Annotated in this window: 83 protein-coding genes, 4 tRNA genes and 4 pseudogenes; 13 read left to right on the top strand and 78 right to left on the bottom strand. The window is 73.0% G+C overall.

The annotated features are described in order from the left end of the window. Window positions 1–104: 104 nt before the first annotated feature. From glmM to OF117_RS14220, 4 genes are all read right to left on the bottom strand, one after another. Window positions 105–1,457 carry a phosphoglucosamine mutase gene (gene glmM, locus OF117_RS14235; RefSeq protein ID WP_263553490.1) on the bottom strand — a complete coding sequence of 451 codons (1,353 nt, stop codon included), beginning with the start codon at window positions 1,455–1,457 and terminating at the stop codon, window positions 105–107. Between the two features lie 23 nt (window positions 1,458–1,480). Beyond that, window positions 1,481–1,888 (bottom strand): 30S ribosomal protein S9, encoded by a 408-nt coding sequence (gene rpsI / locus OF117_RS14230; RefSeq protein WP_263553489.1) that lies wholly within the window; start codon window positions 1,886–1,888, stop codon window positions 1,481–1,483. A gap of 8 nt (window positions 1,889–1,896) precedes the next feature. After that, complete coding sequence (rplM, locus tag OF117_RS14225) at window positions 1,897–2,340, bottom strand: 50S ribosomal protein L13 (protein ID WP_263553488.1); 444 nt, start codon at window positions 2,338–2,340, stop codon at window positions 1,897–1,899. A gap of 199 nt (window positions 2,341–2,539) precedes the next feature. Further along, the gene (locus OF117_RS14220) at window positions 2,540–3,025 is read right to left on the bottom strand and encodes a beta-class carbonic anhydrase (protein WP_263553487.1); all 486 of its coding nucleotides are present in this window, start codon (window positions 3,023–3,025) and stop codon (window positions 2,540–2,542) included. Window positions 3,026–3,209: 184 nt separating this feature from the next. Between OF117_RS14220 and glp the strand changes: the two genes are divergently transcribed. From glp to OF117_RS14205, 3 genes are read left to right on the top strand one after another with little or no spacing between them, the layout of a single operon-like run. After that, window positions 3,210–4,415 carry a gephyrin-like molybdotransferase Glp gene (glp, locus tag OF117_RS14215; protein WP_263553486.1) on the top strand — a complete coding sequence of 402 codons (1,206 nt, stop codon included), beginning with the start codon at window positions 3,210–3,212 and terminating at the stop codon, window positions 4,413–4,415. Further along, window positions 4,412–4,888: a cyclic pyranopterin monophosphate synthase MoaC gene (gene moaC, locus OF117_RS14210; RefSeq protein WP_263553485.1), complete on the top strand. Its 477-nt coding sequence runs from the start codon at window positions 4,412–4,414 to the stop codon at window positions 4,886–4,888. Before glp ends, moaC begins: the two co-directional genes overlap by 4 nt. Next, entirely contained in the window at window positions 4,885–5,397 is a 513-nt protein-coding gene (locus OF117_RS14205; RefSeq protein ID WP_263553484.1) for a molybdenum cofactor biosynthesis protein B, read from the top strand. Before moaC ends, OF117_RS14205 begins: the two co-directional genes overlap by 4 nt. Before the next feature lie 83 nt (window positions 5,398–5,480). Here OF117_RS14205 and fdhD read toward each other — a convergent pair whose 3' ends face one another. Next, entirely contained in the window at window positions 5,481–6,311 is an 831-nt protein-coding gene (gene fdhD / locus OF117_RS14200) for a formate dehydrogenase accessory sulfurtransferase FdhD (protein ID WP_263553483.1), read from the bottom strand. Between the two features lie 41 nt (window positions 6,312–6,352). Between fdhD and OF117_RS14195 the strand changes: the two genes are divergently transcribed. Together OF117_RS14195 and OF117_RS14190 are read left to right on the top strand one after the other, a co-directional pair. Next, on the top strand, window positions 6,353–6,943 hold the full coding sequence (locus tag OF117_RS14195; RefSeq protein ID WP_263553482.1) for a molybdenum cofactor guanylyltransferase: 591 nt from the start codon (window positions 6,353–6,355) through the stop codon (window positions 6,941–6,943). A 28-nt stretch (window positions 6,944–6,971) separates the two neighbouring features. Further along, on the top strand, window positions 6,972–7,637 hold the full coding sequence (locus OF117_RS14190; protein ID WP_263553481.1) for an SDR family oxidoreductase: 666 nt from the start codon (window positions 6,972–6,974) through the stop codon (window positions 7,635–7,637). Window positions 7,638–7,808: 171 nt separating this feature from the next. Here the strand turns inward: OF117_RS14190 and truA are convergent, their stop codons facing one another. From truA to rpsL, 36 genes and pseudogenes are all read right to left on the bottom strand, one after another. After that, window positions 7,809–8,582, bottom strand: a complete 774-nt coding sequence (gene truA, locus OF117_RS14185; RefSeq protein WP_263553497.1) for a tRNA pseudouridine(38-40) synthase TruA — start codon at window positions 8,580–8,582, stop codon at window positions 7,809–7,811. Between the two features lie 548 nt (window positions 8,583–9,130). Next, window positions 9,131–9,478: pseudogene (gene rplQ / locus OF117_RS22270) on the bottom strand (50S ribosomal protein L17); the annotation flags it as partial. A gap of 187 nt (window positions 9,479–9,665) precedes the next feature. Beyond that, window positions 9,666–10,745: a DNA-directed RNA polymerase subunit alpha gene (locus tag OF117_RS14175; protein WP_263553480.1), complete on the bottom strand. Its 1,080-nt coding sequence runs from the start codon at window positions 10,743–10,745 to the stop codon at window positions 9,666–9,668. A 170-nt stretch (window positions 10,746–10,915) separates the two neighbouring features. Then, window positions 10,916–11,542 (bottom strand): 30S ribosomal protein S4, encoded by a 627-nt coding sequence (gene rpsD, locus OF117_RS14170; protein WP_263553479.1) that lies wholly within the window; start codon window positions 11,540–11,542, stop codon window positions 10,916–10,918. Window positions 11,543–11,575: 33 nt separating this feature from the next. Next, window positions 11,576–11,983, bottom strand: a complete 408-nt coding sequence (gene rpsK / locus OF117_RS14165) for a 30S ribosomal protein S11 (protein WP_014377968.1) — start codon at window positions 11,981–11,983, stop codon at window positions 11,576–11,578. A gap of 130 nt (window positions 11,984–12,113) precedes the next feature. Beyond that, complete coding sequence (gene rpsM / locus OF117_RS14160) at window positions 12,114–12,494, bottom strand: 30S ribosomal protein S13 (RefSeq protein ID WP_263553478.1); 381 nt, start codon at window positions 12,492–12,494, stop codon at window positions 12,114–12,116. A 15-nt stretch (window positions 12,495–12,509) separates the two neighbouring features. Further along, a complete protein-coding gene (rpmJ, locus tag OF117_RS14155) occupies window positions 12,510–12,623 on the bottom strand; it encodes a 50S ribosomal protein L36 (protein WP_104527728.1) in 114 nt (37 codons plus the stop codon). 77 nt (window positions 12,624–12,700) lie between these two features. After that, the gene (gene infA / locus OF117_RS14150; RefSeq protein ID WP_012950459.1) at window positions 12,701–12,922 is read right to left on the bottom strand and encodes a translation initiation factor IF-1; all 222 of its coding nucleotides are present in this window, start codon (window positions 12,920–12,922) and stop codon (window positions 12,701–12,703) included. 338 nt (window positions 12,923–13,260) lie between these two features. Then, complete coding sequence (gene map / locus OF117_RS14145) at window positions 13,261–14,064, bottom strand: type I methionyl aminopeptidase (protein WP_411969455.1); 804 nt, start codon at window positions 14,062–14,064, stop codon at window positions 13,261–13,263. A gap of 96 nt (window positions 14,065–14,160) precedes the next feature. Beyond that, window positions 14,161–14,742: an adenylate kinase gene (locus OF117_RS14140; RefSeq protein WP_263553476.1), complete on the bottom strand. Its 582-nt coding sequence runs from the start codon at window positions 14,740–14,742 to the stop codon at window positions 14,161–14,163. Then, complete coding sequence (gene secY / locus OF117_RS14135; protein WP_263553475.1) at window positions 14,742–16,052, bottom strand: preprotein translocase subunit SecY; 1,311 nt, start codon at window positions 16,050–16,052, stop codon at window positions 14,742–14,744. The genes OF117_RS14140 and secY overlap by 1 nt, the downstream gene beginning before the upstream one ends. 127 nt (window positions 16,053–16,179) lie before the next feature. Next, a complete protein-coding gene (gene rplO, locus OF117_RS14130; protein WP_263553474.1) occupies window positions 16,180–16,623 on the bottom strand; it encodes a 50S ribosomal protein L15 in 444 nt (147 codons plus the stop codon). Window positions 16,624–16,651: 28 nt separating this feature from the next. Beyond that, window positions 16,652–16,834, bottom strand: a complete 183-nt coding sequence (rpmD, locus tag OF117_RS14125; RefSeq protein ID WP_263553473.1) for a 50S ribosomal protein L30 — start codon at window positions 16,832–16,834, stop codon at window positions 16,652–16,654. 1 nt (window position 16,835) lies between these two features. Beyond that, a complete protein-coding gene (gene rpsE / locus OF117_RS14120; RefSeq protein WP_263553472.1) occupies window positions 16,836–17,450 on the bottom strand; it encodes a 30S ribosomal protein S5 in 615 nt (204 codons plus the stop codon). Window positions 17,451–17,502: 52 nt separating this feature from the next. Further along, the gene (rplR, locus tag OF117_RS14115; protein WP_263553471.1) at window positions 17,503–17,925 is read right to left on the bottom strand and encodes a 50S ribosomal protein L18; all 423 of its coding nucleotides are present in this window, start codon (window positions 17,923–17,925) and stop codon (window positions 17,503–17,505) included. Then, window positions 17,925–18,464, bottom strand: coding sequence for a 50S ribosomal protein L6 (gene rplF, locus OF117_RS14110; RefSeq protein WP_263553470.1), 540 nt, complete (start codon window positions 18,462–18,464; stop codon window positions 17,925–17,927). Before rplF ends, rplR begins: the two co-directional genes overlap by 1 nt. Before the next feature lie 15 nt (window positions 18,465–18,479). Further along, window positions 18,480–18,890 (bottom strand): 30S ribosomal protein S8, encoded by a 411-nt coding sequence (gene rpsH / locus OF117_RS14105; protein ID WP_263553469.1) that lies wholly within the window; start codon window positions 18,888–18,890, stop codon window positions 18,480–18,482. 149 nt (window positions 18,891–19,039) lie between these two features. Continuing rightward, window positions 19,040–19,225, bottom strand: coding sequence for a type Z 30S ribosomal protein S14 (locus OF117_RS14100; protein WP_263553468.1), 186 nt, complete (start codon window positions 19,223–19,225; stop codon window positions 19,040–19,042). Window positions 19,226–19,245: 20 nt separating this feature from the next. Next, window positions 19,246–19,845: a 50S ribosomal protein L5 gene (gene rplE / locus OF117_RS14095; RefSeq protein WP_263553467.1), complete on the bottom strand. Its 600-nt coding sequence runs from the start codon at window positions 19,843–19,845 to the stop codon at window positions 19,246–19,248. Between the two features lie 4 nt (window positions 19,846–19,849). Next, window positions 19,850–20,164 (bottom strand): 50S ribosomal protein L24, encoded by a 315-nt coding sequence (gene rplX / locus OF117_RS14090; protein WP_263553496.1) that lies wholly within the window; start codon window positions 20,162–20,164, stop codon window positions 19,850–19,852. 53 nt (window positions 20,165–20,217) lie between these two features. After that, the gene (gene rplN, locus OF117_RS14085; protein WP_072919076.1) at window positions 20,218–20,586 is read right to left on the bottom strand and encodes a 50S ribosomal protein L14; all 369 of its coding nucleotides are present in this window, start codon (window positions 20,584–20,586) and stop codon (window positions 20,218–20,220) included. A 258-nt stretch (window positions 20,587–20,844) separates the two neighbouring features. Further along, window positions 20,845–21,150 carry a 30S ribosomal protein S17 gene (gene rpsQ / locus OF117_RS14080; RefSeq protein ID WP_263553466.1) on the bottom strand — a complete coding sequence of 102 codons (306 nt, stop codon included), beginning with the start codon at window positions 21,148–21,150 and terminating at the stop codon, window positions 20,845–20,847. Next, window positions 21,147–21,380, bottom strand: a complete 234-nt coding sequence (gene rpmC, locus OF117_RS14075; protein WP_040338545.1) for a 50S ribosomal protein L29 — start codon at window positions 21,378–21,380, stop codon at window positions 21,147–21,149. The genes rpsQ and rpmC overlap by 4 nt, the downstream gene beginning before the upstream one ends. After that, window positions 21,380–21,796 carry a 50S ribosomal protein L16 gene (rplP, locus tag OF117_RS14070; protein WP_263553465.1) on the bottom strand — a complete coding sequence of 139 codons (417 nt, stop codon included), beginning with the start codon at window positions 21,794–21,796 and terminating at the stop codon, window positions 21,380–21,382. Before rplP ends, rpmC begins: the two co-directional genes overlap by 1 nt. Window positions 21,797–21,800: 4 nt before the next feature. Next, window positions 21,801–22,721 (bottom strand): 30S ribosomal protein S3, encoded by a 921-nt coding sequence (rpsC, locus tag OF117_RS14065; protein ID WP_318014251.1) that lies wholly within the window; start codon window positions 22,719–22,721, stop codon window positions 21,801–21,803. Between the two features lie 125 nt (window positions 22,722–22,846). Continuing rightward, window positions 22,847–23,197, bottom strand: a pseudogene (rplV, locus tag OF117_RS14060) (50S ribosomal protein L22); the annotation flags it as partial. Between the two features lie 20 nt (window positions 23,198–23,217). After that, a complete protein-coding gene (rpsS, locus tag OF117_RS14055) occupies window positions 23,218–23,499 on the bottom strand; it encodes a 30S ribosomal protein S19 (RefSeq protein WP_263553464.1) in 282 nt (93 codons plus the stop codon). Window positions 23,500–23,514: 15 nt separating this feature from the next. Continuing rightward, window positions 23,515–24,348 carry a 50S ribosomal protein L2 gene (rplB, locus tag OF117_RS14050; RefSeq protein WP_263553463.1) on the bottom strand — a complete coding sequence of 278 codons (834 nt, stop codon included), beginning with the start codon at window positions 24,346–24,348 and terminating at the stop codon, window positions 23,515–23,517. Window positions 24,349–24,418: 70 nt separating this feature from the next. After that, the gene (gene rplW / locus OF117_RS14045; protein WP_263553462.1) at window positions 24,419–24,721 is read right to left on the bottom strand and encodes a 50S ribosomal protein L23; all 303 of its coding nucleotides are present in this window, start codon (window positions 24,719–24,721) and stop codon (window positions 24,419–24,421) included. Then, a complete protein-coding gene (gene rplD / locus OF117_RS14040; protein ID WP_263553461.1) occupies window positions 24,718–25,713 on the bottom strand; it encodes a 50S ribosomal protein L4 in 996 nt (331 codons plus the stop codon). The genes rplW and rplD overlap by 4 nt, the downstream gene beginning before the upstream one ends. Further along, a complete protein-coding gene (rplC, locus tag OF117_RS14035) occupies window positions 25,710–26,375 on the bottom strand; it encodes a 50S ribosomal protein L3 (RefSeq protein WP_263553460.1) in 666 nt (221 codons plus the stop codon). The genes rplD and rplC overlap by 4 nt, the downstream gene beginning before the upstream one ends. Before the next feature lie 16 nt (window positions 26,376–26,391). Beyond that, entirely contained in the window at window positions 26,392–26,697 is a 306-nt protein-coding gene (gene rpsJ / locus OF117_RS14030; RefSeq protein WP_012950483.1) for a 30S ribosomal protein S10, read from the bottom strand. 106 nt (window positions 26,698–26,803) lie between these two features. After that, a complete protein-coding gene (tuf, locus tag OF117_RS14025; protein ID WP_263553459.1) occupies window positions 26,804–27,997 on the bottom strand; it encodes an elongation factor Tu in 1,194 nt (397 codons plus the stop codon). Window positions 27,998–28,087: 90 nt separating this feature from the next. Then, on the bottom strand, window positions 28,088–30,187 hold the full coding sequence (gene fusA, locus OF117_RS14020) for an elongation factor G (protein WP_263553458.1): 2,100 nt from the start codon (window positions 30,185–30,187) through the stop codon (window positions 28,088–28,090). A gap of 98 nt (window positions 30,188–30,285) precedes the next feature. Continuing rightward, window positions 30,286–30,756: a 30S ribosomal protein S7 gene (rpsG, locus tag OF117_RS14015; protein WP_263553457.1), complete on the bottom strand. Its 471-nt coding sequence runs from the start codon at window positions 30,754–30,756 to the stop codon at window positions 30,286–30,288. 1 nt (window position 30,757) lies between these two features. Then, window positions 30,758–31,132, bottom strand: coding sequence for a 30S ribosomal protein S12 (rpsL, locus tag OF117_RS14010; protein ID WP_012950487.1), 375 nt, complete (start codon window positions 31,130–31,132; stop codon window positions 30,758–30,760). A 613-nt stretch (window positions 31,133–31,745) separates the two neighbouring features. Here rpsL and OF117_RS14005 point away from each other — a divergent pair. From OF117_RS14005 to OF117_RS13995, 3 genes are all read left to right on the top strand, one after another. Beyond that, window positions 31,746–32,741, top strand: a complete 996-nt coding sequence (locus tag OF117_RS14005) for a S1 family peptidase (RefSeq protein WP_263553456.1) — start codon at window positions 31,746–31,748, stop codon at window positions 32,739–32,741. Between the two features lie 138 nt (window positions 32,742–32,879). After that, window positions 32,880–33,095 (top strand): hypothetical protein, encoded by a 216-nt coding sequence (locus OF117_RS14000; protein ID WP_263553455.1) that lies wholly within the window; start codon window positions 32,880–32,882, stop codon window positions 33,093–33,095. A 72-nt stretch (window positions 33,096–33,167) separates the two neighbouring features. Further along, window positions 33,168–34,208 carry an LLM class F420-dependent oxidoreductase gene (locus OF117_RS13995; RefSeq protein WP_263553454.1) on the top strand — a complete coding sequence of 347 codons (1,041 nt, stop codon included), beginning with the start codon at window positions 33,168–33,170 and terminating at the stop codon, window positions 34,206–34,208. 273 nt (window positions 34,209–34,481) lie between these two features. Here the strand turns inward: OF117_RS13995 and OF117_RS13990 are convergent, their stop codons facing one another. The 9 genes and pseudogenes from OF117_RS13990 to OF117_RS13950 form a co-directional block, all read right to left on the bottom strand. Continuing rightward, on the bottom strand, window positions 34,482–38,387 hold the full coding sequence (locus tag OF117_RS13990; protein WP_263553453.1) for a DNA-directed RNA polymerase subunit beta': 3,906 nt from the start codon (window positions 38,385–38,387) through the stop codon (window positions 34,482–34,484). Window positions 38,388–38,503: 116 nt separating this feature from the next. Next, a complete protein-coding gene (gene rpoB, locus OF117_RS13985; RefSeq protein WP_411969454.1) occupies window positions 38,504–41,896 on the bottom strand; it encodes a DNA-directed RNA polymerase subunit beta in 3,393 nt (1,130 codons plus the stop codon). A gap of 681 nt (window positions 41,897–42,577) precedes the next feature. Further along, window positions 42,578–42,970 carry a 50S ribosomal protein L7/L12 gene (gene rplL, locus OF117_RS13980; RefSeq protein WP_263553451.1) on the bottom strand — a complete coding sequence of 131 codons (393 nt, stop codon included), beginning with the start codon at window positions 42,968–42,970 and terminating at the stop codon, window positions 42,578–42,580. A 121-nt stretch (window positions 42,971–43,091) separates the two neighbouring features. Then, a pseudogene (rplJ, locus tag OF117_RS13975) lies at window positions 43,092–43,619 on the bottom strand (50S ribosomal protein L10); the annotation flags it as partial. Window positions 43,620–44,030: 411 nt separating this feature from the next. Beyond that, entirely contained in the window at window positions 44,031–44,750 is a 720-nt protein-coding gene (gene rplA / locus OF117_RS13970; protein ID WP_263553449.1) for a 50S ribosomal protein L1, read from the bottom strand. A gap of 136 nt (window positions 44,751–44,886) precedes the next feature. Further along, a complete protein-coding gene (gene rplK, locus OF117_RS13965; RefSeq protein WP_263553448.1) occupies window positions 44,887–45,315 on the bottom strand; it encodes a 50S ribosomal protein L11 in 429 nt (142 codons plus the stop codon). A gap of 98 nt (window positions 45,316–45,413) precedes the next feature. Continuing rightward, the gene (gene nusG, locus OF117_RS13960) at window positions 45,414–46,298 is read right to left on the bottom strand and encodes a transcription termination/antitermination protein NusG (protein WP_263553447.1); all 885 of its coding nucleotides are present in this window, start codon (window positions 46,296–46,298) and stop codon (window positions 45,414–45,416) included. 51 nt (window positions 46,299–46,349) lie between these two features. Next, window positions 46,350–46,877 carry a preprotein translocase subunit SecE gene (gene secE, locus OF117_RS13955; RefSeq protein WP_263553446.1) on the bottom strand — a complete coding sequence of 176 codons (528 nt, stop codon included), beginning with the start codon at window positions 46,875–46,877 and terminating at the stop codon, window positions 46,350–46,352. Window positions 46,878–47,014: 137 nt separating this feature from the next. Then, window positions 47,015–47,087, bottom strand: a tRNA-Trp gene (locus OF117_RS13950). Between the two features lie 232 nt (window positions 47,088–47,319). Here OF117_RS13950 and OF117_RS13945 point away from each other — a divergent pair. Further along, the gene (locus OF117_RS13945; RefSeq protein WP_263553445.1) at window positions 47,320–48,573 is read left to right on the top strand and encodes a pyridoxal phosphate-dependent aminotransferase; all 1,254 of its coding nucleotides are present in this window, start codon (window positions 47,320–47,322) and stop codon (window positions 48,571–48,573) included. 37 nt (window positions 48,574–48,610) lie between these two features. Here OF117_RS13945 and OF117_RS13940 read toward each other — a convergent pair whose 3' ends face one another. The 8 genes from OF117_RS13940 to OF117_RS13905 form a co-directional block, all read right to left on the bottom strand. After that, on the bottom strand, window positions 48,611–49,036 hold the full coding sequence (locus tag OF117_RS13940; protein WP_263553444.1) for a MaoC family dehydratase: 426 nt from the start codon (window positions 49,034–49,036) through the stop codon (window positions 48,611–48,613). Beyond that, window positions 49,033–49,485 carry a MaoC family dehydratase N-terminal domain-containing protein gene (locus OF117_RS13935; protein WP_263553443.1) on the bottom strand — a complete coding sequence of 151 codons (453 nt, stop codon included), beginning with the start codon at window positions 49,483–49,485 and terminating at the stop codon, window positions 49,033–49,035. Before OF117_RS13935 ends, OF117_RS13940 begins: the two co-directional genes overlap by 4 nt. Window positions 49,486–49,489: 4 nt before the next feature. Beyond that, window positions 49,490–49,654, bottom strand: a complete 165-nt coding sequence (gene rpmG, locus OF117_RS13930; RefSeq protein ID WP_411969453.1) for a 50S ribosomal protein L33 — start codon at window positions 49,652–49,654, stop codon at window positions 49,490–49,492. 106 nt (window positions 49,655–49,760) lie between these two features. Continuing rightward, a tRNA-Met gene (locus OF117_RS13925) sits at window positions 49,761–49,834 on the bottom strand. 74 nt (window positions 49,835–49,908) lie between these two features. Continuing rightward, window positions 49,909–49,981: transfer RNA gene (locus tag OF117_RS13920), tRNA-Thr, on the bottom strand. Between the two features lie 98 nt (window positions 49,982–50,079). Next, complete coding sequence (locus OF117_RS13915) at window positions 50,080–52,617, bottom strand: putative bifunctional diguanylate cyclase/phosphodiesterase (RefSeq protein ID WP_263553442.1); 2,538 nt, start codon at window positions 52,615–52,617, stop codon at window positions 50,080–50,082. 617 nt (window positions 52,618–53,234) lie between these two features. Beyond that, a complete protein-coding gene (locus tag OF117_RS13910; protein WP_263553441.1) occupies window positions 53,235–55,370 on the bottom strand; it encodes a hypothetical protein in 2,136 nt (711 codons plus the stop codon). Next, window positions 55,367–55,663, bottom strand: coding sequence for a hypothetical protein (locus tag OF117_RS13905; protein WP_263553440.1), 297 nt, complete (start codon window positions 55,661–55,663; stop codon window positions 55,367–55,369). The genes OF117_RS13910 and OF117_RS13905 overlap by 4 nt, the downstream gene beginning before the upstream one ends. 142 nt (window positions 55,664–55,805) lie before the next feature. On the opposite strand from OF117_RS13905, the gene OF117_RS13900 reads away from it, so the two are divergent. Further along, window positions 55,806–56,186, top strand: a complete 381-nt coding sequence (locus OF117_RS13900; protein ID WP_263553439.1) for a pilus assembly protein TadG-related protein — start codon at window positions 55,806–55,808, stop codon at window positions 56,184–56,186. A 116-nt stretch (window positions 56,187–56,302) separates the two neighbouring features. On the opposite strand, the gene OF117_RS13895 is transcribed toward OF117_RS13900, so the two are convergent. Then, window positions 56,303–56,384, bottom strand: a tRNA-Tyr gene (locus tag OF117_RS13895). Window positions 56,385–56,470: 86 nt separating this feature from the next. On the opposite strand from OF117_RS13895, the gene OF117_RS13890 reads away from it, so the two are divergent. Beyond that, window positions 56,471–56,962 carry a YajQ family cyclic di-GMP-binding protein gene (locus OF117_RS13890; RefSeq protein ID WP_263553438.1) on the top strand — a complete coding sequence of 164 codons (492 nt, stop codon included), beginning with the start codon at window positions 56,471–56,473 and terminating at the stop codon, window positions 56,960–56,962. A gap of 61 nt (window positions 56,963–57,023) precedes the next feature. On the opposite strand, the gene htpX is transcribed toward OF117_RS13890, so the two are convergent. Further along, window positions 57,024–57,902 (bottom strand): zinc metalloprotease HtpX, encoded by an 879-nt coding sequence (gene htpX / locus OF117_RS13885; RefSeq protein WP_263553437.1) that lies wholly within the window; start codon window positions 57,900–57,902, stop codon window positions 57,024–57,026. 268 nt (window positions 57,903–58,170) lie between these two features. On the opposite strand from htpX, the gene OF117_RS13880 reads away from it, so the two are divergent. Then, window positions 58,171–60,150 (top strand): 2-oxoacid:acceptor oxidoreductase subunit alpha, encoded by a 1,980-nt coding sequence (locus OF117_RS13880; RefSeq protein ID WP_263553436.1) that lies wholly within the window; start codon window positions 58,171–58,173, stop codon window positions 60,148–60,150. Further along, window positions 60,147–61,238, top strand: a complete 1,092-nt coding sequence (locus tag OF117_RS13875) for a 2-oxoacid:ferredoxin oxidoreductase subunit beta (protein WP_263553435.1) — start codon at window positions 60,147–60,149, stop codon at window positions 61,236–61,238. Before OF117_RS13880 ends, OF117_RS13875 begins: the two co-directional genes overlap by 4 nt. 120 nt (window positions 61,239–61,358) lie before the next feature. Here OF117_RS13875 and OF117_RS13870 read toward each other — a convergent pair whose 3' ends face one another. The 18 genes and pseudogenes from OF117_RS13870 to OF117_RS13785 all read right to left on the bottom strand — a co-directional run bounded on the left by OF117_RS13870 (window position 61,359) and on the right by OF117_RS13785 (window position 82,666). Then, the gene (locus OF117_RS13870) at window positions 61,359–62,621 is read right to left on the bottom strand and encodes a PQQ-dependent sugar dehydrogenase (RefSeq protein ID WP_263553434.1); all 1,263 of its coding nucleotides are present in this window, start codon (window positions 62,619–62,621) and stop codon (window positions 61,359–61,361) included. 37 nt (window positions 62,622–62,658) lie between these two features. Beyond that, complete coding sequence (locus tag OF117_RS13865; protein WP_263553433.1) at window positions 62,659–63,714, bottom strand: polyprenyl synthetase family protein; 1,056 nt, start codon at window positions 63,712–63,714, stop codon at window positions 62,659–62,661. Next, on the bottom strand, window positions 63,714–65,264 hold the full coding sequence (nuoN, locus tag OF117_RS13860) for an NADH-quinone oxidoreductase subunit NuoN (RefSeq protein WP_263553432.1): 1,551 nt from the start codon (window positions 65,262–65,264) through the stop codon (window positions 63,714–63,716). The genes OF117_RS13865 and nuoN overlap by 1 nt, the downstream gene beginning before the upstream one ends. Next, window positions 65,264–66,991 carry an NADH-quinone oxidoreductase subunit M gene (locus tag OF117_RS13855; protein ID WP_263553431.1) on the bottom strand — a complete coding sequence of 576 codons (1,728 nt, stop codon included), beginning with the start codon at window positions 66,989–66,991 and terminating at the stop codon, window positions 65,264–65,266. Before OF117_RS13855 ends, nuoN begins: the two co-directional genes overlap by 1 nt. Window positions 66,992–67,034: 43 nt before the next feature. Further along, window positions 67,035–68,942: an NADH-quinone oxidoreductase subunit L gene (gene nuoL / locus OF117_RS13850; protein WP_263553430.1), complete on the bottom strand. Its 1,908-nt coding sequence runs from the start codon at window positions 68,940–68,942 to the stop codon at window positions 67,035–67,037. Window positions 68,943–69,016: 74 nt separating this feature from the next. Continuing rightward, the gene (nuoK, locus tag OF117_RS13845) at window positions 69,017–69,316 is read right to left on the bottom strand and encodes an NADH-quinone oxidoreductase subunit NuoK (protein WP_263553429.1); all 300 of its coding nucleotides are present in this window, start codon (window positions 69,314–69,316) and stop codon (window positions 69,017–69,019) included. Next, a complete protein-coding gene (locus OF117_RS13840; protein WP_263553428.1) occupies window positions 69,313–70,185 on the bottom strand; it encodes an NADH-quinone oxidoreductase subunit J in 873 nt (290 codons plus the stop codon). The genes nuoK and OF117_RS13840 overlap by 4 nt, the downstream gene beginning before the upstream one ends. Beyond that, a complete protein-coding gene (gene nuoI / locus OF117_RS13835; RefSeq protein WP_263553427.1) occupies window positions 70,182–70,820 on the bottom strand; it encodes an NADH-quinone oxidoreductase subunit NuoI in 639 nt (212 codons plus the stop codon). Before nuoI ends, OF117_RS13840 begins: the two co-directional genes overlap by 4 nt. Continuing rightward, on the bottom strand, window positions 70,810–72,315 hold the full coding sequence (nuoH, locus tag OF117_RS13830) for an NADH-quinone oxidoreductase subunit NuoH (RefSeq protein WP_263553426.1): 1,506 nt from the start codon (window positions 72,313–72,315) through the stop codon (window positions 70,810–70,812). The genes nuoI and nuoH overlap by 11 nt, the downstream gene beginning before the upstream one ends. Then, window positions 72,312–74,801 carry an NADH-quinone oxidoreductase subunit G gene (locus tag OF117_RS13825; protein ID WP_263553425.1) on the bottom strand — a complete coding sequence of 830 codons (2,490 nt, stop codon included), beginning with the start codon at window positions 74,799–74,801 and terminating at the stop codon, window positions 72,312–72,314. Before OF117_RS13825 ends, nuoH begins: the two co-directional genes overlap by 4 nt. Further along, window positions 74,801–76,132 carry an NADH-quinone oxidoreductase subunit NuoF gene (gene nuoF / locus OF117_RS13820; protein ID WP_263553424.1) on the bottom strand — a complete coding sequence of 444 codons (1,332 nt, stop codon included), beginning with the start codon at window positions 76,130–76,132 and terminating at the stop codon, window positions 74,801–74,803. Before nuoF ends, OF117_RS13825 begins: the two co-directional genes overlap by 1 nt. Window position 76,133: 1 nt before the next feature. After that, window positions 76,134–77,177 (bottom strand): NADH-quinone oxidoreductase subunit NuoE, encoded by a 1,044-nt coding sequence (nuoE, locus tag OF117_RS13815; RefSeq protein ID WP_263553423.1) that lies wholly within the window; start codon window positions 77,175–77,177, stop codon window positions 76,134–76,136. Then, window positions 77,174–78,508, bottom strand: a complete 1,335-nt coding sequence (locus OF117_RS13810) for an NADH-quinone oxidoreductase subunit D (RefSeq protein ID WP_263553422.1) — start codon at window positions 78,506–78,508, stop codon at window positions 77,174–77,176. The genes nuoE and OF117_RS13810 overlap by 4 nt, the downstream gene beginning before the upstream one ends. After that, window positions 78,505–79,245 (bottom strand): NADH-quinone oxidoreductase subunit C, encoded by a 741-nt coding sequence (locus tag OF117_RS13805; protein WP_263553421.1) that lies wholly within the window; start codon window positions 79,243–79,245, stop codon window positions 78,505–78,507. The genes OF117_RS13810 and OF117_RS13805 overlap by 4 nt, the downstream gene beginning before the upstream one ends. A gap of 176 nt (window positions 79,246–79,421) precedes the next feature. Beyond that, window positions 79,422–79,919 (bottom strand): annotated as a pseudogene (locus OF117_RS13800) (NuoB/complex I 20 kDa subunit family protein); the annotation flags it as partial. Window positions 79,920–79,932: 13 nt separating this feature from the next. Continuing rightward, window positions 79,933–80,295: an NADH-quinone oxidoreductase subunit A gene (locus OF117_RS13795; RefSeq protein WP_263553420.1), complete on the bottom strand. Its 363-nt coding sequence runs from the start codon at window positions 80,293–80,295 to the stop codon at window positions 79,933–79,935. A 97-nt stretch (window positions 80,296–80,392) separates the two neighbouring features. After that, entirely contained in the window at window positions 80,393–81,826 is a 1,434-nt protein-coding gene (locus tag OF117_RS13790; protein WP_263553419.1) for a geranylgeranyl reductase family protein, read from the bottom strand. Window positions 81,827–82,003: 177 nt separating this feature from the next. Then, window positions 82,004–82,666 (bottom strand): phosphoribosyltransferase, encoded by a 663-nt coding sequence (locus OF117_RS13785; protein ID WP_263553418.1) that lies wholly within the window; start codon window positions 82,664–82,666, stop codon window positions 82,004–82,006. Between the last annotated feature and the right edge of the window lie 244 nt (window positions 82,667–82,910).

Here is an 82,910-nt window from a genome sequence, read left to right as displayed (position 1 = left end):
CGCTCCTCGGGGGACCCTCCGGGCCCCCGCTCGTCACGACACCGCCACCAAGAGCCGTCCCCGGCCCACGCCGAGCCCCCCGTCGCTCCTCGGTCGGGGTCCGCTCAGCTGACGGCGGCGACCACGCCGGCCAGGCGGTTGGCGACCTCGTCGGCCTGGCGCTGGGTCGGGGCCTCCACCATGACGCGGACCAGCTGCTCGGTGCCCGAGGGGCGCAGCAGCACCCGCCCGGAATCGCCCAGCTCGGCCTCCACGGCGTTGACCGCCCCGGCCACCTCGTCGCTCTCCACCACCGCGAGCCGGTCGGACACCGGCACGTTAACCAGCGTCTGCGGGAGCCGGTGCACCACCGACGCCAGCCGCGCGAGCGACGAGCCCGTCTCGGCCATCCGGGAGAGCAGCGCCAGCGCGGTCAGCAGGCCGTCGCCGGTGGTGGCGTGCTCGAGGAAGACCAGGTGCCCGCTCTGCTCCCCGCCGAGGCTGAGCCCACGGGCACGCAGCGCCTCGAGCACGTAACGGTCGCCCACCGCGGTGGTCAGCACGGCGATGCCGGCGTCGCGCATGGTGTGGTGGAAACCGAGGTTGCTCATCACGGTCGCGACGACCGTGTCCTCCTTGAGCGCGCCGCGCTCGTGCAGCGCCAACGCGCAGACGGCCAGGATCGCGTCGCCGTCGACCACCTCGCCATCGGCGGTCACGGCGAGGCAGCGGTCGGCGTCCCCGTCGTGCGCGATGCCCAGGTCGGCCCGCTGCGCGCGCACCGCCTCGACCAGCGGCCCCAGGTGGGTGGACCCGACGCCGTCGTTGATGTTCCACCCGTCCGGCCGGCAACCGATGGCGTGCACCTCGGCACCGGCGCGGCGGTAGACCTCGGGGGCGATGGCCGCCGCCGCGCCGTGAGCCCCGTCGACGACCAGCCGGATGCCCGACAGCGGCCGGTCGACGGTCGACAGCAGGTGGTCGACGTAGGTGTCCGCAGCCCGGGGCAGGTCACCGACCCGGCCGATCTCCGCACCCACGGGTCGATGGGTGTCCGTCCGGCGGCGGAGGACGGTGACGATGCGCTCGATCTCGGCCTCGACGGCGTCCGGCAGCTTGTGCCCGCCCCGGCTGAACAGCTTGATGCCGTTGTCGGGCATCGGGTTGTGGCTGGCCGAGATCATGACCCCGAGGTCGGCACCGGTGCTTTCGGTGAGGAACGCCAGCGCCGGCGTCGGCAGGACGCCGGCGCGGAGCACCTGGGCACCGGCGCTGGCCAGGCCCGCGACGACCGCGGCCTCGAGCATCTCGCCACTGGCCCGCGGGTCGCGCCCGACGACCGCGACGGGACGCGAGGTCCCGTCGCGGTCGGCCAGCACGCTCGCGGCGGCGCGCACGACCGAGAGGGCGAGCTCCGGGGTGAGGTCGTCGTTCGCCCGGCCCCGCACGCCGTCGGTCCCGAACAGGCGGCCGCCCATCAGCGACTCCCCCGTCGCGCCGGTCAGCGCTTGGAGTACTGCGGGGCCTTGCGGGCCTTCTTGAGCCCGTACTTCTTGCGCTCCTTGACCCGCGCGTCGCGGGTGAGGAAGCCGGCCTTCTTCAGCGCCGGACGGTCGTCGGCCTCGACCTCGATGAGGGCGCGGGCGATGGCCAGGCGCAGCGCGCCGGCCTGGCCGGTGACGCCACCGCCCTTGAGGATGCCGACCACGTCGTACTGCTCGGCCTTCTCCAGGGTGACCAGCGGCTCGCGGATGAGCTGCTGGTGCACCTTGTTGGGGAAGTACTGCTCCAGGCTGCGGCCGTTGAGGCGGAACTGGCCGGTCCCGGGCACGAGCCGCACGCGGACGACGGCCTCCTTGCGCCGGCCCACGGTCTGGACGGGACGCCCTTCGGCGTCGGTCACGGTCATCGGGCTGCTCACTGGGCCACCTGCTTGATCTCGAAGGTCTGCGGACGCTGGGCGGCGTGCGGGTGCTCGGGCCCGGCGTACACCTTCAGCTTCTTGAGCATCTGCCGGCCGAGGCTGTTGTGCGGCAGCATGCCCTTGACGGCGCGCTCGATCACGCGGTCCGGGTGGGTGCGCAGCTGGTCGCCGACGTTGATCCGCTTGAGGCCGCCCGGGTAGCCGGAGTGGCGGTACGCGATCTTCTCGTCCCGCTTGCTCCCGGTCAGCGCCACCTTGCCCGCGTTGACGATGACGACGAAGTCGCCGACGTCCACGTGCGGGGCGTACTGCGGCTTGTGCTTGCCGCGGAGCAGCGTCGCGGTCTGGCTGGCGAGTCGACCGAGCACCACGTCGGTGGCGTCGATGACGTGCCAGGCCCGGGCGACCTCGCCGGGCTTGGGTGAGTACGTGCGCACGGCGCTCGTGTCCTCCGTCGTCGTCGGGGCGGCTGGTGGGATCGCCTCGCCGAACACGGGAGACGGCGCGGTCGCGCGCAGCACCAGCCGGCTCGCGCGCGCCGGCCGATCACGATACCAGTCGAACGACCCCGTCCTCCGCAGCCCTCCCAGGCTCAGGGGCGAGCCTCGGGACGGGGCCGCGTGGCAGTCCGCGGGTTCAGCGCACCTCGTGCAGGCGGCCGGTCTCGACGTCGTACACCGTGCCGCGGATGTCGTGCGACAGCAGGTAGGGGCAGGCCTTGAGCAGCCGGATCGACTCGCGGACGTCCTCGTGCACGTCGATGAACGAGCGCAGGACCCACGGCGGTCGGACGCCGGTCGCCCGCTCCACCTGGCCGGCGAAGGAGCTGTCGTCCGCGCCCTGCAGGCCGCAACCGGTGTGGTGGACCAGCAGGATCTCGCGCGTGCCGAGCAGGTGCTGCGAGACGGTGAGCGAGCGCAGCGTGTCCTCGGTGACGACCCCTCCGGCGTTGCGGATCACGTGCGCGTCCCCGACCGAGAGCCCGAGCATGGGGAACAGCGGCATGCGGGCGTCCATGCAGGCGACGACGGCCACCCCGCGCGCCGGGGGCGCCGGCAGGGGCCCCGGGAAGGTGGCCGCCCACTCCTCGTTGGCGGCCAGCATCCGGTCGATCTCGGTCATGCGCCCTCCGTCCGCCTCACGGGCGGACCCTATCCCGGCGCCGGGCCCGATCCCGGTCCGGCCCGGCGGGCTCCTGCGGTCGGGCGCGACCGTCGCCCCGAGTTCGAGGTCCGGCCGCCCGCGCTCCTGGTCGCGCACCGCCCGCCCGCGCACCCGGACGTCGGCCATCGGCGAGGATGTGCCCGTGCGGACGGTCGAGGAACACCAGGCGGTCGTCGCGGCCCTGCTCCCGCTGCTGCCCGAGGAGGAGGTGCCCCTCGCCGCCGCCAACGGCCGGGTGCTCGCCCGGGACGTGCACGCCCGGGTGGCGCTGCCGGGCTTCGACAACTCGGCGATGGACGGCTACGCGGCCCGCTGGGCTGAGGTCTCCCCCGCGGCCGGCGGCACGCCGGTCCGGTTGCCGGTCGCCGCGGACGTCCCGGCCGGGCGCACCGACGTGGTCCCGTTGCAGCCGGCCACCGTCCAGCGCATCATGACCGGCGCCCCGCTGCCGCCCGGCGCGGACGTCGTCGTGCCGGTCGAGCTCACCGACGGCGCGACCGACGTCGTCGAGATCCGCGGCACCCCCGCCCGCGGCACCCACCTGCGCCGGGCGGGTGAGGACATCGCGGAGGGGGCGCTGGCCCTGCCCGCCGGCACCGCGCTCGGCGCGGCCCAGCTCGGCCTGGCCGCCGCCGTCGGCGTGACGTCGCTGACCGTCCGGCGCCGCCCGCGGGTGCTGGTGCTGTCCACCGGCAGCGAGCTGGTGCGGCCGGGCGAGCCGCTGCAGCGGGGGCAGATCTACGAATCGAACTCGACCCTGCTCGCCGCCGCGATCGAGGACGCCGGCGGGGAGGCCCGCACGCTGCACTTCGTGCCCGACGACGTGGCCCAGTTCCTCGCCGCCGTGCGCGGCGAGCTGGCCGGGGCCGACCTGCTGATCACCAGTGGCGGGGTGAGCGCCGGCGCGTACGAGGTGGTCAAGGACGCCTTCCGCGAGCTGGGCACGGTCGAGTTCACCAAGGTGGCGATGCAGCCCGGAGGCCCGCAGGGTGCCGGGACGGTCGACGGCGTCCCGGTGACCACCCTGCCCGGCAACCCGGTCAGCTCGTTCGTCTCCTTCGAGGTCTTCGTCCGCCCCGCGCTGCGCCGGGCGCTGGGGCACACCCATCCCGACCGCCTGCACGCGCCGGCCCGGTTGACCGGAGCGCTGCGGTCGCCGGCCGGCAAGCGGCAGTACCTCCGCGGCCGCTACGCCGGGGGCCAGGTCTCCCAGGTGGGCGGCCCCGGCTCGCACCTCGTCGCCCACCTGGCCCGCGCCAACTGCCTGGTCGTCGTGCCCGAGGACGTCACCGAGCTGCCCGCGGGCGCGGAGGTCGACGTCGTCCTGATCGAAGGAGCCCTCCAGTGACCCCGGAACCCGGACTGACCCACGTCGACGAGCGCGGTGCCGCCCGCATGGTCGACGTCAGCGCCAAGCCGGTCACCGCCCGCGAGGCCACCGCGGCCGGGCGGGTGCTGGTCAGCCCCGAGGTGGTGGCGCTGCTGCGCGGCGAGGGGGTGCCCAAGGGCGACGCGGTCGCCGTCGCCCGCATCGCCGGCATCGCCGGCGCCAAGCGGACGCCGGACCTGGTGCCGCTGTGCCACCCGATCGCGCTGCACGGTGTCACCGTGGACGTCGAGGTCGCCGACGACGCGGTCGAGATCACCGCGACGGCGCGCACCGCCGACCGGACCGGCGTGGAGATGGAGGCGCTGACGTCGGTGGCGGTGGCCGGGCTGACGCTGGTCGACATGGTCAAGGCCGTCGACCCGCGGGCGGTGATCACCGACGTCAGGCTGCTGGCCAAGTCCGGCGGCACGAGCGGGGTGTGGACCCGGTGAGCGCCGGGCCGCACCACGTCGCACTGCCCGAGGGCGCCCGCGCGGTCGTCGTCACCGCCTCCAACCGGGCGGCGTTCGGCGTCTACGAGGACCGCAGCGGGCGGGCGCTGGCCGAGGGCCTGCGGGAGCTGGGGTTCGACGTCGAAGGCCCGCACGTGCGGCCGGACGACGTGGCCGAGCTGGAGGTGGTGCTGCGCGAGGCGGTCGCGTCCGGCGCCGACGTCGTCCTCACGACCGGCGGCACCGGCCTGTCCCCGACCGACGTGACCCCGGAGGCCACCCGGGCGGTGATCGAGCGGGAGGCGCCGGGCCTGGCCGAGGCGGTGCGCCGCTACGGGGAGGCGCACGTGCCGACGTCCGTGCTGTCCCGCGGGCTGGCGGGGACCGCCGCCCGCACGCTGATCGTCAACCTGCCCGGCTCGACCGGCGGCGTGCGCGACGGGCTGGCCGTCCTGGCCCCGCTGCTCCCCCACGTCGTCGGCCAGCTCCGCGGCGGCGACCACGCCTGACCAGGGCATTGGAAGCTTTGCCCCCCGATTTCGCGACGCAGGCCGTGGGCAAAGCTTCCAATGCCTGTGCGAGCCGACACCGGTCAATCGGGCAGGACCAGGCGCTCCGGGCAGGTGTAGACGTTGCAGCCGTCGCCGCGGAGGAAGCCGATCAACGTGATGCCGGCGTCGCGGGCCAGCTCCACGGCCAGCGACGACGGGGCCGACACTGCGGCGAGCACCGGGACGCCGGCCATCGCGGCCTTCTGCGTGAGCTCGAAGCTCGCCCGCCCGCTGACCATGAGCACGTGCCCGGCGAGCGGCAGGCGACCGGCGCGGACCGCGTCGCCGACCACCTTGTCGACGGCGTTGTGCCGGCCGACGTCCTCCCGCAGCGCGACCAGCTCGCCGCCGGCGGTGAACAGCCCGGCCGCGTGCAGGCCCCCGGTCCTGTCGAAGACCTGCTGCGCGGCGCGGAGCCGGTCGGGCAGGGCGAGCAGCACGGACAGCGGCAGGCGGACGGCGTCGGCGGCGACGTCGTGGCGGGTCTTCGTGCGGATGGCGTCGATGCTGGCCTTGCCGCAGACGCCGCACGAGCTGGAGGTGTAGAAGTTGCGGTCCAGCGCGGTGTCCGGCGGCTCCACCCCGTCGGCCAGGTCGACGTCGACGACGTTGTAGGTGTTGCGGCCCTCGTCGTCGACGCCCTCGCAGTAGCGCAGCCCCGCCACGTCGTCGGCCGAGCCGATCACGCCCTCGGTGGCGAGGAAGCCGTGCACGAGATCGAAGTCGTGCCCGGGCGTGCGCATGGTCACCGCGAGCGGCTCACCCCGCAGCCGGATCTCCAGCGGCTCCTCCGCGGCGACCGTGTCGGGCCGGGTGGTCCGCGAGGCCCCACGGATGCGCAGCACGGACGTACGGCTGGTGACTCGTCCCACGCCGAGGACGGTACCCACGCCCGGCGGCCTACCGTCTGCTCGTGCCCCCGCAGCAGCCGCCGCCCTACACCGCCGTGGTGCTGGCCGGGGGCCGAGCCGCGCGCCTGGGCGGGCAGGCCAAGCCGCAGCTCGTCGTCGGCGGGCGCACCATGCTGGCCGCCGTCCTCGACGCCGTCGCCGACGCCGCCGAACGGGTCGTCGTGGGCCCGCCGCAGCCGGTGCCCGGCGGCGTGCGCGTCGTCCGGGAGCAGCCGCCCGGCGGCGGCCCGGTGCCGGCGCTGCGGGCCGGGCTCGCCGGGGTGGGCACCGAGGTGCTCGTCGTCCTGGCCGGCGACCTGCCCTTCGTCACCTCCGAGGTGGTCCGCGCGCTGCGCGCCGGGCTCACCCGGGACGGCGTCCTGGTCGTCGACGACGCCGGCCGGGACCAGTACCTGCTCGGCGCCTGGCGGACGGCGGCGCTGCGGGCGGCCGTCGACGACGTCCGCGGCCCGACGTCGCTGCGGTCGCTGCTCGCCCCGCTGGCCGTCGACCGGCTGCGGACGTCCCCCGCCCCGGGGCAGCCGCCACCGTGGACCGACTGCGACACCCCGGCCGACCTCGCCCGTGCCCGCGCGGCCGTCCCGCCGGAGTAGGCGGCCGCCACACGGGTAGCGCGGCGGCATGCGCATCGTCATCGCCGGCGCCCACGGGAAGGTCGCGCGCCGCCTCGGCCGGTTGCTGTCGGCCCGGGGCGACACCGTCGTCGGCATCGTCCGCAGTCCCGACCACGCCACCGATCTGTCGGCCGACGGCGTCGAGCCCGCCGTCCTCGACCTCGAGCGGGCCTCGGTCGACGACGTCGCCGGTGTCGTGGCGGGAGCCGACGCCGTGGTCTTCGCCGCCGGCGCGGGCCCGGGCAGCGGCGCCGCGCGCAAGGACACCGTCGACCGCGGCGCCGCCGTGCTGCTGGCCGACGCCGCGGAGCGGGCCGGTGTCCGGCGCTACCTGCTGGTGTCGTCGATGGGCGTAGAGGGCGTCGCCGGCGGCCGGACGCCGCAGGGCGCGGATCCGGTCTTCGTCGCCTACCTGCGGGCCAAGCTCGCCGCGGAACAGGACCTGCTCGCCCGCCGGGGCGTTGCCGCGACCGTCGTCCGCCCCGGCGGCCTGACCGACGACCCCGGCACGGGACGGGTCACCCTGGCCCGCTCCGTCGCGCGGGGGCAGGTGCCGCGGGACGACGTCGCCGCCGTGCTGCTCGCCCTGCTCGACGACCCCCGGGACGGGGCCGTGGTCGAACTCGTCGCCGGTGACACCCCGGTGGCGGAGGCGGTCGCCTCGCTTCCCTGACGGCCCCGTCCGGGGCACTGCCCCGAGTGTGCGAGGGGTGGGGAGGACGGGGTCCTTCCACCGTCCAGGGCACCGCCCCGAGCGTGAGAGGGGTGGGAAGGTTCCCTGATGGAACGGCCCCGCCCGGGGCACTGCCCCGAGCGTGCGAGGGGTGGGGAGGACGGGGTCCTTCTACCGACGCGCCCGGGTGACCAGCGCACGGGCGGCCAGCTCGGCGTCGGCCGGGTAGTCGACGCGGACCAGGGTGAGGCCTCCGGCGGGTGCCACCGGCACCTCGTCGGCCCGCCGGGTGCGGGCGAGCAGGCCCGCCGGCCAGCCGGTCGGGCGACGCCCCTCGCCCACGACCAGCAGCGCGCCGACCAGGCTGCGCACCATCGAGTGGCAGAACGCATCGGCGGCGGCGGCAACGGTCACCAGGTCGCCGTCGCGGGCGACGTCCAGCGCGAGGAGCGTGCGCACCGTGCTCGCCCCTTCACGGCGCCGGCAGAAGGCGGCGAAGTCGCGCTCGCCGCGCAGCGCGCCGGCCGCCCGGGCCATCGCCTCCGCGTCGAGGGCGCGCGGCCAGCCGACGGTGTCCGCCCGGCGCAGCGGCGGCGGACCGGCCGGGCCGTCGGTCAGCCGGTAGACGTAGTGCCGGGCGAGCGCGCCGAAGCGGGCGTCGAAGTCCGGGGGCGCCTCGTCGACGGCGGTCACGGCGACGTCGGGCGGCAGCACTCCGCGCAGCCTGCGCAGCAGCCGCTCCCGGTGCTCCACCCACGGGGCGCGCGGCACGTCGCCGTGCGCCACCTGGCCGGTCGCGTGCACACCGGCGTCGGTGCGCCCGGCCACGGTCAGCGGCACCGGGCAGCGCAGCACCGTGGCCAGGGCGTCCTCCAGCTCGCCCTGCACGGTCCGCTGCCCGGGCTGGCGGGCCCAGCCGTGCAGCGCCGTCCCGTCGTAGGCGATCCGGAGCCGGAGGCGGACGAGCCCGCCACCGGGTGCGGTGGCGGGCTCGTCGGTCGGGTTGGTGATGAGGGTTACTTCGGGTCCGGTGCGGCCTCGCCGCCCGGCGCCTGGGTGCCGGCGGTTGCGGCGTCCGTGCTCTCCGCGGCGTTGACCTCGGCGGCGGTGGCGTCGGCCAGCTCCGGCGAGAGGGCCGGGTCGTCGACAACCGCGGTGTTCTGCGCCCTCGGCTGGGGCGTCACGGCGTTCTCGTCCTGCACCTCGTCGTCGGGGTTGTACACGTCGGTGACGACCTCCTGCGCCTCCTCGTCGACGGCGCCGCCGGTGGCCGCCGGGGAGGTGTCCCCACCGGGACCGGCGTCCTCGCCGGTGCCGACGGCGGCCGCGTCGTCGGGGGTGTCCGGGCTGACGTTGCTACCGGCCTCGGCCGCCTCGACGGCGTCGGCGGTGACCTCACCGGAGGCGGCGGCAGCGCCGGCGCCCGAGGCGAAGCGGGTGCCGCGGGCGCGCTCGGCCTCGCCGACCGCCTGCTGGGCCACGGTCAGCGCCTCGACGAGCTCGATGACCGCCATCGGCGCGTTGTCACCCTTGCGCGACCCCACCTTGGTGATGCGGGTGTAGCCGCCCGGCCGGTTCGCGAACCGGGGACCGATCTCGGCGAACAAGGTGTGCACCACGTCCTTGTCCCGGATGGTCCGCATGACCTGCCGCCGGGCGTGCAGGTCACCGCGCTTGGCGAAGGTGACCAGCTTCTCGGCGAACGGGCGCAACCGCTTGGCCTTCGTCTCGGTGGTGGTGATCCGCCCGTGCTCGAACAGCGACGTGGCCAGGTTGGCCAGCATCAGCCGCTCGTGCGCGGGGGACCCGCCGAGACGGGGGCCCTTGGTGGGGGTGGGCATGTCGGTCCTTCCTCGGGCGGCCGGGCGGTCGGTGCGCGGCTGCGGTCCTTCGTCCGTTCAGTGTGGCGGGTGGCCGGTCCGGGCCGGACGGCGGGCTGCCGTCCGGCCCGGCCCCGCTGCAGGCCACGGGTGCGGCCCGTCCCAGGTCCCACCCCGAGCCTCGTGGGGTGGGGAGGGCGGGCTCCTGTCAGAGCTGCTCGGTCTCCCGGTAGTCGCCCTCGGCGTACTCCTGGACGTCGCCGTACGGGTTCCCGTAGTCGGCGGTGCCCTGGTAGGCGTCGGTCTCGTAGCCCTCGTCGTAGCTCTCGACCGAGCTGGGGATGAACCCGGGCGGGCTGTCCTTGAGGGCCAGGCCCATGGCCGCCAGCTTCATCTTGACCTCGTCGATCGACTTGGCCCCGAAGTTGCGGATGTCGAGCAGGTCGGCCTCCGACCGGGTCACCAGCTCCCCGACGGTGTGCACGCCCTCGCGCTTGAGGCAGTTGTAGGACCGGACGGTGAGGTCCATGTCCTCGATCGGCATCGAGAAGTTGGCGATGTCGGCGGCCTCGGCCGGCGACGGCCCGACCTCGATGCCCTCGGCCTCCAGGTTCAGCTCGCGCAGCAGGCCGAACAGCTCGACCAGCGTCGAGCCGGCGCTGGCGATCGCGTCGCGCGGCGCGATGGAGGGCTTGGTCTCGACGTCGACGACCAGCCGGTCGAAGTCGGTGCGCTGCTCGACGCGGGTGGCCTCGACGGCGTAGGTCACCTTGAGCACCGGCGAGTAGATGGAGTCGACGGGGATGCGGCCGATCTCCTGGCCCGGCTGCTTGTTCTGCGGGGCCGGGACGTAGCCGCGGCCGCGCTCGACGACCAGTTCGATCTCCAGCCGACCCTTGCCGTTGAGGGTGGCGATGTGCAGGTCGGGGTTGTGCACCTCGACGCCGGCCGGCGGAGCGATGTCTGCCGCCGTCACCTCACCGGGACCCTGCTTGCGCAGGTACATGGTCACCGGCTCGTCCGAGTCGGAGCTGACCACCAGGCCCTTGAGGTTGAGGATGATCTCGGTGACGTCCTCCTTGACGCCCGGCACGGTGGTGAACTCGTGCAGGGTGCCCTCGATCCGGATGCTCGTGACGGCCGCGCCGGGGATCGAGGAGAGGAGCGTGCGGCGCAGGGAGTTGCCGAGGGTGTAGCCGAAGCCGGGCTCCAGCGGCTCGACGATGAACCGCGAGCGCTGCTCGGTGATCGTCTCCTCGGTCAGGGTGGGGCGCTGTGCGATGAGCATGGTCGTTCCTCCTGGTTCCTCCGGCGCCCGCCATATGACGCCGCGAGGGGTCGTGCAGGTCCCGGCGGGCATCCGTCCGCCCGCCGGGCCGTGGTGAGGCGATGGAACGGCCCCCTCGCCGGGACCCGCCGCGCGCCGAGCGCGTGGTGGGGAGCGAGGGGGTCCTTCCGCTACTTGGAGTAGAGCTCGACGATCAGCTGCTCCTGCACGGGGGTGTCGATGACCTGGCGCGCGGGGACGCCGTGGACGAGCACCTTGAGCTGGCTGCTGATGACCTCCAGCCAGGCCGGCACGGGACGCTCGCCGGCGCGGGCTTGGGCGATCTGGAACGGCACGAGCTGCCGCGACTTCTCAGCGACCTCGATGATGTCGCGCTCACCCAGTCGGTAGCTGGGGATGTCGACCTTGCGGCCGTTGACCCGGATGTGGCCGTGGCGCACGAGCTGGCGCGCCATGTCGCGGGACTCGGCCAGGCCGGCCCGGTAGACCACGTTGTCCAGCCGCGACTCGAGGATCTGCAGCAGGACCTCGCCGGTCTTGCCGGTCTTGCGGTTGGCCTCCTCGTAGTAGCCGCGGAACTGCTTCTCGAGGACGCCGTAGATGCGGCGGGCCTTCTGCTTCTCGCGCAGCTGCAGCAGGTACTCGCTGTCCTTGCTGCGGCCCCGGCCGTGCTCGCCCGGCGGGTAGGGGCGGATCTCGATCGGGCACTTCGGGGACTCGCACTTGCTGCCCTTGAGGAACAGCTTCATCTTCTCCCGCCGGCACAGGCGGCAGTCGGCTCCGGCGTAACGGGCCACGTCTTTTCTACCTTCGCTCTCGTCGGTGGCCGGTCAGACCCGGCGGCGCTTCTTGGGGCGGCAGCCGTTGTGCGGCTGCGGGGTGACGTCCTGGATCTGGCCGACCTCGAGGCCGGTGGCCTGCAAGGACCGGATCGCGGTCTCGCGACCCGAGCCGGGACCCTTCACGAAGACGTCGACCTTGCGCATGCCGTGCTCCTGCGCCTTGCGCGCGGCGTTCTCGGCGGCCATCTGCGCGGCGAACGGCGTGGACTTGCGCGACCCCTTGAAGCCGACGTGGCCGGCGGAGGCCCAGCTGATCACGTTCCCGTTCGGGTCGGTGATCGACACGATCGTGTTGTTGAACGTGCTCTTGATGTGCGCCGCGCCGTGCGCGACGTTCTTCTTCTCCTTGCGGCGGACCTTCTTGGCGCCGGCAGCGGCGCGAGCCCTGGGAGGCATGTATCCGGTTCCTCTTGTCTTTCGTGGCCGAGGTGAGGGGCTGGACGGCCCCGGGTGAGGGGCTGGAACGGCCCCGGCGCAGGGGCCCGGCCCGAGCGGAGCGAGGGCTGGGGGCGCCGGGGTCCTTCTCCTACTTCTTGCCGGCCTTCTTCTTGCCGGCGATGGTCTTGCGCGGGCCCTTGCTCGAGCGCGCGTTGGTGCGGGTGCGCTGGCCGTGGACGGGCAGCCCGCGGCGGTGCCGCAGCCCCTGGTAGCAGCCGATCTCCACCTTGCGGCGGATGTCCGCGGCGACCTCGCGGCGCAGGTCACCCTCGACGCGGAAGTGCTCGTCGATGTAGTCGCGCAGCTTCAGCAGGTCGTCGTCACCGAGGTCCCTGACCCGGAGGTCCGGGCTGACGCCGGTGGCGGCCAGGGTCTCCTTGGCGTGCGCCTTACCGATGCCGTAGATGTAGGTGAGCGCGATCTCCATCCGCTTCTCGCGGGGCAGGTCGACGCCGGCCAGTCGTGCCATGTTGTAGCTACTCCCTCAGCCCTGGCGCTGCTTGTGCCGGGCGTTGTCGCAGATGACCATGACCCGGCCGTGCCGGCGGATCACCTTGCACTTGTCACAGATGGTCTTCACCGACGGCTGGACCTTCACCGGTGCCGCCCCCTCGTTCTCTGTCTCGTGCGCCGGTCGCGCAGCTGTCCGGCTGCGCGGCCGCGGCGGTCACTTGGTTACTTGTAGCGGTAGACGATGCGACCGCGCGTCAGGTCGTAGGGCGAGAGCTCCACGACGACGCGGTCCTCGGGCAGGATGCGGATGTAGTGCTGGCGCATCTTGCCGCTGATGTGGGCGAGCACCCGGTGCCCGTTCTGCAGCTCGACCCGGAACATCGCGTTGGGCAGCGGCTCGACGACGCGACCCTCGACCTCGATGGCCCCGTCCTTCTTCGCCATGCCCGACACGGCCTCCTCGATCTCGCTGCGGTGCGCGCCCACGCCGGTGCACGGCACGGGCTCGCTCGGGAATTGCAGAACAGGTGGTGCCGGCGCTCTCGCAGAGGGCGCCCCGGGTCACGCGGCCACAGCACGACGACGGGACGGCGCTAGCGCCACCGCTCACTGTACCCCGGCCCGGCTCGCCTCTCCAACCGGGCCCCGATCACACCGCAGGCTCCATCCTCCGGCGCTGCCCGGGCATTGGAAGCTCTGCCTACGGTGTGGGGGCCCAGGATGCAGGCATAGCTTCCTATGCCCGCCCGGTGGCGCCCAGCCGACGCGGCGTGCCCTGCCGCTCAGGAGCGGGGCGTGATCCCGAAGGGGGCGAGGCCCGCCACCCCGCCGTCCTCGGCCGTGAGGACCCACGGCCCCTCGGGGGTGATCGCCACGGTGTGCTCGAAGTGCGCGGCGCGCGAGCCGTCCTTGGTGACGACGGTCCAGCCGTCCTCGAGCTCCACCGTCGCCGGGTCGCCCACGGTGACCATCGGCTCGATGGCCAGCGCCAGCCCGGGCACCAGCCTGGGCCCGCGGCCGGGCCGGCCGTAGTTCAGCACGTGCGGGTCCTGGTGCATCTCCGTGCCGATGCCGTGCCCGCCGTAGTGGTCGACGATGCCGTAGGGGTGGGACTCGGCGACGACGACCTGCTCGACCGCGTGGCTGATGTCGGTCAGCCGGCCACCGGCGACGGCGCGCGCCAGACCGGCCCACATGGAGCGCTCGGTCACGTCGATCAGCGCCGCGTCCTCGGCCGACGGCTCCCCCACCGTGACGGTGACCGCCGAGTCGCCGTGCCAGCCGTGCAGGATCGCTCCGCAGTCGATGGAGATGTTGTCGCCCAGGGCGAGCGCGCGCCGCGGGTCGGGGATCCCGTGCACGATCTCGTCGTTGATCGAGGCGCAGATGCTGCCGGTGAAGCCGTGGTAGCCCAGGAACGACGGGATCGCCCCCCTGCTGCGGATGTGGTCCTCGGCGATCGCGTCGAGCTCACCGGTGGTCACCCCGGGGCGTACGGCCGCCCGCACCGCGGCGATGGCCCCGGCGACGACCAGCCCCGCGCCGCGCATCAACTCGATCTCGTGCGCCGTCTTGATCTGGATCATCCGTCCACTCCACTTCGCCAGCAGCGGGACCGCCGAGAGCCAGCCTGCACCCATGTCGCCGTCCCGCCGCTCACCCTCCGGGCCGCCGCCCCGCGGTCAGGCGCGACCGAGCGCGGCCATCGCCCGGGCGGTGACCTCCTCGACCGACCCGACGGCGCCGATCGTCACCAGCAGACCCTCGGCCTCGTAGAAGTCCGACAGCGGCGCGGTCTGCTCCCGGTGGACCTCGAGCCGGTGGCGCACGGTCTCGGGCTTGTCGTCCTCCCGCTGCACCATCTTCCCGTCGACGAGCATCCGCCGCCCGGAGAGGCGGCGGACCAGCTCCTCCTCCTCGACCACGAGCTCGAGCACGCGGTCCAGGCCGGTACCCAGCTCGGCGAGCGATTCGCGCAGCTGCTCGGCCTGGGCGATGGTGCGCGGGAAGCCATCGAGGAGGAAGCCGACCTCGGCGTCGGGTTCGGCCAGGCGGTCCCTCACCATGGCGACGGTGATCTCGTCGGGCACGAGGTCGCCGGCGTCCATGTAGGTCTTGGCCTGCTGGCCGAGCTCGGTCCGGCCGCTGACGTTGGCGCGGAAGATGTCACCGGTCGAGATGGCCGGCACGCCGAGCTTCCCGGCGATGATCTGCGCCTGCGTCCCCTTGCCGGCCCCCGGGGGGCCGAGCAGCACGACGCGCACTACTTCAGGAACCCTTCGTAGTTGCGCTGGTTGAGCTGCGTCTCGATCTGCTTCACCGTCTCCAACCCCACTCCGACCATGATCAGCACCGCGGTCCCGCCGAACGGGAAGTTCTGGTTCTGCCCCTCCTGCGTGATCGACAGGAAGAGGTTGGGCAACACTGCCACGAGTCCGAGGTAGATCGAACCGGGGAGGGTGATCCGGGAGAGCACGTACTGCAGGTACTCCGCGGTCGGCCGGCCCGGTCTGATGCCGGGGATGAAGCCGCCGTAGCGCTTCATGTCGTCGGCACGCTCCTCCGGGTTGAACGTGATCGACACGTAGAAGTACGTGAAGAAGACGATCAGCCCGAAGTAGAGGGCGACGTGCACGGGGCTGCTCTGGTCGATGACGTAGTTCTCGAAGAACTGCCGGACGGGGCCGGTCTCGTTCCCCTGCAACTGGCTGATCAGCTGCGGCAGGTAGAGCAGCGACGAGGCGAAGATGACCGGGATGACGCCGGCCTGGTTGACCTTGAGCGGCAGGTAGGTGGAGGTGCCGCCGTACATGCGGCGGCCGACCATCCGCTTGGCGTACTGGACCGGGATGCGGCGCTGCGCCTGCTCGACGTAGACGACGGCGCCGATGATCAGCAACGCCAGCGCGCAGACGAGGGAGAAGACCACCGCGCCGCGGGTCTGCAGGATCGCGCCGCCCTCGGCGGGGATCCGCGCCGCGATCGAGGTGAAGATCAGCACGGACATGCCGTTGCCGATCCCCTTCTCGGTGAGCAGCTCACCCAGCCACATGATCAACGCGGTGCCGGCGGTGAGCGCGATGACGAGGACCACCGTCGTCCACACCGAGTCCGACGGGATGATCTGCTCGCTGCAGTTCGGGAAGAGCTGGCCGCTGCGGGCCAGCGCGATGATGCCGGTGCTCTGCAGGACGGCGAGCGCGATGGTCAGGTAGCGGGTGTACTGCGTCAGCTTCTGCTGGCCCGACTGCCCTTCCTTCTTCAGCTGCTCGAACCGCGGGATGACCACGACCAGCAGCTGCACGATGATGCTGGCGGTGATGTAGGGCATGATCCCGAGCGCGAACACGCTCAGCCTCAGCAGCGCGCCGCCGCTGAACAGGTTGACCAGCGAGTAGACGTCCCGCTGGTCGGAGGCCTGCGCGGCCTCGAGGCAGCTGTTGATCGCCTGGACCGACACCCCCGGCCCGGGCACCGCGGCGCCCAGCCGGTAGACGGCGATGATCGCCAAGGAGAACAGCAGCTTGCGCCGGAGGTCTGGCGTCCGGAACGCCGCAGCGAACGCCTGCAGCACGTGCCCTCCCCTGCTCGGTCCGTCGAGATTAGCAATGCGCGGCCCGGCGGCTGCGGAAGCCGCCGGACCGCGCCAGTGACCCCCTGCCCCGCCGCGCGCTCGCGCGTGGCGGGGGCAGGGGGTCCTTCTAGATGCGGGTGGTGCTGCCCCCGGCCGCGCCGATCTTCTCGGCCGCGGACGACGAGAACGCGTGCGCGTGCACGTGCACCTCGATGCCGCCGAGGTCGCCGGTGCCGAGCACCTTGACCGGCCGGCCGCGCCGCACGGCGCCGGCGTCGGCCAGGCTGTCGGGGTCGATGGACCCGCCCTGCGGGAACAGCGTGGCGATCCGGTCCAGGTTCACGACCTGGAAGACGACCTTGTTGCGGTTCTTGAACCCGGACAACTTGGGCAGCCGCATGTGCAGCGGTGTCTGGCCGCCCTCGAAGCGGGCCGAGACGTTGCCGCGCGCGCCGGTGCCCTTGGTGCCGCGACCGGCGGTCTTGCCCTTGGAGCCCTCCCCGCGACCCACGCGGGTCTTGGGGGTGTGGGCGCCGGGGGCCGGGCGCAGGTGGTGGACCTTGATGGTCATGGAAGCTTCCCTACTCGCCGATCTCTGCTCAGCTGATCTCTTCGACGCGCACCAGGTGCGGCACGGTCGCGACCATCCCGCGGATCTCCGGACGGTCCTGCTGGACGACCGAGTCGTTGATCCGCTTGAGGCCCAGCGCGCGCAGCGTGGCCCGCTGGTTGGGCTTGGTACCGATGGCCGACCGGACCTGGGTGACCTTGAGCTGTACCACGTCAGACCCCCTGGCCGGCGCGCGCCCGCAGCATGGCGGCCGGGGCGACGTCCTCGAGCGGCAGCCCGCGGCGGGCGGCGATCTCCTCGGGGCGGACGAGGTCCTTCAGCGCCTGCATGGTGGCGTGGACGATGTTGATCGGGTTGGACGACCCGAGGCTCTTGGAGAGCACGTCGTGGATGCCGGCGCACTCCAGCACGGCGCGCACCGGACCACCGGCGATGACACCGGTACCCGGGCTGGCCGGCTTGAGCAGCACGACACCTGCCGCCGCCTCGCCCTGGACCGGGTGCGGGATGGTGCTGGCGATGCGCGGCACCCGGTAGAAGTGCTTCTTGGCCTCCTCGACGCCCTTGGCGATGGCCGCGGGCACCTCCTTGGCCTTGCCGTAGCCCACGCCCACGGTGCCGTCGCCGTCGCCGACGACGACCAGCGCGGTGAAGCTGAACCGCCGGCCGCCCTTGACGACCTTGGACACGCGGTTGATGGCCACCACGCGCTCGAGGAAGGCGCTCTTCTCGGCGGACGCGCCCCCGGGGCCCCGCCCGCCGTCACGGCGGTCGCGGCGGTCGTTGCCGCCGCCGGCGCCGCCGCCGCGTCGCTGTGGTCCTGGCATCAGACGTCCCTCTCGATCATCGTTGGCGCGACACTGGTGGGTGCGGCGCTCATCAGAAGTCCAGCCCGCCCTCGCGGGCCCCGTCGGCGAGCGCGGCGATCCGCCCCGCATACCGGTTGCCGCCGCGGTCGAACACGACCGCGGTGATGCCGGCGGCCGCCGCCCGCTCGGCGACCAGCGCACCGACCCGGCGGGCCAGGGCGGACTTGTCGCCCTCGGCGCCGCGGAGGCTGGCGTCCATCGTCGACGCGCTGACCAGCGTGCGGCCGGCCGTGTCGTCGACCACCTGCACGTGGATGTGCCGGGAGCTGCGGTTGACGACGAGACGCGGGCGCTCGGGCGTGCCCGAGACGCGCTTGCGCAGCCGGGTGTGCCGGCGCAGCCGCGAGACGCGGCGGGCGGTGCTGACGTCGGTGCCGACCGGCTTGCGGCCGCCGGCGGTCTTCCCGCGCTTGGAAGCTGTTGCCTGAGCCATCACTTACCCGTCTTCCCGACCTTGCGCTTGATGACCTCGCCCTGGTACCGCACGCCCTTGCCCTTGTAGGGGTCGGGACGGCGGATCTTGCGGATCTTGGCCGCGACCTCGCCGACCTGCTGCTTGTCGATGCCGCTGACCCGCAGCCGGGTGGGCGACTCGACGGTGAAGGAGATGCCCTCGGGCGCCTTGACCGGCACCGGGTGGCTGAAGCCGAGCGCGAACTCGAGGTCCGAGCCCCGGGCCTGCACGCGGTAGCCGACGCCGACGATCTCCAGCGTCTTGGTGTAACCCTCGGTCACACCCGTGATCATGTTGGCGATCAGCGTGCGCGACAGGCCGTGCAGGGCACGGCTCTGCCGCTCGTCGTCGGGGCGGGTGACCCGCAGCGTGCCGTCGTCGTCGCGTTCGACGCTGATGGGTGCCGCTACCGTGTGCGACAGCGTGCCCTTGGGGCCCTTCACGCTGATCGACTGGCCGTCGATGGTGACGTCGACACCACCCGGCACGGGAATCGGCAGTCGTCCGATCCGTGACATCGTCAGATCGCTCCCTTACCAGACGTAGGCGAGGACTTCCCCGCCCACGCCCTTCTTGGTCGCCTGCTTGTCGGTCAGCAGCCCGGTCGAGGTCGAGATGATCGCCACGCCGAGACCGCCGAGCACCTTGGGCAGGGCGTTGGACTTCGCGTACACCCGCAGGCCCGGCTTGGAGACCCGGCGGACCCCGGCGATGCTGCGCTCCCGGTTGGGCCCGTACTTCAGGTCGATCACGAGCTGCTTGAAGGTGTGCCCGTCCGTCTCGACGTCGTCGACGCGCCAGCCGGAGATGTAGCCCTCCTGCTCGAGGATCTCGGCGATGTGCGTCTTCAGCTTCGAGGACGGCATGACCGCGGAGTCGTGGTACGCCTGGTTGGCATTGCGCAGACGCGTCAGCATGTCCGCGATCGGGTCGGTCATCGTCATGGCGGTGGTGCCTCTCTCACCGCGGTTCCTCTCGCCGTCCGGCTGGTGCCGTCGGGCGGGGCCTCTCGGTGTTCAGTGATTTGATGGAGCGGCCCGGCTGCAGGGACCCGCGGCGCGCGAAGCGTGTCGTGGGGGGCAGCCGGGTCCTTCTACCACGAGGACTTGCTCACACCGGGGAGCTCCCCGGCGTGCGCCATCTCCCGCAGGCAGATCCGGCAGAGGCCGAACTTGCGGAAGACCGCGTGCGGCCGGCCGCAGCGCTGGCAGCGGGTGTACGCGCGGACGGCGAACTTCGGCTTGCGGGCCGCCTTGTTGATCAGAGCCTTCTTGGCCATCTCTTCTCTCCCTGCCCGGCTCAGCGGGTGGTCTGCACGACGGGCTGGCCGGCGAAGGGGAAGCCGAGCAGGCGCAGCAGCTCGCGGCCCTCGTCGTCGTTGGTGGCGGTGGTGACCAGCGTGATGTCCATGCCGCGCGGCCGGTCGATCTTGTCGACGTCGATCTCGCGGAACATCGACTGCTCGGTCAGACCGAACGTGTAGTTGCCGTGGCCGTCGAACTGCTTGGCCGACAGACCGCGGAAGTCGCGGATGCGGGGCAGCGCCAGGGACAGCAGCCGGTCGAGGAACTCCCACATCCGGTCCCCGCGGAGGGTGACCTTGGCGCCGATCGGCATGCCCTCGCGCAGCTTGAACTGGGCGATGGACTTGCGGGCCCGGACGACGGCCGGCTTCTGACCGGTGATGGCGGTCAGGTCGCGGACGGCGCCGTCCATCAGCTTGGCGTCTCGGGTGGCCTCGCCGACGCCCATGTTGACCACGATCTTGGTCAGCCGCGGGATCTGCATGACGTTGCCGTGGCCGAACTCGGACTGCAGCGCCGGCGCGATCTCCTCGCGGTAGCGGGCGAGCAGCCGGGGCAGCTCACGGGTGGGTGCGCTCTCCGTGGTTGCGGGCATGGGTTCAGAGGTCCTTACCGGTGCGCCGCGAGACCCGGACCTTGCGGCCTTCCTCGTCGAAGCGGTAGCCGACCCGGGTCGGCTTGTCCTCGGAGTCGAGCACCATCACGTTGCTCACGTGGATGCGCGCCTCCTGGGTGACGATGCCGCCCTGCTGGGCGCCGCGCTGCGAGGTGCTGATCCGGGTGTGCTTCTTGACCCGGCCGACGCCCTCGACGAGGACCTTCTGGTCCTGCGGATAGGCGGCGATGACCCGGCCGGTGGCACCCCGGTCCTTGCCCGCGAGCACGAGGACCTTGTCGCCCTTCTTCACCTTCATCGACGGCGCCTTCTTGCGGCTCGTCGCGGACTTCGTCTTGCTGTTCGCCATGGTCAGAGCACCTCCGGGGCGAGCGAGATGATCCGCATGAAGCGCTTGTCGCGCAGTTCGCGACCGACGGGGCCGAAGATGCGCGTCCCGCGGGGGTCGCCGCTGTCGCGGATGATGACCGCGGCGTTCTCGTCGAAGCGGATGTAGGAACCGTCCGGACGACGGCGCTCCTTCGCCGTGCGGACGACGACGGCCTTGACCACGTCACCCCGCTTGACCCCGGCACCGGGCAGCGCGTCCTTCACGGTGGCGACGATGACGTCACCGATGCCCGCGTAGCGTCGCCCGGAGCCGCCGAGAACGCGGATGCAGAGGATCTCCTTCGCTCCGGTGTTGTCGGCGACCCGCAGTCGCGACTCCTGCTGAATCACTTCGCACTCCGTGTCCGTCGCACTGTGTGCGACCTCTAACTGCCTTGATGCGCTACGCGCGGCTGCCTGTCGTTCCGAGGGGATGCTCGCTTCGCTCGGATCCCCCGTCGGCGTCCGGCTGGCGCCGGACGATCTTCACGGGAACCGGGCCGGCACCGTGGTCGCCGGCCGATCAAAGCCGACTGACCACGATACCCGGCGCCGCCGGGGCGTCCTCCTCCGGTCCGTGTGAGGTGAGCCGCCCAGCGAGGCGTGCGGTTACTTCGCCTTCTCCAAGACCTCGACCAGTCGCCAGCGCTTGGTGGCCGACAGCGGTCGGGTCTCCATGATCTGCACCCGGTCGCCGACGCCGGCGATGCCGTTCTCGTCGTGCGCCTTCAGCTTGCTGGTGCGTCGGATGACCTTGCCGTAGAGGCCGTGCTTCACGCGGTCCTCGACCTCGACGACGATCGTCTTCTGCATCTTGTCGCTGACCACCAGGCCCTCCCGGACCTTGCGGTAGCCGCGGCCGGCCTGCTGGGGACCCGACGCGCGGCTGAGCGCGACCTCCGGTGACTCGCTCATGCCACACCCTCGTTCGGGGCGACCGAGAGACCGAGCTCGCGCTCGCGCATGATCGTGTAGATCCGCGCGATGTCACGGCGGACGGTCTGCAGCCGCCGGTTGTTGTCCAGCTGGCCGGTGGCCACCTGGAACCGCAGGTTGAACAGTTCTTCCTTGGACTCGCGCAGCCGCGTGGCGAGCTCGTCGGCCGAGAGCTCGCGCAGCTCCGGAGCGGTCAGACCGGCAGCCATCACACCTCTCCTTCGCGCGTGATGAAGCGGCACTTCATGGGCAGCTTGTGGATGGCCCGGCGCATGGCCTCGCGGGCGACCGGCTCGGCCACGCCCGAGAGCTCGAACATGACCCGGCCGGGCTTGACGTTGGCGACCCACCACTCCGGCGAGCCCTTGCCCGAGCCCATGCGGGTCTCGGCGGGCTTCTTGGTCAGCGGCCGGTCGGGGTAGATGGTGATCCACACCTTGCCGCCACGCCGGATGTGCCGGGTCATGGCGATCCGGGCTGACTCGATCTGCCGGTTGGTCACGTACGCGGGCTCGAGGGCCTGGATGGCGTACTCGCCGAAGTTGATGGCGGTGCCGCCCTTGGCCCGGCCGGAGCGGTCGGGGTGGTGCTGCTTGCGGTGCTTGACGCGCCGTGGGATCAGCATTGCGTCAGCTCTCCTGCTCGGTCGACGTGGTGGTGTCGGCGGCCGACTCCGCGACCGAGGTGCCCTCGGGCCCGGCGGTGTCCGCCACGACCGGTGCGGGCGCCTCGCCGGAGGTGGCCACGGGGGCGTCGGCCGGCCCGGTCGCCGGGGCCGCGGGGGCCTCGGCGGCCGCGCGGCCGGCCTCGGTGCCGCCGGCGGTGGTGCCGCTGGACCCCGAGCGGCGCTGCGGGCGCTGGGCCCGCTCGCGCCGCTGCTGCCGCGCGGCGAGGGCCTCGAGGGCCTCCCGCTCGGCGCGCGAGCCGCTGACGTCGCCCTTGTAGATCCACACCTTCACGCCGATGCGGCCGAAGGTGGTACGGGCCTCGTACAGGCCGTAGTCGATGTTCGCGCGGAGCGTGTGCAGCGGCACCCGGCCCTCGCGGTAGAACTCCGACCGGCTCATCTCGGTGCCGCCGAGGCGACCCGAGCACTGCACCCGGATGCCCTTCACCTGCGGGCTGCGCTGCGCGGCCTGCATCGCCTTGCGCATGGCGCGGCGGAAGCTGACGCGGCTGGAGAGCTGCTCGGCGACGGCCTGCGCGACCAGCTGCGCGTCGGCCTCGGGGTTCTTGACCTCGAGGATGTTGAGCTGCACCTGCTTGCCGGTGAGCTTCTCCAGCTCGCCGCGGATGCGGTCGGCCTCGGCGCCGCGGCGGCCGATGACGATGCCCGGCCGGGCGGTGTGGATGTCGACGCGGACCCGGTCACGGGTGCGCTCGATCTCCACCTTCGAGATGCCGGCCCGCTCCATGCCCTTGGTCATGAGGCGGCGGATCGCCACGTCTTCCTTGACGTAGTCCTTGTAGAGCTTGTCGGCGTACCACCGGGACTTGTAGTCGGTGGTGATGCCGAGCCGGAACCCGTGCGGGTTGACCTTCTGACCCACTAGCGGGTCCCTCCCCTCGTGCTGCGCTTCTGTCGGCCGTCGAGGCGGTCGGAGGTGCCGGACTGCCCGGTCTCCCGCCGCGCCTTGCGCGCCTTCTGCGCCAGCGCGGCGCTCGTGGCGACCTCGCTGACCTCGACGGTGATGTGGCTGGTCCGCTTGTTGATCCGGTAGGCCCGCCCCTGGGCCCGCGGGCGGATGCGCTTGAGCGTCGGCCCCTCGTCGACGTACGCGGCGCTGATGACCAGCGTGTCGGGGTCCAGCCGGAGGTTGTGCTCGGCGTTGGCCACCGCGCTGGCGACCACCTTGGCCACCGGCTCGCTGGCGCTCTGCGGTGCGAAGCGCAGCAGAGCCAGGGCCTCGTCGGTCGGCAGGTAGCGGATGAGGTCCACCACCCGGCGCGCCTTCATGGGGGTCACGCGGACGAACCGGGCCGTCGCCCGGGCCGCCGGTGCCTCCTGTCCCACCTGGGAAGTCATCGTCATCTCTCTCTGCCTGCTCAGCCGCGACGCGACCGGCGGTCGTCCTTGACGTGCCCACGGAACGTGCGCGTGGGCGCGAACTCGCCGAGCTTGTGCCCGACCATGGCCTCGGTCACGAACACCGGCACGTGCTTGCGGCCGTCGTGCACGGCGATCGTGTGCCCGAGCATGTCGGGGATGATCGTCGAGCGCCGCGACCAGGTGCGGATGACGTTCTTGGTGCCCTTCTCGTTCTGGGCGTCCACCTTCTTGAGCAGGTGGTCGTCCACGAAGGGGCCCTTCTTCAGGCTGCGTGGCATCGTGCGTCAGACTCCTCAGCGCTTCTTGCCGGTGCGCCGGCGGCGCACGATCAGGGCGTCACTGGCCTTCCGCTTGCGCGTGCGGCCCTCCGGCTTGCCCTTCGGGTTGACCGGGTGCCGGCCACCGGAGGTCTTGCCCTCACCACCACCGTGCGGGTGGTCGACCGGGTTCATGGCGACACCGCGGACGGTCGGGCGCTTGCCCTTCCACCGCATGCGGCCGGCCTTCCCCCAGTTGATGTTCGACTGTTCGGCGTTGCCCACCTCGCCGACCGTCGCGCGGCAGCGGACGTCGACGTTGCGGATCTCGCCCGACGGCATCCGCAGCTGCGCCAGCCGGCCCTCGCGGGCCACCAGCTGCACGCTCGTGCCCGCCGAGCGGGCGATCTTCGCCCCGCCGCCGGGACGGAGCTCGATGGCGTGAACCACCGTGCCGACCGGGATGTTCCGCAGCGGCAGGTTGTTGCCGGGCTTGATGTCGGCCGAGGGGCCGCACTCGACGACGTCGCCCTGCTTGAGCCGCGCCGGCGCGATGATGTAGCGCTTCTCCCCGTCGGCGTAGTGCAGCAGCGCGATCCGCGAGGTGCGGTTCGGGTCGTACTCGATGTGCGCGACCTTCGCCGGCACGCCGTCCTTGTCGGCCCGCTTGAAGTCGATGACGCGGTAGGCCCGCTTGTGGCCACCGCCCTGGTGGCGCGCGGTGACCTTGCCGTGGACGTTGCGCCCGCCGCGCCCGTGCAGCGGCCGGACCAGCGACTTCTCGGGATGGTCACGGGTGACCTCGGCGAAGTCGGCGACGCTGGAGCCGCGGCGGCCCGGCGTCGTCGGCTTGTACTTGCGGATGGCCATGGGTGTTTCGTCCCTTGTCTTCTTCTCTGGTCCGGTGCGGATGGGCGGAGGTCGACGGCGGTACCCGCCGTCAGGCCCCCGGGCCCCCGAAGATCTCGATCCGGTCGCCGGGCGCGACCGACACGATGGCGCGCTTGGTGTCCTTGCGCTTGCCCATCCGGTTGCCCTTGGCGCGCTTGCGCTTGCCCTGCCGGTTGACCGTGTTCACACCGAGCACCTTCACGTCGAAGATCTGCTCGACCGCGATCTTGATCTGCGTCTTGTTGGCGTCGGGCCGGACGATGAACGTGTACTGGTTCTCGTCGAGCAGCCCGTAGCTCTTCTCCGAGATGACCGGGGACAGCACGACGTCCCGGGGGTCGCGGACGCTCATGCCGTCTCCTCGTTCGTCTTCGCAGCGTTCTTCTCCGCCGCCGGCGTGGTGCCCGCCGCGGAGGACGCCTCGTCACTGGGCGCGACGGCATCGGGGCCGGCGTCGGCGGCCTCGGCCTGCTCCGCAGGGGCGGCCGCGGCCTCGGCCGCGGTCGACGGCGCGGCGTCGACGGCCGCCGCCGGGCCCTTCTTCGCGTCGGCCTTCGCCGGCTCCTCGGCAGCGGTCTCGACGGTGCCCTCGCCCTCGGCGGGGGCGACGGACGGGACGCCGCCCGGCGTGAGGTGCGTGGCCAGGTCCGGCTTGGCGGTGCCCGGTTCCGCGGCACCGCCGGAGCGGCCGGAGACGAACTCCGCCAGCGCCGCCTCGGTGAAGACGACCTCGTCGGCGACCAGGACGTCGTAGGTGTTGAGCTGACCGGTCTCGAGCAGGTGCACGCGGGGCACGTTGCGCAGGCTGATCCAGTTCAGCGTGTCAGCGGAGTCGAGCACCACGAGCACCCGCTTGGCCGAGCTGACCGCGTCCAGCGTGGCCAGGGCCGCCTTGGTCTTCGGGGCGTCACCCTCGACGAAGGTGGTGACGACGTGCACCCGGTTCTCCCGGGCGCGGTCGGAGAGCGCCCCGCGCAGCGCGGCCGCCTTCATCTTCTTCGGCGTCCGCTGGCTGTAGTCACGGGGCTGCGGCCCGTGGACGGTGCCACCGCCCTCGAACTGGGGCGCCCGGGTCGAGCCCTGGCGCGCCCGGCCGGTGCCCTTCTGCCGGTACGGCTTGCTGCCACCGCCGCGGACCTGGCCGCGCGTCCTGGTCGCGTGCGTGCCCTGCCGGGCGGCAGCGAGCTGCGCGGTCACCACCTGGTGCATCAGCGACAGGTTCGCGTCGCGGTCGAAGATCTCACCGGGCAGCGTCGCGCTGCCCGCGGTCTGCCCGGCGGGCGTGCGGACGTCGACCTGCCGGTCGGCGCGCTCGCCGGCAGCTCGGCTTCGCGTGCTGGTCACTTCGCGTCACTCCCCACGGGGCCGCCCTTGACCGCGGAGCGGACGAGCACCAGCCCACCGCGCGGGCCCGGGATGGCGCCCTTGATCAGAACCAGCCCGCGCTCGGCGTCCACCTTGTGCACCTTGAGCGAGAGGGTGGTCGTCTTCACCGCGCCCATGCGGCCGGCCATGCGCAGGCCCTTGAAGACCCGGCCGGGGGTGGCGCAGCCGCCGATCGATCCGGGCGAGCGGTGCTTGCGCTGGGTGCCGTGGCTCGCGCCGAGGCCCTTGAAGCCGTGGCGCTTCATGACGCCGGCGGTGCCCTTGCCCTTGCTGGTGCCGATGACGTCGACCTTGGCGACGCCGTCGAGCACCTCGGCGGTCAGCTCCTGGCCGACCGTGTAGTTCGAGGCGTCCTCGGTGCGCAGCTCCACCAGGTGCCGCCGGGGCGTCACGCCCGCCTTGGCGAAGTGCCCGCCCTCGGGCTTGTTCACCTTGCGCGGGTCGATCTCGCCGAAGCCGAGCTGGACGGCGGAGTAGCCGTCGACCTCCGGGGTGCGCACCTGCGTGACCACGCACGGGCCCGCCTTGACGACGGTCACCGGCACGATGCGGTTGTTCTCGTCGAAGACCTGGGTCATCCCCAGCTTCTCGCCGAGGAGACCGCGGAACGTACTCGCCATGACTGGTCCCGGTCCCTTACTGGATGTTGACGTCGACCGAGGCCGGCAGGTCGATGCGCATGAGCGCGTCGACGGTCTTCGGCGTCGGGTCGAGGATGTCGATGAGGCGCTTGTGCGTGCGCATCTCGAAGTGCTCGCGCGAGTCCTTGTACTTGTGCGGCGAGCGGATGACGCAGTACACGTTCTTCTCCGTCGGCAGCGGCACCGGGCCGACGACGCGCGCACCGGTCTTGGTGACCGTCTCGACGATGCGCCGCGCCGAGGCGTCGATCGCCTCGTGGTCGTAGGCCTTCAGCCGGATGCGGATCTTCTGTCCCGCCATCGCTGTCTTCTGCTCCTGCCGATCGGTGTTCTGAATGCTGGAGGGGTCGGGATGACCCGGCGACGGGCGGTGGCCGGCTCGGCGGCCACCGCCCGTCCGTGGGGGATTACTTGAGGATCTTGGTGACGCGGCCGGCGCCGACGGTGCGGCCACCCTCGCGGATGGCGAACCGCAGGCCCTCCTCCATGGCGATCGGCTGGATCAGCTCGACCGTCATCTCGGTGTTGTCGCCGGGCATGACCATCTCGGTTCCCGAGGGCAGGGTGACCACGCCGGTCACGTCCGTCGTCCGGAAGTAGAACTGCGGACGGTAGTTGTTGAAGAACGGCGTGTGCCGGCCACCCTCGTCCTTGGAGAGGATGTAGACCGAGCCCTCGAACTGCGTGTGCGGGGTGATCGAGCCCGGCTTGACGACGACCTGGCCGCGCTCGACGTCCTCGCGCTTGATGCCGCGCAGCAGCAGACCGACGTTGTCACCGGCCTGGCCCTGGTCGAGCAGCTTGCGGAACATCTCGACGCCGGTGACGGTGGTCTTGGTCGACGACGGACGGATGCCGACGATCTCGACCTCCTCGTTCACCTTGACGACGCCGCGCTCCACGCGACCGGTCACGACGGTGCCGCGGCCGGTGATGGTGAAGACGTCCTCGACCGGCATGAGGAAGGGCTTGTCGACCTCGCGCTGCGGCTCGGGGATCGCGGTGTCGACGGCGTTCATCAGCTCCATGAGCTTCTCGCCCCACTCGGCGTCGCCCTCGAGGGCCTTGAGCGCCGAGACGCGGACCACCGGGACGTCGTCGCCCGGGAACTCGTACTCGCTCAGCAGCTCGCGGACCTCCAGCTCGACGAGCTCGAGGATCTCCTCGTCGTCGACCATGTCGGCCTTGTTGAGCGCCACGACGATGTAGGGGACGCCGACCTGGCGGGCCAGGAGGACGTGCTCCTTGGTCTGCGGCATCGGGCCGTCGGTCGCGGCGACGACCAGGATGGCGCCGTCCATCTGCGCCGCACCGGTGATCATGTTCTTGATGTAGTCCGCGTGACCGGGGCAGTCGACGTGCGCGTAGTGCCGGTTCTCCGTCTGGTACTCGACGTGCGCGATCGAGATCGTGATGCCGCGGGCCTTCTCCTCGGGCGCCTTGTCGATCTGGTCGAAGGCCGACGCCTCGTTGAGGTTCGGGTACTTGTCGTGCAGCACCTTGGTGATCGCCGCGGTCAGCGTGGTCTTGCCGTGGTCGATGTGCCCGATGGTGCCGATGTTGACGTGCGGCTTGGTCCGCTCGAACTTGGCCTTGGCCACTGGGTTCCTCTCCTCGTGGTGACGCAGGTACTGCGTGCTCTGGGGGTGGGCTTGCCGGGGGCCGGGCGGGGCGGTGTCCCGCCCGGCAGGTCACTCGCCGGTGGCCTTGGCGATGATCTCCTTGGCGACGTTGGCCGGGACCTCCGCGTAGCTGTCGAAGACCATCGTGTAACTGGCCCGCCCCTGGGTGCGGCTGCGCAGGTCGCCCACGTAGCCGAACATCTCCGAGAGCGGGACGAGCGCCCGGACGACGCGGGCGCCGGAGCGCTCCTCCATCGCCTGGATCATCCCGCGCCGGGAGTTCAGGTCGCCGATGACGTCACCCATGTAGTCCTCGGGCGTGACGACCTCGACGGCCATCATCGGCTCGAGCAGGGCCGGGCTGGCCTTGCGTGCGGCCTCCTTGAAGACCATCGAGCCGGCGATCTTGAAGGCCATCTCCGAGGAGTCGACCTCGTGGTACTGGCCGTCGATGAGCGTGGCCTTGACGCCCACGACCGGGTAGCCGGCGAGGATGCCGTACTGCATCGCGTCCTGCATGCCCTGGTCGACCGAGGGGATGTACTCCTTCGGGATGCGCCCACCGGTGACGGCGTTCACGAACTCGTAGGTGGCCGAGTCGCCGCTGATCTCCAGCGGCTCGAGGCTCACCTGCACCTTCGCGAACTGGCCGGACCCACCCGTCTGCTTCTTGTGGGTGTAGTCGACCTTCTCGACGGCCTTGCGGATCGTCTCTCGGTAGGCCACCTGCGGCTTGCCGACGTTGGCCTCGACCTTGAACTCGCGCCGCATCCGGTCGACGAGGATCTCCAGGTGCAGCTCGCCCATGCCGGAGATGACCGTCTGGCCGGTCTCCTCGTCGAGCTTGACCTGGAAGGTCGGGTCCTCCTCGGCCAGCTTCTGGATGGCGGTGCCGAGCTTCTCCTGGTCGCCCTTGGTCTTGGGCTCGATGGCGACGGAGATGACCGGCGCCGGGAAGGTCATCGACTCCAGGATCACCGGCTTCTGCGGATCGCAGAGGGTGTCACCGGTGGTCGTCTGCTTGAGGCCGACGACGGCGACGATCTGGCCGGCACCCACGCCCTCGCGCTCCTCGCGCTTGTTGGCGTGCATCTGGTAGATCTTGCCGATCCGCTCCTTGCGGTCCTTGGTGCTGTTGAGCACCGGCGACCCGGAGTCGAGCCGGCCCGAGTACACGCGGACGTAGGTCAGCTTGCCCAGGTGCTGGTCGGTCTGGATCTTGAAGGCCAGCGCCGAGAACGGCTCGTCCTCGCTGGGCCGGCGCAGCACCTCGGTCTCGCCGTCGAGGGCGGTGCCCTTGATGGCGCCGACGTCCAGCGGGCTGGGCAGGTAGTCGACGACGGCGTCGAGCATGGGCTGCACGCCCTTGTTCTTGAACGCCGAGCCGGTGAGGACCGGGTTGACCTGCCCGGCGATGGTCGCCTTGCGGATGGCGGCCTTCAGCGTCTCCGGCGAGATCTCCTCGCCACCGAGGTAGGCCTCCATGATGGCGTCGTCGGTCTCGGAGACGGCCTCGAGCAGCTTCTCGCGGTACTCGGCGGCCTGGTCGGCGAGGTCGGCCGGGATCTCCTCGATCGCGTAGTCCTCGCCCTTCTGCGTCTCCCCGCGCCAGGTGAGGGCGCGCATGTAGACCAGGTCGACGACGCCGATGAAGTCGGCCTCGGCCCCGATCGGGAGCTGCAGCACGAGCGGGTTGGCACCCAGCCGCTCGACCATCATCTCGACGCAGCGGAAGAAGTTCGCTCCGGTCCGGTCGAGCTTGTTGACGAAGCACATGCGCGGGACGCCGTACTTCTCGGCCTGCCGCCAGACCTGCTCGGTCTGCGGCTCGACGCCGGCCACGCCGTCGTAGACCGCGACGGCACCGTCGAGCACGCGCAGCGACCGCTCCACCTCGACGGTGAAGTCGACGTGGCCGGGGGTGTCGATGATGTTGATGTCGTGGCCGTTCCAGGCGCACTTCGTCGCGGCGGACGTGATGGTGATGCCGCGCTCCTGCTCCTGCTCCATCCAGTCCATCGTGGCCGCGCCGTCGTGGACCTCACCGATCTTGTAGTTGATACCGGTGTAGAAGAGGATGCGCTCGGTCGTGGTCGTCTTGCCGGCGTCGATGTGCGCCATGATCCCGATGTTGCGGGTCTTGGCGAGCTGGGCCTTGGTGTCGGCCATGACTTCTCCTCGTGGATCGCGGTCCGCGGGCGGGCTCGGGGGTCACCCGGCCCGCCGGGAGCGGGCGCCGGGCCCGTCGGGCCCCGGCAGGGGCGCTGTCACCAGCGGTAGTGGGCGAACGCCTTGTTCGACTCGGCCATCTTGTGCGTGTCCTCGCGACGCTTCACCGCGGCGCCGAGGCCGTTGCTGGCGTCGAGCAGCTCGTTCATCAGCCGCTCGGTCATCGTCTTCTCCCGGCGTGCGCGGCTGTACTGGATCAGCCAGCGCAGGCCCAGCGTGGTGCTGCGCGAGGGCCGCACCTCGACCGGCACCTGGTAGGTCGCGCCACCGACCCGGCGGCTGCGGACCTCGAGGGCCGGCTTGACGTTGTCGAGCGCGCGCTTGAGCGTGACCACCGGGTCGGTGTCGGTCTTGGCGCGGCAGCCCTCGAGGGCGCCGTAGACGATCGACTCGGCGACCGAGCGCTTGCCGTCGACGAGCACCTTGTTCACCAGCTGGGTGACCAGCGGCGACTGGTAGACCGGGTCGGAGACCAGGGGGCGACGCGGCGCGGGGCCCTTGCGCGGCATGTCAGCTCTTCTCCTTCTTCGCGCCGTACCGGCTGCGAGCCTGCTTGCGGTTGCGGACGCCCTGGGTGTCCAGCGAACCGCGGATGATCTTGTACCGGACGCCGGGGAGGTCCTTCACCCGACCGCCGCGCACGAGCACCATCGAGTGCTCCTGCAGGTTGTGGCCGACGCCCGGGATGTACGCGGTGACCTCGATGCCGCTGGTGAGACGGACGCGAGCGACCTTGCGCAGCGCCGAGTTCGGCTTCTTCGGCGTCGTCGTGTAGACGCGGGTGCACACGCCGCGGCGCTGGGGCGAACCCTTCAGCGCCGGAGTCTTGGTCTTCTCGACCTTGTCCTCGCGGCCCTTGCGGACCAGCTGGTTGATCGTGGGCATGGGCGGCCTGGATCTCCTACCTGCGCTGGGTCGTGCTCGACTCGTGCTGCTGACGTGGTGCTGGGCTGTGGTGCTCTGCGGTTCCGGCGTGCGGGGTGCCGGTCCTGCCGGGCGCCGGGTTCCGCCCACGACGACGCGTCCGGTCCCCGCGGTCGGGCGTGTCGCCGTCCCCGGGACCGGCCCCGTGTCGGACCGGATCGGTCGCCCCTCGCGACTCGGCGCCGCCACCCTCCGGCCGTCGACGGCCGGGAGGCGGCCCCGGCGGCCAGGGGCCGAGCCTCTGGACACGCAGGCGCACCGCGAACGGGAGCAGGCCCAGGGCACCCTGGGCACGGCAGACCACGATACCCGCGGCTCCGGAGCCGGTCAAAAGCGGGTCCGGGCACCGCGGACGGCGGCCGCCGTCGACCACCGGAGCGGTCGACACCGGGGGCAACACCCGGCGGGACGGCCGGATTCCCGGCCGCGGTGAGGTGATCCACGGGCACGCCCGGCGGCTCCCGGACGGTACCCCGGCCCCTGGTCCGGCGACAGCACCCCGCCGCGCCGGATCCCGGCCGTGTCGGTGGCCGGCCCTACCGTTGCCGCACCACCGGACGAGGAGGTCGCGCACGTGGAACTGGACTCGGCCCGCGAGCTCAAGGCCCGCATCCTCGACGAGGTCGCGGCGAAGGCGCCGCTCGACCCGCACGCGGCGGCGGCCGGGAAGGGCGGCGGCGCCGTCGCCGTCGGCCTGCTGCCGCTCGCGGGTGGCGGCGCGCGCGTGGCGGTGCGGCTGGCCGGGGACGACGACCGCGCGCGGCTGCCCGACCTCGGACGCGCGGCGGACGCCGAGCTCGACGTCCGGGTGATCGGGCGGGTGCGGGCCCTGTCCTCCCCCGGCGACAACTGGTCCCCCGACCGGTTGCAGCGGCGGACGCGACCGCTGCGTCCGGGGCTGTCCGTCGCCCACCCCACCGTGACCGCGGGCACGCTCGGCGGCTTCGTCCGGGTCGGCGGATCGCTCGCGGTGCTGTCCAACAACCACGTGCTCGCCGCGAGCGACGCCGCGACCGTCGGCGACCCGGTGCTGCAGCCCGGGCCGGCCGACGGCGGCACCGCGGCCGACCGGATCGCGACCCTCACCCGCTTCGTCCGCCTGGTCGCCGAGGGCGCCAACGTCGTCGACGCCGCGATCGCCGTCCTCGACGACGACGACGCCCGGCCGGGTCTCCTCCCCGGCGGACCGTTGACCGGTCCCGTGCCGGACGGGCTCGACGTCGAGCCCGACGAGGCGGTCGAGAAGCTCGGCCGCACGACCGGGCACACCGTCGGGCGCGTGACCGCCGTCGAGGTCGACGGCCTGTCGGTCGTCTACGACGACCCGGCGGGTTCCCCGGCCGGCCGGGTCCTCCGGTTCGACGACCAGGTGGAGGTCACCGGCGAGGGAACGGCGTTCAGCGCGGGCGGTGACAGCGGGTCGGTCATCTGGCGCAGCGCCGACCGCGGGCCGCTGGGCCTGCTCTTCGCCGGCAGCTCGACCGGCGGACCGGGCGGCGCCGGGGTGACCTTCGCCGCACCGATGGCCACCGTGCTCACGACCCTCGACGCGGAGTGGGTCCCCGAGTGAGGCCCCGTCCTCGCGGGCTGCGCGGTACCTCGGGCGGGCCGGCCCTCGTACGCCCGCTCGGTACGCGGGCGGGGGCCGTTCCGGGCGGACGGCGGCCCGGCTCTGTCCTCCGCCTCCTCGGCGAGGCACCATGGGGGCGTGAGTGACCGAGCCGCGGCGCGGGCCGCCCGCAGCGCCCTGTCCGAGCGGCTGGCGGCTGCGCCCGGCGTGGTCGGCATCGGCCTGGCCCGGCGGTCGTCGGGCTACGTCGTGAAGGTCGACCTCGCCGATGCCGACGCGGCCGGCGCGGTGCCGCCCGACGTCGACGGCGTCCGGGTCGTCACCGAGGTCGTCGGGGTGGTCCGCCCGCGCTGAGCCGGCACCCCGGGGGGCCGATACGGTCGGCCCGGCGCCGACGAGGGCGCCCGCGACCCTCGAGGAGTGCAGGTGCGGATCGGCATCCAGGCCAGCTACAGCGGAGGCTTCCGGCAGACCGCCGCGGAGATGCGGGACCTCGAGGCGGCCGGGCTCGACGTCGCGATGGTGGCCGAGGTGTACACGTTCGACGCGGTCAGCCAGCTGGGGTACCTCGCCGCGGTGACGGAGCGGGTCGAGCTGATGAGCAGCATCCTCCCGATCTACAGCCGGACGCCGGCGCTCACCGCGATGACCGCGGCCGGGCTGGACTTCGTCTCGGGCGGCCGCTTCACCCTCGGCCTGGGTGCCTCCGGGCCGCAGGTCATCGAGGGGTGGCACGGCGTTCCGTACGACGCTCCCCTGCAGCGCACCCGGGAGGTCGTCGAGATCTGCCGGCAGGTGTGGCGCCGGGAGCGACTGCAGCACGACGGGCCCCGGTACACGATCCCGCTGCCGGCCGACCGGGGCACCGGGCTGGGCAAGCCGCTCAAGCTGATCAACCAGCCGGTGCGCGACCGGATCCCCGTGCTGCTCGCCGCGCTCGGGCCGAAGAACGTGGAGCTGGCCGCCGAGGTCGCGGAGATCTGGGAGCCGATCTGGCTCTACCCGGAGAAGGTCGGCGACGTCTGGGGCGAGGCGCTGGCGGCGGGCCGGGCCAAGCGCGACCCGGCGCTCGGGGAGCTGCAGGTGCTGGTCAGCGTGCCGGTCGCCATCGGCGAGGACGTCGACGAGCTGCACGACGCCGTCCGCCCGCAGCTGGCGCTGTACGTCGGCGGGATGGGGGCGCGCGGCAAGAACTTCTACAACGACCTCGCCGTCCGGTACGGCTTCGAGGCCGAGGCGAAGACCGTGCAGGACCTCTACCTGGACGGCCGCAAGGACGAGGCCGCCGCAGCGCTGCCCGACGAGCTGGTGCGGGCGGTGTCGCTCATCGGGCCGGAGGGCCACGTCTCCGAGCGCATCGCCGCCTACGCCGAGGCCGGCGTCACCATTCTGGCGCTGCAACCGCTCGCCCAGTCGCCCGAGGGCCGGCTGCGCACCGTCGAGACGATGCGCAGGCTCGCCGGTTGAGCCGTGACAGCGCGATCCTCCGGATCGCACCGCGGCCAGGTGCCGTCCCCCACCACCGTCGAGCCGCTGCCCGTGTCCCCGTCGGGAGGCCCTCCGGGCCCCCGCGACGGGTCCACCCCGGCTCGTGTGCCGTCCCTGATCGGCGCGGACCCGTCGCCCTGGATACGCGAGGGCCCCCGGATTCGCACCCGAGGGCCCTCGTGACCCGCTGGAACGGCCCTCGTCAGGGTCCCGCGCCGAGCCTGCGAGGCGTGGGGGGACGAGGGTCCTCGTTCAGCCGCGCCAGTCGTACTCCTCGAGGCGCACGGCCTCGCCGGAGCCGGTGCCGAAGACGTCGGGGCTGTAGTACTGCCCGTCGTCGTAGCCGGCCATGGTGTAGACCGCGGCCCGCGCCTCCTCGGTCGGCTCGACCGTGATGTTCCGGTAGCGGCTGATGCCGGTGCCGGCCGGGATCAGCTTCCCGATGATCACGTTCTCCTTGAGCCCGAGCAGGCTGTCGCTCTTGCCCTGGATCGCGGCGTCGGTGAGCACCTTGGTCGTCTCCTGGAAGGAGGCGGCCGACAGCCACGACTCGGTCGCGAGCGAGGCCTTGGTGATGCCCATGAGCACCGGGCGGGCCGAGGCCGGCTCGCCGCCCTCGGCGACGACGCGGCGGTTCTCGGTCTCGAACAGCGTCCGCTCGACCAGCGCCCCGGGCAGGAACTCCGTCGCGCCCGAGTCGATGATGGTCACCCGCTTCAGCATCTGGCGGATGATCACCTCGATGTGCTTGTCGTGGATCGACACGCCCTGGCTGCGGTACACCTCCTGGACCTCGCGGACGAGGTGCAGCTGCACCTCCCGCGGGCCCATGATCCGCAGCACCTCGTGCGGGTCGACCGCACCCTCGGTGAGCTGCTCGCCGACCTCGACGTGGCCGCCGTCCTCGACCCGCAGCCGCGACCGGCGCGACAGCTTGTCGTAGACGACGTCGTCGGAGCCGTCGTCCGGGGTGATGGTCAGCTTGCGGAACTGCTCGCCGTCCTCGATCCGGACCGTGCCGGCCAGCTCGGCGATCGGCGCCTTGCCCTTGGGCACGCGGGCCTCGAAGAGCTCCACCACACGCGGCAGGCCGTGGGTGATGTCCTCACCCGCGACACCACCGGTGTGGAAGGTGCGCATCGTCAGCTGGGTGCCGGGCTCGCCGATCGACTGGGCGGCGATGATGCCGACCGCCTCGCCGACGTCCACCAGCTTGCCCGTCGCCAGCGAGCGGCCGTAGCAGGTGGCGCAGGTGCCGAGCAGCGACTCGCAGGTCAGCACGCAGCGGACCTTGACCTCGCCGACGCCGGCGTCGACCAGTGCCCCGATGAGCACGTCGCCCAGATCGGCGCCGGCCTCCGCGACGACCGTGCCGTCCTCGGCGACCACGTCGGCGGCCAGCGAGCGGGCGTACACGCTGGTCTCCACGTGCGCGTCCCGGACCAGCTGCCCGTCGACCATGGTCGCGATCGGCATGAGCACGCCTCGTTCGGTGCCGCAGTCCTCCTCGCGGATGATGACGTCCTGGGAGACGTCGACCAGCCGGCGGGTGAGGTACCCGGAGTCGGCGGTCCGCAGCGCGGTGTCGGCCAGACCCTTGCGCGCACCGTGCGTGGAGATGAAGTACTCCAGCACCGACAGACCTTCCCGGAAGTTGGCCTTGATCGGCCGCGGGATGATCTCGCCCTTCGGGTTGGCCACCAGGCCGCGCATGCCGGCGATCTGGCTGATCTGCATCATGTTGCCCCGGGCACCGGAGTTGACCATGACCCAGACGGGGTTGGTGGTCGGGAAGTTGTCGACCATCGCCTGGCTGACCTCGGCCCGCGCGCGGGTCCAGATCTCGATCAGCTCGCCGCGACGCTCGGCGTCGGTGATGACGCCGCGCTCGTACTGCCGCTCGATCTTGGCCGCCTCGGCCTCGTGCCGGTCGAGGATCTCCTGCTTGGCCGGTGGGGTGACGACGTCGTCGATGGCGATCGTGACGCCCGCGCGGGTGGCCCAGTGGAATCCGGCCGACTTGAGGGCGTCCAGGGTCGCCGCGACCTGCACCTTGGGGTAGCGCTCGGCGAGGTCGTTGACGATCGCGCCGAGCTCCTTCTTCGGCACCTGGTAGTTGACGAAGCGGTAGTCCTCGGGCAGTGCCTCGTTGAACAGCACCCGGCCCAGGCTGGTCAGCACGGTGGCGGGCGCCCCCGGCGTCCAGTCCTCCGGCTGCTCCCACGGCTCGTTGACCGCGCCGTTGTCGACGCCGAAGACCTCGTCGAGACGGATCCAGGCCCGCTCCTGCAGACCCAGCGTGCCCTTGTCGTAGGCCATGATCGCCTCGGCCGCCGAGGAGAACGACCGCGACTGCCCGCCGTCGGCCTCCGCCGGGCTCGCCACCAGGGTGGTCAGGTGGTAGAGGCCGAGCACCATGTCCTGCGTCGGCGCGGTGATCGGACGACCGTCGGCCGGGCTCAGGATGTTGTTGCTGGACAGCATCAGGATCCGCGCCTCGGCCTGCGCCTCGGCCGACAGCGGCAGGTGCACCGCCATCTGGTCACCGTCGAAGTCGGCGTTGAAGGCGGTGCAGACCAGCGGGTGGATCTGGATGGCCTTGCCCTCGACCAGCTGCGGTTCGAAGGCCTGGATGCCCAGGCGGTGCAGCGTCGGCGCCCGGTTGAGCAGCACCGGGTGCTCGGTGATGACCTCCTCGAGCACGTCCCAGACGACCGGACGGGCGCGCTCGACCATCCGCTTGGCGGACTTGATGTTCTGCGCGTGGTTGAGGTCGACCAGCCGCTTCATGACGAACGGCTTGAACAGCTCCAGCGCCATCTGCTTGGGCAGGCCGCACTGGTGCAGCTTCAGCTGGGGGCCGACGACGATGACCGAGCGGCCGGAGTAGTCGACGCGCTTGCCGAGCAGGTTCTGGCGGAACCGGCCCTGCTTGCCCTTGAGCAGGTCGGACAGCGACTTGAGCGGGCGGTTGCCCGGGCCGGTGACGGGCCGGCCGCGGCGGCCGTTGTCGAACAGCGCGTCGACGGACTCCTGGAGCATCCGCTTTTCGTTGTTCACGATGATCTCGGGCGCGCCGAGGTCGAGGAGCCGCTTGAGCCGGTTGTTCCGGTTGATCACCCGGCGGTACAGGTCGTTCATGTCGCTGGTGGCGAAGCGGCCACCGTCGAGCTGCACCATCGGACGCAGGTCCGGCGGGATGACCGGGACGCAGTCCAGCACCATGCCCATGGGCGAGTTGCGGGTCTGCAGGAAGGCGGCGACCACCTTGAGCCGCTTGAGCGCGCGCAGCTTGCGCTGGCCCTTGCCGGTGCGGATCGTCTCGCGCAGGGACGCGGCCTCGGCCTCGAGGTCGAAGTCGGCGAGCAGCTTCTGCAGCGCCGCGGCGCCCATGCCGCCCTCGAAGTACTCGCCGAAGCGGTCGCGCAGCTCGCGGTAGAGACCCTCGTCGGCGATGAGCTGCTTGACCTCGAGCTTGCGGAAGGTGTCGAGCACCTCCTCGAGGCGGTCGATCTCGCGCTGTGCGCGGTCGCGCAGCTGCCGCATCTCCCGCTCACCGCCCTCGCGCACCTTGCGGCGCACGTCGGACTTGGCGCCCTCGGCCTCCAGCTCGGCGAGGTCGGCCTCCAGCTTCTGCTGGCGGGCCTCGACGTCGGCGTCGCGCCGGTTCTCCAGGTTCGACTTCTCGGCGCTGATCTCCGCCTCGACGGTCGGCAGGTCGCGGTGGCGCGCCTCGTCGTCGACCGAGGTGATCAGGTACGCCGCGAAGTAGATGATCTTCTCGAGGTCCTTGGGCGCCAGGTCGAGGAGGTAGCCCAGGCGCGACGGGACGCCCTTGAAGAACCAGATGTGGGTGACCGGCGCGGCCAGCTCGATGTGGCCCATCCGCTCACGGCGGACCTTGGCCCGGGTCACCTCGACGCCGCAGCGCTCGCAGATGATGCCCTTGAACCGGACCCGCTTGTACTTGCCGCAGTAGCACTCCCAGTCCCGGGTGGGACCGAAGATCTTCTCGCAGAAGAGACCGTCCTTCTCCGGACGCAGCGTCCGGTAGTTGATGGTCTCGGGCTTCTTCACCTCACCGTGCGACCACTGGCGGATGTCGTCGCCGGTGGCCAGACCGATGCGCAACTCGTCGAAGAAGTTGACGTCGAGCACTGAGTGGACCCCTTTCCGGGGCTAGTTCCGAAACGCTTGAGTCAGCTGTTGACCGTGGCCCCCGTGCAGGGCCCCGCCGCGAGCGTGCTAGTGGCGGGGGGCACGGGGGTCCTTTCTCAGACGTCCTCGACGGACGACGGCTCGCGGCGGGACAGGTCGATGCCCAGCTCCTCCGCGGCCCGGAAGACCTCGTCGTCGGTGTCGCGCAGCTCGATCGCCTGCCCGTCGCCGGAGAGCACCTCGACGTTCAGGCACAGCGACTGCAGCTCCTTGAGCAACACCTTGAACGACTCGGGGATGCCCGGCTCGGGGATGTTCTCGCCCTTGACGATGGCCTCGTACACCTTGACGCGGCCCAGGATGTCGTCGGACTTGATGGTCAGCAGCTCCTGCAGCGCGTAGGCCGCGCCGTAGGCCTGCATGGCCCAGCACTCCATCTCGCCGAAGCGCTGCCCGCCGAACTGCGCCTTACCACCCAGCGGCTGCTGCGTGATCATCGAGTAGGGACCGGTCGACCGGGCGTGGATCTTGTCGTCGACCAGGTGCAGCAGCTTGAGGATGTAGACGTAGCCCACCGAGATCGGCTCGGGGAACGGCTCCCCCGACCGGCCGTCGAACAGCCGCGCCTTGCCGGTCGGGGCGACCAGGCGCTGGCCGTCGCGGGTCGGCGTCGTCGAGCTCAGCAGGCCGACGATCTCCTCCTCGCGGGCGCCGTCGAACACCGGCGTCGCCGTCCGGGTACCCGGCTCGGCGGAGCGGGCGCCCTCGGGCAGCCGCGTGGCCCACTCGGGGTCGCCTTCCACCTGCCAGCCGGACTTGGCCACCCAGCCGAGGTGGGTCTCCAGCACCTGGCCGACGTTCATCCGGCCCGGCACGCCGAGCGGGTTGAGCACGATGTCGACCGGGGTGCCGTCCTCGAGGAACGGCATGTCCTCCTGCGGCAGGATCTTGGCGATGACGCCCTTGTTGCCGTGCCGGCCGGCGAGCTTGTCGCCGTCGGAGATCTTGCGCATCTGGGCGACGTAGACCCGGATCAGCTCGTTCACGCCGGCGGGCAGCTCGTCGCCGTCCTCCCGGGAGAACACCCGGACGCCGATGACCTTGCCGGACTCACCGTGCTTGACCTTGAGGCTGGTGTCGCGGACCTCGCGCGCCTTCTCGCCGAAGATCGCGCGGAGCAACCGCTCCTCGGGGGTCAGCTCGGTCTCGCCCTTCGGGGTCACCTTGCCGACGAGGATGTCGCCGGGGACGACCTCGGCGCCGATGCGGATGATGCCGCGCTCGTCGAGGTCGGCCAGCACCTCCTCGGAGACGTTCGGGATGTCCCGGGTGATCTCCTCGGCGCCCAGCTTGGTGTCCCGGGCGTCGACCTCGAACTCCTCGATGTGGATCGAGGACAGGACGTCGTCCTGCACGAGGCGCTGGCTCAGGATGATCGCGTCCTCGTAGTTGTGGCCCTCCCACGGCATGAACGCCACGAGCAGGTTCTTGCCGAGCGCCATCTCGCCCTCGTCGGTGCAGGGCCCGTCGGCGATGACCTGGCCGACCTCGACCCGCTGCCCCTCGTCGACGACAGGCGACTGGTTGATCGAGGTGCCCTGGTTGGAACGGCGGAACTTCAGCAGCCGGTAGGTCTGCCGGGTGCCGTCGTCGGCCATCACGGTGATGTAGTCGGCGGTGGAGTCCTCCACCACGCCGGCCTTCTCGGCCACGACCACGTCACCGGCGTCGACGGCGGCACGCAGCTCCATGCCGGTGCCGACCAGCGGGGCCTCGCTGCGCAGCAGCGGCACCGCCTGGCGCTGCATGTTCGCGCCCATGAGCGCGCGGTTGGCGTCGTCGTGCTCGAGGAACGGGATCATCGCCGTCGCGACCGAGGTCATCTGCCGCGGCGACACGTCCATGTAGTCGACGTTCTCCGGCGGCAGGTAGTCGACCTCACCGCCCTTGGTGCGGACCAGCACGCGCTCCTCGGCGAACCGGCCCTGGGCGTCCAGTGGCGAGTTGGCCTGGGCGACGACGAAGCGGTCCTCCTCGTCGGCGGTGAGGTAGTCGATCGAGTCGGTGACCGTCCCGTTCTCGACCTTCCGGTACGGCGTCTCGATGAAGCCGAACGCGTTCACCCGGCCGAAGGCCGACAGCGAGCCGATGAGCCCGATGTTCGGGCCTTCCGGGGTCTCGATCGGGCACATCCGGCCGTAGTGGCTCGGGTGCACGTCGCGGACCTCCATGCCGGCCCGCTCCCGGGACAGACCGCCCGGGCCCAGCGCCGACAGGCGGCGCTTGTGGGTCAGGCCCGCGAGCGGGTTGGTCTGGTCCATGAACTGGGACAGCTGGCTGGTGCCGAAGAACTCCTTGATGGAGGCGACGACCGGCCGGATGTTGATGAGCGTCTGCGGCGTGATCGCCTCGACGTCCTGGGTGGTCATCCGCTCGCGGACGACGCGTTCCATGCGGGAGAGGCCGACCCGGATCTGGTTCTGGATCAGCTCGCCGACGGTGCGCAGGCGGCGGTTGCCGAAGTGGTCGATGTCGTCGACGCCGTGGTCGGGCTCCCCGGCGTGCAGCCGGACGACGTAGTCGATGGTGGCGACGATGTCGTCCTCGGTCAGCGTGAGCGTGCTCTGCGGCACGTCGACGCCGAGCTTCTTGTTGACCTTGTACCGGCCGACCTTCGCCAGGTCGTAGCGCTTCGAGTTGAAGAACAGGTTCTCCAGCAGCGCCTGCGCGCTCTCGCGCGTCGGAGGCTCACCCGGCCGCAGCTTGCGGTAGATGTCGAGCAACGCCTCGTCCTGGCCCGCGATGTGGTCCTTCTCCAGGGTCGCCAGCACGATCGGCGACCAGGAGAAGTGCTCGCGGATGCGGTCCTCGGTCCAGCCCAGGGCCTTGAGCAGGACGGTGACCGGCTGGCGGCGCTTGCGGTCGATGCGGACGCCGACGGTGTCGCGCTTGTCGACGTCGAACTCCAGCCAGGCACCGCGGCTGGGGATCACCTTGGCGCTGAAGACGTCCTTGTCCGAGGTCTTGTCCAGCGCCTTGTCGAAGTAGACGCCCGGGCTGCGGACCAGCTGCGAGACGACGACGCGCTCGGTCCCGTTGATGACGAAGGTGCCCTTCTTCGTCATGATCGGGAAGTCGCCCATGAACACCGTCTGGCTCTTGATCTCGCCGGTGGTGTTGTTCATGAACTCGGCGGTGACGAACAGCGGCGCCGCGTAGGTCATGTCCTTGTCCTTGCACTCCTCGAGGGACGCCTTGACGTCCTCGAAGCGAGGGTTGGAGAAGGACAGCGACATCGAGCCGCTGAAGTCCTCGATCGGGGAGATCTCCTCGAGGATCTCGGCCAGGCCGCCCACGGCGGCCTGCTGCTCCTCGGGAGCCAGGGTGGCCCGCCACTCGGGGCTGCCGATGAGCCAGTCGAACGACGCGGTCTGCAGGGCCAGGAGATCCGGCACCTCGAGGGGCTCGTGGATCTTGGCGAAGGAGACGCGCAGCGGCGAGCCGGGGATCTTCTGCGCGGCGGTGCCGGCGGTGTGCGTGCTCTGCTGGGGGTCGTCCGGGACCTGCTGGGTGCTGCTGGGGGTGGTGGTGCTGGTGGGCGTGCTGGTGGGGCGAGAGCCTGCCAAGATGCGTCCTTCCAAGGACCTCACGACGTGCGGGCGGTGAAGAGCGGGGGCGTCCTGGGTCGTCGTCGGTAATGGCGGGGCCGCCGCCTGGGCCCGCGAGGCTCCGGACCGGACCGGTCGACCGGGTGCCCGGGAGCCGTTTCCCGGGCACCCCTGGTGACCCGTCTCGGCGGGCAAGCAGTCAGGGGGCAGCGCAACAGAGAACCCTACCCCTGCCCGCGCGCGATGTCCACGTCGGGGTCGGCTCGGAGACCGGCGACACACTCCGACGCGGTGCTGGCGTCCGGCGGGCAGGGAGCTCCGGCGCGGGCGCCGGGGGCTGCCGGGGCTGGGCGGCACGGACATGATGCCAAACAGGTGGCGCCCGTGGGACCGCCACGCCGCGCTCTTTCCCTCCGCGGGAGGTGTGCCGGCGGGCCCGGACGCGGCAGGGGCCGCCCTCCCGGAGGAGGACGGCCCCTGTGACCCCGCTGGAACGGCCCCGCTCGCGAAGGACCCCCGCTCCCCACCACTCGCACGCTCGCGGCGGGTTCCGGCAGGGGGCCCGAGGGCCGCGGGGTCCTCCTACTTGACGGTGACGGTGGCGCCGGCGCCCTCCAGGGCGGCCTTGGCCTTCTCCGCGACGTCCTTGGCGACCTTCTCCAGCAGCGGCTTCGGCGCACCGTCGACCAGGTCCTTGGCCTCCTTGAGGCCGAGCGAGGTCAGGCCGCGCACCTCCTTGATGACCTGGATCTTCTTGTCGCCGGCGGCCTCGAGGATGACGTCGAACTCGTCCTGCTCCACGGCCTCCTCGGCGGCAGCGCCGCCGCCACCGGCCGCGGGGGCGGCCGCCATGGCGACCGGCGCGGCGGCGGTGACCTCGAAGGTCTCCTCGAACTGCTTCACGAAGTCGGAGAGCTCGAGCAGCGTCATCTCCTTGAACGCGTCGAGCAGCTCCGTGGTGGACAGCTTGGCCATGATCTCTCCTTCTGGGTCAGTCGGTGCTCGCCGGGGCGTCGCCGGCGGCAGCGGTGTCGGGGGTGTCGGTGGTGGTTTCGGCAGCAGCGGCCGGGACGGCCTCGGGGGCGGCCTCGGGAGCGGCACCGCCCGTCTCGGCGGGCTTCTTCTCCTTGAGCGCCTCGGCCAGCCGGGCGACCTGCGACAGCGGGGCCTGGAACAGCCCGGCGGCCTTGGTCAGGTTGCCCTTCATCGCGCCGGCCAGCTTGGCCAGGAGCACCTCGCGCGGCTCGACGTCGGCGAGGGCGGTGACCTCACCGGCGTCGACCGTGCGGCCTTCGACCACGCCGCCCTTGATGACGAGCAGCGGGTGGGCGCGGGCGAAGTCGCGGATGGCCTTGGCGGCCTCCACCGGGTCGCCCTCGATGAAGGCGATCGCGGTCGGGCCGCTGAGCAGCGGACCGAGGTCGGCATGCCCGACCGACTCCGCCGCCCGCTTCGTCAGGGTGTTCTTGACGATGGCGTAGCTGCTGCCCTCACCGAGGGAACGGCGCAGCTGGGTCAGCTGCGCCACGGTCAGCCCGCGGTACTCGGTGAGCACGGCCGCGCTGGACTTCTCGAACCGCTCGGTGATCTCGTCGATCACCGCGGCCTTGGCCTGCGTGGGCATGGGCCTCCTCTCGTCTGTCGGGCGACCGCTCGTGCGACGGCGCGAGCGCGGACGATCACCGGGCCCGGAGACGAGGAACGCCCCGGCGCAGGGCGCACGGGGCGAGGGACGGGACGCGCGGGCGCCCGCCGATCGGACCGTCCTCCTGCGCGGGCCGCCCGGAACTCCGGGACCTTCGATCGCACGCGCACGTGCGACGACCAGCGGTCTAGGGGGGAACGCGAGCAAGGGTACGCCACCCCGGCGCGGTGCCGGCGGGCCGGGTCCCCGCGCCTCCGCGGGCCGGCGAGCGGCGGCCGGGCGCGCCGAGATCGGCGGTCCGGTCGCGACGACGGCCCGCACGCACAGCGGAGGCCCCGCAGCGCGGGTGCGCTGCGGGGCCTCCGACCGGACCGGGGGACGGCGTCCTGGCTAGGCGGTGGCCTCGTCGACGGTCAGGTTGCGGGTGCGGTTCGGGTCGACCGGGATGCCCGGACCCATGGTCGTGGAGATGGTGACCTTCTTCAGGTACCGGCCCTTGGCCGCCGACGGCTTGGCGCGCAGCACCTCGTCGAGCGCGGCCGCGTAGTTCTCGACCAGCTTCGCGTCGTCGAACGACGTCTTGCCGATGATCAGGTGCAGGTTCGCCTGCTTGTCGACGCGGAAGTTGATCTTCCCGCCCTTGATGTCGTTGACCGCCTTGGTGACGTCGGGGGTCACCGTGCCGGTCTTCGGGTTCGGCATCAGGCCGCGGGGGCCCAGGATGCGGGCGATGCGGCCGACCTTGGCCATCTGGTCCGGCGTGGCGATCGCGGCGTCGAAGTCCAGGAAGCCGCCCTGGATGCGCTCGATCAGGTCGTCGGACCCGACGACGTCGGCCCCGGCGGCCTCCGCCTCGGCGGCCTTGTCACCGGTCGCGAAGACGATGACGCGGGCGGTCTTCCCCGTGCCGTGCGGCAGGTTCACCGTGCCGCGGACCATCTGGTCGGCCTTGCGCGGGTCGACTCCGAGGCGCATGGCCACCTCGACCGTCGCGTCGTAGCTGGTCGTCGAGGTCTGCTTGGCCAGGGCCGCCGCCTGCAGCGGGGTGTAGAGGTTGTCGTGGTCGACCTGCGCGGCCGCCGCGCGGTACTTCTTGCCGTGCTTCGCCATGGTGGTTCCTCTCCCCCGGCGGTCGCCGGGGATCGTGTGGTGAACGGGCCTGGCCGGCCCTCCCACTGGAAGGACCTCGTCCTCCTCAGCCCTCGCACGCTCGGGCCGAGCCTCTGGACGAGGCCGTTCCATCGGGTTACTGGACGGTGATGCCCATCGACCGGGCGGTGCCGGCGATGATCTTCTCCGCCTCGTCGAGCGAGTTGGCGTTGAGGTCGGGCATCTTGGTCTGGGCGATCTCGCGGACCTGGTCGCGGGTGACGGTGGCGACCTTGGTCTTGTGCGGCTCCCCCGAGCCCTTCTCGACACCGGCGGCCTTGAGCAGCATCCGGGCGGCCGGCGGGGTCTTGGTGACGAAGGTGAAGGACCGGTCCTCGAACACCGAGATCTCGACCGGGATCACGTTGCCGCGCTGCGACTCGGTCGCGGCGTTGTAGGCCTTGCAGAACTCCATGATGTTGACGCCGTGCTGGCCGAGCGCCGGACCGACCGGCGGCGCGGGGGTGGCCGCGCCGGCGTTGATCTGGAGCTTGATGACCGCGGTCAACCGCTTCCTGGGGGGCATCGCTTTCCTTCGTCTTCTCTCGTGATCTGGGCTGGAAGGCCCCGGAGCAGGGTCCCGGCCCGAGCGGAGCGAGGGTCGGGGGGCACCGGGCCCGACCGCTACAACTTCTGGACCTGGTTGAAGGACAGCTCGACCGGGGTCTCGCGGCCGAAGATGGAGACGAGCACCTGCAGCTTCTGCTGCTCGGCGTTGATCTCGTTGATCGTCGCGGGCAGGGTCGCGAACGGCCCGTCCATGACGGTGACCGACTCGCCGATCTCGAAGTCGACGACGGCGGTCGGGGCCGCGGCGGCCGCGCCGGCGGTCTCCGGCACACGGGCGGCCTGCGGGGTGGCGGCCGGGGCGAGGATCTTCACGACCTCGTCGAGGGTCAGCGGCGAGGGCCGGGACGTCGCGCCGACGAAGCCGGTGACGCCCGGGGTGTTGCGCACCGCGCCCCACGACTCGTCGTTGAGCTCCATGCGGACGAGCAGGTAGCCGGGCAGCACCTTGCGGTTGACCTGCGCGCGCTTGCCGTTCTTGATCTCGGTGACCTCCTCGGTGGGCACCTCGATCTGGTAGATGTAGTCCTCGACGTCCAGCGACTGGATGCGCGCCTCGAGGTTGGTCTTCACCTTGTTCTCGTAGCCCGCGTAGGAATGCACGACGTACCAGTCGCCGGGCAGCAGGCGCAGCTTCTGGCGCATGACCTCGGCCGGGTCCTCGATCACGTCGCCGTCGGAGTCGGCCGCCGGCGCGACCAGCGGGTCGCTGGCCAGGCTGCCCGGATCGCCCCCCTCGACGGCGGGCGTCGCGTCGGCCACCTCGCTGGCGGTGTCGAGGTCGGCGGTGTCGCTCGTCCCCTCGGCGGCACCGGTCTCGCCGGCGCCCGTCTCGAGGTCGGCGGTTCCGCGGACGTCCATGCGCGCGTCGTCGAGATCGGTGGCGTACGCCGGGTCGTCGACGGCGCTGTCGGTCGCGAAGGGCTCGCGGGGGTCGGTCACGGGGGTCTCTTCCTGTTGCGGGTGCAGCGTCGGGGCCGGTGGCGCGGACGGTCAGCCGAAGACGGCGATCACGCCCTGGGCGAAGAGCAGGTCGAGCCCGGCCACCAGGGCGACGATGAAGGCCACGAAGACGATCACCACGGTCGTGTACGTGATCAGCTCGCGGCGTCCCGGCCAGATGACCTTGCGCAGCTCGGCGACCACCTCGCGCAGGAAGCGGCGCAGCGAGCGCCGGGGCCGCAGCTCCTCGGCCCGTGCCCGCTCGGCGGCCGCTCGGGAACGGGTGCCGGCGCCCTCCGCCCGGCCGGCCGGGCGGGCGGCACTCCGGGCCGGACGCCGGGCCGGGACGGCGGTGTCGTCGTCGCCCTCGGCGGTGATGGCGCGACCGCGGCGTCGGGTCGGCGCACCGACGACCTTGCCCTCCTCGGCGGCCGCCTCCGAGGCGACCTCGTCCTCGGCCGCCTCCAGCTCCGCGGCGTCGTCGACGCCCGGCGTCTCCCGGTCGATCCGCTCGTCGGTCAGCTCGGCGTCCGTGGCGCCGCGGGGATCGTCCTCGCGGTCCCGCTGGTCGTCGCTCACTGCGCCTCGCTCGCCTCGTCGTGGTGGGCCCTCGTGCGGGCCCCGGTCGGTGTCACCGTCGTCCGGTGCGGTCGTGCCCTGGTCCGTGCGCCGGTCGAACCGCTCGCCGCGTCTCCGGGAGCGGCCGAGCGCTCGGGCAGGGGTGACAGGACTTGAACCTGCAGCCTGCGGTTTTGGAGACCGCTGCTCTGCCAATTGAGCTACACCCCTATGCCCCGGACCGGTGCGGCACCGCAGCCGGCGCCGCGCCCCGGACGGGGCCCGGGACGCCCGACCCCTGCCACACGCACACCGGTCCCGCGGGGATCCGGGGCACGCCGGTGGCGGGGTCAGCAGCCCCAGGCCTGCGAGTGTACGGGACCGGCCGCCCCGGCAGCCAACGAGGCCGGGACGCCGTCGGTCCCGGGCGGTCCGGCCGGAGCCGCTTTGACACGATGGGCCCATGACCGCCGTGTCCGCGCAGGAGCCCGCCGCCCCGTCGCAGCCGCCCCCCGCCGAGCGCCGCGTGTCGCGCCGGCTGGCCGCCATCACCGAGTCGGCCACGCTCGCCGTCGACGCCAAGGCCAAGGCGCTGAAGGCGGCCGGGAAGCCGGTCATCGGCTTCGGCGCCGGCGAGCCGGACTTCCCCACCCCGGACTACGTCGTCGAGGCCGCGATCGCCGCCGCCCGCCAGCCGGCCATGCACCGCTACACCCCGGCGGGCGGCCTGCCCGCGCTCAAGGAGGCGATCGTCGCCAAGACGGCGCGCGACTCCGGGCTGGCGGCGACCCCGGCCAACGTGCTGGTGACGAACGGCGGCAAGCAGGCCGTCTACGAGGCCTTCGCCGCGATGCTCGACCCGGGCGACGAGGTCCTGCTGCCCGCGCCCTACTGGACGACGTACCCGGAGGCGATCAAGCTGGCCGGCGGCGTGCCCGTCCCGGTCCTGGCCGACGAGCAGAGCGGCTACCTCGTGTCGGTCGGCCAGCTCGAGGCCGCCCGCACCCCCCGCACCAAGGTCGTGCTGTTCTGCTCGCCGTCCAACCCCACCGGGGCGGTCTACCCCGAGCAGCAGGTCGCCGAGATCGGCCGGTGGGCGGCCGAGACGGGGCTGTGGGTGCTCACCGACGAGATCTACGAGCACCTCACCTACGGCGGTGCGACCGCGCCGTCCATGCCGGTCGTGGTGCCGGAGATCGCCGACCGCTGCGTCGTGGTCAACGGGGTGGCGAAGACCTACGCGATGACCGGTTGGCGGGTCGGCTGGATCGTCGGCCCCGCCGACGTCGTGAAGGCGGCCACCAACCTCCAGTCGCACGCCACCTCCAACGTGGCCAACGTGTCGCAGGCCGCGGCGATCGCCGCGCTCAACGGCGACCTGTCGGCGGTGGCGGCGATGCGGGAGGCGTTCGACCGGCGCCGGAAGCTGATCGTCTCCATGCTGCGCGAGATCCCCGGTGTGGCCTGCCCCGAGCCGCAGGGCGCCTTCTACGCCTACCCCTCGGTCAAGGGGCTGCTCGGCCGGCCCGTCGCCGGGCGGACGGCGTCGTCGAGCATCGAGCTCGCGGAGATCGTCCTCGAGGAGGCGGAGGTCGCCGTCGTCCCGGGCGAGGCGTTCGGCACGCCGGGCTACCTGCGGATGTCCTACGCGCTCGGCGACGACGACCTGGTCGAGGGCGTGTCCCGGATGCAGCGGCTGTTCTCGGCAGCCGGCTGACCAGGCCGGCCGACGTCGCCGGGGGCACCCGGCCCGGTCAGGCCAGCTGCACGACCGCCCGGGCGAGCGAGAGCACCTTCTCGCCGCCGCTGGTGACCGTGAGGTCGACGCGCACCCGCCCGCCGTCGAGCCCGGCGGCCACCACGCCGCGGACGGCGATCTCGGCGCCGCGGTCGTCGTCGGGCACCTCCACCGGCCGCCCGAAGCGCACGTGGTACTCGACGACGGCGGCCGGGTCGCCGGCCCAGTCGCTGACCGCGCGGCCGGCCAGGCCCATCGTCAGCATGCCGTGGGCGATCACCCCGGGCAGGCCGACGGACGTGGCGACCCGGTCGCTCCAGTGGATCGGGTTGAAGTCGCCGGAGGCGCCGGCGTAGCGCACCAGGTCGGCGCGCGTGACGGGGAAGACCCGCTCGGGCAGCTCGGCGCCGACCGGGGCGTCGGCCGCGGTCCGGCGGGTCACGCCGGACCCCCGCCCCGGGCCACGAGCACCGACACGGCGGTGCACACGTCCTCGCCGTCCTCGGTGCGGACGTCGACGCGCGTCGTGAGCAGGTCGTTCCCGGCGACCGTGCGCGCGGCGTCGATCGTGGTCGTGCTGACCAGCCGGTCGCCTGCCCGGATCGGCCGGTGATGGGTGAAGCGCTGCTCCCCGTGGACCACGCGGCCGTAGTCGAGATCGACGTCGGGATCGTCGAGCACGACGTCGGCGGCGCCGAGGGTCACGACGATGGCGAACGTCGGCGGGGCGACGACGTCGGGATGGCCGGCGGCACGGGCCGCGCCGGGGTCGGTGTGAACCGCGTCGTCGGCGCCGACCGCCCGCGCGAACTCGGCGATCTTGGCGCGGCCCACCTCGTAGACGGCCGACGGCGGATAGCTGCGCCCCGCCAGCGACCTGTCGAGCGGCACCGGGTCAGCGGGTCTCGCGGTGCACGGTGTGCTTGCGGTCGTACGGGCAGTACTTCCGCAGCTCGAGCCGGTCGGGGTCGTTCCGCCGGTTCTTGCGGGTGATGTAGTTGCGGTTCTTGCACTCCTGGCAGGCCAGGGTGATCTTCGGACGGATGTCGGTGGCTGCCACGGGGTGCTCTCCTCGCCTTGTCGGTTCGGGCCGGCTCCGGGCCCGTCGGTGCGGTCGGCCCGAGGGTCCGACGCGACGACGGGCCCACCTGGGGGCCCGTCGGAAGTAGCGGTGACCGGATTTGAACCGGTGACACAGCGATTATGAGCCGCTTGCTCTGCCTGGCTGAGCTACACCGCCGGAGGGACCGGGCGGCCCGGTCGGGCGACAGGACCGGTCGGTCAGGATACCCGCGCGAGGTGAACGCGGGTCAGAGCCCCTTTACGGAATCGAACCGTAGACCTTCTCCTTACCATGGAGACGCTCTGCCGACTGAGCTAAAGGGGCCGTGGCCGGAGCCGTCGACGACTGTACCCGATGGCCCCGGGCCTCCCTGCAGGGCCCGCCGCGAGCGTGCGAGCGGTGGGGAGCAGGGAGGCCCTCTCTCACGTGCGGACGAACAGCCGCCGGTGAGCCGCCCCGGGGGCTGCCGTCCGGACACCGGTGCGCGCCAGCAGCCAGCTTTCCAGGCGGTCCTCCGGCAGCGGGCGGCTGACCAGGAAACCCTGCAGCTTGTCGCACCCCATCTCGGCCAGCAGGTTGCGGGTCGCCTCGTCCTCGACACCCTCGGCGACCACCCGGAGGCCCAGGTTGTGCGCGAGCTCGATGATCGAGCGGGCGATGAACGACTCGCCCTGGCTGGTCGACATGCCCAGCACGAAGGACTTGTCGATCTTGACCTCGTCGATGGGCAGGTGGCGCAGCTGCGACAGCGACGAGTAGCCGGTCCCGAAGTCGTCCATCGACAGCCGCAGGCCCAGCGCGTGCAGGTCGCCGAGCACCGTGCTGCCGCGCACCGAGTCGCTCACGACGCTGCCCTCGGTCAGCTCCAGGGTGAGCAGCTCGCCCGGCACGCCGTGGCGCTGCAGCGCCCGGCGGACCCGTGCGACCAGGTCGGGCTCGCCGAGGCAGTGCGCGGACAGGTTGACCGCCACCGACAGCGCGATGTCCTGGTCCAGCCAGCGGCGGCAGCGCGCCAGCGCCAGGTCGAGCACGTGGTCGGTCAGCGCGCCGATGCGGCCGATCTGCTCGGCGAGGTGGATGAAGTCGTCGGGCGGGATCGGGCCGTAGCGCGGGTGCGCCCAGCGGACGAGGGTCTCGACGGAGACGATGTCGGAGCTCTGCGCGTCGATGATCGGCTGGAAGACGACACCGATGGAGCCGTCGCGCATCGCCTGCTCCAGCTCGGTGCCCAGCTGCAGCCGGCGCAGGCTCTGCTGGTCGAGCACCGGGTGGTAGCTGGCCACGCCGCCGGAGCCGCCGGCGGCCAGCAGGGCGACGTCGGCCCGCTGCATGAGGGTGCCCGAGTCGGTGCCGTGCACCGGCGCGGCCGCCACCCCGATGGTCAGCGTGACCTCGAGGTCGAGCCCCGCCACCCGGGCGCGGCAGGATGCCGCCTCCCGCAGCCGCCGCGCGGCGCGCTCGGTGGCCGCCAGGGAGAGGCCGGGCAGCAGGACGGCGAACTGGTCGCCCTCCATCCGCGCCACCAAGGCCTGCGGGGGCGCGTGCTCGCGCAGCAGCCCGGCGGTCACCAGCAGCAGCTCGTCGCTGGCCGCGTGCCCCAGGGTGTCGGTGACCTCGGTGTAGTTGCCCAGCGAGGCGAGGACGAGCCCGGCGCGGGCGCCGACCGGGTCCGCGGCCAGCAACTGGTCGATCTCGGCCGCCAGGCGCTGCCGGTTGGGCAGCCCGGTCAACCGGTCGTGGTCGGCGTCGTAGCGGATCTGGGTGAGCAACTGCTGCTGGCGGATGGCGGCGTTGACGTGGGTGAGCATGGAGTCCAGCGCCGACCGGTCGCTCTCGACGAACGAGAGGTTGTCGCCGCGGCGGTCGCACACCTCGAGGTAGCCCGGCTCGCCGGCCGCCGTGACCACCGGCGCCCCGAGCAGGTCGGAGACGCCCCGACGCGCCAGCGCCGCGGCCTCCTGACGGTCGGCGCGGGCCAGCGATCCCAGCACCGGGGTCTCGTCGCCCTCGACGGCCCGGCGCCGGAACAGGTCGTCCGGGTCGCCGGGCCCGTCGTACCAGACCGAGCCGTCCTCCGCGGCGACGACCAGCCGCGGCTCCTCGTCCAGGTACGGCGGCAGCCACAGAGCGGCACGCTCGGCGTGCATCAGCTCCCGGACCGCCTCGACGACCTGCGGGGTGCCGTCCTCGTCGGCCGGCAGCTGCTCCACCCGCCGCGCGAACGCGTACACCTGCTCCAGGGCCTGGCTCTCCCGCGTCACCGCGCCGAAGCGGCGGTAGAGGAGCGCCAGCGCCACGATGATCGGCACGATCAGCAGCCACGTCCAGGCGGTCACCGCGACCAGGTTGAGCACGGCCAACCCGACCACGGCGGACATCGGGCCGACGAACAGGACGGGGACGAACAACCGCGCCCACAGCGTGCGGCCCGGGTAGCCCTCCGTCGCGGTGATGGCCGCCGCGATGAGCAGCGTGCCGACCAGGTTGGCGGCGAACAACGCGACCAGGTACGCCAGCCAGGTCAGCGGCTCGGTGATCGCGCCTCCCGGCAGCGCGTCGAGGACCAGGACGGCGGCGCACACCTCGAGCACCGCGACGGCGGCGTTGAACAGCACCTTGGCCCGGGGGAACCCCTGCGCGAGGACGACGACCCCCACGGCGACCGCGCGGGCGATGGCCGTCCACGTCCCCCCGATCTGCACGAGCGCGATGACCAGCGCCAGCTCGCTCGCCGACCAGGTGAAGCCGTGCGAGCGGAACTCGAAGCGCAACGTCAGCGACTCGGCCACGACCATGGCCAGGGCCACGGCGAGCAGCGGCAGGACGTCGACCGAGGACAACCGCGGCGACAGCGTCCCGACGGCCACGGGCACGGTGCAGGCCAGGACGACGGCCGTCACCGCCCACGGGCTCCGATCGGTCGAGGACCGGTCGGGCGCGCGCTCGTCCGGCTCGGCCACGGCAAACCTGCGTTTCCCCGGGGAAGGTGGGCGGCCAGAGGCTAGCAGCGCACCCTGCGCGGGCGGCCCCCGCGGATCGGCCCGCCCCCGGCCGGGCGCGGGGCCCGCAGACCCGGCGTGGGGCGATCGCGCGGTCCCCGGACGCGAGCAGGGCAGCCGGTCGGCGACCGGCTGCCCTGCTCGTGCCGGCCGGAGCCGGCGGGATGCGGAAGGCAGGTTCTGGGGCGGGGCCCGAGGGCCGCCTCAGCGCGTCGGAGGGACCGACGCGAGGGATCCGCTCAGTGCGACCACTTGGCGCCGCGGGACCAGGAGGCGCCGCGCGACCACGAGGCCCCCCGCGACCACGAGGCCCCCCGCGACCACGAGGCCCCGCGACGGGACACGACTGCGCTCTGCATGCTGCTCATGACGTCCTCCTCAAGGCACGACCGACTGCGACGAGTGCGGCAGTCACTCACGCGCGGGGGCAGAGCGTCGTTCGGTACGGACCGCACCCGGCACATTGCTTCCCGTCACCCGGACGGGCAAGCACCGTCGATCACTAACGGGTGACGGCCAGTCATGTCGTCACGCTCCGTGGTTGTAAACAGACGACTTGTCACCGGATCGGGTGACGGTCACCGCTTCCTCCCCTTCTCCGGCCCGTCGCGCTCCTCCCAGCGGCCGAGGCCGAGGTCCGTCGCCGCCGACAGGGCCGCCTCCCGCAGCTCCTCCGAGAAGCTCCACTCCGGGGACCTCGGTGGTTCCGGCGAGCCGAGCGCGTGCGCGGTCAACCGGAAGGAGGTCTCCGCCGTGCGGGCGGCGGCCACCGCGTGCGCCCGCTGGTCGGGTGGCAGCGCCGCGAGGGCGGCGCGGCCGGCGTCGGTCGGGCGGACGGGCAGGCCCCGCTCGGCGCCGTCGTCCCAGGTGCCGTCGGCCCGCAGCCAGTGCGCGGCAAAGGGCTCGACGAGACCGGCCACCTCGCCCCAGGGCCCGCGCAGCACCAGGCACAGCAGGCCCACCGTGGCATCCCACCGCCGCTTGCGGAGCAACGCCTCGGCCTGGCGGTCGAACCCGTTCATCGCCGCGGCCAGGCGCTGGCCGTACTCCTGGACGGCGAGGTACGCGCTCGGCACCTCGACGGCGGGCAGCGGGCCGATGGGCCCGGCCGGGCCGAGCTCCACCGGTCGCCGGGACGCCCACTCTCGCAGCGCCCCCTCCACCGCGTGGGCGGCGGCGCGGTGGGTGGTCAGGTGGCCCAGGCCGCGGAGGGCGGGATCGGCCGGGCCGGTCGACCGCCCGTCGAGCGCGGTGCCGAGCAGCTCGGCCGTGTGCCCGACGTGGCCGGCGATCGCCGTCCCCAGCGCCGGCGCCACCCGGGCGACCACCGCCAGGTCGACCGACCGGTGGGCGGGGTCGCCGTCGCGGATGCCCGCGCCGAGCGCCTCGAGGCCGCTGCGCACCGCCCGTTGGCCGGCTCCGCCCTCCGCCCGCCCGGCCAGCGCGACCACCTCGGCCAGCAGTGCGCCGCCGTCGCCCCGGTCGCGCGCCAGCAGCGTCGACCAGGTGTCGCGGTCGGCCAGCAGCGCCGCACCGGCGTCGGCGGAGCCCGCGGCGACGAGGGTGTCCAGCACGACGCCCACCGGGTCGAGCCGCGCCGGACCGGTGCCGGGGGGCGCCGCCGGTGGCGCTCCCGCCACCCGCTCCCGGGCCAGCAGATCGCGCCCCCACGAGGCCACCACCGCCGGTGGGACGCCCCGCGCGCCGCCGGCGCCGGCACCGGCCAGCAGGACGGCCGCGATGCCCCCGGCGACGCCCTCGGCGGGACCGGGCGGATCGGCCGGTGACAGGAGCGGCTCGGCGAGCAGGCCGGCGACGGGGGCGTCGACGGTGCCGTCGTCCGGATCGGCGGCCGCGGCCAGCGCCCGCGCGAGCAACCGCGCGAAGGCGCTGCCGGGGCCCAGGTCGGCGTGCGCGGCGGTCTCCAGCGCCGTGCGGAGGCCGGCGACGCCGAGACCGCCCAGGAAGGCCGCGGCGAAGGCCTCCTCGCCGGCGGCGGACCCGACGGCGCGGGCGCGCCGTTCGAGCGCGTCGAGGGAGATCAGGTGCTCCTCCTCGCCCGGCCCCGCGAGGAAGGCGTCGGCGAGGGCCCGGCCGCGGTCGGCCAGCTCGTCCCGGCCCCAGGCGGGCAGGACGGCCACCAGGTGGGCGGACCAGCGCTGCACCGCGCCCGACGGGCCGGTGGGCCCGTCGCCGCCGGGGAGGGCGAGCGCCCGGACGGTGGTGGTGTCCGCGTCGGACAGCCGGTCGAGGAGGCGCGCGTGCTCCCGGCTCCGCTCCCGCTCGGCCGCTGCGAGCCGCTCCAGGGCGGTTGCCGCGTGGACCGGTCCCGTGGCGGTCCACCCGGCGGGGTCCAGCGGCGTGGAGAGCTGGATCCGCGTGCGCGCGAAGTCCTCCTCCTGCTCTTCCTGCAGCCGGCGGATCCGGCGGCGGACGGCGCGCAGCTCCGCGGCGTGGGCCACCAGCCGCGCGGCGGCGCGCTGCAGGGCCGCGGCGCTGCCCGCCGCCAGGTCGGCGATCACGGCCACGCGCGCGGTGGCCGCCACCGCGTCCTCACCCCGCCAGCGGGGCGCCGCGGCCGCGGGACCGCCCAGGTGCGCGGCGAGCTCCCCCAGCCGATCGGCGGCGACTCCTGCGTCGCCGGCGAGGTCGTCGAGCGCGGTCGGGTCCTCCGGGGGCGGGTCGAGCGGGACTGGCGCCGGCGGCGTGGTCACGGGGTGCGCACCTGGCCACGGCGGACGAGCAGCCCGGCGTCGAGGGCCAGCCAGGAGCCGGCGACCTCGGCGACGGCGGCGTCGAGCCGGTGCAGCTCTCCCGCCAACCCGCGGGCGGTGAGCCCGTGCCCGGCGAGGAAGGCGTCGACCGCCGGCTGCAGCCGGCCGCCGACCGGGGCGCCGGGGACCAGCCGGGCGCGGGCCTCCTCCGCCGTCCCCGCCCCGACGCGCAGCGCACCGGCGAGGCCGAACAGTTCGAGCACGGGGACCTCGATCGACTCGTCGGACGACATGGGCCGCATCCTGTCGCGCCGCGGGACCGAGGGTTGCCGTCGTCCACAGGCGCCGGCCGGCCACCCGGTCGGGTGACCGCGTCGTCCACATCCGCCGGCCGGGGGCGGTGGACCACGCCCGCGGGGCTCTACGCTGCCCGGCGTGCGACGGGAGGTGGCCGGAGGGGAGCAGGGCTCGACGCTGCCCTTCGTGCTGGTCTGCTGGACCGTCGCGGCGCTGATGGCCTTCGGCGCGATCGCCGCGTCCGACGCGTTCCTGGAGCAGCAGGAGGTGCAGGCGGTCTGCGACGGCGCGGCTCTGGCCGCGGCCAACCGGGCCGACGAGGCCGCGGTCTACGCCGCCGGGTTGGGTGAGGACCTGCCGCTCACCCGGGCCACGGCCGCCGCGGCGGTGGCCGACCAGCTCGCCGACGGCGGTGCCCGGCTGGACGCGTGGTCGGCCGAGACCGACGGCGTGGAGGTCGCGGTGCGGTGCACCCGCTACGTGGACATCGCCTTCGGCTGGCTCTTCCTCGGCGGGTAGCCGCTGGAGCGCACCGCGGTCGCCGCCGCGCGGGCGCCCACCGCGGGCTGAACCCACCCCTCCGCGAACCGCGACGGCCCCCGGCACGTGGGTGCCGGGGGCCGTCGGACCGGGCGTGGCGGGTGAAGGATTCGAACCTTCGTAGGCTGAGCCGACGGATTTACAGTCCGCTCCCTTTGGCCACTCGGGCAACCCGCCGTGCGGTGGTACCGGAGCAGCGTACAAGACGGCGGACGGCGGCCCGGCATCCCCGGGACGGCGCCGCAGAGCGGAAGGAGCGCACCATGGCCGACTCGTCCTTCGACGTCGTGAGCAAGGTCGACCGGCAGGAGGTCGACAACGCCCTCAACCAGGCGGGCAAGGAGCTGTCGCAGCGGTTCGACTTCCGCGGCACCAACGCCAGCATCGCCTGGGCCGGCGAGGACGGCGTGACGCTGCAGGCCGACACCGAGGAGCGGGTGGCCGCGGCGCTGGACGTCTTCAAGGAGAAGCTGGTCAAGCGGGGCATCTCGCTGAAGTCCCTGGACGCCGGCGAGCCGCAGGCCTCGGGCAAGGGCTACAAGCTCGGCGCCCGCATCAAGCAGGGCATCGAGTCCGACACGGCCAAGAGGATCGCGAAGATCATCCGCGACGAGGGCCCGAGGGGCGTGCAGGCGCAGATCCAGGGCGACCAGCTGCGGGTGAGCGGCAAGAAGCGCGACGACCTGCAGGCCGTGCAGCGCCTGCTGCGCGACAAGGACCTCGACGTCGCCCTCCAGTTCGACAACTACCGCTGAGTCCCCTCGGGGCGAGGGTCCTCCCAGGTGTGGCCGAGCCCCCCTCGGGGCGAGGGTCCTCTCAGGTGTGGCCGAGTTCGCGCGCCATGCCCTCCAGGCGCGCGATCCGCTGCGCCATCGGCGGGTGGGTGGTGAACAGCGACGCCATGCCCTGCCCGCGGAACGGATTGGCGATCATCAAGTGGCTCTGGGTCACCAGCCGGTCCTCCTGCGGCAGCGGCCGGGCGGCGGCGCCGCGCTCGATCTTGCGCAGCGCGCTGGCCAGGGCCAGCGGGTCCTGCGACAGCCGGGCGCCGGACGCGTCGGCCTGGTACTCGCGGCTCCGGCTGACCGCCATCTGCACCACGGCCGCGGCGATCGGGCCGAGGACGACGAGCAGGAGGCTGCCCAGCGCGTTGCCGCCGCCGCGGTCCTCCTCGGAGCGGCCGCCGAACAGCGAGGCGAACATCGCCATGTGCGCCAGGTAGGTGATCACCGTCGCCATGGCGCCCGCGACCGAGCTGATGAGGATGTCACGGTTGTAGACGTGCGAGAGCTCGTGGGCCAGCACGCCGCGCAGCTCGCGCCGGTCGAGCAGCTCGAGGATGCCCTGCGTGCAGCAGACCGCGGCGTTGCGCGGGTTGCGCCCCGTGGCGAAGGCGTTGGGCTGGTCGGTCGGGCTGACGTACAGGCGCGGCATCGGCTGGCGGGCCTCGGTGGCCAGCTCGCGGACCATGGCGTACAGCGCGGGAGCCTGGGTCTCGGTCACCGGGAAGGCCCGCATGGCCCGCAGCGCGAGCTTGTCGGAGTTGAAGTAGGCGAAGCCGTTGACCGCGAGGGCGATGAAGACGGCGACGAGGAGGCCCTGCGATCCCCCGATCAGCTGGCCGGCGGCGAGGATGAGGCCGGCCATCAGGCCGAGGAGGACGGCGGTCTTGAGCCCGTTGTTCCAGCGCTGCACGCCTGTCCAACGCCGGCTGCCAGGACGCCGTTCCCCGGGGCCGGGCGCGTCCCCCGAGGGTGGGCGAGCTGTGCACCGCCGCGACGGCACGAGCGACCGGGCCCGCGCCGGAATGACCGGCGGCCCGGACGGGTTGGTGCCGGGGATGCGCCCGGGACCCGTGTGCGGTGGGCCGGGACGGGCAAGGATGGATGGTTCGGGGTGTCCGGTTCCACAGACCGGCCGCGGGCACCCGCACGTAACCTCGGCCGGTGGAGGTTGATCACCCATGACGAGCACCACCCCGTCGACGGCGACCGCCGCGGGCAACGGTCACGGCCCCGCGGAGCTCGCGCCATCCGCACCGGGCGGCCTGGTCAAGAGCGTCGTCGAACTCGATCGCGTGGTCATCCGGCTGGCCGGTGACTCCGGCGACGGCATGCAGCTCACCGGCAACCGCTTCACCAGCGAGACGGCGTCCTTCGGCAACGACCTCTCGACGCTGCCCAACTTCCCCGCCGAGATCCGCGCGCCGACGGGCACGCTGCCCGGCGTCAGCTCGTTCCAGCTGCACTTCGCCGACCACGACATCATGACGCCGGGCGACGCACCCGACGTGCTGGTGGCGATGAACCCGGCCGCCCTCAAGGCCAACATCTCCGATCTCCCCGGCGGCGGTCTGCTCATCGCCGACAGCGACGAGTTCACCCCGCGCAACCTGGCCAAGGTCGGCTACACCGAGAACCCGCTCGAGGACGGCTCGCTCGAGGGGTGGCAGGTGGTCAGCGTGCCGCTCACCTCGCTGACGCTCGACGCCCTGGCCGACTCCGGTCTGGGCAAGAAGGAGGCCGAGCGGAGCAAGAACATGTTCACGCTCGGCCTGCTCTCGTGGATGTACCACCGGCCGACCGAGGGCACGGTCCGCTTCCTCGAGCGGCAGTTCCGCCGCAAGCCGGAGATCGCCGCGGCCAACATCACCGCCTTCCGCGCCGGCTTCAACTACGGCGAGACCACCGAGGCCTTCGCGGTCAGCTACGAGGTCAAGCCCGCCCCGATGGCGCCGGGCCGCTACCGCAACATCTCCGGCAACCAGGCGCTGGCGTTCGGCCTCGTCGCCGCCGGGCAGCGGTCCGGCCTGCCCGTGTTCCTGGGCGCCTACCCGATCACCCCGGCCTCGGACATCCTGCACGAGCTGTCCAAGCACAAGGCCTTCGGCGTGCGCACCTTCCAGGCCGAGGACGAGATCGCCGGGATCGGTGCGGCGCTGGGCGCCGCGTTCGGTGGCGCCCTCGGCGTCACCACGACGTCCGGCCCCGGCATCTCGCTGAAGTCGGAGACCATCGGCCTGGCGGTCATGACCGAGCTACCGCTGGTGGTCGTCGACGTCCAGCGCGGCGGGCCGTCGACCGGCCTGCCGACCAAGACCGAGCAGTCGGACCTGCTGCAGGCCATGTTCGGGCGCAACGGCGAGGCGCCGCTGCCGGTCATCGCCCCGCGCTCCCCCGGCGACTGCTTCGACGCCGCGTTGGAGGCCGCGCGGATCGCGCTGACGTACCGGACGCCGGTCGTGCTGCTCTCCGACGGCTACCTGGCGAACGGCGCCGAGCCGTGGGCCATCCCCGACGTCGACTCGCTGCCCGACCTGCGGGTCGACTTCGCCACCGAGCCCAACGGCGAGGACGGCACCTTCCTCCCCTACCTGCGCGATCCGGAGACCCTGGCCCGCGCCTGGGCCGTGCCCGGCACCGCCGGGCTGCAGCACCGGATCGGCGGGCTCGAGAAGGCTGACAAGACCGGCAACATCTCCTACGACCCGGCCAACCACGACCTCATGACCCGCACCCGGCAGGCCAAGATCGACGGCATCGCCGCCGACATCCCGGCCACCGAGGTCGAGGACCCGGACGGCGACGCCCGGGTGGCTGTCGTCGGCTGGGGCTCCACGTACGGCCCGATCGGCGCCGCCTGCCGGCGCATCCGGCGCTCCGGCCGGTCGATCGCCCAGATCCACCTGCGGCACGTCAACCCGATGCCGGCCGACCTGGGCGACGTCCTGCGCCGCTACGACCGCGTCGTCTGCCCGGAGATGAACATGGGCCAGCTCGCGCTGCTGCTGCGGGCGAAGTACCTCGTCGACGTCGAGAGCCACACGCAGGTGCGCGGCCTGCCCTTCCGCGCGGCGGAGCTCGCCGCCGTGCTGCAGGGCGTCATCGACTCCACCACTCCCACCGCGGCCGCCGTGGCCGCCGCCCCCGGAGGTGCCCGGTGACCACCACCGACCACGTGCACGACCTCGGCATGCCGGCGGCCGATCCGATCTCCGCGGCCATCGCCGCCGGCGGGGACAAGCAGACCGAGCTCAAGGCCAAGGACCTCAAGACCGACCAGGAGGTCCGCTGGTGCCCCGGCTGCGGTGACTACGTCATCCTCAACGCCGTCCAGAGCTTCCTGCCGAGCCTGGGCATCGCCCGCGAGGACATGGTCATCGTGTCCGGCATCGGGTGCTCCTCGCGCTTCCCGTACTACATGAACACCTACGGGATGCACTCGATCCACGGCCGCGCCCCGGCCATCGCCACCGGGCTGGCCGCCGCCCGCCCCGACCTCTCGGTGTGGGTGGTGACCGGCGACGGCGACGCGCTGTCGATCGGCGGCAACCACCTGATCCACACGCTGCGCCGCAACGTGAACCTGACGATCCTGCTGTTCAACAACCGGATCTACGGGCTGACCAAGGGCCAGTACTCGCCGACGTCCGAGGTCGGCAAGGTGACCAAGTCGACCCCGATGGGTTCGCTGGACCACCCGTTCAACCCGGTGTCGCTGGCGCTGGGCGCCGACGCCACCTTCGTGGGCCGGGCGATGGACTCCGACCGCAAGGGGCTCACCGAGGTGCTGCGGCAGGCCGCCGAGCACGAGGGCACGGCGCTGGTGGAGATCTACCAGAACTGCAACATCTTCAACGACGGCGCGTTCGATCTGCTCAAGGACCCGGCCACGGCCGCGCAGTGGACGATCCCGCTGGTGCACGGCGAGCCGCTGGTGTTCGGTCCGGACGGCGCCTCGTGCGTGGTCCGCGACGAGTACGGCGGCCTGCGCGTCGCGGAGACCAACCAGGTCGACCCGGCCGAGGTCGTCGTCCACGACGCGCACCGGACCGATCCGTCGTACGCCTTCGCGCTGTCCCGGCTGTCCAGCCAGGACCTGCGCTACACGGCGATGGGTGTGTTCCGGGCGGTGCAGAAGCCGACCTACGACCGGATGATGGCCGAGCAGCTCGACGACGCCCGCGCCCAGCAGCCCGCCGACCTCGACGCCCTCCTGGCCGGCAGCGACACCTGGGTCGTGGAGGCCTGACGCGGAACATCGTCGTCCTCCGGAGGACACCGCGGCCAGCTGACGCTCCCCCGGTCGCGTCGAGCCGCTCCGTCGCGCCGAGTGGAGACCCTCCGGGCCCACTCGGCGCGACACCCCTCGTCAGCTCGGGGTGACCCTCAGGAGCTGGTCCCGGCCGCCGCCGTTGTCGGTGGTCAGGTAGAGCGCGCCGTCGTTCCCGAGCTGGGGGCTGCGGATGCGGCCGTGGGTGCCGTCGAGCTCCGGCAGCGGGAACTGCTCGACCAGGGCACCGGCCTCGTCGAGCCGGAGCGCGATCACCCGCTCCCCGCGCAGCGCCCCGACGAGCAGCAGCCCGTCGTAGGCGCCCCACTGCGCGCCCTGCAGGAACGTGGCGCCGCTCGGGGCCACCCGCTCGTCGCCCGACGACCACGCGGCCGCGACGGCGCCCGGCAGTTGCGGGTCGGTCATCGGCACGGACTCGTCGTAGACGCCCGCCCCGACCGGGTTCCAGCCGTAGTTGCCGCCCGGCCGCAGCAGGTTGACCTCGTCGTCGCGGTCGGGTCCGTGCTCGACGGAGTACACCTGGTCGGTGCCCGGGCGGACGGCCAGGCCCTGCACGTTGCGGTGCCCGTAGGTCCAGAGCAGGTCGTCGGCGCCGTCGCCGGCTCCGGCGAAGGGGTTGTCCGGCAGCGCCGCGCCGGTGGCCGGGTCGACCCGCAGCACCTTGCCGGCGAGGGTGCCGAGGTCCTGCGGGGTGGTGCCGATCGCGTTGTCGCCCGTGCCCACGTACAGCGAGCCGTCCGGGCCGAACTCGACCCGGCAGCCGCCGTGCCGGCCGGTCCCCGCGTTGACGGGGATGCCTCCCACCAGCGGATCGGCGACCCGCGTGGCCGAGCTCCAGTCGTCGGCCACCGTCCAGGCCACCACCTGCACGGCCGGCGCGCCGGTCGGACCGTCCTGCACGCCCTGGCAGGTGTAGAACCGGCGGTTGCCGTCGAACCCCGGGTCCAGCGCCAGGCCCATCAGGCCGGTCTCCCCCTCGGCGAACAGGTCGCCGAAGTCGGCGGCGACGTCCTGGACGCGCCCGCCGGGCAGGACGGCGGTCAGCCCGCCGGGCCGCTCGTCGAGCAGCAGCGTGCCGTCCGGCGCCTGCGCGACGTCCCAGGGGTGGTCGAGGCCCTCGGCGACCACCTGGACCTGCAGCGCGGGCACGGTGGCCGGTGCGGCCGACGCCGGTGCCGGCGGGCTCCCCGGCGAGGAGGCGGGCGCCGCCTCACCCGCGGCGCCGTCACCCGCGGCGCCCCCGTCGCTCGCGCAGGCGGCCAGCGCAGCGACGAGCGCGGCCGCGGGGACGGCGGTGCGGAGCGCGGCGGGCGGGCGGCGGCCAGATCGCGACGGCGGCATGCCCCCAGCATCCCCGCCGTCCCGGCCGCCGTCGCGGTCAGCTGCTGCGGGTGACCACGTAGTCGCAGAGGGCGGTGAACGCGTCGCGGACGTCGCCGGGCGGCACGGCCTCCAGCCGTGCCTGCGCCCGGTCGGCGTAGGCGCGCAGCACCCCGGTGGCGCGGACGAGCGCGGTCGACGCGCGCAGCAGCGACAGCGCCTCGGCGTGCTCGGCGTCGTCGGTGACCGGCCGGGACACCAGCTCGCGCAGCCGCGCCTCCGCCGGGTCGTCGCCGGCCAGCGCGAACAGCACGGGCAGCGTGGCGATGCCCTCGCGCAGGTCGGTGCCGGGCTCCTTGCCGGAGGAGCCGTCGGCGCTGACGATGTCGAGCAGGTCGTCGGACAGCTGGAAGGCCACGCCGACCTCCTCGCCGAACGCGGTCAGCTCGGCCACCAGCGGCGCGGGCACCCCCGCGAAGGCCGCGCCGAAGCGGGCGGACGTCGCCACGAGCGAGCCGGTCTTGTCGGCGAGCACGTCGAGGTAGTGGGCCACCGGGTCGTCGCCCGGAGCGGCGCCCACGGTCTCCCGGATCTGCCCGGTCACCAGCCGCTCGAAGGTCCGCGCCTGGATGCGCACCGCTTCCGGGCCCAGGTCGGCCAGCAGGTCGGACGCGCGGGCGAACAGCAGGTCGCCGGTCAGGATCGCGACGCTGTTGCTCCACCGGCTGTTGGCGCTGGGCGCCCCCCGCCGCACGGTGGCCTCGTCCATGACGTCGTCGTGGTAGAGCGTGGCCAGGTGGGTGAGCTCGCACACCACGGCGGCGCGGACCACCTCGGGAGCGGCCGGGTCGCCGAGCTGGGCGGCGAGCAGCGCCAGCAGCGGGCGGAACCGCTTGCCGCCCGCGGCCATGAGGTGCCCGGCGGCCTCGCGGACGAACGGGTGGTCGTTGTCGACGGCGGCCGCGAGCGCCGCCTCGACGGCCGCCAGGCCGTCGGCGAGCGCGTCGCCGAGCGCGCCGTCGGGCAGCCACGGCCCGATCGTCGACGCCGGGGTGGAGCCCCGGTGCCAGGCGTCGGGAGGCGTGCTGCCGACTGCGGCGCGGGCTCCGGTCATCAACCGACGAAGATAGCCGCCCGCTGGGCCAGGTCGAGCACCGGCCCGGGCGCGACGCCGAGCACCAGCGTGGCGGTCACGGTCACGGCGAGCGCGATGGTCGTGGGCAGCCCCGGGACGCCGACGGTCGGGCCCTCCTCCGCGGGTGCGGAGAAGTACATGAGCACGATGACCCGGACGTAGAAGAACGCCGCGACCGCGCTGGCCAGCACCGCGACCAGGACCAGCGGCCAGGCGCCGTCCTCGATCGCGGCTCGGAACACGGCGAACTTGCCGGTGAAGCCGCTGGTGAGCGGGATGCCGGCGAGGGCGAGCAGGAAGATGCCCATGATCGCTGCGGTGAGCGGCGAGCGCTGGGCCAGGCCGGCCCACTGCGACAGGTGCGTGGCCTCCCCGTCGCCGTCGCGGACCAGGGTGAGCACCGCGAACGCGCCGAGCGTGGTGAGGCCGTAGGCGAGCAGGTAGAACATCGTCGACGACAGCCCGGAGCCGCCGCCGTCGCTGCCGGCGCCGAGCGCGATGACACCGACGAGCAGGAACCCGGCGTGCGCGATGGAGGAGTAGGCGAGCATCCGCTTGAGGTCGGTCTGGGTGAGCCCGAGGACGGCGCCGACGACCATCGACACGATGGCGATGCCGTAGACCAGCGGCCGCCAGGTCCACTCGCTGGTGCCGAAGGCGACGTAGAGCAGCCGCAGCACGGCGGCGAAGGCGGCGACCTTGGTGCAGGCGGCCATGAACGCGGTGACCGGTGTCGGGGCGCCCTGGTAGACGTCCGGCGTCCAGGTGTGGAACGGGGCGACGCTGGCCTTGAACATCAGTCCGACGACGAGCAGCGCCAGGCCCAGAACCAGCAGCACGTCGGCACCGCCGACGGCGGCGTAGGCGCGGACGTCGGACAACCGGATGCTGCCGGTGGCGCCGTAGACGAGGGCCAGGCCGTAGAGGAAGAAGCCCGACGCGAAGGCGCCGAGGAGGAAGTACTTGACCGCCGCCTCCTGCGACAGCAGCCGCCGTCGCCGCGCCATCCCGCTGATCAGGTACAGCGGAAGGCTGAGCACCTCGAGCGCGACGAACATGATGAGCAGGTCGTTGCTCGCGGCGAACAGCATCATGCCGCCGATGGCGAAGGTGGCCAACGGGTAGACCTCGGTCTGCACCCGCGGTGACATGGCCTGCTCGCGGTCGCGCGGGCTGCCCACCGGGACGGCCGCGGAGGTGACGAACGCCGACCGGGCCGGGTCCAGCGCCCGCTCGGCGAACAGCAGGATCGACAGCGCGCCGAGCCCGGCGATCACGGCCTGCAGGAACAGCGCGGCGCCGTCGACCGCGAGCGCTCCGCCGGCGGTGACCTCGCCGCGGCCGGCCAGCAGCAGGACGCTGACCAGCCCGCCCAGGGTGCCGACGAGGGCGACGGCGAGCTGCACCGGCTGCCGGTTGCCCCGCGGGCCGAACGCCTCGACCAGCACGCCGACGCAGGCGGCGCCGAAGACGAACAGCAGCGGGGCGAGGGCGGCCAGCGAGAGGTCGGGGGCGGTGATGTCGCCCATCAGTCGGTCCCCCCGGTCGGGTCGGTGTCGGGTGCGGTGCCGGCAGGATCGGCGCCGACGTCGGACATGGTCGCGGCGACGGCCGGCTCGATCAGGTCCAGCACGGGCTGCGGGTAGAAGCCGAGCGCGAGGATCAGCGCGATCAGCGGCGTGACGACCGCGAGCTCGCGCCGGTCGAGGTCGCGGACGCGCAGCGACCCGGCGCGCGGGGCGGCCTCGGTCGCGGTGGCGGTCGCCGTCGCCGCGCCGGCCTCCGCAGCCGACGCGGGCACCGTCTCCGACGCGGGCGCCGCCTCGGCCGCGGGCACCGCCTCCGCCGCGGCGTCCTCCCGGTCGGGCGCACCGTGCCCGCCGGTGGTGTCGTCGGCGCCCACCAGGACGCCGCGGGGCGGGCCGTGCATCGTGCGCTGGTACATCAGCAGGATGTAGAGAGCGGCCAGGATGATGCCGACGGTCGCCAGGACGGTGAACACCGGCCGCGTCGGGAACGAGCCGATGAGCACCAGGAACTCGCTGACGAAGCTGTTGGTGCCCGGCAGGGCCAGCGACGCCAGGCCGGCGACGAGGAAGGCGCCGGCCAGCAGCGGTGCCCGGCTCGCGACGCCGCCGTAGTCGGCGATGCGCCGCGACCCGCCCCGGGCGATGAGCATGCCGACGACGAGGAACAGCAGCCCGGTGGCGATGCCGTGGTTGACCATGTACAGCACCGCGCCGGTGGCCGCCTCGGTGCTGAACGCGAAGATGCCCAGCGCGATGAACCCGAAGTGCGAGATCGACGTGTAGGACACCAACCGCTTCATGTCGCTCTGGCCCATGGCCAGCAGCGCGGCGTAGAGGATGCCCGCCACGGCGAGCGCCAGCACCCACGGCGCGAAGTCGCGGGACGCGTCGGGGAACAGCGGCAGGCAGTAGCGCAGGAACCCGAAGGTGCCCACCTTGTCCAGCACGCCGACCAGCAGCACCGCGCCACCGATGGGCGCCTCGGCACCGGAATCGGGCAGCCAGGTGTGGAACGGCACGAGCGGCGCCTTGATGGCGAAGGCGACGAAGAAGCCGAGGAACAGCAGCTTCTGCACACCCGGGTCGATCTCGATCGAGCGCAGGGCGTCGAAGGCGAAGGTGCCCTCGCCGAGGGAGCTGCTGCTGACCACGTACAGGCCGATGACCGCGGCGAGCATCACCAGCCCGCCGACCAGGCTGTACAGGAAGAACTTCACCGCGGCGTACTGCCGGCGCGGCCCGCCGAAGCTGCCGATCAGGAAGTACATCGGGACGAGCATCGCCTCGAAGAAGACGTAGAAGAGGAACACGTCCGTCGCGGCGAAGACCCCGACCATCATCGACTCGAGCAGCAGCAGCCAGGCGAAGAACGTGCGCATCGAGCGCTCGCCGGGGGCGGTGTCGCGCCACGAGGCCAGCACCACCACCGGCACCAGGACGCCGATGAGCAGCAGCATCACCAGGGCGATGCCGTCGACGCCGAGGGCGAAGGAGACCCCGAAGTCGGGGATCCAGGACACCGACGACGTCAGTTGGAAGCGGTCGCCGCCGGGGTCGAAGGCCAGCGCGGCCAGCACGGCGAGCACCAGGACCACCAGGCTGGTGCCCAGGGCCAGCCGCTTGGCGCGCTCGTCGCGACCCTCGGGCGCGCCGGGCAGCGCGGCGGTGACGGCCGCGCCGACCGCGGGCACCGCGATCATGGCGACCAGGTACAGGGACGCACTCACCGTCGGCGCACCTCTCCGTCGGTCCTGGGGAGCAGTTCTCGGTTCACCCGGCGGTCACCGCCAGCAGCGCGCCCGCGACGACGACGGCGCCGCCCAGCATGCCGAGCGCGTAGGTGCGCACGAAGCCGGTCTGCGCGCGGCCGAGCCGGGACGACGACCCGCCGAACGCGGCGGCCAGTCCGTTGACGGCGCCGTCGACACCGCGGTTGTCGACCCACACCAGCGCCCGGGTCAGCCACTGCCCGGGACGCATGAACAGCGACTCGTTGACCGTGTCGGCGTACAGCGCGTTGCGCGCCGCCCGGGTCACCGGCGACACCCGCGCCGGAGCGGTGAGCGGCACCTCGCGGCGGCCGACGAACAGCCAGGCCGCGACCACCCCCGCCGCGGCGACCGCGGTGACCACGGCGGCGACCAGGGCCGGGGCGATCACGTGCTCGGGCTCGGCCGGCTCGCCGAACACCGGCTCCAGCCAGTCGGCCAGCGGGGCGACCGAGACGAGCACGAAGCCCGCGCCGACCGACCCGACCGCCAGCAGGATCATCGGCACGGTCATCACCGGCGGGGACTCGTGCGGGTGCTGGTCGTCGGTCCACCGCGCCTTCCCGGCGAACGTCAGCAGCATGAGCCGGGTCATGTAGAACGCGGTCAGCCCGGCGCCGAGGATCGCCACCCCGCCCAGCACCAGCCCCCAGGTGTCGCCGCGGTCCAGCGCGGCCTCGATGATCGCGTCCTTCGTGAAGTAGCCCGACAGGAACGGGAACCCGATGAGGGCCAGGTAGCCCAGGCCGAAGGTGACGAAGGTGATCGGCACCTTGCGGGCCAGCCCGCCGAAGCGGCGCATGTCGACCTGGTCGCCCATCGCGTGCATCACCGATCCGGCGCCGAGGAACAGGCCGGCCTTGAAGAAGCCGTGGGTGAGCAGGTGGGCCAGCCCCGCGGCGTAACCGACCGGGCCGAGGCCGACGGCCAGGAACATGTAGCCGATCTGGCTGACCGTCGACCAGGCCAGCACCTTCTTGATGTCGTCGTAGGCGCAGCCGGCGATGGCGCCGATCATCAGGGTGAGCGCCCCGACCGCCAGGACGGCGGCCCGCGCCGTCGGCGTCTGGTCGTAGATGGGCGCCGCCCGGGCGATCAGGTAGACCCCGGCGGTGACCATCGTCGCCGCGTGGATCAGCGCGGAGACCGGGGTGGGGCCCTCCATCGCGTCGGGCAGCCAGGACTGCAGCGGGAACTGCCCGGACTTCCCGCAGGCGCCGAGCAGCAGCAGCAGGCCGAGGGCGGTGAGGGTGCCGCCGGCCAGCGCCTCGACCGAGCCGAAGACCCCCTCGAAGGACGTGGTGCCCAGCTGGGCGAACATCACGAAGATCGCCAGCGCCAGGCCGACGTCGCCGACCCGGTTCATGATGAACGCCTTCTTGGCGGCCGTGGCCGCGGCCGGGCGGCGGTACCAGAAGGCGATGAGCAGGTAGGACGCCAGGCCGACGCCCTCCCAGCCGACGTAGAGCGCGACGAAGCTGTCGCCCAGGACGAGCAGCAGCATCGCGGCGACGAAGAGGTTGAGGTAGCCGAAGAACCGGCGGCGTCCCGGGTCGTGCGCCATGTAGCCGACCGAGTAGACGTGGATCAGCGAGCCCACGCCGGTGATCAGCAGCACGAAGGCCAGCGACAGCGGATCGACCAGCAGCCCGGCGCGGACGTCGAGCGATCCGGTGGCGATGAACGTGAACAGCTCCACCGCGGCCGACCGCTCGGGCAGCCCGGCGACGTCGACGGTGATCAGGACCCCGAGCAGGAAGGCCGCGAGGACGGTGGCGCAGCCGAGCAGGTGCCCCCAGCGATCGGCCCGCCGGCCGGCGAGCAGCAGGACGGCGGCGCCGGCCATCGGCAGGGCGATCAGCAGCCAGGCGGCGGCGGCGAGCCCCTCGGCGGGCGCGGCCTCAGCCACGGCGGGTCTCGGGCACGGCGGGGTCGGGCACGGGGGTCTCCGTCACGGGGGTCGTCCAGCGGTCGGCTGGCGGGTCAGTACTTGAGCAGGTTGGCGTCGTCGACCGAGGCCGACCGGCGGGTGCGGTAGATCGACATGATGATCGCCAGACCGACGACCACCTCGGCCGCGGCGACGACCATGACGAAGAACGCCATGACCTGGCCGTCGAGGGTGCCGGTGGCCCGCGCGAAGGTGACCAGCGTCAGGTTCACCGAGTTGAGCATCAGCTCGACGCACATGAACACGACGATCGCGTTGCGCCGGACGAGCACCCCGGCCGCGCCGATGGTGAAGAGGATGGCCGCCAGCACCAGGTACCAGGTGAGCGTCACCGCCGGTCCTCCGCCTGGTCGACCGGGCCGCCGTCGACGCGCTCGGGGTCGAGCGTGCCCAGCGAGGCGTCGGGCTGGCCGAGCTGCGCACGGCCGGTCGGCCGGGGCATCTGCTCGACCGGCTGGGGCTCGATGCCGGTGGCGAAGCTGTCCACCGACGGCCGCCCGTCGGGCAGCAGGGCCGGGGCGGCCACTGAGTTGGCGCGCGCGTACACGCCCGGGCCGGGCAGCGTCGAGGGCCGCTCGGTGAGGAAACGCGCCTTCGACAGCTCCTTCTGCGTCCGGCGGCTGCCGGGCTCGCGCTCGACGTGCGCCAGCACCATCGCGCCGACGGCCGCGGTGATCAGCAGCGCGCTGGTCACCTCGAAGGCCAGCAGGTACCGGGTGAACAGCAGCTCGGCGACCGCCGGGATGTTGCCGTTCTGGCCCTGCACCTCCTCGAGACCGACCACCCCCAGGCCCTCGGTGGCCCGGGCGATGCCCGCACCGACCAGCGCGGCGAAGCCGACGCCGAGCACGGTGGCGGCGACCCGCTGCCCGCGCAGCGACTCGACGACGGAGTCCGACGAGTCGCGGCCGACGAGCATGAGCACGAACAGGAAGAGGATCATGATCGCGCCGGTGTAGACGATCACCTGCACCGCGCCGAGGAAGGGCGCGTCCTGGATGACGTAGAAGACGCCCAGCGACAGCATGGTGAGCACCAGCCACAGCGCCGAGTGGACGGCGTTGCGGCTGAACACCATGCCCAGGGCACCGGCGAGGGCGACCGGGCCGAGGACCCAGAAGGCGACCGTCTCGCCCCCGCCGAGCCGGACGGAGGTGTCCGCCGCGGCGGCGAGCGGGGTCAGGCCCGCGAGCGGGGTCATACCTTCTCCCCCACCACGGGTTCGGCGGGCGAGCCGGCTTCCGGCGTCCGCACGTAGTAGTCCTTCTCGTCGTCCCCGAGCCGCATCGGGTGCGGCGGGGCCTCCATGCCGGGCAGCAGCGGGGCCATCAGCTGCTCCTTGGTGTAGATCAGGTCCCGCCGGTTGTCGTCGGCCAGCTCGAAGTCGTTGCTCATCGTCAGCGAGCGGGTCGGGCAGGCCTCGATGCACAGGCCGCAGAAGATGCAGCGCAGGTAGTTGATCTGGTAGACGCGGCCGTACCGCTCGCCGGGCGACCAGCGCTCGTCCTCGGTGTTGTCCCCGCCCTCGACGTAGATGGCGTCGGCCGGGCAGGCCCAGGCGCACAGCTCGCAGCCGACGCACTTCTCCAGCCCGTCGGGGTGCCGGTTGAGCACGTGCCGGCCGTGGTAGCGCGGCTTGGTCACCTTCGGCTCGAACGGGTACTGCTCGGTGGTCACCTTGCGGAAGATCTGCGCGAAGGTGACGCCGAAGCCCTGCCCGGGCGCGGGGATGACGCTGTCGCGGACGGCCGGGCGGCGGTCGCGGCCGGGAGAGCGCTCGACCTCGCCCCCGGACCGCCGGGCGACCGTCGCGCCCTGGTCGTTGTTATCGGTCATCGCCGTCCTCCTCGGTGGCGGTGGCGGTGCTGCCGCGTCGTCCGGTGGCCACGACGGCGCCGTCCGGCGCCACCGGCTCACGGGCGCGCAGGCGTGGCGAGGGGGGCACCTTCAGGTCCAGCGGCGGGACGGGGAAGCCGCCCTCGGACCGGCTCGGGCCGCCGGTGGGACGGCGGCGCGGCCCGGTCGCGGGCAGCACCTCGGGCTCGGGCTCGGTCGGGTGGTTGGAGCCGGCGGCCGCCTCGAGGGCGGCCAGCCTCGTGGCGCGGTTGGCCGCCCGGCTCACCGCCGCGAGGCCGACCAGGATGACCAGCGCCAGCGGGACGCCGACGAACAGCGCCACCTGACCGGTGGTCAGGTCCGCCTCGCGGGCCACGGTGCGCATGGTGGCGACGGCGATGATCCACACCAGCGCGGTGGGGACGAGCACCTTCCAGCCGAAGCGCATGAACTGGTCGTAGCGCAGCCGGGGCAGGGTGCCGCGCAGCCAGATGAAGACGAACAGCGCGGCGACGACCTTGAGGAAGAACCACAGCAGCGGCCACCAGCCGGAGTTGGCGCCGTCCCAGAGCGACAGCGGCCACGGGGCCCGCCAGCCGCCGAGGAACAGCGTCGCGGCCAGGGCGGAGACGGTGACCATGTTGATGTACTCGGCGAGGAAGAACAGCGCGAACTTCAGCGACGTGTACTCGGTGTGGAACCCGCCGACCAGCTCGCTCTCCGCCTCGGGCAGGTCGAAGGGCGCGCGGTTGGTCTCGCCCACGACGGCGATGGCGTAGATGACGAAGGAGACCGGCAGCAGCACGATGAACCAGCTGGGGCCGGTGAACTCCAGACCGAAGAACGACAGCTGGTTGCCGTCGGCCTGCGCGGCCACGATCTCCGACGTCGAGATCGACCCGGCGTAGAGGAAGACCGCGACGATCGACAGGCCCATCGCGATCTCGTAGCTGACCATCTGCGCGGCGCTGCGCAGCCCCCCGAGCAGCGGGTAGGTCGAGCCGGACGCCCAGCCGGCCAGCACGATGCCGTAGACCCCCATCGCCGACATGGCCAGCACGACGAGCACCCCGATGGGGGCGTCGGTGAGCTGCAGCGGCGTGCGCTGGCCGAAGATGCTGACCGTCGGGCCCAGCGGGATCACCGAGAAGGCCACGAAGGCCGGGATGGCCGAGATCACCGGAGCCAGGAAGTAGACCGGCTTGTCGGCCAGCGCCGGCATGATGTCTTCCTTGAACGCCAGCTTCAGCCCGTCGGCGAGGCTCTGCAGGTAGCCGCGCGGGCCGACCCGGTTGGGGCCGATCCGCTGCTGCATCCGGGCCACGACCTTGCGCTCGAAGACGATGGCGAACAGCGTCATCAGCACCAGCAGGACGAAGACACCGAGGATCTTGATCAGCACGATCCACCAGACGTCGGTGCCGAAGTCCTCCAGCGTGGGCTGGTCGGCCGCCGCGAGCGGCGTCAGCGGTACGGCCGCGGCCAGCAGGTTCATCGCGCCCCTCCCGCGGCGAAGAGCCGGACGACGCCCCCGGGAGCCGTGCCGAGCTGGGTGCGCAGTTCGCAGCCCGGGGACCTCATCGGCAGCCACACCACCCGGCCGGGCATCTCGGTGACCACGACCGGCAGGGTGACCGACCCGGCGCTGCCGGTGACGGTCAGCGGGTCGCCGTCGGCCAGGCCCAGCCGCCGGGCGGCGTCCTTGCCGAGCCGGGCCACCGGAGGCCGGGCGGTGCCGGCCAGCTCGGGCTCGTCGCGCTGCAGGGTGCCGACGTCGAGCAGCTGGCGCCAGGAGGCCAGCAGCGCCTCGTCGTCGCGCAGGTCCGGCGCGCCGTGAGGGGCGACGTCGAGCCCGTCGCGCGGGTAGGGCCGGGCCGCGCCACCGAGCGCGGCGAGCTGGGCCCGCGCCGCCTCCGGGGTGGGCAGGCCCAGGTCGACGTCCATCTCCTCGGCCAGGCCCTGCAGCACGCGGCCGTCGGGGAGCTGGCCGGTGCCGTGGAGGGTGGCGTCGAAGGTGCGGACCCGGCCCTCCCAGTCGAGGTAGCTGCCCGCCTTCTCGGGTGCGGCGGCGACCGGCAGCACGACGTCGGCGTGCGCGGTCACCGCGCTGGGCAGCATCTCCAGGCTCACGACGAACCCAGCGGCGGCGAGGGCCTGCTCGGCCAGCCGCGGGTCGGGCAGGTCGGCCGGGTCGACCCCGCCGACGAGCAGACCGCCCAGCTGCCCGTCGCGGACGGCGGCGAGGATGCCGGTGGTGTCGCGGCCCGGGGTCGCCGGCACGGCGTCGAGCGGCACACCCCAGCGCTGCGCCACCTCGGCGCGGTCGCCGGCGTCGGTGACGCTGCGCCCGCCGGGCAGCAGGCCCGGCAGCGCGCCGGCCTCCACCGCCCCGCGCTCCCCCGCCCGGCGCGGCACCCAGGCCACCCGGGCACCGGTCGCGTCGGCGAGGGCGACCAGCGCGGAGAAGGCGCCGGGCGCCTCGGCCAGCCGCTCGCCGGCCAGGACGACGGCGCCCGGCTGCCGCAGCGCCTCGACCGCCGGGCCGCCCCAGCTGCCCTCGGCCAGGGCGCGCAGCGAGCGGCCCTCCTCGCCGGGCAGCGTGGTCAGCACGGTCGCACGGAGCTTCTCCGCGGCCCGCGTGGCGAAGGGCGCCAGGTCGAAGACCGGCAGGCGCCGGCTGCGGACGGCGCGCCGCAGGCGGAGGAAGACGATCGGCGACTCCTCCTCCGGCTCGAAGCCGGCCAGCAGCACCGCGGGGGCGGCGGCCAGCTCCTCGTAGGTGACGCCGCCGCGGCCGGGGCCGGTGCCGGCCACCAGCGCGCCGAGGAAGGCCAGCTCCTCGGCCGAGTGGGCGCGGGCGCGGGCGTCGACGTCGTTGGTGCCGAGGGCGACCCGGGCGAAGGTGGCGTAGGCGTAGGCGTCCTCGACCGTCAGCCGCCCGCCGGGCAGCACGCCGACCCCGCCGGCGGCCCTCGCGGCCCGCAGCCCCTCGGCCGCCGCCGCCCAGGCCTCCGGCCAAGACGCCGGCCGGAGCACCCCGTCCCGGCGGACCAGCGGGGTGGTGAGGCGCTCGGTGGCCGTGGCGTAGCGGAACGCCCAGCGGCCCTTGTCGCAGTTCCACTCCTCGTTGACCGCCGGGTCCTCGCCGGCCAGCCGGCGCAGGACCTTGCCGCGCCGGTAGTCGGTGCGCTGCGCGCAGCCGGAGGCGCAGTGCTCGCAGACGCTGGCCTCGCTGCGCAGGTCGAACGGGCGCGACCGGAACCGGTACTGGGCGCTGGTCAGCGCGCCGACCGGGCAGATCTGGGTGGTGTTGCCCGAGAAGTAGGACTCGAACGGCTCGTCCTCGTAGATCGCCACCTGCTCCAGCGCGCCCCGCTCGAACAGCTCGATGAACGGGTCACCGGCGATCTGCGAGGAGAAGCGGGTGCACCGGGCGCACAGCACGCAGCGCTCGCGGTCGAGCAGCACCTGGCTGGAGATGGGCAGCGGCTTGGGGTAGGTCCGCTTGACGTCGACGAAGCGGCTCTCGGCCCGGCCGTTGCTCATCGCCTGGTTCTGCAGCGGGCACTCGCCGCCCTTGTCGCAGACCGGGCAGTCCAGCGGGTGGTTGATCAGCAGCAGCTCCATGGTGCCCTGCTGCGCCTTGTCGGCGACCGGGCTGGTGAGCTGCGTCTTCACCGCCATGCCCTCGGTGACCGGCATGGTGCAGGAGGCCACCGGCTTGCGCTGGCCCTCCACCTCCACCAGGCACTGGCGGCAGGCGCCGACCGGCTCGAGCAGCGGGTGGTCGCAGAACCGCGGGATCTGGATGCCGACCATCTCGGCGGCCCGGATGATCAGCGTCCCCTTGGGCACGGCGACGTCGAAGCCGTCGACGGTGCAGTGCACGGCGTCCGGTGGGGTGTGCGGCCCCGGGACGCCGGGCGGCAGCGCCGGCGCGGGGACCGGCGTCGTGGGGCCGGTCGCGGGCGGGACGCTCATCAGGCGGCACCGACCTTCACCGGCTCGATGGGCAGGGAGCGGCCCAGGCGGGCCCGTTCCTCGGGGGGCAGCAGGGCCACGTAGTCGTCCTTGAAGTACTTCAGGGAGCTGGAGATGCAGCTGGTCGCGCCGTCGCCGAGGGCGCAGAACGACCGGCCGAGGATGTTGTCGCAGGTGTCGAGCAGGGTGTCGAGGTCGCGGGCGGTGCCCTCGCCGTGCACCAGCCGCTCGAGGATCTGGACCAGCCAAAAGGTGCCCTCGCGGCACGGGGTGCACTTGCCGCAGCTCTCGTGCGCGTAGAACTCGGTGAACCGCAGGGTGGCCTCGACGATCGAGTCGGTCTCGTCGAAGACCATCAGCGCGGTCGTGCCGAGCATGGAGCCCGCGGCGGCGACCGAGTCGAAGTCCAGCGGGACGTCGAGGTGCTCGGCGGTGAAGTAGGGCGTCGACGACCCGCCCGGCGTCCAGAACTTGAGCTCGTGGCCGGGGCGGATGCCGCCGGCCATGTCGATCAGCTCGCGCATCGTCGTGCCCATCGGGCACTCGTACTGGCCGGGCCGGACGACGCGGCCGGAGATCGAGTAGATCTTGGGACCCGGGCTCTTCTCCGGCCCGAACTCCTTGAACCAGTCGGCGCCGCCCCGGACGACGAACGGGACGCTGGCCAGCGTCTCCACGTTGTTGATCACGGTGGGCGCCCCGTAGAGGCCGGCGACCGCGGGGAACGGCGGCTTGAGCCGCGGCTGGCCCCGGTACCCCTCCAGCGAGTCGAGCAGGGCGGTCTCCTCGCCGCAGATGTAGGCACCCGCGCCGGCGTGGACGACCAGCTCCAGGTCGTAGCCCGAGCCGAGGACGTCGCGGCCCAGGTAGCCGGCCGCGTAGGCCTCCTCGACCGCGGACACCAGCCGGCGGTGGGCGTGGACGGCCTCGCCCCGGACGTAGATGACGGCGAAGTGCGACCGGATGGCGTACGCGGAGATGATCACGCCCTCCACCAGCGAGTGCGGGTCGGCCATCATCAGCGGGACGTCCTTGCAGGTGCCCGGCTCGCCCTCGTCGGCGTTGACCACGAGGTACTTGGGCAGCGCCGCGGGGCCGGTGGGCGTCTCCCCCGGCTTCGGCTGCGGGATGAAGCTCCACTTCATGCCGGTCGGGAAGCCGGCTCCGCCACGACCGCGCAGGCCGGAGTCCTTGACCAGGGTGACCAGCTCGTCGGGCTGCATGCGCAGCGCCCGGCGCAGCGCGACGTAGCCGTCGAGCCGCTCGTAGGTGGCCAGCCGCCACGACTGCTCGGCGCCCCACCGCGAGGTGAGCACGGGGGTGAGGGGCATGTCAGCGCTCCCGCTCGATCGAGGTTCCCTGCCCGGCCTGGCCGGGCGTCTTCGTGGCCGGGGTCTCCGTGCCTTCTCCTCGACGAGGTCCCTCGCCGGGGTCGCGGCGGCCGTACTCGGTGCCGCGGTCGGGGTGTGCCTCGGCGGCGCCTGCCTTCTCCGCGGGGGTGTCGGCCGCGGCGACGCGGGCGTCAGCGGCCTCCTCCTCCGGTGTCTGGCCGGTGCGGCCCGTCGGCCGCACCGTCTCGCGCGGCTCGCCGCGGTCCGCCGGCTCGGGCTCCCGGCGGCGGGGCAGCGGCGGCGCCGCCTCGCCGCGCTCGGCGGCCAGCCGGACGCCGCGCAGGGTGGGCTCGTCCTGCATGGGCGCGTCGACCGCGGCCCGCGCGGCGGCCCGGTCGGGGTGCTGGGTGAAGCCGGCCAGCTGCCGGGAGATGCCGCGGAAGTCGGTCAGCGGCGCGCCCCGGGTGGGGTCCGGCTTCTCCCCGCGGCGGAGCGCGGCGACCAGCTCGCGGGCGCTGTCGACGTCCTGCTGGTCGTAGAACTCGTAGTCGACGGTGACCACCGGGGCGTAGTCGCAGGCCGCGAGGCACTCGGCGTGCTCGAGGGTGAGCGAGCCGTCGTCGGTCGTCTCGTCGTGACCGACGCCGAGGTCGGCCGCCAGCGCGTCGAAGATGCGCTGCCCGCCGAGCACGTTGCAGAGGGTGTTCGTGCACACGCTGACCAGGTGCCGGCCGGTCGGGCGACGCTTGTACATCGTGTAGAAGGTCGCCACCGCACCGACCTCGGCCTTGGTCAGGCCGAGCTCCTCCGCGCACAGCGCGACGCCCTCGGGGGAGACGTAGCCCTGGACCGACTGCACCAGGTGCAGCATCGGCAGCAGCGCCGAGCGCGGCTCGGGGTAGCGGGCCATGATCTGGCGCGCTTCCTCGCGGGTGGTCTCCGTCAGCGGCGGCAGCTCGGCCAGGGTCCCCGGGCGCGAGTCGACCGGGGTCGAGTCCAGCCCGGTGGTCGCCGTCCCCTCGGGGCTGCCGGGCAGCGCGGTCATCGGTCGCAGCCCCCCATCACGGGGTCGAGCGAGGCGATCGCGGCGATGACGTCGGCGAGCATGCCGCCCTCGCTCATCGCCGCGGTCGCCTGCAGGTTGACGAAGCTGGGTTCGCGGACGTGCACCCGCCACGGGCGGGTGCCGCCGTCGCTGACCACGTGGTAGCCGAGCTCGCCGCGGGGCGACTCGATCGGCACGTACACCTGGCCGGCCGGCACCCGGAAGCCCTCGGTGACCAGCTTGAAGTGGTGGATCAGGGCCTCCATCGACTGGCCCATGATGTGCCGCACGTGGTCGAGGGAGTTGCCCATGCCGTCGGAGCCGAGCGACAGCTGCGCCGGCCAGGCGATCTTCTTGTCCTCGACCATCACCGGGCCGGGCTCGAGGCGGTCGAGCGCCTGCTCGATGATCCGCAGCGACTCGTTCACCTCGGCCATGCGGACCAGGTAGCGACCCCAGGCGTCGCAGGTGTCGGCGGTCGGCACCTCGAAGTCGTAGGTCTCGTAGCCGAGGTAGGGCTCGACCTTGCGCAGGTCCCACGGCAGGCCCGTGGCCCGCAGCACCGGCCCGGTGACACCCATCGCCACGCAGCCGGTCAGGTCGAGGTAGCCGACGTCCTTGAGCCGCCGCTGCCAGATCGGCTGGCCGGTGAGCAGCCGGTGGAAGTCGGCCACCCGGGCCGGCATGATCCGCAGCCACTCGCGGATCGACCCCTCGGCGCCCTCCGGCAGGTCCTGGGCGAGCCCGCCGGGACGGATGTAGGCGTGGTTCATCCGCAGGCCGGTGATCTCCTCGAGCAGGTCGAGCACCATCTCCCGCTCGCGGAAGCCGTTGGTCATGCCGGTGAGGGCGCCCATCTCCATGCCGAACGTGGCCAGCGCGACCAGGTGCGAGGCGATCCGGTTGAGCTCCATGACCAGCACGCGGATCGTCTGCGCACGCTGCGGCGCCTGGATGCCCAGCAGCTTCTCGACGGCCAGGCAGTAGGCGGCCTCGTTGTACAGCGGGGACAGGTAGTCCATCCGCGTCACGAAGGTCGTGCCCTGCGTCCAGGTGCGGTACTCGGTGTTCTTCTCGATGCCCGTGTGCAGGTAGCCGATGACCACCCGCGCCTTGGTGACGGTCTCGCCCTCCAGGTCGAGCACCAGCCGGAGCACCCCGTGGGTCGAAGGGTGCTGCGGGCCCATGTTGACGACGAGCCGCTCCTCGCCGGTGACGTCGGCGCCGAGCGTGGTGTCCCAGTCGTTGCCGGTGACGGTGTAGATGCGGCCCTCGGTGGTCTCCCGGGAGCCGGCATACGGGTCGGCGGGGTCGTAGGACGTCGTGGTCATCGGTAGCTCCGGCGGGTGTCCGGGGGCGGGATGGTCGCGTCGTGGTACTCGACCGGGACGCCGCCGAGCGGGTAGTCCTTGCGCTGGGGGAAGCCGTCCCAGTCGTCGGGCATGAGGATCCGGGTGAGCGACGGGTGGCCGTCGAAGACGACGCCGAACATGTCGTAGGTCTCCCGCTCGTGCCAGTCGGCCGTCGGGTAGACGCCGACGACCGACGGGACGTGCGGGTCCTCGGCGGTGACCGCGACCTCCAGCCGGATGCGGCGGCGGTAGGTCATCGAGGTCAGGTGGTAGACGACGTGCAGCCGCGGGCGGCCGGGCGCGGCTGCCGGGCCACCGCTGTCGAGGTAGTCGACGCCGGAGAGACTGCTGCACAGCTCGAAGCGCAGCGCCTCGTCGTCGCGGAGGGCCCGGACCAGGGTGAGCAGGTGTTCGCGGACGACGAAGTAGGTGATCTCGCCCCGGTCGACGAGCACCCGCTGCACCGCAGCGGCGTAGGTCTGCTCGCCGACCGCGTCGACCAGGGCGTCGGTGACCTCGTCGAAGTAGCCGCCGTAGGGCCGCTCGGTCGAGTGCAGGGCCACGGCGCCGCCCGGCTCGACCCGCACCAGCCCGCCGAAGCCGGAGGTGTCGCCGCTGCCGGTGACGCCGAACGCGCCCTTGCGGAAGCCGCCGCTCGGTGCGGTCGCGCCCTCCGAGGCCTCGGTGCGTCCGCTGCGGTCACCCGGACCGGTCATCGGGCGACCCGACCCAGCTGCTCGGGCAGGACGACGTTGCCGTCGCGCTGCTCGATGGCGAACTGACCGGTCCGGCCCTGGGCGGCGGCCTCCTCGTAGGCACGGCGCAGGTTCTTGTCGGCGCGCACCGTGGAGGGCATCTCGACCAGCAGGTCGCGTGTGCGGCCCTCCTGCCGGGCCTGCTCCAGGTGGCGGGCGCGCCGGTCACCGAGGGGCTCGTTCATGATCTTGTGGTGCAGCTTGAGGATGGCGTCCATCAACATCTCCGGCCGCGGCGGGCAGCCGGGCAGGTACATGTCGACGGGCACGATGTGGTCGACGCCCTGCACGACTGCGTAGTTGTTGAACATGCCGCCGGAGCTGGCGCACACGCCCATCGACAGCACCCAGCGCGGCTCGGGCATCTGGTCGTAGATCTGCCGGAGCACCGGGGCCATCTTCTGGCTGACCCGGCCGGCCACGATCATGAGGTCGGCCTGCCGCGGCGAGGCGCGGAAGACCTCCATGCCGAAGCGGGCCAGGTCGTAGCGCCCCGCCCCGGTCGCCATCATCTCGATGGCGCAGCAGGCCAGGCCGAACGTGGCCGGCCACAGCGACGACTTCCGCGTCCAGTTGACCACCTTCTCCACGGTGGTCAGCAGCACGCCGCTGGGCAGCTTCTCCTCGAGTCCCATCGCCTGCGCCCTCTCAGTCCCACTCGAGCCCGCCGCGCCGCCAGACGTAGGCGTACGCGATGAACACCGTGCCGATGAAGACGACCATCTCGATCAACCCGAAGACGCCGAGCGCGTCGTTGGCCACGGCCCACGGGTAGAGGAAGACGATCTCGATGTCGAAGACGATGAAGAGCATCGCCGTCAGGTAGTACTTGACCGGGAAGCGGCCGCCGGTCAGCGGCTGGTCGACCGGCTCGATGCCGCACTCGTAGGCGGCCAGCTTGGCCCGGTTGTGACGGCGCGGTCCGACGAACGGCGCGACGGCCACCGAGAAGACGGCGAAGGCCGCGGCCAGCGCGAACAGCCCGAGGATCGGGACGTACATCGAGAACATCAGCGGCACCCTACGGTGAGTCCGATCACGTTCCGCGCAACGGCCAGGCGTGCACGCAGCGTGTCGACATGCGTCTTCGTTGTGATGTGCAGCACGGTCACACCGCCGGAACCAGGCGGGTGATCGCGGCGATGGCGCGGTCGACGCCGTCGCCGTCCCGGCCGTCGGTGAGGTTGCCCATCAGCCGCAGTGCCACGGCGACGAGCACCGGGCGGGGCAGCCCGTGGGCGGTCGTGAACCGGACGACGTCCGGCCGGCTCAGCAGGGCGAGGAAACCGATGCCCAGCCGGTGGTGGCGCCCGTACTCGGCCCGCAGCCGTGCGGGATAGCGGCGCAGCTCGGCCTCGCGCGCCGGCCCCTCCGGCGCGGCCAGGGCCCGGGCGGCCGTCTCGGCCGCCATCCGTCCGGTCTCCATCGCGTAGCTGATCCCCTCGCCGTTGAAAGGGTTGACCGCCCCGACGGCGTCACCGGCCAGCAGCAGCCCACGGCCGTACGCCGGCGCCCGGTGCAGCGCCATGGGCAGGCCCGCGCCGCGCAGCGGGGAGACCGCGTGGTCGTCGTCGAGCTGCCACTCCGGCGGCAGGGTCGCCAGCCATTTGCGCAGCACGGCCCGCTGGTCGCCCCGGCCGCGACGGGAGTCGAGCAGGCCGTACCCGACGTTCGCCGTCCCGTCGCCCAGGCCGAAGATCCAGCCGTAACCGGGCATCGACTCGGCGCTGGGGCCGCCGGGTGCGAGGTCGAAGGAGATGTCGAGGTAGTCGTCGTGGGTCCGCGGAGTGCGCACGTACCGGCGGACGGCGACGCCGAGGGGGCGGTCCTCGCGGCGATGGAGGCCGAGCGCCTTGGCCAGCCGACCGGAGCAGCCCTCGGCGGAGACGACGAGCCGCGCGCGCCAGGTCAGCGGCTCGCCGTCCGGGCCCTCGCCCCGGACGCCGGCGACCCGCCCCGCGTCGTCGAGCAGCGGGCCGGTGACGGTGACCCCGGTGTGCAGCCGGGTGCCGGCGGCCTGCGCATGGGCGGCGAGCAGCGCATCGAGGTCACGGCGGGTGCGGACGAGACCGAAGTCGGGCCAGCGGCGCAGCTGCGGCCAGTCGACCTCGACCACCCGGCCGCCGCCGCGCACGCGCAGCCCGCGGTGGCGGACCCAGCCGGCAGCCGGCGAGGTGTCGACCCCCATGTCGTCGAGTGCCTTGACCCCGCGCGGGGTCAGCCCGTCACCGCACACCTTGTCGCGGGGGAAGCGGGCCTTCTCGAGGAGGGCGACGTCGAGCCCCGAGCGGGCCAGGTGCCAGGCGGCGCTCGACCCGGCGGGGCCGGCGCCGACGACGACGACGTCACTGGTCCGGTCACCCGGTGACGGCAGCGGGACCGGTGACGGCAGCGCGACGGACGACGGCAGCGCGACGGGCGACGGCAGCGCGACGGACGACGGCAGCGCGACGGGCGACGGCAGCGCGACGGACGACGGCAGCGCGACGGACGACGGCAGCGCGACCGGCGACGGACCCTGCGGTGTCGCGGTGCCGGCCATCGCCGCGCCCTCCTCCCCGGAACTCGTGGCGCCGTGCTTGTGAAATGCTTCACAAAGTGTCCGGTCACGAGCCTACGCGCGGGTGTGAGGAGGGGAACAGCGACCCCGGTGACGGAAGGGTCACGATCGGCCGGGACCTGGCCGCTCGTCTCGCGCAGGTCGTGTCGTGCCGGTCGCTCAGGAGGCGGCCGGGCGGGCACCGCGGAGAGCCGCGACGACCTCGTCGTCGGACGTCTCGCCGAAGTCGTCGTAGGCCTGGCCGACGGCGCGGAAGCTGCGCGGCGCCTCGAGGCACAGGATCCGGTCGACCTCCGGCTCCAGCTCGCCGCAGACCCGCGGCGACCCGACCGGCACGGCGACGGTGAGCGAGGCGGGCCCCTGCCGGCGGACCGCCGCGACGGCGGCCCGCATCGTCGAGCCGGTGGCCAGGCCGTCGTCCACGAGGACCACGGCACGCCCGGCGACGTCGAGCGGTGGCCGGCCGCCGCGATAGGCCTCCTCGCGCCGTCGCAGCTCGACGAGCTCGTCGTCGCGGACGGCCGCGAAGGTGTCGTACGCGATCCGCACGCGGGAGAGGACCGCCTCGGTCTCCACCGTCTCCACCGTGTCGCCCACGGCGGCGATCGCCCCCATGGCCAGTTCTGGTTGCCAGGGCAGGCCGAGCTTGCGGACGACGAGCACGTCGAGCGGCGCGTCGAGGGCGTCGGCCACCTCCGCGGCCACCACGACGCCGCCGCGTGGCAGGCCCAGGACGACGATCGGTCCCGGCGGCGGTGGGGTCAGTGCCCGGGCGAGGAGGCGCCCGGCCTCGCGGCGGTCGGCGAAGCGCTTGGCGGACACGGCAGATCTCCTGGACCGGGAGGGGACGACGTCAGGCGGGCGGCAGTCCGGGGTCCGGTGGCGGGGAGACCGGCTCGGGGACGGGTCCCGGCGGCGGGACCGGCGGCGGCGCCGGTTCGGTCGGGGACGGCGTCGGGTCGGTGGGGAACGGCGTGGGCGACGGTGGCTGCGGCGTCGGCGGCGGTGACGTCATGCACCGACGCTAGTCCGCTGTGGATCTTCGGGCAGCAGGTCCGGACCCCGC

Origin of the sequence: Geodermatophilus sp. YIM 151500, from assembly GCF_025716945.1 — a bacterium.
Lineage (GTDB): Bacteria > Actinomycetota > Actinomycetes > Mycobacteriales > Geodermatophilaceae > YIM-151500.
The sequence above is the reverse complement of the archived record's forward strand: the minus strand, read 5'-3'. Positions and strand labels throughout refer to the sequence as shown.

What these genes read in the sequence shown, in the direction of transcription:
- glmM (WP_263553490.1), bottom strand. Translation starts at nt 1,457, where the DNA reads ATGGGCGGCCGCCTGTTCGGGACCGACGGCGTGCGGGGCCGGGCGAAC.
- rpsI (WP_263553489.1), bottom strand. Translation starts at nt 1,888, where the DNA reads ATGACCGTGACCGACGCCGAAGGGCGTCCCGTCCAGACCGTGGGCCGG.
- OF117_RS14220 (WP_263553487.1), bottom strand. Translation starts at nt 3,025, where the DNA reads ATGACCGAGATCGACCGGATGCTGGCCGCCAACGAGGAGTGGGCGGCC.
- OF117_RS14190 (WP_263553481.1), top strand. Translation starts at nt 6,972, where the DNA reads ATGCGCATCGTCATCGCCGGCGCCCACGGGAAGGTCGCGCGCCGCCTC.
- OF117_RS14175 (WP_263553480.1), bottom strand. Translation starts at nt 10,745, where the DNA reads ATGCTCATCGCACAGCGCCCCACCCTGACCGAGGAGACGATCACCGAG.
- rpsK (WP_014377968.1), bottom strand. Translation starts at nt 11,983, where the DNA reads ATGCCTCCCAGGGCTCGCGCCGCTGCCGGCGCCAAGAAGGTCCGCCGC.
- rpsM (WP_263553478.1), bottom strand. Translation starts at nt 12,494, where the DNA reads ATGGCACGACTGGCCGGCGTCGACCTGCCCCGCGAGAAGCGGATGGAG.
- infA (WP_012950459.1), bottom strand. Translation starts at nt 12,922, where the DNA reads ATGGCGAAGAAGGACGGGGCCATCGAGGTCGAGGGTCGCGTCGTCGAG.
- map (WP_411969455.1), bottom strand. Translation starts at nt 14,064, where the DNA reads ATGATCCAGATCAAGACGGCGCACGAGATCGAGTTGATGCGCGGCGCG.
- rplO (WP_263553474.1), bottom strand. Translation starts at nt 16,623, where the DNA reads ATGACCATCAAGGTCCACCACCTGCGCCCGGCCCCCGGCGCCCACACC.
- rpsE (WP_263553472.1), bottom strand. Translation starts at nt 17,450, where the DNA reads ATGCCAGGACCACAGCGACGCGGCGGCGGCGCCGGCGGCGGCAACGAC.
- rplR (WP_263553471.1), bottom strand. Translation starts at nt 17,925, where the DNA reads ATGGCTCAGGCAACAGCTTCCAAGCGCGGGAAGACCGCCGGCGGCCGC.
- rplF (WP_263553470.1), bottom strand. Translation starts at nt 18,464, where the DNA reads ATGTCACGGATCGGACGACTGCCGATTCCCGTGCCGGGTGGTGTCGAC.
- rpsH (WP_263553469.1), bottom strand. Translation starts at nt 18,890, where the DNA reads ATGACGATGACCGACCCGATCGCGGACATGCTGACGCGTCTGCGCAAT.
- OF117_RS14100 (WP_263553468.1), bottom strand. Translation starts at nt 19,225, where the DNA reads ATGGCCAAGAAGGCTCTGATCAACAAGGCGGCCCGCAAGCCGAAGTTC.
- rplE (WP_263553467.1), bottom strand. Translation starts at nt 19,845, where the DNA reads ATGCCCGCAACCACGGAGAGCGCACCCACCCGTGAGCTGCCCCGGCTG.
- rplX (WP_263553496.1), bottom strand. Translation starts at nt 20,164, where the DNA reads ATGAAGGTGAAGAAGGGCGACAAGGTCCTCGTGCTCGCGGGCAAGGAC.
- rpsQ (WP_263553466.1), bottom strand. Translation starts at nt 21,150, where the DNA reads ATGAGCGAGTCACCGGAGGTCGCGCTCAGCCGCGCGTCGGGTCCCCAG.
- rpmC (WP_040338545.1), bottom strand. Translation starts at nt 21,380, where the DNA reads ATGGCTGCCGGTCTGACCGCTCCGGAGCTGCGCGAGCTCTCGGCCGAC.
- rplP (WP_263553465.1), bottom strand. Translation starts at nt 21,796, where the DNA reads ATGCTGATCCCACGGCGCGTCAAGCACCGCAAGCAGCACCACCCCGAC.
- rpsS (WP_263553464.1), bottom strand. Translation starts at nt 23,499, where the DNA reads ATGCCACGCAGCCTGAAGAAGGGCCCCTTCGTGGACGACCACCTGCTC.
- rplB (WP_263553463.1), bottom strand. Translation starts at nt 24,348, where the DNA reads ATGGCCATCCGCAAGTACAAGCCGACGACGCCGGGCCGCCGCGGCTCC.
- rplW (WP_263553462.1), bottom strand. Translation starts at nt 24,721, where the DNA reads ATGAGCGTCCGCGACCCCCGGGACGTCGTGCTGTCCCCGGTCATCTCG.
- rplC (WP_263553460.1), bottom strand. Translation starts at nt 26,375, where the DNA reads ATGGCGAGTACGTTCCGCGGTCTCCTCGGCGAGAAGCTGGGGATGACC.
- rpsJ (WP_012950483.1), bottom strand. Translation starts at nt 26,697, where the DNA reads ATGGCGGGACAGAAGATCCGCATCCGGCTGAAGGCCTACGACCACGAG.
- fusA (WP_263553458.1), bottom strand. Translation starts at nt 30,187, where the DNA reads ATGGCCGACACCAAGGCCCAGCTCGCCAAGACCCGCAACATCGGGATC.
- rpsG (WP_263553457.1), bottom strand. Translation starts at nt 30,756, where the DNA reads ATGCCGCGCAAGGGCCCCGCGCCGCGTCGCCCCCTGGTCTCCGACCCG.
- rpsL (WP_012950487.1), bottom strand. Translation starts at nt 31,132, where the DNA reads ATGCCCACGATCAACCAGCTGGTCCGCAAGGGCCGCGAGGACAAGGTC.
- rplL (WP_263553451.1), bottom strand. Translation starts at nt 42,970, where the DNA reads ATGGCCAAGCTGTCCACCACGGAGCTGCTCGACGCGTTCAAGGAGATG.
- rplA (WP_263553449.1), bottom strand. Translation starts at nt 44,750, where the DNA reads ATGGCGAAGCACGGCAAGAAGTACCGCGCGGCGGCCGCGCAGGTCGAC.
- rplK (WP_263553448.1), bottom strand. Translation starts at nt 45,315, where the DNA reads ATGCCCCCCAGGAAGCGGTTGACCGCGGTCATCAAGCTCCAGATCAAC.
- OF117_RS13945 (WP_263553445.1), top strand. Translation starts at nt 47,320, where the DNA reads ATGACCGCCGTGTCCGCGCAGGAGCCCGCCGCCCCGTCGCAGCCGCCC.
- OF117_RS13905 (WP_263553440.1), bottom strand. Translation starts at nt 55,663, where the DNA reads ATGTCGTCCGACGAGTCGATCGAGGTCCCCGTGCTCGAACTGTTCGGC.
- OF117_RS13890 (WP_263553438.1), top strand. Translation starts at nt 56,471, where the DNA reads ATGGCCGACTCGTCCTTCGACGTCGTGAGCAAGGTCGACCGGCAGGAG.
- OF117_RS13880 (WP_263553436.1), top strand. Translation starts at nt 58,171, where the DNA reads ATGACGAGCACCACCCCGTCGACGGCGACCGCCGCGGGCAACGGTCAC.
- OF117_RS13870 (WP_263553434.1), bottom strand. Translation starts at nt 62,621, where the DNA reads ATGCCGCCGTCGCGATCTGGCCGCCGCCCGCCCGCCGCGCTCCGCACC.
- OF117_RS13865 (WP_263553433.1), bottom strand. Translation starts at nt 63,714, where the DNA reads ATGACCGGAGCCCGCGCCGCAGTCGGCAGCACGCCTCCCGACGCCTGG.
- nuoN (WP_263553432.1), bottom strand. Translation starts at nt 65,264, where the DNA reads ATGGGCGACATCACCGCCCCCGACCTCTCGCTGGCCGCCCTCGCCCCG.
- OF117_RS13840 (WP_263553428.1), bottom strand. Translation starts at nt 70,185, where the DNA reads ATGACCCCGCTCGCGGGCCTGACCCCGCTCGCCGCCGCGGCGGACACC.
- nuoI (WP_263553427.1), bottom strand. Translation starts at nt 70,820, where the DNA reads ATGACCGATAACAACGACCAGGGCGCGACGGTCGCCCGGCGGTCCGGG.
- nuoH (WP_263553426.1), bottom strand. Translation starts at nt 72,315, where the DNA reads ATGAACCTGCTGGCCGCGGCCGTACCGCTGACGCCGCTCGCGGCGGCC.
- OF117_RS13825 (WP_263553425.1), bottom strand. Translation starts at nt 74,801, where the DNA reads ATGAGCGTCCCGCCCGCGACCGGCCCCACGACGCCGGTCCCCGCGCCG.
- nuoF (WP_263553424.1), bottom strand. Translation starts at nt 76,132, where the DNA reads ATGCCCCTCACCCCCGTGCTCACCTCGCGGTGGGGCGCCGAGCAGTCG.
- nuoE (WP_263553423.1), bottom strand. Translation starts at nt 77,177, where the DNA reads ATGACCGCGCTGCCCGGCAGCCCCGAGGGGACGGCGACCACCGGGCTG.
- OF117_RS13810 (WP_263553422.1), bottom strand. Translation starts at nt 78,508, where the DNA reads ATGACCACGACGTCCTACGACCCCGCCGACCCGTATGCCGGCTCCCGG.
- OF117_RS13805 (WP_263553421.1), bottom strand. Translation starts at nt 79,245, where the DNA reads ATGACCGGTCCGGGTGACCGCAGCGGACGCACCGAGGCCTCGGAGGGC.
- OF117_RS13795 (WP_263553420.1), bottom strand. Translation starts at nt 80,295, where the DNA reads ATGTTCTCGATGTACGTCCCGATCCTCGGGCTGTTCGCGCTGGCCGCG.
- OF117_RS13790 (WP_263553419.1), bottom strand. Translation starts at nt 81,826, where the DNA reads ATGGCCGGCACCGCGACACCGCAGGGTCCGTCGCCGGTCGCGCTGCCG.